General features: G+C 38.2%; 99 protein-coding genes and 3 pseudogenes (1 of these 102 running past the window's edge). 54 read left to right on the forward strand and 48 right to left on the reverse strand.

Going from position 1 to position 115,343, the window contains the following annotated elements; genetic code table 11:
* The first annotated feature begins 240 nt into the window (after nt 1-240).
* The 5 genes from HX129_RS10355 (at nt 241) to HX129_RS10375 (ending at nt 6,326) form a co-directional block, all read left to right on the forward strand.
* The gene (locus HX129_RS10355; protein ID WP_286434602.1) at nt 241-972 is read left to right on the forward strand and encodes an AAA family ATPase; all 732 of its coding nucleotides are present in this window, start codon (nt 241-243) and stop codon (nt 970-972) included.
* Between the two features lie 309 nt (nt 973-1,281).
* A complete protein-coding gene (locus HX129_RS10360; protein WP_130074409.1) occupies nt 1,282-2,631 on the forward strand; it encodes an aromatic acid/H+ symport family MFS transporter in 1,350 nt (449 codons plus the stop codon).
* Between the two features lie 128 nt (nt 2,632-2,759).
* Nucleotides 2,760-3,077: an ankyrin repeat domain-containing protein gene (locus tag HX129_RS10365; protein ID WP_174493500.1), complete on the forward strand. Its 318-nt coding sequence runs from the start codon at nt 2,760-2,762 to the stop codon at nt 3,075-3,077.
* A gap of 691 nt (nt 3,078-3,768) precedes the next feature.
* Nucleotides 3,769-5,016: an esterase-like activity of phytase family protein gene (locus HX129_RS10370; protein WP_286434607.1), complete on the forward strand. Its 1,248-nt coding sequence runs from the start codon at nt 3,769-3,771 to the stop codon at nt 5,014-5,016.
* 92 nt (nt 5,017-5,108) lie between these two features.
* Nucleotides 5,109-6,326, forward strand: a complete 1,218-nt coding sequence (locus tag HX129_RS10375) for an MFS transporter (RefSeq protein WP_174493498.1) — start codon at nt 5,109-5,111, stop codon at nt 6,324-6,326.
* On the opposite strand, the gene HX129_RS10380 is transcribed toward HX129_RS10375, so the two are convergent.
* The gene (locus HX129_RS10380; RefSeq protein WP_286434610.1) at nt 6,323-7,342 is read right to left on the reverse strand and encodes an alpha/beta hydrolase; all 1,020 of its coding nucleotides are present in this window, start codon (nt 7,340-7,342) and stop codon (nt 6,323-6,325) included. The two genes, HX129_RS10375 and HX129_RS10380, sit on opposite strands and share 4 nt — an antisense overlap.
* Before the next feature lie 346 nt (nt 7,343-7,688).
* On the opposite strand from HX129_RS10380, the gene HX129_RS10385 reads away from it, so the two are divergent.
* The 3 genes from HX129_RS10385 to HX129_RS10395 all read left to right on the forward strand — a co-directional run bounded on the left by HX129_RS10385 (nt 7,689) and on the right by HX129_RS10395 (nt 12,324).
* Nucleotides 7,689-10,103 carry a YgiQ family radical SAM protein gene (locus HX129_RS10385; protein ID WP_286434612.1) on the forward strand — a complete coding sequence of 805 codons (2,415 nt, stop codon included), beginning with the start codon at nt 7,689-7,691 and terminating at the stop codon, nt 10,101-10,103.
* A gap of 125 nt (nt 10,104-10,228) precedes the next feature.
* Nucleotides 10,229-11,449 (forward strand): hypothetical protein, encoded by a 1,221-nt coding sequence (locus tag HX129_RS10390; RefSeq protein WP_286436175.1) that lies wholly within the window; start codon nt 10,229-10,231, stop codon nt 11,447-11,449.
* A 341-nt stretch (nt 11,450-11,790) separates the two neighbouring features.
* Nucleotides 11,791-12,324, forward strand: a complete 534-nt coding sequence (locus HX129_RS10395; protein WP_174493496.1) for a DUF2726 domain-containing protein — start codon at nt 11,791-11,793, stop codon at nt 12,322-12,324.
* A gap of 58 nt (nt 12,325-12,382) precedes the next feature.
* On the opposite strand, the gene HX129_RS10400 is transcribed toward HX129_RS10395, so the two are convergent.
* From HX129_RS10400 to mdtD, 8 genes are all read right to left on the reverse strand, one after another.
* Nucleotides 12,383-12,736, reverse strand: a complete 354-nt coding sequence (locus tag HX129_RS10400) for a RidA family protein (protein WP_286434616.1) — start codon at nt 12,734-12,736, stop codon at nt 12,383-12,385.
* A gap of 65 nt (nt 12,737-12,801) precedes the next feature.
* Nucleotides 12,802-13,017: a hypothetical protein gene (locus HX129_RS10405; RefSeq protein WP_286434617.1), complete on the reverse strand. Its 216-nt coding sequence runs from the start codon at nt 13,015-13,017 to the stop codon at nt 12,802-12,804.
* A gap of 59 nt (nt 13,018-13,076) precedes the next feature.
* Nucleotides 13,077-14,504 carry a cell envelope integrity protein CreD gene (gene creD, locus HX129_RS10410; protein WP_286434618.1) on the reverse strand — a complete coding sequence of 476 codons (1,428 nt, stop codon included), beginning with the start codon at nt 14,502-14,504 and terminating at the stop codon, nt 13,077-13,079.
* A gap of 115 nt (nt 14,505-14,619) precedes the next feature.
* Nucleotides 14,620-16,101 (reverse strand): two-component system sensor histidine kinase CreC, encoded by a 1,482-nt coding sequence (gene creC / locus HX129_RS10415; protein ID WP_286434619.1) that lies wholly within the window; start codon nt 16,099-16,101, stop codon nt 14,620-14,622.
* 1 nt (nt 16,102) lies between these two features.
* Nucleotides 16,103-16,843 carry a two-component system response regulator CreB gene (gene creB, locus HX129_RS10420; protein ID WP_286434620.1) on the reverse strand — a complete coding sequence of 247 codons (741 nt, stop codon included), beginning with the start codon at nt 16,841-16,843 and terminating at the stop codon, nt 16,103-16,105.
* A 363-nt stretch (nt 16,844-17,206) separates the two neighbouring features.
* On the reverse strand, nt 17,207-18,262 hold the full coding sequence (gene dinB / locus HX129_RS10425) for a DNA polymerase IV (protein WP_130074418.1): 1,056 nt from the start codon (nt 18,260-18,262) through the stop codon (nt 17,207-17,209).
* 95 nt (nt 18,263-18,357) lie between these two features.
* A complete protein-coding gene (locus HX129_RS10430; RefSeq protein ID WP_130074419.1) occupies nt 18,358-19,110 on the reverse strand; it encodes a glycoside hydrolase family 25 protein in 753 nt (250 codons plus the stop codon).
* Nucleotides 19,111-19,186: 76 nt separating this feature from the next.
* A complete protein-coding gene (gene mdtD, locus HX129_RS10435) occupies nt 19,187-20,578 on the reverse strand; it encodes a multidrug transporter subunit MdtD (RefSeq protein ID WP_286434621.1) in 1,392 nt (463 codons plus the stop codon).
* 388 nt (nt 20,579-20,966) lie between these two features.
* Between mdtD and HX129_RS10440 the strand changes: the two genes are divergently transcribed.
* A complete protein-coding gene (locus tag HX129_RS10440; RefSeq protein ID WP_130074421.1) occupies nt 20,967-21,932 on the forward strand; it encodes a hypothetical protein in 966 nt (321 codons plus the stop codon).
* Nucleotides 21,933-21,995: 63 nt separating this feature from the next.
* Here the strand turns inward: HX129_RS10440 and HX129_RS10445 are convergent, their stop codons facing one another.
* Nucleotides 21,996-22,619 carry an LOG family protein gene (locus HX129_RS10445; protein WP_174493488.1) on the reverse strand — a complete coding sequence of 208 codons (624 nt, stop codon included), beginning with the start codon at nt 22,617-22,619 and terminating at the stop codon, nt 21,996-21,998.
* 355 nt (nt 22,620-22,974) lie between these two features.
* Between HX129_RS10445 and HX129_RS10450 the strand changes: the two genes are divergently transcribed.
* On the forward strand, nt 22,975-24,564 hold the full coding sequence (locus HX129_RS10450) for a TerC family protein (protein ID WP_174493487.1): 1,590 nt from the start codon (nt 22,975-22,977) through the stop codon (nt 24,562-24,564).
* 443 nt (nt 24,565-25,007) lie between these two features.
* Here the strand turns inward: HX129_RS10450 and ponA are convergent, their stop codons facing one another.
* Nucleotides 25,008-27,581: a penicillin-binding protein PBP1a gene (gene ponA, locus HX129_RS10455; protein WP_174493486.1), complete on the reverse strand. Its 2,574-nt coding sequence runs from the start codon at nt 27,579-27,581 to the stop codon at nt 25,008-25,010.
* Between the two features lie 161 nt (nt 27,582-27,742).
* Between ponA and HX129_RS10460 the strand changes: the two genes are divergently transcribed.
* The 11 genes and pseudogenes from HX129_RS10460 to HX129_RS10510 all read left to right on the forward strand — a co-directional run bounded on the left by HX129_RS10460 (nt 27,743) and on the right by HX129_RS10510 (nt 43,094).
* Entirely contained in the window at nt 27,743-28,801 is a 1,059-nt protein-coding gene (locus HX129_RS10460; protein WP_130074425.1) for a pilus assembly protein PilM, read from the forward strand.
* Nucleotides 28,801-29,433 carry a PilN domain-containing protein gene (locus HX129_RS10465; RefSeq protein ID WP_130074426.1) on the forward strand — a complete coding sequence of 211 codons (633 nt, stop codon included), beginning with the start codon at nt 28,801-28,803 and terminating at the stop codon, nt 29,431-29,433. The genes HX129_RS10460 and HX129_RS10465 overlap by 1 nt, the downstream gene beginning before the upstream one ends.
* Nucleotides 29,430-30,093: pseudogene (locus HX129_RS10470) on the forward strand (type IV pilus inner membrane component PilO); the annotation flags it as partial. The gene HX129_RS10465 and the pseudogene HX129_RS10470, both read left to right, overlap by 4 nt.
* A 148-nt stretch (nt 30,094-30,241) precedes the next feature.
* On the forward strand, nt 30,242-30,769 hold the full coding sequence (locus HX129_RS10475) for a pilus assembly protein PilP (protein WP_130074428.1): 528 nt from the start codon (nt 30,242-30,244) through the stop codon (nt 30,767-30,769).
* Nucleotides 30,770-30,785: 16 nt separating this feature from the next.
* Nucleotides 30,786-32,951, forward strand: coding sequence for a type IV pilus secretin PilQ (locus tag HX129_RS10480; RefSeq protein ID WP_130074429.1), 2,166 nt, complete (start codon nt 30,786-30,788; stop codon nt 32,949-32,951).
* A 36-nt stretch (nt 32,952-32,987) separates the two neighbouring features.
* Entirely contained in the window at nt 32,988-33,530 is a 543-nt protein-coding gene (aroK, locus tag HX129_RS10485; protein ID WP_130074430.1) for a shikimate kinase AroK, read from the forward strand.
* Between the two features lie 25 nt (nt 33,531-33,555).
* On the forward strand, nt 33,556-34,635 hold the full coding sequence (gene aroB / locus HX129_RS10490) for a 3-dehydroquinate synthase (protein ID WP_286434622.1): 1,080 nt from the start codon (nt 33,556-33,558) through the stop codon (nt 34,633-34,635).
* A 13-nt stretch (nt 34,636-34,648) separates the two neighbouring features.
* Nucleotides 34,649-35,518 carry a hypothetical protein gene (locus tag HX129_RS10495; RefSeq protein WP_174493483.1) on the forward strand — a complete coding sequence of 290 codons (870 nt, stop codon included), beginning with the start codon at nt 34,649-34,651 and terminating at the stop codon, nt 35,516-35,518.
* Nucleotides 35,519-35,939: 421 nt separating this feature from the next.
* On the forward strand, nt 35,940-40,415 hold the full coding sequence (gltB, locus tag HX129_RS10500; protein WP_286434624.1) for a glutamate synthase large subunit: 4,476 nt from the start codon (nt 35,940-35,942) through the stop codon (nt 40,413-40,415).
* 72 nt (nt 40,416-40,487) lie between these two features.
* A complete protein-coding gene (locus HX129_RS10505; RefSeq protein WP_130074434.1) occupies nt 40,488-41,909 on the forward strand; it encodes a glutamate synthase small subunit GltD family protein in 1,422 nt (473 codons plus the stop codon).
* Nucleotides 41,910-42,203: 294 nt separating this feature from the next.
* Nucleotides 42,204-43,094 (forward strand): metal-dependent hydrolase, encoded by an 891-nt coding sequence (locus HX129_RS10510; protein ID WP_130074435.1) that lies wholly within the window; start codon nt 42,204-42,206, stop codon nt 43,092-43,094.
* A gap of 43 nt (nt 43,095-43,137) precedes the next feature.
* Here HX129_RS10510 and HX129_RS10515 read toward each other — a convergent pair whose 3' ends face one another.
* The 9 genes from HX129_RS10515 to HX129_RS10555 all read right to left on the reverse strand — a co-directional run bounded on the left by HX129_RS10515 (nt 43,138) and on the right by HX129_RS10555 (nt 53,319).
* Nucleotides 43,138-43,518 carry a Na+/H+ antiporter subunit G gene (locus HX129_RS10515; protein ID WP_130074527.1) on the reverse strand — a complete coding sequence of 127 codons (381 nt, stop codon included), beginning with the start codon at nt 43,516-43,518 and terminating at the stop codon, nt 43,138-43,140.
* Nucleotides 43,519-43,539: 21 nt separating this feature from the next.
* On the reverse strand, nt 43,540-43,815 hold the full coding sequence (locus HX129_RS10520) for a monovalent cation/H+ antiporter subunit F (RefSeq protein ID WP_286434625.1): 276 nt from the start codon (nt 43,813-43,815) through the stop codon (nt 43,540-43,542).
* Entirely contained in the window at nt 43,812-44,336 is a 525-nt protein-coding gene (locus HX129_RS10525) for a Na+/H+ antiporter subunit E (protein ID WP_130074437.1), read from the reverse strand. The genes HX129_RS10520 and HX129_RS10525 overlap by 4 nt, the downstream gene beginning before the upstream one ends.
* Nucleotides 44,337-46,145: a monovalent cation/H+ antiporter subunit D gene (locus HX129_RS10530; protein ID WP_286434655.1), complete on the reverse strand. Its 1,809-nt coding sequence runs from the start codon at nt 46,143-46,145 to the stop codon at nt 44,337-44,339.
* Complete coding sequence (locus HX129_RS10535) at nt 46,142-46,507, reverse strand: Na+/H+ antiporter subunit C (protein WP_130074439.1); 366 nt, start codon at nt 46,505-46,507, stop codon at nt 46,142-46,144. Before HX129_RS10535 ends, HX129_RS10530 begins: the two co-directional genes overlap by 4 nt.
* A gap of 3 nt (nt 46,508-46,510) precedes the next feature.
* Entirely contained in the window at nt 46,511-49,348 is a 2,838-nt protein-coding gene (locus HX129_RS10540) for a monovalent cation/H+ antiporter subunit A (RefSeq protein WP_286434626.1), read from the reverse strand.
* Between the two features lie 428 nt (nt 49,349-49,776).
* On the reverse strand, nt 49,777-51,156 hold the full coding sequence (locus HX129_RS10545) for an AAA family ATPase (RefSeq protein ID WP_286436176.1): 1,380 nt from the start codon (nt 51,154-51,156) through the stop codon (nt 49,777-49,779).
* Nucleotides 51,157-51,191: 35 nt separating this feature from the next.
* Complete coding sequence (locus HX129_RS10550) at nt 51,192-52,685, reverse strand: UvrD-helicase domain-containing protein (RefSeq protein ID WP_174493479.1); 1,494 nt, start codon at nt 52,683-52,685, stop codon at nt 51,192-51,194.
* A gap of 145 nt (nt 52,686-52,830) precedes the next feature.
* A complete protein-coding gene (locus HX129_RS10555; RefSeq protein ID WP_171457488.1) occupies nt 52,831-53,319 on the reverse strand; it encodes a PaaI family thioesterase in 489 nt (162 codons plus the stop codon).
* A gap of 118 nt (nt 53,320-53,437) precedes the next feature.
* Between HX129_RS10555 and HX129_RS10560 the strand changes: the two genes are divergently transcribed.
* The 5 genes from HX129_RS10560 to htpG all read left to right on the forward strand — a co-directional run bounded on the left by HX129_RS10560 (nt 53,438) and on the right by htpG (nt 59,415).
* Nucleotides 53,438-54,307: an alpha/beta fold hydrolase gene (locus tag HX129_RS10560; protein ID WP_286434628.1), complete on the forward strand. Its 870-nt coding sequence runs from the start codon at nt 53,438-53,440 to the stop codon at nt 54,305-54,307.
* Nucleotides 54,308-54,503: 196 nt separating this feature from the next.
* Complete coding sequence (locus tag HX129_RS10565) at nt 54,504-55,919, forward strand: Na+/H+ antiporter family protein (protein WP_286434629.1); 1,416 nt, start codon at nt 54,504-54,506, stop codon at nt 55,917-55,919.
* Nucleotides 55,920-56,247: 328 nt separating this feature from the next.
* Nucleotides 56,248-56,853: an OmpW/AlkL family protein gene (locus tag HX129_RS10570; protein WP_286434630.1), complete on the forward strand. Its 606-nt coding sequence runs from the start codon at nt 56,248-56,250 to the stop codon at nt 56,851-56,853.
* Between the two features lie 177 nt (nt 56,854-57,030).
* On the forward strand, nt 57,031-57,378 hold the full coding sequence (locus tag HX129_RS10575; RefSeq protein ID WP_130074529.1) for a lysozyme inhibitor LprI family protein: 348 nt from the start codon (nt 57,031-57,033) through the stop codon (nt 57,376-57,378).
* A gap of 105 nt (nt 57,379-57,483) precedes the next feature.
* Complete coding sequence (gene htpG, locus HX129_RS10580) at nt 57,484-59,415, forward strand: molecular chaperone HtpG (RefSeq protein ID WP_130074446.1); 1,932 nt, start codon at nt 57,484-57,486, stop codon at nt 59,413-59,415.
* Between the two features lie 116 nt (nt 59,416-59,531).
* On the opposite strand, the gene HX129_RS10585 is transcribed toward htpG, so the two are convergent.
* Together HX129_RS10585 and HX129_RS10590 are read right to left on the reverse strand one after the other, a co-directional pair.
* Nucleotides 59,532-60,668: a hypothetical protein gene (locus HX129_RS10585; protein ID WP_174493475.1), complete on the reverse strand. Its 1,137-nt coding sequence runs from the start codon at nt 60,666-60,668 to the stop codon at nt 59,532-59,534.
* Between the two features lie 228 nt (nt 60,669-60,896).
* Nucleotides 60,897-61,127: a hypothetical protein gene (locus HX129_RS10590; RefSeq protein ID WP_180044966.1), complete on the reverse strand. Its 231-nt coding sequence runs from the start codon at nt 61,125-61,127 to the stop codon at nt 60,897-60,899.
* 736 nt (nt 61,128-61,863) lie between these two features.
* Between HX129_RS10590 and HX129_RS10595 the strand changes: the two genes are divergently transcribed.
* Nucleotides 61,864-62,064, forward strand: coding sequence for a dodecin family protein (locus HX129_RS10595; RefSeq protein WP_130074449.1), 201 nt, complete (start codon nt 61,864-61,866; stop codon nt 62,062-62,064).
* An 87-nt stretch (nt 62,065-62,151) separates the two neighbouring features.
* On the opposite strand, the gene HX129_RS10600 is transcribed toward HX129_RS10595, so the two are convergent.
* Nucleotides 62,152-62,853 (reverse strand): DsbA family oxidoreductase, encoded by a 702-nt coding sequence (locus HX129_RS10600; RefSeq protein WP_286434631.1) that lies wholly within the window; start codon nt 62,851-62,853, stop codon nt 62,152-62,154.
* A gap of 187 nt (nt 62,854-63,040) precedes the next feature.
* Here HX129_RS10600 and HX129_RS10605 point away from each other — a divergent pair, with 187 nt between their 5' ends.
* Together HX129_RS10605 and HX129_RS10610 are read left to right on the forward strand one after the other, a co-directional pair.
* On the forward strand, nt 63,041-63,793 hold the full coding sequence (locus HX129_RS10605) for a hypothetical protein (protein WP_180044964.1): 753 nt from the start codon (nt 63,041-63,043) through the stop codon (nt 63,791-63,793).
* A gap of 142 nt (nt 63,794-63,935) precedes the next feature.
* Nucleotides 63,936-65,288 (forward strand): hypothetical protein, encoded by a 1,353-nt coding sequence (locus HX129_RS10610; RefSeq protein ID WP_180044963.1) that lies wholly within the window; start codon nt 63,936-63,938, stop codon nt 65,286-65,288.
* Between the two features lie 45 nt (nt 65,289-65,333).
* On the opposite strand, the gene fadA is transcribed toward HX129_RS10610, so the two are convergent.
* Both fadA and fadB read right to left on the reverse strand, forming a co-directional pair.
* The gene (fadA, locus tag HX129_RS10615) at nt 65,334-66,506 is read right to left on the reverse strand and encodes an acetyl-CoA C-acyltransferase FadA (RefSeq protein ID WP_180044962.1); all 1,173 of its coding nucleotides are present in this window, start codon (nt 66,504-66,506) and stop codon (nt 65,334-65,336) included.
* A 12-nt stretch (nt 66,507-66,518) separates the two neighbouring features.
* Entirely contained in the window at nt 66,519-68,672 is a 2,154-nt protein-coding gene (gene fadB / locus HX129_RS10620; protein WP_130074456.1) for a fatty acid oxidation complex subunit alpha FadB, read from the reverse strand.
* A gap of 644 nt (nt 68,673-69,316) precedes the next feature.
* Here fadB and lpxO point away from each other — a divergent pair.
* The 3 genes from lpxO (at nt 69,317) to HX129_RS10635 (ending at nt 71,695) form a co-directional block, all read left to right on the forward strand.
* On the forward strand, nt 69,317-70,234 hold the full coding sequence (gene lpxO, locus HX129_RS10625; RefSeq protein WP_130074457.1) for a lipid A hydroxylase LpxO: 918 nt from the start codon (nt 69,317-69,319) through the stop codon (nt 70,232-70,234).
* 147 nt (nt 70,235-70,381) lie between these two features.
* The gene (locus HX129_RS10630; protein ID WP_130074458.1) at nt 70,382-71,005 is read left to right on the forward strand and encodes a PH domain-containing protein; all 624 of its coding nucleotides are present in this window, start codon (nt 70,382-70,384) and stop codon (nt 71,003-71,005) included.
* Between the two features lie 279 nt (nt 71,006-71,284).
* Nucleotides 71,285-71,695 carry a hypothetical protein gene (locus tag HX129_RS10635; RefSeq protein ID WP_286434632.1) on the forward strand — a complete coding sequence of 137 codons (411 nt, stop codon included), beginning with the start codon at nt 71,285-71,287 and terminating at the stop codon, nt 71,693-71,695.
* Between the two features lie 19 nt (nt 71,696-71,714).
* On the opposite strand, the gene HX129_RS10640 is transcribed toward HX129_RS10635, so the two are convergent.
* On the reverse strand, nt 71,715-72,776 hold the full coding sequence (locus HX129_RS10640; RefSeq protein ID WP_180044960.1) for an AAA family ATPase: 1,062 nt from the start codon (nt 72,774-72,776) through the stop codon (nt 71,715-71,717).
* Between the two features lie 195 nt (nt 72,777-72,971).
* On the opposite strand from HX129_RS10640, the gene uvrC reads away from it, so the two are divergent.
* From uvrC to pgsA, 4 genes are all read left to right on the forward strand, one after another.
* Nucleotides 72,972-74,771 (forward strand): excinuclease ABC subunit UvrC, encoded by a 1,800-nt coding sequence (uvrC, locus tag HX129_RS10645; RefSeq protein WP_180044959.1) that lies wholly within the window; start codon nt 72,972-72,974, stop codon nt 74,769-74,771.
* 60 nt (nt 74,772-74,831) lie between these two features.
* Nucleotides 74,832-75,158, forward strand: coding sequence for a DOPA 4,5-dioxygenase family protein (locus HX129_RS10650; RefSeq protein ID WP_180044958.1), 327 nt, complete (start codon nt 74,832-74,834; stop codon nt 75,156-75,158).
* Between the two features lie 94 nt (nt 75,159-75,252).
* Entirely contained in the window at nt 75,253-76,047 is a 795-nt protein-coding gene (locus HX129_RS10655; RefSeq protein ID WP_180044957.1) for a thioesterase family protein, read from the forward strand.
* A gap of 105 nt (nt 76,048-76,152) precedes the next feature.
* Complete coding sequence (gene pgsA, locus HX129_RS10660; protein ID WP_130074464.1) at nt 76,153-76,740, forward strand: CDP-diacylglycerol--glycerol-3-phosphate 3-phosphatidyltransferase; 588 nt, start codon at nt 76,153-76,155, stop codon at nt 76,738-76,740.
* Between the two features lie 53 nt (nt 76,741-76,793).
* On the opposite strand, the gene HX129_RS10665 is transcribed toward pgsA, so the two are convergent.
* The 3 genes from HX129_RS10665 to HX129_RS10675 all read right to left on the reverse strand — a co-directional run bounded on the left by HX129_RS10665 (nt 76,794) and on the right by HX129_RS10675 (nt 79,496).
* Nucleotides 76,794-77,201: a hypothetical protein gene (locus tag HX129_RS10665; protein ID WP_130074465.1), complete on the reverse strand. Its 408-nt coding sequence runs from the start codon at nt 77,199-77,201 to the stop codon at nt 76,794-76,796.
* Between the two features lie 66 nt (nt 77,202-77,267).
* Complete coding sequence (locus HX129_RS10670) at nt 77,268-79,070, reverse strand: ABC transporter ATP-binding protein (protein WP_286434633.1); 1,803 nt, start codon at nt 79,068-79,070, stop codon at nt 77,268-77,270.
* Nucleotides 79,071-79,136: 66 nt separating this feature from the next.
* The gene (locus tag HX129_RS10675; RefSeq protein WP_286434634.1) at nt 79,137-79,496 is read right to left on the reverse strand and encodes a hypothetical protein; all 360 of its coding nucleotides are present in this window, start codon (nt 79,494-79,496) and stop codon (nt 79,137-79,139) included.
* 196 nt (nt 79,497-79,692) lie between these two features.
* Here HX129_RS10675 and HX129_RS10680 point away from each other — a divergent pair, with 196 nt between their 5' ends.
* Entirely contained in the window at nt 79,693-80,328 is a 636-nt protein-coding gene (locus tag HX129_RS10680) for an alpha-ketoglutarate-dependent dioxygenase AlkB family protein (RefSeq protein ID WP_174493462.1), read from the forward strand.
* 50 nt (nt 80,329-80,378) lie between these two features.
* Here HX129_RS10680 and HX129_RS10685 read toward each other — a convergent pair whose 3' ends face one another.
* Together HX129_RS10685 and HX129_RS10690 are read right to left on the reverse strand one after the other, a co-directional pair.
* Nucleotides 80,379-81,086, reverse strand: a complete 708-nt coding sequence (locus HX129_RS10685; protein WP_180044953.1) for an NAD(P)H-dependent oxidoreductase — start codon at nt 81,084-81,086, stop codon at nt 80,379-80,381.
* 330 nt (nt 81,087-81,416) lie between these two features.
* Nucleotides 81,417-82,232 carry an IclR family transcriptional regulator gene (locus HX129_RS10690; protein WP_180044952.1) on the reverse strand — a complete coding sequence of 272 codons (816 nt, stop codon included), beginning with the start codon at nt 82,230-82,232 and terminating at the stop codon, nt 81,417-81,419.
* Between the two features lie 548 nt (nt 82,233-82,780).
* On the opposite strand from HX129_RS10690, the gene HX129_RS10695 reads away from it, so the two are divergent.
* The 3 genes from HX129_RS10695 to HX129_RS10705 are packed head-to-tail and all read left to right on the forward strand — an operon-like array spanning nt 82,781 to nt 86,123.
* Nucleotides 82,781-84,883: an FUSC family protein gene (locus tag HX129_RS10695; RefSeq protein WP_286434635.1), complete on the forward strand. Its 2,103-nt coding sequence runs from the start codon at nt 82,781-82,783 to the stop codon at nt 84,881-84,883.
* Entirely contained in the window at nt 84,880-85,086 is a 207-nt protein-coding gene (locus HX129_RS10700) for a DUF1656 domain-containing protein (protein WP_174493459.1), read from the forward strand. The genes HX129_RS10695 and HX129_RS10700 overlap by 4 nt, the downstream gene beginning before the upstream one ends.
* A 29-nt stretch (nt 85,087-85,115) precedes the next feature.
* The gene (locus tag HX129_RS10705) at nt 85,116-86,123 is read left to right on the forward strand and encodes an HlyD family secretion protein (protein WP_286434636.1); all 1,008 of its coding nucleotides are present in this window, start codon (nt 85,116-85,118) and stop codon (nt 86,121-86,123) included.
* 146 nt (nt 86,124-86,269) lie between these two features.
* Here HX129_RS10705 and HX129_RS10710 read toward each other — a convergent pair whose 3' ends face one another.
* Nucleotides 86,270-87,562, reverse strand: a complete 1,293-nt coding sequence (locus tag HX129_RS10710; protein WP_174493457.1) for an OprD family outer membrane porin — start codon at nt 87,560-87,562, stop codon at nt 86,270-86,272.
* 253 nt (nt 87,563-87,815) lie between these two features.
* Here HX129_RS10710 and HX129_RS10715 point away from each other — a divergent pair, with 253 nt between their 5' ends.
* Entirely contained in the window at nt 87,816-88,586 is a 771-nt protein-coding gene (locus tag HX129_RS10715; RefSeq protein ID WP_286434637.1) for a TorF family putative porin, read from the forward strand.
* Between the two features lie 458 nt (nt 88,587-89,044).
* Nucleotides 89,045-89,815 carry a TorF family putative porin gene (locus HX129_RS10720; RefSeq protein ID WP_130074476.1) on the forward strand — a complete coding sequence of 257 codons (771 nt, stop codon included), beginning with the start codon at nt 89,045-89,047 and terminating at the stop codon, nt 89,813-89,815.
* A gap of 112 nt (nt 89,816-89,927) precedes the next feature.
* Here HX129_RS10720 and HX129_RS10725 read toward each other — a convergent pair.
* A pseudogene (locus HX129_RS10725) lies at nt 89,928-90,599 on the reverse strand (ATP-binding protein); the annotation flags it as partial.
* A gap of 136 nt (nt 90,600-90,735) precedes the next feature.
* On the opposite strand from HX129_RS10725, the gene HX129_RS10730 reads away from it, so the two are divergent.
* From HX129_RS10730 to HX129_RS10750, 5 genes are read left to right on the forward strand one after another with little or no spacing between them, the layout of a single operon-like run.
* The gene (locus HX129_RS10730) at nt 90,736-91,446 is read left to right on the forward strand and encodes a TnsA endonuclease N-terminal domain-containing protein (protein ID WP_286436177.1); all 711 of its coding nucleotides are present in this window, start codon (nt 90,736-90,738) and stop codon (nt 91,444-91,446) included.
* Entirely contained in the window at nt 91,447-93,357 is a 1,911-nt protein-coding gene (locus HX129_RS10735; RefSeq protein ID WP_286436178.1) for a TnsB C-terminal domain-containing protein, read from the forward strand.
* Nucleotides 93,358-93,361: 4 nt separating this feature from the next.
* Nucleotides 93,362-94,282 carry a TniB family NTP-binding protein gene (locus HX129_RS10740; protein WP_000417085.1) on the forward strand — a complete coding sequence of 307 codons (921 nt, stop codon included), beginning with the start codon at nt 93,362-93,364 and terminating at the stop codon, nt 94,280-94,282.
* A 29-nt stretch (nt 94,283-94,311) separates the two neighbouring features.
* Nucleotides 94,312-95,427: a TniQ family protein gene (locus HX129_RS10745; RefSeq protein WP_286436180.1), complete on the forward strand. Its 1,116-nt coding sequence runs from the start codon at nt 94,312-94,314 to the stop codon at nt 95,425-95,427.
* Nucleotides 95,420-96,868, forward strand: a complete 1,449-nt coding sequence (locus HX129_RS10750; RefSeq protein WP_286436181.1) for a transposase — start codon at nt 95,420-95,422, stop codon at nt 96,866-96,868. Before HX129_RS10745 ends, HX129_RS10750 begins: the two co-directional genes overlap by 8 nt.
* Nucleotides 96,869-97,008: 140 nt before the next feature.
* Here HX129_RS10750 and HX129_RS10755 read toward each other — a convergent pair whose 3' ends face one another.
* The 11 genes and pseudogenes from HX129_RS10755 to HX129_RS10805 all read right to left on the reverse strand — a co-directional run bounded on the left by HX129_RS10755 (nt 97,009) and on the right by HX129_RS10805 (nt 107,148).
* Nucleotides 97,009-98,076, reverse strand: a complete 1,068-nt coding sequence (locus HX129_RS10755) for an ArsO family NAD(P)H-dependent flavin-containing monooxygenase (protein ID WP_286436182.1) — start codon at nt 98,074-98,076, stop codon at nt 97,009-97,011.
* 101 nt (nt 98,077-98,177) lie between these two features.
* On the reverse strand, nt 98,178-99,131 hold the full coding sequence (gene trxB / locus HX129_RS10760; RefSeq protein WP_110975201.1) for a thioredoxin-disulfide reductase: 954 nt from the start codon (nt 99,129-99,131) through the stop codon (nt 98,178-98,180).
* Nucleotides 99,132-99,148: 17 nt separating this feature from the next.
* Nucleotides 99,149-99,853: an arsenical resistance protein ArsH gene (gene arsH, locus HX129_RS10765; protein WP_120402998.1), complete on the reverse strand. Its 705-nt coding sequence runs from the start codon at nt 99,851-99,853 to the stop codon at nt 99,149-99,151.
* 5 nt (nt 99,854-99,858) lie between these two features.
* Nucleotides 99,859-100,902 (reverse strand): ACR3 family arsenite efflux transporter, encoded by a 1,044-nt coding sequence (gene arsB, locus HX129_RS10770; protein ID WP_286436185.1) that lies wholly within the window; start codon nt 100,900-100,902, stop codon nt 99,859-99,861.
* A 7-nt stretch (nt 100,903-100,909) separates the two neighbouring features.
* Complete coding sequence (locus HX129_RS10775) at nt 100,910-101,383, reverse strand: arsenate reductase ArsC (RefSeq protein ID WP_286436186.1); 474 nt, start codon at nt 101,381-101,383, stop codon at nt 100,910-100,912.
* A 6-nt stretch (nt 101,384-101,389) separates the two neighbouring features.
* Nucleotides 101,390-101,710, reverse strand: a complete 321-nt coding sequence (locus HX129_RS10780; RefSeq protein ID WP_286436187.1) for a metalloregulator ArsR/SmtB family transcription factor — start codon at nt 101,708-101,710, stop codon at nt 101,390-101,392.
* Nucleotides 101,711-101,767: 57 nt separating this feature from the next.
* Nucleotides 101,768-102,202, reverse strand: coding sequence for an arsenate reductase (glutaredoxin) (gene arsC, locus HX129_RS10785; protein WP_286436188.1), 435 nt, complete (start codon nt 102,200-102,202; stop codon nt 101,768-101,770).
* Between the two features lie 159 nt (nt 102,203-102,361).
* Nucleotides 102,362-103,816, reverse strand: coding sequence for a SulP family inorganic anion transporter (locus HX129_RS10790; RefSeq protein WP_286436189.1), 1,455 nt, complete (start codon nt 103,814-103,816; stop codon nt 102,362-102,364).
* Nucleotides 103,817-104,121: 305 nt separating this feature from the next.
* Nucleotides 104,122-105,909, reverse strand: coding sequence for a hypothetical protein (locus tag HX129_RS10795; RefSeq protein WP_286436190.1), 1,788 nt, complete (start codon nt 105,907-105,909; stop codon nt 104,122-104,124).
* 100 nt (nt 105,910-106,009) lie between these two features.
* Nucleotides 106,010-106,849 (reverse strand): annotated as a pseudogene (locus HX129_RS10800) (YifB family Mg chelatase-like AAA ATPase); the annotation flags it as partial.
* Between the two features lie 77 nt (nt 106,850-106,926).
* A complete protein-coding gene (locus HX129_RS10805) occupies nt 106,927-107,148 on the reverse strand; it encodes an accessory factor UbiK family protein (RefSeq protein ID WP_130074478.1) in 222 nt (73 codons plus the stop codon).
* A gap of 275 nt (nt 107,149-107,423) precedes the next feature.
* Between HX129_RS10805 and glnK the strand changes: the two genes are divergently transcribed.
* From glnK to HX129_RS10840, 7 genes are all read left to right on the forward strand, one after another.
* Nucleotides 107,424-107,762 carry a P-II family nitrogen regulator gene (glnK, locus tag HX129_RS10810; RefSeq protein ID WP_004650081.1) on the forward strand — a complete coding sequence of 113 codons (339 nt, stop codon included), beginning with the start codon at nt 107,424-107,426 and terminating at the stop codon, nt 107,760-107,762.
* 59 nt (nt 107,763-107,821) lie between these two features.
* Nucleotides 107,822-109,207, forward strand: coding sequence for an ammonium transporter (locus tag HX129_RS10815; protein WP_180044945.1), 1,386 nt, complete (start codon nt 107,822-107,824; stop codon nt 109,205-109,207).
* A gap of 155 nt (nt 109,208-109,362) precedes the next feature.
* Nucleotides 109,363-109,833 carry a transcriptional regulator NrdR gene (gene nrdR, locus HX129_RS10820; protein ID WP_065995122.1) on the forward strand — a complete coding sequence of 157 codons (471 nt, stop codon included), beginning with the start codon at nt 109,363-109,365 and terminating at the stop codon, nt 109,831-109,833.
* Nucleotides 109,834-109,854: 21 nt separating this feature from the next.
* Nucleotides 109,855-110,952, forward strand: a complete 1,098-nt coding sequence (gene ribD / locus HX129_RS10825; protein ID WP_180044944.1) for a bifunctional diaminohydroxyphosphoribosylaminopyrimidine deaminase/5-amino-6-(5-phosphoribosylamino)uracil reductase RibD — start codon at nt 109,855-109,857, stop codon at nt 110,950-110,952.
* Nucleotides 110,949-112,253 (forward strand): DNA adenine methylase, encoded by a 1,305-nt coding sequence (locus HX129_RS10830; protein ID WP_130074481.1) that lies wholly within the window; start codon nt 110,949-110,951, stop codon nt 112,251-112,253. The genes ribD and HX129_RS10830 overlap by 4 nt, the downstream gene beginning before the upstream one ends.
* A 213-nt stretch (nt 112,254-112,466) precedes the next feature.
* The gene (locus tag HX129_RS10835) at nt 112,467-113,126 is read left to right on the forward strand and encodes a riboflavin synthase (protein WP_130074482.1); all 660 of its coding nucleotides are present in this window, start codon (nt 112,467-112,469) and stop codon (nt 113,124-113,126) included.
* Between the two features lie 112 nt (nt 113,127-113,238).
* The gene (locus HX129_RS10840; protein ID WP_180044942.1) at nt 113,239-113,784 is read left to right on the forward strand and encodes a VTT domain-containing protein; all 546 of its coding nucleotides are present in this window, start codon (nt 113,239-113,241) and stop codon (nt 113,782-113,784) included.
* 84 nt (nt 113,785-113,868) lie between these two features.
* Here the strand turns inward: HX129_RS10840 and HX129_RS10845 are convergent, their stop codons facing one another.
* The 4 genes from HX129_RS10845 to HX129_RS10860 all read right to left on the reverse strand — a co-directional run.
* Nucleotides 113,869-114,087, reverse strand: coding sequence for a hypothetical protein (locus HX129_RS10845; RefSeq protein WP_130074484.1), 219 nt, complete (start codon nt 114,085-114,087; stop codon nt 113,869-113,871).
* 137 nt (nt 114,088-114,224) lie between these two features.
* Nucleotides 114,225-114,851 (reverse strand): cell division protein BlhA, encoded by a 627-nt coding sequence (gene blhA / locus HX129_RS10850; RefSeq protein WP_218946242.1) that lies wholly within the window; start codon nt 114,849-114,851, stop codon nt 114,225-114,227.
* Between the two features lie 29 nt (nt 114,852-114,880).
* Nucleotides 114,881-115,288 (reverse strand): DNA polymerase III subunit chi, encoded by a 408-nt coding sequence (locus HX129_RS10855; RefSeq protein WP_130074485.1) that lies wholly within the window; start codon nt 115,286-115,288, stop codon nt 114,881-114,883.
* A protein-coding gene (locus tag HX129_RS10860; RefSeq protein ID WP_180044941.1) for a leucyl aminopeptidase crosses the window boundary here: on the reverse strand, nt 115,281-115,343 show its end. 1,392 nt of this gene lie beyond the right edge of the window; 63 of the gene's 1,455 nt are visible here — the last part of the coding sequence; the start codon falls outside the window, past its right edge; it ends in the stop codon at nt 115,281-115,283. Before HX129_RS10860 ends, HX129_RS10855 begins: the two co-directional genes overlap by 8 nt.

The raw sequence follows: 115,343 nt of genomic DNA on the forward strand, positions 1-115,343 counted from the left end.
CAGAAGTGAAACCTCTTAGCGCTGATGGTAGTGTGGGATTACCCATGTGAGAGTAAGTCATCGCCAGCTTTTAAATTCAAAACACCCTCAACCTTACGGTTGGGGGTGTTTTTTTATGCTTGTCTAAAGTAAAAAGAAAAATGTACGACTTGATGAGTCGTTTGGTTGAATTTAAATATTTTATCCTAAAGTTTTTTCGGTTAATTTATGATTTAAATGCTAATCAGATCATCAATTCCTATGCAAGCTAAGCCTTATTTACGTTATGTAGAAATAAAAGAACCAAATCAACATGATTGGTCACTTTATCCATTTAATATTCCTGCTGTTAATGATATGGAAAATATTGATTTTCATGCTGATGTAACATTTTTTGTAGGGGATAATGGTTCTGGTAAGTCTACAGTATTAGAGTCGATTGCATTAGCACTTGGATTTTCAGAAGAGGGAGGGACTTTAAATGTGCAATTAAATTCTGCAAGTAGTAGTTCCAACTTGTATGAAGCTCTAAAACTGATTAAAAGCTATAAAAAGCCGAAAGATTACTATTTTCTACGTGCTGAAAGCTTTTATAACGTTGGCACGTATATGAATGAATTAGGTTATATTGACGGGTATGGTGGAAATATTCATGAACGGTCGCATGGGGAGGCTTTTTTTAAAGTATTGAGCCATAAATTAACAGGGAATGGCTTATATTTGCTTGATGAACCAGAAGCAGCTTTATCTCCTTATATGCAAATGACAGCATTGGCAGTTATAGATCAATTATGTAAAGATCAATCACAGCTTATCATTGCTACACATTCACCAATTTTACTTGCTTATCCCAATGCAACAATTTATCAATTTTCTGATACTGGAATTAAAAAAGTAAAGTATGAGGAAACAGATCATTTTAGAATTACACGTGATTTTTTAAATAATTATGAGAAAAGAGTTGAACAGTTATTAAAGGAAAATGATTCATAAAATTTTTCAACTCTTCAATGATAATTTCTTATTTTATTCAAATAGGATTGCAAATCTATTTAGAAAAATTAAAGATAATCAGTGTGTAAAATAAATATAAATCAATAAAAATTAAGCATTAAAAATCATATTTTGATAAATTTTATATTATTTAAAATCATATATTTATTAGATTTATATGACTATAAATCTTTATTATCCCTTTGTCTAATTGTCCCTAAAACTTGCTCTGATTATATTTCGAAACCTTGAATTTTACTTAAAAATTCATCTGAAATATTGGACAAGTACTCATGGGAGATGAGAACGATGACGACGGAAAATTTAGATATTAACTCGATAGTCGATAAAGCAAAATTTACCCCGTTCCACTTCAATGTAGTGGCTTGGTGTTTATTGATTATTTTGTTTGATGGCTATGATTTAGCGATTAATGGTGTGGTATTGCCACTCTTAATGCAAGATTGGGGGCTATCTGCGATGCAAGCAGGAATGCTTGCCAGCACTGCATTAGCAGGTATGATGTTTGGTGCAATGTTCTTTGGCTCTTTAGCCGATAAGATTGGTCGTAAAAAAGTCATTATGATCTGCATTGTACTTTTTAGTGGATTAACTTTCGCAGGTGGTTTTGCTTCAAATCCAACTGAATTTGCAATTTTGCGCTTTTTAGCAGGTCTAGGAATTGGCGGTGTCATGCCAAATTTGGTTGCATTAACTTCTGAATATGCACCCATTAAAATGCGCAGTACATTGGTTACAACCATGTTTAGTGGTTATGCCGTTGGTGGTGTCATGGCTGCTTTATTAGGTTCATGGTTTACCCCAAGTTTTGGTTGGCAAATCATGTTCTTTATTGCAGGGATTCCATTATTTTTATTGCCTGTAATTTGGAAGTTTCTACCAGAGTCTTTGGCATTTATTGTAAAAGAAAATAAGCAAGAAAAAGCCAGAAGTATTGTGCGTCGTTTAGCGCCGAATGTGACGGTGACAGATGGGACAAATTTTACTTTACCTAAAGTTGAAGTACCTGAAGCTGCCAACGTTGTCAGCTTATTTCGTCGTGGGCGCGCAACCAATACACTCCTATTTTGGTTAGCATTTTTTACATGTTTATTGACGATGTATGCATTGAGTAGTTGGTTACCAAAATTGATGATGGCAGCAGGTTATTCAATGGACAATAGCTTGATGTTTATGATGGTCATGAATGTCGGTGCGGTTGTTGGGATTGTAGGTGGTGGTATCCTTGCGGATCGTTTCCATTTAAAACCTGTTTTGATGGTTCTTGGCATGATGGGTGCGATTGTCATGAGCTTAATGGGCTTCCAATCAAATCAATTCTTGTTATACATTTTAGTTTTCTTAGCAGGTGCGGCCTCAATTGGTTCGCAAATGTTGTTATATAGCTATGTTGCACAATATTATCCTTTAGCGATTCGTTCAACAGGAATTGGTTGGTCTTCGGCAATTGGTCGTATGGGTGCAATTGTTGGACCCATTTTAATTGGTGGCTTGTTAGGGATGAATTTGCCTGCACATTTTAATTTTATTGCAGTGGGTTTACCTGTATTAATTACTGCAATTGCAGTTGCTTTAATTATGCATGATGATGAATCTGAAAAAGTAGCTGCAAGCTCAGGCGTTGCTGCAAAAGCTTAATTGCACTCTATACTAAAGACCTCCATTTATTGGAGGTCTTTTTTTGAGGCCACAACAAAAGTTGCACATTGCTTTGTATGGAATGAATACATAATATAAAGATTGATCTTGAGCATCGAGTTATTCTAATGAAATTAAATTCATTCTCACCTATTCCTGAAGATGATGAAGAACTGCATCTTCCAGCATTAGTTTATTGGTCATCTTTAGGTGATCTAGAACAAGTTGAGAAGTGTCTTGCTGATGGGATTGATGTAAATACTACAGATGATGAAGGCTATAGTGCTTTGCATGCTGCTGCTGAAAATGATCATTTAGCCGTTGTAAAATTACTGATAGTACATGGCGCAGATGTGGCATATAAAGCTGAATATACTGCTTTAGAACTTGCTGAAATGGCTGACAATACGCAAATCGTCACCTACTTAAAAAATTTAAAATCATAAAAATTTCAAAACTAAAAAAGAAACCCCATCATCCTGACGGGGTTTCTTTGTATTGGTGAGTTAGATTTGACTCCTGTCGAATCTCACGTTCCTGATGCTCAGACTGATGATTATTTTATGTCTGGGAAACTTCCTGTTCCCTATGTGTCTAGAATAGATAATTTAGAATGATCTTACTAGAGGAGATTTTCTGTAATTGATGTAGGTGATTTCTTACATGGCGATGGGAATATCATGATTTGATTTTAGGTATTTTCATAATCAATATTTTGTAATTGAAAAAAAGCCCCGATGTTTGATCGGGGCTTTTCTATGATCTGTTTATTGTCGTTTCTACTTATAAATTTCTTTTTCACTTATTCGTGTATTTTTTATTATTCATCCCCAAATATCATCTATCCCTGATGAGCTTTGCCAAACTCCCTATTGGCTTTTTGTTATATGGAAACTTCCTGTTTCCTGATGTATGTAGAATATCCAAAACATAGGATGAGGAAAAGCTGTCAAAAACCTCAGTTTTTGTACGCAATGGATTACAACACAATTGATATTAAAAGAAGTGCTTTTGAACGATTTTTTATCTTAGAAAAATGAAAAGAATGACCTCAATTTGTCATCAAATTTACCTAAAACGGTCATTTCTATAGGTTTAAATGAAAGCATTTATTGATGAAAATAAGTGACCATTCACATGATGAAGAAATTATACATTGCACTGTTAACTACGGGTCTTTTCACTTTAACAGCATGTAATGACGATGATCACAACGTGATAGCTGACTCCAATATAAAAGAGCCAACGTTAGTGTCTTTTGCACAATTGGATGTTGAAACTTATGCCGCAGGCCCGAACTCAGGTTTGGCTGTGAAAGGAGGGAATGGTATTTTTCCACCCTTTAAAGGTCAGCCTGTACAAGGTTTTTCAGGTGCTTTAAAAAATACTGATGGGACGTATATGGTTATGGCAGACAATGGTTTTGGTGCACAAGACAATTCAGCCGATTTCTTATTACTTATTTATCAAATTAAACCTGATTTTAGAACAAAAACTACGGGTTCAGCTCAAGTTCAAGTGATGAGTTTTATACAGTTACGTGATCCGAATAAATTGATTCCTTTTGATATTATCAATCAAAATACCACTGAGCGTCTGTTGACAGGTGCAGATTTTGATCCTGAATCTATTCAAAGAACAGAAGATGGTAGTTACTGGATTGGGGATGAGTTTGGTCCATATTTACTGCATTTTGACAAAGACGGTGTGTTATTAGATGCGCCGATTTCATTGCCAAATCCATTACAATCAGGAACTGAATTACGTTCGCCACAAAATCAATTGAATAAAGCGAATATTGATTATGTTGCCCCATTGGTACAGCAAAGTGGTGGTTTTGAAGGCATGGCACTGTCTAAAGATGGTCAATATCTGTATCCATTATTAGAAAAGCCACTTAAAAATTCAGCAAAACGTCAGTTGATCATTTCTCAGTTTGATCTTAGGCAAAAGGCATATACAGGCAAATATTATTTGTTTGATTTACATGATAAAGCCACTGCGATTGGTGATTTCCAACTATATAGTAATGACGCTGGTATTCTAATTGAACGTGATGATTCTGAAAATAAATTAGAGGGTTATAAGAAGCTTATTCATGTGAAATTGGGTCAATCAGGGCAAACGATTCAGCGTCATGAATTGGTTGATTTGATGAAGATTCACAATCCTAATGCACTGTATGGGACGGCACGTACAGGAGATGTGGGCACAGGTGTAAATTTTGCATTTCCATTCTTTACCATAGAAGATCTGATTATTGAAAATAAAAATACACTTACAGTGTTGAATGACAATAATTTTCCGAGCTCTTCAGGACGTAATGCAAATAAAGCAGACAATAACGAGATGATTCAAATTCGATTGCCTAAAGATTTGTATTAAGTTCTATGCGTCAAGCTGAGCGCCTAAATTAGGCGCTTTGTTTTTATCTGCATGGTAAACAGGCGTATACTGTACCGACATCAGGAGTAATTATGTCTGACACAGTTGAGTCTGCGGTTTATATCGAATATGGCACACGTCCTTTTTATGCCATTTTATTGTCGCTATTCTTAGCAGGATTCGCTGTCTTTTCATCGCTGTATTGTGTACAACCGATGATGCCTTTTTTAGCCAAATTTTTTCAAATTAGCCCTACACATAGTAGTTTTCCACTGTCATTTTCGACCATTGCTTTGGCTTTAGGTTTGTTATTTGCAGGTCTTATTTCGGACAGATTTGGTCGTAAGAAGATCATGGTTATTGCTTTATTTTCCACAGCAAGTTTGTTATTGATCAGTTCATTTTTACCGTATTGGGAAATTTTTCTCATAACTCGAATGATGATTGGTTTAGCAGTCAGTGGTGTTGCCTCAGTGGCGATGACTTATATTGGTGAGGAAATTGCACAAAAAGATGTGGGTTTTGCGATGGGATTGTATATCTCAGGCACCGCTATCGGTGGCATGGGTGGGCGTTTAATTGCTGGGGTGTTATTGGACTTTATCTCATGGCAAAAGGCAACGCTGATCATTGGTTTGTTAAATTTGTTGATTGCTTTCGTTTTTTATATTGCTTTGCCAAGTTCGAAACATTTTAAAGCTTATCCGATTCAACTGAAGCGCTTTACTGAGTCTTTTCGAAAAAACTTAGCAGATCGCAAACTACGCTTATTGTTTATCGAAGGTTTTATTCTCATGGGCTGTTTTGTTACAGTTTTTAATTACATGAGTTATCACTTGTTAGAAAAACCTTTTGAGTTGTCTCAAACATGGATTGGCCTGATCTCGATTGCTTATTTATCAGGAATTTACAGTTCGCCGCGTGCTGCAAGTTGGAGCCGTAAATTTGGACGTGATAAAGTCTTGATTGCGATGTTTTGCACCATGATCTTGGGTTTGTGGATCATGTTGATTCCATCACTTTGGGTGGTTTTGCTGGGTTTGTTGATTTTTACTTTTTCATTTTTTGCCGCACATTCAACGTCAAGCAGTTGGGTATCGGTTCAGTCTCTAAAATATCGTGCAGTAGGATCATCACTGTATTTATTTTTCTACTATTTGGGTTCTAGTTTTTTAGGCAGTGCCAATGGATTGGTTTGGGAAAAATATGGATGGTTTGGATTAACCCTTACCATCACAGTGATCTTATTACTTGGCGTATGTATAGCTTACAAGTTATATCAAATGCAGAAAATTACGACAAGTGATTAATGATTTAAGTGACTTTGAATAAACTCAATACTGCTTTTTTTCAGTTGCTCCAATGCTTCCGCTTCTACAGGATAGTGCCCACCTTTGGGTAGCATCACCACTTGATGTGGAACAGACAAACGTTCAAGTACAGGTTGGCTCAGTTGTAAGGGTGTCCAATGGTCTTCCGCAGGTTGTGTTAGGAGCACAGGGCATTGGGTAAAACTGGATAAATTATATTTAGGTTTATAGTTCATATAGCTGTTTAAGAACTTGATCGACATGGCATTACCTGCCGAAGTATTGTCATTGAGCATAATTTTTAAAGCTTGTGGGTCGTTGGTAAGTGCATACATTTTAGACACTAAGGACATAGGTAAAGGAACACTGTTCACTACAGGCGTTATTGCGCCAATTTTCATGCCTGGTAAAAGTACAGGGCTTAAGTAGCTAAAACGCATCGTTCCTTTTTTTACCGCTAAACGTTGTTGGTCTAAAAAAGTCATTCCAATGATCCCTTTGACATGTTTATTTTGCATTGCGACATGCATAGTGAGCATGCCGCCTGCAGATAAGCCATACAGGAAAATTGGACGTTGATCTTTTTGTGCTTCAGCATCAATAAAATCACTGACCAATTGCACCCAATCATCATAACGAATAGCACTTTTTGATGGGTATTGTGTAAGCCCATAACCTGGTAAATCCAATGCCATTGTTTCATAGCCTGCCTGTGCTAAGGGGTGACCTAAAATCAGACTGAGCTGTCGTCCATTTGTCCCAACACCATGTAATAAGATCACTTTTGCAGATGCATTGGGTTGTGGATAGTAGTCAACATGAACATTGGTTTTTTGCCATTGCCAAAAATATTCTTGTGGCTGATTGTTTTCATCGAGTTGATAAGCTTCAGGCAAACGGGTTTGTAAATCTTTCCATGCTTGTTGATTTTTATAAAATTTTTCTTTGATTGGTGCTGACCAACCTAAGGTTTGAAAAAACATTAGAAAAGACAGCAGGATACGTTTTAAAAACATGACCTATTTCTCATTTTTATTTTGAGATAGATTAGTCTGATTCGCGCGTGAAGAAATATGCAAAAAGTATTATTTATTTGTTATAAAATGAACAAAAATGCAAGTATTGATATTTTATTTATGATTTATAAGGAAATTTTAAATTTCTTTAAATCCGTCATTTGTCGGAAAAGGTTGGAATTTTGCAACAAAGCTTAAATCTTGCTGACTTTTTCGACTTATTTGTTCTGTGTAAATTATAATCAAACATCATGAATCAAATTCATGGTAAAATGATCAGCTTTCATCTTTGATCAGATTTTATCTGATATCAGATCTTCCTTCTGCCAGCCGAGAATTGCTAGCCATGTCTACTGCTTATACCATGCAGACGGCGCCTAAGGCGTTGTTTGATTACGACAAATATTGGGCATCATGTTTTGATCCTGCACCATTTTTGCCGATGTCACGTGAGGAAATGGATTTACTCGGCTGGGACAGTTGTGACTTTATTTTAGTCTGTGGCGATGCTTATATTGATCATCCGTCTTTTGTTTCGGGCATTATTGGTCGTGTGCTTGAAGCGCAAGGTTTCCGTGTTGGTATTATTGCACAGCCCGACTGGACTTCGGCTGAAGCATTCAAAGTCTTGGGTAAGCCGAATATTGCATGGGGTGTGACCGCAGGTAATATGGATTCTATGATCAACCGTTATACGGCAGATCGTAAAATTCGTTCAGATGATGCCTATTCTCCAGATAATCAACCCAACAAACGTCCAGACCGTGCTGCAACTGTGTATTGTCAGCGTTGCCGTGAAGCCTTTCCTGATGTGCCAGTGTTGTTAGGTGGGATTGAAGCTTCTTTACGTCGTATTGCACATTATGACTACTGGTCCGACAAAGTCCGCCGTTCAGTATTGATGGATTCAAAAGCAGACTTGTTGATGTACGGTAATGGTGAGCGTTCAATCGTAGAAGTCATGCATCGCCTTGCTAAGGGGCAAAAAATCCATGAAATCACCGATGTTCGCGGTACAGCATTTATTATCAATAAAAATAATCGTGCCTCTAAAGCACAGTTTGTCGAAATTGCCTCCAATGATGTCGATGCGATTGGTCGTGTAGATCCAATCATCAATCCTTATGTGATGACGGAAGATTTGGATGGCTGTGAAATTGAAAAAGATAAGGGCAACTCTTTAACCCAGTATCAAAATTTCCAGAAAGAAATTGTGGCGAATCCAATTGTCCGAGAAGGTGACAACCTGGATGAAAATACCCAGATTGTCCAATTACAGCCCGCTTCTAAAGCCATTAAACACAAATTGCCACCCCGTGAATTGGCAGTCATTCGTTTACCTGCTTTTGAAGAGGTGGCGAATGATCCTGTTTTGTATGCACATGCCAACCGTATTTTGCATTTGGAAACCAATCCGGGGAATGCTCGTGCTCTGGTTCAGAAGCATGGTGAGCGTGATGTTTGGTTAAACGCACCGCCAATTCCATTAACCACGGAAGAAATGGATTATGTGTTTGACTTGCCATACGCACGTCTGCCACATCCTGCCTATGGTGAGGCACGTTTCCCTGCATTCGACATGATTAAATTCTCTGTAAATATCATGCGCGGCTGTTTTGGTGGTTGTACCTTCTGTTCGATTACAGAACACGAAGGGCGTATTATCCAGAACCGTTCCGAAGAATCCATTTTACGTGAAGTTGAAAAAATCCGTGATACAGCGCCGGGCTTTACGGGTATTATTTCAGACTTAGGTGGCCCAACGGCGAATATGTATCGCTTGGCGTGCAAAGATCCTGAAATTGAGAAAAACTGTCGTAAGCCTTCGTGTGTATTTCCGGGTGTGTGTCAGAACTTACATACGGATCATGCACCATTAACGCAGTTGTATCGTAAAGCACGTGCTTTACCGGGCATTAAAAAGATTTTGATTGGTTCGGGACTACGCTATGACTTAGCGGTATTGAACCCTGAATATGTCAAAGAGCTTGTACAGCATCATGTTGGTGGTTATTTAAAAATTGCGCCTGAACATACCGAAAAAGGTCCATTGTCGAAGATGATGAAACCTGGGATCGGAACGTATGACCGTTTCAAACAAATGTTTGACCGTTTCAGTAAGGAAGCAGGTAAAGAACAGTATTTGATTCCGTACTTTATTGCTGCGCATCCAGGTACGACTGATTATGACATGATGAATCTGGCGATTTGGTTGAAAAAGAACGGTTTCCGTGCCGATCAGGTACAAACCTTCTATCCATCACCGATGGCAACAGCGACCACCATGTACTACACAGGTAAAAACCCACTGGCTAAAGTGGCACGTTATACTGAAGATGTCGACATTGTGAAAGGTGAGAAACGTCGTCGTCTGCATAAAGCGTTCTTGCGTTATCATGATCCAAACAACTGGCCTTTATTGCGTGATGCACTCAAAGAAATGGGGCGTCAGGATTTGATTGGTAACTCAAAACAACATTTGATTCCGACTTATCAGCCCGCAAGTGTTGAGGGTGAGTACAAGTCTGCACGTAAGAAAAACTCAAGCGTGGCGGGCGACTCACAAAAACGCACAGGTGAACAAGGTAATCGAAGCAAAGTGGGACAAACTCAGTCACGTCCATCGAATACGAAAAAACGTCCTGAGCGTGGTCAGATTTTAACGCAACATACAGGTTTACCACCGCGTGAAACAGGTGACAGTAAAAAGCCGTTTGGTGGTAATACAAAAGGAAAATCTAAGCCAAAAAATCGAGCTTAAATTTTAGAAGCTGTGCTAGGTTGAAAGAGGATGCGTAAGCATCCTTTTTTATTGCTTTAAATTTGGACAGAGATTATATTTGAGATTCTTCTTTTAGGGCTTTATAGTCCTTAATTTATAAAAATATGAATCAAAATAACGTCGAAGAGATGCCTGTAGATGATGGAATGTCTTCATATGATGACTTTAGAAATCGTGTTCAGGAGTATTTTTCGAATAGAAAATTGACCCAAGTAGACATTGAGCTTTTAAATGCTAAGCCTTGGAAGACCATCAAAGAAAAGCAATTATGTACAGAAGAAATTTTTTATTGGCTGACAAAATCAGAAGTTTTATTTTCATATGAAATTTTAGAATTTTTTGAACAACAAAATATTCATATCGATCAACTGCCATGGACACCACCTTGTTTACGTCTAGGTGTTTCTCGTGAAGGTATTATTGAAAAAGATATTTTTGATTTACTAGTTGGTGGTAATACAGCAGCAGTAGATTGGAGGTGGTATGACCATAAAGATTACTATGAGCCTGATTTTCCAATTTATAATGATGTTACGATAAAATATTTTGATCAGAATTTGAAATTTTCGTATGAAATTTGGAATTATCCTGAAGCACAATTTCCACCTGTTTATGCACATAGTACAGTTTATAATGAAAAAACTAATGCAGTGTATATTACAGGTGGTTTAGGCACAGGTGAGCGACAATGTAAAAATATCACCGAAATTTATCAGCTTGATTTAGATACTAAAGATATTCAAAAAATTGAAGCTTTAGGCGAATCTCCACCATGCTTACATTATCATCAATCTGAAATATGTGATCATGTTTTGATAGCAATGAAAGAAGGCAATATTTTAAAAAATGGAATAGAAATTAAAAACCTATATGTTTGGTATTTTAATTTACAAACTAAAACATGGTTGGCGCAAGAATCCGAGCAATATCATCATTGGTTAATCACCCCAGTGCAAGGTTCGAGATTTTTATTTAGAGATTATCGTATTTTACTTGATTATGCTGAGGAGAGTCCTGATAAGGCTGAGGAATATTTACAGCATCTATTGAATAATAATGCGAATGTAGCTGATTATCGTGTGTATAAAAAACTCTATTATGTTACAGATGATATGGATTGCTCCAAAACTGAGGATTGGTTACACCAGATTTCCCAATGTAATGTACAAGGTCAGGTATATCATTGTCATGAAGGGCATAATCGTCTTGAAGTGGCTTTTTCAGCGTCTGCTTCAGCAGAATTTCAAAATATGATTATTAATGATTTAACCACTAAACTAAAACAAATTTCAGGTCATAATGTAATTGCTGAAAAAGTAATCTAACAATTCAAAGGATAATCAGTACCTTTTTTTAACATTACATAAATTGTCAAACAATATGACCTATCTTTTATCGGTAAAAGTTGAAATTTCTGATGATTATCGCTATAAATGAAATATGGGAATGTCATTTTTTTGTCATAAGAAAAGCGTATCTTAGCGTTGTAAAATAAAATTGTTGATCAATTGAACAAAAGTAAGACAACTATAAGCCAATAGGTGAATTTTAAAGTGAATATGAAATCTAATACTTTAGATGATACCTTTAACTTATTGATAGAAAAGTGAAATAAAAAGCGGTATAAAAACCGATAAATTATAAAAATAGATAAGGAATTTAACTCATGGATTTACTGTTACTTGTAACGCTTGCAATATTGGCTGTTGTAAGTGTTATTGCTTATAATGGATTGAAGAATAAGCAAAAAATAGATAGTCCTTTAAGACAGCGTGCTGTTTTTAATTCGCATGAATTAATGACGTATACACGTATTCAAGAAATTTTACCTTCTGCAAATATTTTGGCACATGTATCTTTTGATGCATTGTTGACCACTAAATATTTACATACACGCCGTAAATATCAAAAAATGTTTGCAGATTTCGTTGTGTTAGATCATGAATTTAAAGTCATTGCGGTCATTACATTAGATGATCCGAATGTTATGAAATGGATGAATACCGAACAAAACCAAGATACTTTACTTGAAATGGCGGGTTATCGTGTGATTCGTTATCAAGGTGTGCCAGAGTATCAACAATTACGTGAAGACTTCATGGCAGTCGGTGCACAGAGTCATGAGACTTTGACCACGCAACCAGCAGCTGGTTTAGAAGAATATGCAGAACGTTTAGCTCGTCCTCGTGTCTTTGGCTAATAAAAAGTGCATGTATACACCATGCACTTTTTTATGTCATTAAAGTGTAGTATTAAAATTAGGCTTTTACAGCAACTACTGTAAGTTCAACTAAAACCTTGGGATCATATAATTTTGCTTCTACACAGGTACGTGGCAGTGCTTCAATATCTGCAACCCATGCATCCCAAACTTCATTAAACGCAGCATAATCTTTTTCTATATCTTTTAAATAGATCGTTACGGACATGATCTGGCTTTTGTCTGTACCTGCATCTGCGAGGAAACGATCAATCATATCAAAAGTTTGTTGGGTTTGACCTTTGATGTCTAAACTCAAATCACTTGCCAATTGACCTGCTAAATGTATTAAATTTCCTGAAATTGCCACTTCTGAAAAGCGTGGAGTAATGTGTAAACGTTGTACAGTCATGCGAATACTCATCTATTTTTTATCGTTGAATTTTACGTGATGATCTTGCGTATGAATATGTGTTTTTAGGGAAATAGGTAAATTTTTTCCATATGTGATAAATATTTTTCTTTAAAAATCATCATAATTTTTTGTTCAGGACAAATGATGATATTACCTAAATTGAAAAATGCGATATGGGCTTGTCTGAGTTGATTTAAGCAAAAAGCAATAGAGCTATGTGTGGGGCACAGTTGTGGTAGCCCATGAATATTGTCAAGCGTAAACATCTGATTTTTCATATTTTCACCTATCAAGGTTGTTAAAAATGAAGGCTATACACCTCCATTTGCATACTGTTTTAGTGGTGTGCTGTTGCTGTATCGTGTTTAAGTTCTGATTTTGGTTTTGTGCTGACTTGATACCAATCGATATGTCGGGTGATAAACATAATGGCTGCAAGGACAATGAAAGAAATGACTGAGCCAATGAGGAAAGTTTTACCATTTGACTGTAATAGCAGGTAGATCACGGCATAAAGCATACTTAAAATGAGGCTAAAGACGGCAGCAGCTTTAACACCACGCATAACAAAGAACAAGTACCATGTCATGAGGCTGATACAGGCAATTGCTGCAACAAGGTAAGCCCATGTAAAAGCATAATATTCACTTATGGACAGGAGTAAAACAAAGAAAATACCTTGTGCCATTGCAACCAATGCATATTGGATCGGGTGAATACGTAGACTTTTCAGTACTTCAAAGATAAAGAAGCAACCAAAAGTAATCAGAATAATCACGATGCCGTATTTGATGGCACGATCCGTTTGCGTATAGACATTGACTGACTCTAAAAACTCAGTAGACAGCCCAATTTTTTCAACAGTGTTGGTCTCTTCATCAGGAGAATCATGATGGCTACGTGTTAAATAGGCATTGCTGAGCTGACGCATACATTCGCTATTTTCACAATTTGCGATTTTATTGAGATTTTGCTGCCCGAGAGCAATATTTTTCCATTGTGCACTGAATTGTTCAGTCTGACTCATTTTGGTATAAGGTAAACTTTGTCCATCATATTTCGTATCTGCCCAATTGCCTTTTGCATCGTAAGTGACATGTTGGCTGGTTGGAATGAGGTTAAACTGACTTAAACCCGTAAGCTTAAGCTGTAGATTAAAGTTAAATCCATTTTGAATAGCTTTGAGAATTTCAGGATATTTGTCTACCGAAATGTGCATAAAATCAAAGCCTGATTCACTATTGCCTTGATCACTGATTTGAAATGGATAGTTTTTATTGAGAATTTGTATACTGGGTTGTTGGTCTAAACCACGTGGGTCTTTGATAGGTAAAATGATCTGTGCACGTTCCCAATGATATTTTTTATGTGTGATTTCAGGTTTTGCAAAGTGACCTTTTGCTGACAAGTCTGCTTGATAACTGACAGCACGATAAATCGTTCGTTTATAGGTATCATCTGTGACTTTGAAGTTGGCTAGCCAATGGGTGTGATCTGCGCCAAAGTAGCTAAAGTGTTCTTCAGTACATGGGAAAGATTTTTTTTGTTCATCAACACAGACTTTTTCTTCACTGTAGGGAACTCGAACATAGGGCGCGATGATACTTTGAGGGCTGATTTGTGTACTTGAAATATCACGAATAAAATCTTGTTGATAGCTTTGACGTTCTGAGACCAAGTGACTGATAAATAATAGTCCTATCCAAAAAATTGCCATTAAAATCATCATCGTAATGATCTTTAATGTGAGAAAACTAGAACGCATAAGTTTTTCCTGAATCTTATAGTGTCAGGAAATAGTCTGTAAAACGCTGATGTATTTTATTTGATGTGCTGTTGAGTTTTATATGAAGTTTGGGTGAAGTTTTCGTGCAATGATTTTAAGGTAATTGAATACTCAGCATGACACCCCGTTGATGGGGTTGAATCACAGCGATTTGATTTTCCTGAATATTCTCAATGAAAATCTGCCCATGATGTTGTTCAATCACTTGTTTGACGATACTGAGCCCGATACCTGAACTCCGTTGTTGTGAAAGCGGACGAGGCAAAGAAAAATAAGTATTAAAGACTTGCGATAGGGCGTAGTCAGGAATCCATTCTCCTTCATTAAATATTTTAAATTCAATACCCTGATGGTTTTTGTTGTGATGTAGCTGAAGCAAAATTTTGGCTGAATGCGGTACGAAGTCCAAAGCATTATCCAAGACATTGGCAATGGTTTGTTGTAACCAAAAACGATCTGCTTGGATCATGCATTCATTTTCAATCTCAAGTAAACATTGAATTTTTTTATGCTGCATCTGACTGGTATATTGCTGCAAAACCTGTTGAATCAACGCGGATAAATTAAAAGTTTGGCGTTCGATTTGATGTTTAGATTTTTCTAAACGTGTCAGTAAGAGCATTCGATCAATCAAAATTTTTAGACGTTGACTTTGTTCATGGATATGAGTGGCAAATTGCTGTTGATGCTGTAAAGGCAGATCTTCTTTAAGTAATTCGGCACTTGCTTGGATGGCGGTTAATGGACTTTTTAGTTCATGCGTGAGTGTGTTGACATAGTGCTCGACATAGGCACGATCTTCAAGTTTTTCTCTCATCGTTTCAATCGCTTGTGAAACAAGATTTAACTCTTGTGCAGAACGAAAATGTGGTGCTTGATTGACAGGGGCAAGGGCTTGGGCATATTTACGCACACGGTCAATACTGTGTTTGAGCCAATAAGCGACTAAACTGGCGAGAAATAAGCTCAGCAGCGTAATCCATGCTGCTTGACGGAAAAGCTGATTTTCAGAACGTTGAATATAAGGTTGAACAGAACGATTTGGCTTACCGATACTGACCACGCCAATCAGTTGCTGCTGTTGCTTGACCTGATAATAAATCGGTGCAGCAATAAACATGGTGCTATTACTGCTGCCAAGATCATTGCCTTTCATATCATAATTGCGGGTTGAGCGTACGCCGTATTTGCCTTGTAACGTCAGATAGATATCATTCCATTGGGAATAATCTTGTCCTGTGGCGATGCCTTGAGAATCATAGATCACAATGCCTTTTGCGTCAGTGATATAAATCTGTTGGTTAATCTCTTTTTTGTTGTGCTGCCAAATGGTGGCATTGAGTTTGCGGTTCAGGGCTTGTTGGATTTTTTGATCAAATTGTGCCGTACTGACTTTATGCTCATATACATCTTCAGCGACTAACATCGCGATAATATTGGCATTTTCTGCAAGTGTATCTTCAACCACTTGGCGTACATTGGGTTTGACTTGTTGGTTAAATGTATAGGACATAAACCACAGTCCGAGCAAAATGATCAAACCAAAGAAAAACCAAATACGAATGAAAATGGACATGTTATTGCATTCTTTTTAGGCTATAACCAAAACCACGATGAGTTTGAATCGGATCGTGTGTGGCTGTAATCAGTTTGAGTTTTTGTCTTAAACTTTTGATATGTGTATCGACTGTGCGTTCCAAACTATGTTCAGGATGTTCCCAAATATGATCCATCAATTGTTGCCGACTAAACACCTGTTCAGGATGATCAATGAACAATTTCAACAAACGATATTCATAACGGGTCAGTTGCAACATTGTTCCAAAATAATAAATTTGTAGAGCTTCTTCGACACAGTGCCAAACTTTAGCAGATGCTGTGAGGGGCTCTATCGTTATTTCAGTACGGACATTTTCATTAGATGGTGTATGTTGTAATTGATGTTGAATTTCCATTCTGCGCCAAATGGCTTTGATGCGAGAGACAATTTCCCGTGAACTAAAGGGTTTTGTACAGTAATCATCTGCACCGATTTCTAAACCGACTATACGATCAATTTCATCATCGCGTGCTGTTAAAAATAACAATGGAGTATGATTAAATTGACGAATTTTTTTACAGACATCAAAGCCATTTAAGTCGGGTAAACCCACATCTAAAATAATAAAATCAAAGTTTTGTTTTTGCACATCGGCAATTGCTTGTGTGCCTGTATTTGCCCAAGTGACTTGCCAATCTTCACGTTCAAGTGCATAACGTAAAGGCATTAAAATAGCGGCATCATCTTCAACACATAAAATCTGTTTTTTATTATTCATCGGACTTAGAATTTCATTGAATCGATTTGAGTGTACTGAAAATCAATCTTTTAGGCGAATGAAATTTAGATGAAGTTTGTGTGAACTTTAGAAAAACTAAAATGCGGAATTATGCAAAGGTGGGAACAATTTACCCATATTATTCTGAGTGCCCTGTAACATTCGGATTTGATCGTCACGCCAATCACAGGACAGCAGAGTAAAAGTATTGGTGACTTCTACTGACTCAGCAGATACATGGATAATGTATTGCGCGAAATAGAGTACTCTAATTTTCAGTCAGGTGGGAGAATATTTGGTTGAAATTAATCCATTTGCTTGAAAAATAGGCAGGTGATTGCAGAGGTTCTTAGTTTTCCTAAATCACCATAGCGATAATTGTGATTCTTCTTGTTGCGCTGAGAGTTGATACAGTCCGACACCAATTAAGCGAAATTGAAAATGTTCAGGAATCTGCATTTCTGATAATAAAATTTGCACCACTTTTTGCATATCATGTTGTGAATTTAAAGCCTGTTTGAAGCTTTTACTGTGTTGTAAAACCTGAAAATTTTTAAGTTTTAATTTAACCGTCACTCCACGTGCTTGCATGTTTTTTTTATCTAAATTTCGCCATACACGCTCAATTAAATTGTCCCAATAGGGGCTACATTGTTCCAAAGTGAGATCATCATCAAAGGTGGTTTCATTGGAAATTTGTTGTCGTTGCCGTTCGGCTTGTACAGGACGCTCATCAATGCCTTGCGCATATAAAAATAATTGCTTGCCATATTTGCCAAAATGTTGAATGAGTATGTTTTCCTCGATTTTTTGTAAATCTCCGAGTGTTTCTAAGTTTAGATTTTTAAGTTTTTCTTGCGTGACCTTGCCAACACCTGGAATTTTATTGAGTGGTAGATCATGAATGAAATGTTGTACTTGGCTTGGTTTTATGATGCAAATTCCATTCGGTTTATGCCAGTCAGAGGCAATTTTCGCGAGGAATTTATTGGGCGCAACACCTGCGGACGCCGTCAGTCCTGTGATACGAAAAATATCAGCACGGATCCTTTCAGCAACTTCGGTCGCACTGGGAATATTGTGTAAATTTTCAGTCACATCTAAATAGGCTTCATCTAAAGATAAGGGTTCAATGAGAGGGGTGTAGTATTGGAAAATTTGATGAATTTGTGCTGAAACTTCTCGATATTTTTCAAAATGAGGTTCGATGACGACAACTTGAGGACACAGTTTTTTGGCTTGTGACATCGACATGGCAGAACGTAGTCCAAACTGACGAGCAGGGTAGGATGCTGCGGCAATTACCGCCCGTGGGTGATGCGAGGAAATGACAACAGGTAAGTGTCTGAGGTCTGGGCGTTCACGCAATTCTACTGAAGCGTAGAAAGCGTCCATATCAATATGAATGATTTTTCGCATACATGCTCAAGTCAAAGCGACGAGATAGATTTTATCTTAACTGAATTGGAAGGAGGACTCATCTTTAAAATCTGTGTGTGTCATATTTTATTGCATTAAGGTTTTACATGGTTGCTTTGCAGAAATTGCTGCCATTGTGTTTCATCGCCATAAAAAACGTTTAAATCTACATTTTTATTGATACCTGAAATTTTGCTTTGATTGGTCGTTTGCCAAAATGTCCAAGGTCTTTTGTCTTTTAGGTCTGGCTTATCGTGGTATTCACGAATCCAAATCGGGGTGGTTTGAAATTCACCGATTAAAATAATATTGTAAAAATTTTTAGAAGTATAAAAAATGGGTTGTTTACCATAATGCTGTTGTAAACGGTCATGCATGGTTTTGATTTGTTTGAGCAGTTGTTCTTTCGTAAACATATTGATGCAGTTACTGTCATATTCTAAATCGATGACGGGCGGTAGCGCATCAGGCTTGTTTGGCACAGTTTCAATAAAATTTTGCGCTTGAATCTCACCCTCACGGCACAGACGGAAAAAATGATAAGCACCTACTCGCATGCCACGTTCGCGTGCTTTGAGCCAATAGTTTTGGAATTGTGTATCTTTAAAATCGCCGCCTTCTGTGGCTTTGAGATAGACGAATTGATATTGTTGTGGTGAGATTTTTTGCCAATTAATTTGCCCTTGATGATGTGACACATCAAAACCTTGAATTGGATAAGGCTCAGCAGCAGCAATCTTAATCTGTAACATGATCAAAATGAAGCCGATCACACAGCACAGTATCAGCATGATCAATGCGATGCGATGACGAGTGAGCTTTGTGGTCTTGGCTGAGTTTTTGAGCATTGTCATTCTAAAAGAGGCGAGATTTATAGTTTAACGTGAACGGTTTGGCAAAACCATGACCATGATGAGCTATCTTTTAAATCGCCTGATCTTTAGGGATCTGATAGAAAATAATAGCAGTAAAAATGTTGATTAACCCTAAACAAACCAAAGTGTAATGAAAGGCTTGTGTAACCTGTGCTTCACCTAAAAAGTGCGTGAACACATTGAGTAAGGTTCCTGCTAAAGCAATTCCGATACTCATCGAGAGCATCATGATCATGGACAAAAAACTATTACCACTGCTGGCATCTTGTTGAGGTAAGTCTTTGAGGGTTAATGTATTCATGGCAACAAACTGTAAAGAATTTAGCGTGCCAAAAACAAAGAAATGTAATGCTCTTAGCCATGTTGGTGTGTCTGCTGTGGTCAGTGCAAAACTTGCAATACATGCACCGACCAAAAAAGTATTGATCAGTAAGAATTTTCGATAACCCATTTTAGAGATGATCGGGCGGATGATCGGTTTAGAAAAGAGCGAGCCCAATACGATGGGTGTCAGCATAAGGCCGGTCATCAGTGGTTCCATCTGAAAAGCCACTTGCAACATCAAAGGTAAAATAAATGGAATTGCATTGCTGCCGAAACGTGCAAAGAAATTGCCCAAAATGCCAAGGGCATAGATTTTATTCTTAAATAATTTACTGCGAAATAGTGCATTTTGATGGGTATGGGCGTGATAGGCATAGAGCATGGCGGCAATCAAACCGCTTATCAATAAAGCAAAACTGACGCTTTTTGAAACTTCACGACTTGCAATATTTTCAATACCCAATGCCATACCTACCATCGCAATGACCAATAAAATAAAGCCACTGAAGTCAAACTTTTTCACTGAAGGTTCGGTGGCATTGGGCATGGCTTTAAAAGTAACAAATATGCCTAACAGCCCAATGGGTAAATTGATCAGGAAAATCCAATGCCATGAAGCAAACTCTACCAACCAACCACCTAAAGTTGGTCCCATGAGTGGTCCCATTAAACCCGCCAAACTCATTAAACTCATCGCAGACAAAAACTGTTCACGGGGAATAATACGTAACATTGCCAAACGACCAACCGGCAGCAGCAATGCACCACCAATACCTTGTAGTACTCGAAATGCAATTAAAGTATTGAAACTACTTGAAAATGCACAACCGAGAGAGGCGAGTGTAAAAATCACAATGGCAGCAAAGAAAACATTTCTCACACCAAAACGATCAGCAAGCCAGCCACTGAGTGGAATACAGGCTGCAACGGATAGTACATAACTGATCACCACACCATGCATGCGTAATGGATCTTCCTGCAAACTTTCTGCCATAGAGGGGAGTGCAGTATTGATAATGGTGGTGTCTAAACCTTGCATGAAAAAGCCAATGGACACCAAAAAGACCAATAGATAAAACTCAGGCTGTAATTTTTGATGCGATGGCGTGGTGGTCATAGCTCTGCAAAAGTTAGATTTTTTAATATTCTAAAGTAAACGTTATATGAAAGCTGTAAAAAGCATGTTTTGTTTTGGGTGAATAAATGCTCACCATTTCATTAAGGGGGCATGATAACCACAATCCACAGATCTATTGAGCGACTGTGTATACAATAGGCCTAAAACTTGATCCCACTGGTTTTTGCATATGATGTTAACAAGGTAGTGTATTCGATCTATTATTTATCATTTTCAAATGCTTATAACTATTATTTCTGTGTTTTTCTTTTGATTTTTGCAGAATATGAGAAATTTAAATTTTGCAAATTCATAAAAGTGTCATAATCTCGCATACTTTATCAAATTGAAGAATGTCGTATATGCGTCTACATAAAGGTATGACACTGTGAGCATTGATATTTTAATGATCATTGGCTTTTGTTTAGCAGCTTATTCAATTGTGGGCAACGACGTACCACAGACTTTAGGAACATTTATTTCCTCCAATGCTCATCGTCCTTGGTGGATGTTATGGTTATATACCAGTACGATTTTAACCCTTGTACTGCTGTATGGCTGGTGGGTATCAGGTGTGGGGGATGCATCTTATGGGCGATTAGAAACGATTCCATTTCCCAAAGAGGGCATGACATGGTTGTATGTGATTCCACCTCTCATTTTGTTATTTCTTACGCGTTTTGGTATTCCTGTCAGTACTACATTTTTAGTACTCACCATTTTTTCACCAAGCAGTTTGAGTGCCATGCTGACGAAGTCGATGATGGGATATGCCGTTGCATTCGTTGCGGCTATTTTGATTTATCGTTTTGTGGTGAAAAAAGTCACGATTTATTTTAGTGAAACACGACATGAACCCACACCCAAAACGTGGATTGCCATTCAGTGGGTAGCAACAGGCTTTTTATGGAGTCAGTGGTTAATTCAAGATTTGGCAAATATCTTCGTTTATGTACCGCGTGTTGTGCCGTTGTGGTTTATGTTATTTGCGATCGTTGTATTTATTACGTTACTTGGCGTAGTGTTCTATCAGCGTGGTGGGGCAATTCAAAATATCATTGATACCAAAACTGGAGTGCAAGATGTGCGCTCTGCAACCATTATTGACTTTATGTATGCATTCATTCTTTTGATTTTTAAAGAAGTGAGCAATATTCCCATGAGTACGACATGGGTGTTTTTAGGTTTGCTGGCAGGGCGTGAGTTTGCTATGGCAATGCATTTAAACGAAGTCAATAAGTATCGGACGTCTCGTAATGTCAGTAAGGATGCAATGAAATTAATGTTTGGTTTGGCGGTCAGTATTTTATTAGCAACGGCATTGCCATGGTTATATGGTTGGATCACATCTTAAATATTGAAATTAAAAAATCGAGTCGTTGGCTCGATTTTTTGTTTGACTGCTTTGTCTAAAAGTTTAAATCACAAATTTTTTCGGTGCATGTAAATTACGAATGGCAGAGAAAATTTCATCTTCTGTTTCACAAACGATTAATTTTGCACGGTGTTGTGGCGGTAAAAAACCTTCCTGAACTGCATGATCAAGCTGTGCAATCATGTGGTTATAAAAACCATTGACGTTATATAACATCATTGGTTTTTGGTGTTGATTAAGTTGCCCCCAAGTGGCAATTTCTAAAATTTCTTCAAATGTTCCTAAACCGCCAGGTAGCGCAACAAAAGCACTCGCACGCTCTGCCATCATGGCTTTTCGAGCATGCATATTTTTAACAATATGTAATTCCGTTAGATTTTTATGCGCAACTTCATAGTCCAACATAAACTCAGGAATGACGCCAACAACTTCTCCGCCATGTTCAGTGACTGTATCTGCAACTTGTCCCATCAAGCCAATACTTGCACCACCATAGACAATACCAAAACCATGTTCAGCAATACCGGTTGCCAAATGAATGGCTTTTTCTTGATAAATCGGGTGATGACCAAAGCGTGAACCACAATAGAGCGCAATTAAAACTTGTGTTGTTTGATGTTCGGCTAATAGAGTTGGATCAAGTGGATTGCTTAATGCATTATTCATAAATTATTTTTCACCTTCATCATTAAATCTTTATTTTTCATTATGATTCTACGCCATAAATATGACAAGGTTGTATGCAGTTATGTTTTGTTTGCAATGTTTTGTAATGTATTGTGTTTGAATTTACTGTGAAAAGCCTGATTTATAGAGATTTTGAAAAAAAGGATGAATTCCTAAAGAGTCTTGATATAATTGGCATCTGTTTTACAACAAACAAATGAATCAACATGGGTAGTGGTTGTCATCGCTCCGAAAAAACATATTCTTCTTACATAACAAAAGTATTCCATCCATTGAATCTAAGCTGCAGTTTACGCAAAAGCATCGTGCTTCTCTGGTCTAGAGAGGTACAGTCATGATTTTAGAATGGATGTCCGATCCTTCCGCATGGGTGGGTTTGGCAACGCTTGTGGTCCTAGAAATCGTTCTTGGGATTGATAACCTTGTTTTTATTGCAATTCTTGCAGAAAAATTGCCCCCTGAACAACGTAATAAAGCACGTATTTTAGGGCTAATGCTCGCATTGTGTATGCGGATGGTCTTGTTAGCGTCCATTGCATGGGTAATTACGCTGACCAATCCTTTATTCTATATTTTAGAACATCCATTTTCAGGGCGAGATTTGATTCTACTGTTTGGTGGTGTGTTCCTACTGTTTAAAGGCACAATGGAACTGCGAGAACAGCTCGAAAGTCATGGTCCGATCAAAGAAGAAAATCCTGTACATGCCGCTTTTTGGATGGTAATTGTTCAGATCGTGGTATTGGATGCAGTATTTTCATTAGACAGTGTCATTACTGCCGTGGGCATGGTGAAAGAACTCTCTGTGATGATGATTGCAGTTGTAATCGCCGTGGGCATCATGCTATGGGCATCTAAGCCATTGATGGAGTTTGTGAATAAGCATCCAACCATCGTGATTTTATGTTTATGTTTCTTGATGATGATCGGCTTCTCGCTCATTGTGGAAGGATTTGGTTATCACATTCCAAAAGGCTACTTATATGCAGCGATTGGTTTCTCAGTCATGATTGAGTTCTTTAACCAAACCATGCGTAAAAACCAAGAAAAATCAGTAACGACTACAGATTTACGCTTTCGTACAGCTTCCGCAGTGATGCGTATGTTAGGTGGAAAAAGTGCGGCAAGTTCTGATATTCAAAGTCATAAGCCTGAAGATGTTCTTGCAACACAAGCTTTAGCTGATGAAATCTTTGATTCAGAAAATAGTGCTTATCATAGTGTCATGGTGCAAGGTGTTTTAGGTTTATCTGAGCGTCCTGTAAAGTCAGTGATGACACCACGTCCAGAGCTAGAGTGGTTAGATTTAGATGAAGATGAAGCCACTATTAAAGAAAATTTAATGTCGATGGCACATTCACGTTTAATCTTGGCACATGGTGAATTGGACAATATCGCAGGGATTGTACCCACCCATAAAGTACTCAACGATTATATTGAAACGGGTATTTTAGATTTCGAAAAACATCTACGAGAGCCTGTAATTGTGCATGAAAATGCACAAGTATTGATGGTGATGGAGCAATTACGTCAAGCTCCTTTACAGATGGCAATTGTACTGAATGAATATGGTTCAATCGAAGGGATTGCTACACCCATCGATGTGTTAGAAGCGATCGCAGGTGAATTCCCTGATGAAGATGAATTAGAGGCTGCAGCTGAAAGTTTAGAAGATGGTTCATTGATGCTTGAAGGGTCAACTGACATTCGTCATGTGTCTTTACTTTTAGGACGAGATCTTGTTGATGAGTCTGAACAATATTCAACACTGTCTGGCTATATTTTATTTCACTTAGGTCGTTTGCCTGAAAGTGGTGTGAAGTTTGAAGCAGATGGCTATATGTTTGAAGTGGTCACAATGGATGGACATAAGATTGATAAAGTTCATATTGTGCCCTTGGAAAAACCACAAGATGATGATTGATCGTTTTAAATCATCTTCTCTGCAATAAGCTGCCGTGTGCAGCTTATTTTTTTGTTTGAAAAATAGCTTGTATTGGACTTTTATCATCATCTTTGCAATTGATCTGCATTTTGAAAGTGATTTTTTATAAGCGCCATTTTCTGGTTGGTGATGCGATTGTATGAAGCGATATGAGCTATGTCGTTTACTTGTTCTTGCATTCACGCTAAGGTCATTGTTTGAAATTAGAAAAGAATATAGCGAACGTAAACGAAGGGTTTTGATTTTAAAATTATAAAAAATATATGTTTAGCAATTTTTTGCAATAAGCGAAAGGCTGATAACTATACTGATTTTATGTGTATTCATTAATGCTCTTTTTAATTTTTTATTTGATATTTACATAGGGTAATAAAAAAGAGCGTATATCAAATACGCTCTTTTTATGCATGCCTTATAGCAGTTTATTGCACTTCATTGATCAATTTTTCTAAAGAATCATGTGATTCTTGATGATTAGAGGATTGAGAGTGCGAATTATTCATCGCAGGTGGTGCTTGACGTGTAGGTGTTAATACGCGCTCTACATCATTACTTTGGCCTGGTAAATCATCAAAGTCATTGGATGGATTACGAACAGGTGCCACAGGTGCAGGACGATAAATAGGTCGTGCTAATGGTGGTGAGGTGCGATACTGTTCTTTCTTCGCTTGCGTATTTTCTCCATTTTCAGATAGACCACGTTGTTCTCTTGAAACTGGGTCTTTAGCATTTTTATCGAAATGTACCCATGCTGATGGTGTCCCTTCGAGAGCTTTACCCATGAAGTTGGTCCAAATTGGAAGTGCAGCAATACCACCGTATTCACGGCGACCAAGGGTTGATGGTTTATCAAAACCCACCCAAGCAATCGTCACTAACTTACCATTAAACCCAGCAAACCAAGCATCTTTTGCATCATTGGTTGTACCTGTTTTCCCGCCAATATCACTACGACCAATTTTCAATGCAGCACGACCTGTACCATGCACAATAACATCACGCAAAATATTGGCCATATCATAAGCAGATTGTGATTTTAAAATACGTTGTGCTTGACGATATTGGCTTTGCTCTTCTTTACTGAGCGCTTTAGGCGCAGGTGTTTCTTCTACAGTTTGATTGGTCATTTCAATGACTTCATCATCAGGGGTTGTTGCTTCTGCATCAACATCTGTATCTTTTTCATTAATACATGAGATACATGCATATTCAGGTTTGGCTTCATAGATGGTTTTGCCATATGCATCTTCAATACGGCTGATGAAATGCGGTTGTACACGATACCCACCATTGGCAATTGCAGCATAACCTGTTGCCATTTGCACAGGCAAAACTTGCGGTGTACCTAAAGCAATGGTGAAGTTACGTGGAATTTGATCCTCTTGTAAACCAAAGTCCATTAATAATTGACGTGCACGCTCTACACCAACACTTTGCAATAAACGTACTGATACCGTATTTCGTGATAAATACAACGCTCGGCGCAAAGGAATCATACCCAAATAACGACCATCTGAGTTTTTCGGTGTCCAACGTCCGATGGTAATAGGATTATCATTCACCATACTATAAGGTGTCATGCCGCGCTCAAGTGCCAATGCATAGATGAAAGGCTTAATTGTAGAACCAGGTTGACGCCAACCTTGTAAAGCTCGATTAAATTTAGATTGATAAAAGTTATAACCACCGACAATGGCCTCGATCGCACCATCATTCGGATTGATTGCAATCAATTGTCCCTGAACTTTAGGCACTTGAACCAATGCCCACGCAGTTTTTTCATCATTAGGACGTAAACGAATAATATCTTTGACTTTGACAATCTGTGATGCACGGCTATATCCACCACCAACGCTATTGGCATTACGATATGGACGGACCCATGACATGCCTGACCAAGGAACAGTGACTTTAGAGCCATCTTGCATTAGGGCATCAAAACTATTGGCATAGACTTTAACCACTTCAGCAGGATAGGTGTTCGCATATGGTAAAAACTCATTAAGAGGCTTATCATGTGCTTCTGGACCACGCCAACCATGACGACGGTCATAATCTTCTAAGCCTTTTTGTACAGCATCTTCAGCATATTGTTGACGTTTACTGTCAATCGTCGTATAGACTTTATAGCCAGAATCTACTGCAATTTCGCCAAATTTTTCAACCAATTCGGAACGAACCATTTCACCAACATATGGAAACTTATTGTTTATACCACGGTCAGGCATACTCAAACTGACAGGTTCTGCCACAGCTTTGTTGTATTGTGCTTGATTGATATACCCCAATTGCAACATACGTCCTAAAATCCAATTACGGCGTTCTAAAGCACGTTCAGGATTAGCAACAGGATTATATTTTGAAGGTGCTTTGGGTAATCCAGCAATCATTGCCATCTGCGCAATACTGAGTTGATCTAAGCTCTTGTCATAATAAATTTTTGCTGCTGCTGCGATCCCATAAGCATTTTTACCTAAAAAGATTTTATTGACATAAAGTGTCATAATTTCTTCTTTTGATAAATTTTGTTCAATCTTTCTTGCTAAAAAAACTTCTGTTAATTTTCGTTTTAAAGTACGTTCAGGTGATAAATAATAATTCTTAGCCACCTGCATGGTGATCGTTGAACCACCTGTTTGTGCACCACCAGTGACAGATTCACTGACAGCACGCCCTAAACCTTTAAAACTTACACCGCTATGTTCAAAAAAAGATGAATCTTCAGCAGCCAAGAACGCATGAATAAAGTTTTTTGGGATTTGATTGTATTCAACGGGTACAGAAAGTTTGCCACCATATTCCGCAATTAATTGATTATCCGCAGTATATACCTGCATAGGTTTAAGTAATGGCGCCTTTTTTAAAGAGCTCATTTCTGGTAAAGATGGTGCAATATAGAGGTACATTCCATAAAAACCCATCGGGATTGCTATTAAAATAATGATAATCAGCAAAAAAAATGGATGAACATACCCTGATCGAGATAGCTTTTTCATAACAAGTAAGTTTTAATAAGAGCTAATAGCAAACTAATTGATGGTCAGTATAGCTTTTCGTTTAGCAGATTGTTAGATGACTTATTGTATCTATAAAAAATTTAGACCAATTGCAATCAGTTTGTGACGTTTTTGGGGATAAAAATAATAGGAATTCTGTCGTGCTTAGAATAAGTCGTAAGCAAGTTAAGGGGCTTATAGGGGTAGATATCAGTTCAACCTCTGTAAAGATATTAGAACTCTCTGTTAAAAACGGTCGTTATTGGGTGGAAAGCTATGGATTAAGTCCATTGTTAGATGGAAGTGTGGTTGAGAAGAATATTCTCAACCCAGAAGCAGTTTCGGATGCTTTAGAGCGTGCGATGAATATTGCCAATCCTCAATCCACGAATGCGGCTGTAGCAGTGACTAACTCTATGGTGATTCAAAAAGTCATTGAAATGGATGCAGACATGAACGATGAAGAACGCGAAGTTCAAATTCGTATGGATGCAGAGCAATATATTCCATTCCCATTAGATGAAGTCAGTCTAGACTTTGAGGTTTTACCTGACAAGTTACCTAACCCAAATCGGGTGAATGTATTGCTTGTTGCAACACGTACTGAAAATGTCGACTCGCGCGTTGAAGTACTTGAGATTACTGGATTGACTGCAAAAGTGGTTGATACAGAGAGCTATTGCATGGAGCGTGCCTTTGAAGTATTCGCGGATACTTTACCTATTGGCGCGAATATGGTCGGGATCTTAGATATCGGGCATACCATGACTACACTGTCTGTCATGCAAAACGGTAAAATTATCTATACGCGTGAACAAGTCTTTGGGGGGAAACAGCTGACCCAAGATGTACAAGCGCGTTATGGTCTTTCTTATGAAGAAGCGGGCCGTGCCAAAAAAGATCGCTCATTGCCTGATGACTATGAAACAGAAGTGTTGATTCCATTTTTGGAAGCTGTTGTTCAACAAGCTGCACGCTCATTACAATTCTTTTTCTCATCCTCTCAATTTAATGAAATTGATCATATTTTATTGGCTGGAGGCAATGCCAATATTCCAGGACTTGCGAAATTATTACAACAAAAATTGGGTTATCGAGTCACTGTGGCAAATCCTTTCTTACAAATGGGTTTTTCACCACAAATCGATTTGAAAAAAATAGAAAATGATGCACCTTCCTTAATGGTCGCATGTGGCTTAGCAATGAGGAGTTTTGATTAATGGCAAAGATTAATTTACTCCCATGGCGTGAAGAACTAAGAGAACAACGAAAAAAGCAATTTGTTGCGATTAGTATTGGAATCGCTGTATTGGGGTTTATCATCGTATTATTGGCTTGGATGTATTTTAATCAAAGATTAGATGATCAAGAACAAGCAAATCAATTGGTTACTAGCACTAATCAGAACTTGGATACGCAATTAAAAACATTAGATGGTTTGCAAGAACAGCGTAATGCGATTATTGAACGTATGAAACTAATTCAAGGTTTACAAGGGCAGCGTCCTGTAACTGTGCGTTTAGTGGATGAGTTAGTTCGTGTTGTACCACCTGCAATGTATATCACTAAATTTAGTCGGACTGGAGATAAGTTTACCATTGAAGGTAAAGCAGAAAGTCCAAATACGGTCGCAGATTTTTTACGTGGTTTAGAAGCATCAGAATGGTATCGAAATGCCTTCATGAATTCATTCTTGGCGGCAGAAGAAAACAAAAATAAACCAGCGACTTCGGTTGTCCCGAGAGCTGAAGAATCTTATGGAAGTTTTGTTGTGAGTGTGGATATCGGGGAAATTGCACAAGCGGCGAAACCTGATGCAGAACAAGCACAAGCAGCTGGAGGTGCTAAATGAGTCGTTTAGATCTTGAAAAAGCAGATTCAGTCAAAGATACTCCGCAAAAGAAAAAAATGTCTGTAGATAAATTTTTTCAGCAATTTAATACTTTAGATATGAATAACTACGGGAGCTGGCCAATTTCGGTCAAAATTACCTGTTGGTTATTTATCCTATTTGTCGTGTGTGCAATTGGTTATTTTCTGGTGATCAAACCAAAACTTGATGCGATTGATTCAGCGCGTGCACAAGAACAAACCTTATTAAATGAATTTAAAGAAAAAGATTCAAAACTTAGAAACCTTCAACAATATCAAGCACAATTGCAGCAAATGCAAATGGACTTTACACAACAGTTGGAGCAGTTGCCGAAAGAAACTGAAATCCCAGGTTTGGTTGAAGATATTAACGTCACAGGTGTGAGTTCTGGTTTGAAATTTAAAAACATCAGACTCGAAGATGAAATTCAGCAAGAATTTTTTATTGAACAACCGATTTCAATTGAAGCAACAGGCGATTATCATTCTTTTGGTGGTTTTGTGAGTAGCATTGCTGCTTTACCGCGAATTGTGACGTTGCATGATTTTACCATTACAGCTGAAGCGCCAAAAGATGCGAAGTCTGATGTGCCTTTAGTCAATTATGTTTTAAAAGCTAAGACTTATCGTTACATCGGTACAGATATTGAAACTACACCTGCTTCTGGTCAAGTCACTTCTGATACAAGTACGACAGCAACAACGACTTCATCATCAGCAGCAACAAGTACAACTTCAAGCTCAAATAACTCTTCACAAACAACAAATAACAAGGGGAGAAGATAAGCATGAATTTATTTAAATTAATCAGTGGACTCTCTCTTGCTGTTTTATTGGTTGGATGTGATTCACGTATTGATGCAGTCAATCAACAAATGGCAGAAATTCGAAATCAGCCACCATTACCGATTGAACCTGCGCCGACTTTTGAGCCTGTACCAAGCTTTAACTATTCTGCTCAACAATTACGTAGCCCATTTCTACCGAGTTCATTGGCAAATGAATTGAAAATTATGTCAGGGAAGCGTGTTTATCCAAACTTCTCAAGACAGCCACAACCTTTAGAAAGTTATGCGCTTGAAACTTTAAGTTTTAAAGGCAGTATGAAATCAAATTCAGGGCAAATCGTGGGTCTGATTCAAACACCTGATAGAGAAGTAGAACGTGTACAAATAGGCAACTATTTGGGAATGAATCAGGGGCGAATTATTTCAATCACTCCGACACGAATTGATTTATTAGAGATTATACCTGACGGGCGTGATGGTTATATTGAACGACCACGTAGTCTAGTCTTGATCGGTCAGTTAGATTGAGCATGAAGGAATAAAAATGAAAAATAGCATTAAAAACTTTTGGGGTGGGGACGGCATATTTATGAACACTTATTTACGTCAATTTTCAATGGCGGCAGTATCGATTGCGGTGATGCAAGCAGCTGCTGCACAAGTGACAATGACCAATGTAGTACCCATGCAACTACCTGGGCAAGGTACAGAAATTCGTGTCATGTTTAATGGTTTACCACCACAACCTCAAGCATACCAATTAGAGTCACCCTCTCGCTTAGTACTTGACTTTAATGATACGAAACAAGGATTAACACAAGCAGCAATTCCTGTGTCTACTTCAGAAGCTTCGGCAGTTAATGTTGCTTCGGATGCACAGCGTTCACGTTTGACTGTTAATCTAAATAATAAAAGTACTTTCACAACACGTGTTGAAGGCAATACTTTTATTTTAAAAATTAATAGTGCCAATCAAAGCAATACGCTTGAAAATTTTGCACCAGCAACAGCAAAATCTGCACAAGGTGTATCGGATATTGGCTTCCAACGTGGTAGCAAAGGTGAAGGTCAGGTGAGTATCAATTTGGCAGGTGTGAATACTCCTGTCGATGTACAACAACAGGGCAGTAAAGTTGTTGTGCGCGTGTTAGGTAATAAAATTCCGACACACTTAATTCGCCGTTTAAATGTCAATGATTTTGCAACACCTGTAGCAACTATTGATGCACACAATGATGGTAATAATGGTGTGATTACCATTCAGTCCACTGGTAGCTATGAATATATGGCATACCAAGCTGAAGATAAACTCACAGTCAGTCTGAAACGCCCTGAAGACACACGTCCAAACAAACCGAGTTCAAGTCAAACGTATACAGGTAAGAAAATCTCTTTAGACTTCCAAGATATTGAAGTACGCCGTGTATTGCAGCTGTTGGCTGATTTTACCGGAGTAAACATGGTTGCTGCAGACTCTGTGCAAGGCAATATTACCTTACGTTTAAAAGATGTCCCTTGGGATCAGGCACTTGATATTATCCTGAAAACCAAAAACTTGGACAAACGCCGTAGTGGTGATGTAATTTGGATTGCACCTGTACCTGAGTTGATCAAGTCAGAAGAAGATGAAGCTAAAGCGATTGCACAAAGTATAAAACTTGCACCGATTCAAACTGAATACATTCAACTCAGTTATGCCAAAGTTGCCGATGTACTAAAATTATTAGAGGATTCGCGCAACGTTAAAAACGCACAGACCAATGGCACAACAAATACTGACTCATTAGCACTTGAAAGTTTACTTAGTTCACGTGGTAGTGCTGTTGCAGATACACGAACCAATACATTGATTATCAATGATACTGCACAGAATATTGATAAAGTTCGTAAAATGGTCGATTTGCTTGATGTGTCTGTAAAGCAAGTGATGATTGAAGCACGTATTGTCCGTGCATCTACGGGTTTCTCGAAAGAGATGGGCGTAAAATGGGGGATTTTATCGCAAGGTGTACCACGTAATAATGACTTGCTGGTTGGTGGGAGTGACCAATCACTTTGGGATTTAAAAACCCCTGATGATGATGGAAAAATTACCGTTACTCGTCCAGATAACCTAAACGTTGACTTAGGTGTGGCCAATGCTGCAGGTAAAATTGCATTTGGTTTGATTAGTTTGTCTGATTTTATGTTGGATTTAGAATTATCTGCTTTACAAGCAGATGGTTATGGTGAGGTAATTTCGACACCAAAAGTCATGACAGCAGATAAGCAAAAAGCGAAAGTGTCTTCAGGTCAACAAATTCCATATACCACAACAACAAATTCTGCTGCGGGTTCAACAGCAACCACTGAATTTAAAGATGCATTACTGAGTTTAGATGTGACACCAAGTATTACACCTGATGGGAAAGTTCAAATGCAATTGAACATTACCAGCGATTCACGTGGTGATACAGCACCAAATGGTGAAGTGATTTTAAATAAAAATGAAATCAATACCAATGTGCTTGTTGATAATGGTGAAACTGTCGTGCTAGGCGGTATTTTTGAACAAGAAACTCAAAATACCACAACGAAAGTTCCGTTCTTTGGTGATTTACCTTATATCGGGCGTTTATTCCGTAATGATGCTAAAGTTGAAAACAAACGAGAGTTGTTAATCTTTGTGACTCCTCGAATTATTAATGACAGTCGTAGTAGAAATCATTAATATACTTTCAATGACAGCAATTCAATAGGTGACTCCTTGCCAAGCAAAGAGTTTGAAACCCTACCAAATATTTATTTGGTAGGGCCAATGGGAGCAGGAAAAACAACTGTTGGTCGACATTTAGCAGATTTGTTAGGACGTGAATTTCTAGACAGTGATCATGAAATTGAGCGTAAAACAGGTGCAACCATTCCTTGGATTTTTGAAAAGGAAGGGGAGACGGGATTTCGTTCTCGTGAGTCAGTGGTAATTAACGAGTTAACGACCAAAAAGAATTTAGTTCTTGCTACAGGTGGTGGTGCAGTCACACAAGCGGTGAATCGAGAATATTTAAAACATCGTGGTATCGTCATTTATTTATATACGCCTGTAGAACTTCAATTACAACGAACCTACCGTGATAAAAATCGTCCTTTATTGCAAGTGGAAAATCCAGAGCAAAAATTAAGAGACCTGTTAAATGTTCGTGATCCTTTATATCGAGAGGTCGCACATTATATTATTGAGACCAATCAAGGTGCTGCGCGAGATTTAGCACAACGTATTTTACAATTGATTATTTCTAAAGATATTATTTAATCTTGGTTGTTAGGCATAGGTATTCATGCAAACTTTACATGTTGAACTTGGTGATCGTCGTTATCCAATTTTTATTGGTAGTCATTTAAACCCGCAAGAATTACTCGAACCTTATATTCAGGGGCAGCAAGTGATGATTGTGACAAATACAACTGTACAAGCTTTATATCTAGAATATTATGTTGAAGCGATTAAGAAATTAGGAAAAAAAGTTGCCACATGCGTGTTGCCTGATGGTGAGAAATATAAAAATATTGAACATTTGAATTTAATTTTTGATGCTTTATTGGAAAATGGTTTTAACCGTGATGCAACGGTATTAGCACTGGGCGGTGGTGTGATTGGAGATATGGCTGGTTTTGCTTCAGCATGTTTTCAACGAGGTGTTTATTTCATTCAGGTTCCGACAACTTTGTTGTCGCAAGTTGATTCAAGTGTGGGTGGTAAAACAGGAATTAATCATCCACTCGGCAAGAACATGATTGGTGCATTTCAGCAACCCCAGGTGGTTTTAGCCGATATGGCACAGCTGAGTACTTTGCCACCGCGTGAGTTATCAGCAGGTTTGGCTGAAGTGATCAAATATGCTTTGTTGGGCGATGCAGAATTTTTAACATGGCTTGAGCAGAATATCGAGGGTTTGCTGAAACAAGATGCTGAATTATTAGCAGAAGCAGTTTATCGTTCATGTGCGCATAAAGCACGTATTGTGGCTAATGATGAAAAAGAACAAGGTGAACGTGCATTGCTCAATTTAGGGCATACCTTTGGGCATGCAATTGAATCCTATCTTGGTTATGGTGAATGGTTGCATGGAGAAGCTGTGGCAACAGGTATGGTCATGGCGGCTGATCTATCTCAGCGGATGGGGTGGATCAGTGCTGATGATTTAGAACGTACAAAAAAAATCATACAACGTGCCAAATTACCTATAATATGTCCTAAAATTCCACTTGAGGAGTTTTTGGCATATATGTCACACGACAAAAAAGTGTTAAATGGTCAATTGCGTTTGGTGCTCATGAAGCAACTTGGGCAAGCAGTAATTACCAAAGATTTTGATGTAGAGTTGATGAAACAGGCAATTCTCGCTAACCAAGCATAATAAGGTTCAGGCAATGGCAGCAATTCGTTTAAATTGGCAGAATATTCAACACTATATTTGGTTAATAATGGGATTGCTGTGCTTTGTTGCTGCACTGATTTTTTGGGCCATGACGGATACCAAAGAGTTGGTTGAAGTCAGTAATCCAATTGAGGAAACTCAAGTTCAAATCCAACCTGAGAAAGTTGCTGCAACGACCCATCTTGGTGCATTAATGGATGAAGTCCGCCCACTTGAAATGACCACGCGAGTGGTTGCTTCAGGTAATCATGAGCCTGAGTTTCGTGGGACTAAATTTTTTGAGGAAAATAAGAAAAATTATATTATTGAATTGTTTAAATCATCGAATGAAGATGTGATTCGTGGTTTTTTATTGAAGCAAGCAGACCGTAAAAATTTGATTTATTTTCGTTTAAGTGCTGAAGATCAAGCTGAACAATATGTCATGGCATATGGTGTTTATAAAAATGATGATCAAGCCAAAGCAGCATTACAACAACTAACCACATTAAAATTACCAAATACGATTCAACCGCAAGTAGTTGGTTTGGAGCAATATGCAAGTTTGGTCAATGATTTGGGTTCAGAGGAAATGTTGGGTGGAAATAAACTTTATAATATCAACTTAAGACCTGCTGCATTACCTATTATTGATGAGTCTTTGTTGGCACAGCCTAAGCCTGTTGCGCCATCTTCTTCTAGTACAACCAAAACAGTCGCACCTACAACTTCGACACCCTCTACAGCTCCAGTAAATAAAGATCCAGCAGCTACAGAGCAAAAGCGGCCAATGACAACCACAACGCCTACAACGAATACAACAACTGCACCAACAATAGAACGAAAACCAACTACGCAGGAAATTAGTGACCCATTTAACTGAATGGTACTAAAATAGAGCGAATTTGGGGCTAAATAAAAGCATTTGCACAAGAATGGTGCAATGATGTATAAAAGAAATAAAGAATAAATATTGAAAAGAAGCTTTATTTTTATTAGATTTGCATTAAATGGTGAATAAAAATAGGTTTTGGCATATTTATTGCTTTATTGGTGCATTGATTGATGAAGTTGTCCCTATTTTGGCGCAAACTGATTAAATCAATTGATGCTTGAAACCAGTTGGATTGCTTTAAATAAGTGCAGAGTGAACAAGTAAAAACTATTTGCAATTTAATTCAAAACGAACTGGAGTAGTGAGAACCGAAAGTGTATTACTAATGATTAGTCAATACTCTCACTGGTTTTATATATTAGATTTTTGCCCTTATGGGCCTTTGTTAAAAGAAGGGTACGCTATGCACATGCCATCGCCTAATACTGTAGCTCCCGCTCAAGGTTTATACCAACCGGATGAGTTTAAAGATAACTGTGGTTTCGGTTTGATCGCCCATATGCAGGGTGATGCAAGTCATGACCTCGTCAAGACCGCAATTCATAGTTTAAGTTGTATGACGCATCGTGGTGGTATTGCTGCAGATGGTAAGACCGGTGATGGTTGTGGCTTACTCTTAGCGATGCCAAAAGCATTTTTTCGTGAAGAAGCAAAAAAAATCAGTGATATTACCCTGAGTGAAATTTTTGCGGTCGGAACCGTCTTTTTAAATTTAGATCCTGCTTTAGCAGCACATGCAAAACAAGTACTGACCAAAGAAATCGAAGAAGAAGGTTGTCGTGTGATTGGTTGGCGTGTCGTTCCAACTAATAATGATGCACTTGGTTCGATCGCAATGCAGTCTTTACCTGCATTTGAACAAATTTTTGTCAATTGCCCAATGGGTGTGACTGAAGCGGAATTTAACCGTAAGTTATTTATGGCACGTCGTCGTGCTGAACAAAAAATCACGAATGATCCATATTTTTATGTCACTACATTATGTTCTACAGTGATCAGCTATAAAGGTTTGATGATGCCTGCATATATTGCAGACTTTTATACTGACCTTGCGGATGAGCGTTTAGATTCGCATATCGTAGTGTTTCACCAACGCTTCTCTACCAATACATTGCCACGTTGGCCATTGGCACAGCCATTCCGTTATTTGGCACACAATGGTGAAATCAACACCATTACTGCAAACCGCAATTGGGCTGCAGCACGTACCCCGAAATTCGAAAATCCATTATTACCAGGCTTAACTGATTTAAATCCGATTGTAAACCGTACAGGTTCGGATTCTTCAAGTATGGATAATATGCTTGAGATCTTGGTCGGTGGTGGTATGGACTTGTTCCGTGCATTACGTATGTTAGTCCCACCAGCTTGGCAAAACGTGGAAACTCTAGATGCTGACTTACGTGCATTCTATGAGTTTAACTCTAAGCATATGGAAGCTTGGGATGGTCCTGCAGGTCTGGTTATTCAAGACGGTCGTCATGCAATTTGTATGCTTGACCGTAATGGTTTACGACCAGCACGTTGGGTGATTACTAAAAATGGCTATATCACACTTGCATCAGAAATTGGGGTTTGGGGTTATGAACCTGAAGATGTAGTGTCTAAAGGTCGTGTGGGACCAGGTCAAATTTTAGTTGTTGATACTTTTACAGGTAAAATGCTTGATACTAAAGATGTCAGCAACCACCTGAAAAAAATGCGTCCATACCGTGAATGGTTACGTGAAAATTCAGTACGTGTACAAGGTAGCCCTGAGCTTGAAGAGTATTTATGTGACCAAGGTTTGAAAGGCGATGCTTTAAAATCGGCACAAAAAATGTTTATGGTGACCTTTGAAGAACGTGATCAATTGCTTCGCCCAATCGCTGAAAGTGGTCAAGAGGCTGTTGGCTCGATGGGTGATGATACACCGATGGCTGTATTGTCACGTCAAGTTCGCCATGTGACAGATTATTTCCGTCAACAGTTTGCCCAAGTGACCAATCCACCAATTGATCCGTTACGTGAATCAATTGTCATGTCACTCGAAACTTGTTTAGGTCGTGAACAAAATGTCTTTGAACAAGGTCCTGAGCATGCAGACCGTTTGATTATTTCAAGCCCTGTATTATCTAATTCAAAAATGCACCAAATTCGTACCCTTGGTCGTAAGGGATATGAAATTGCAGACATCGATTTGAACTATGCTGAAAACGAAGGTTTGGAAGCAGCAATTACGCGTATTTGTAGCGAGGCAGCTCAGGCGATTCGTGATGGCAAAACATTATTGGTGATTTCGGACAAAAAAATCCGTGAAGGTTTCTTGCCTGCCAATGCTGCGATGGTGACAGGTGCGATTCATCATTATTTAATTGAAGTGGGTTTACGTACCGATGCCAACATTATTGTTGAAACTGCATTGGCACGTGATGCGCATCAATTTGCGGTAATCCTTGGTTTTGGTGCGACTGCGATTTATCCATACTTAGCGTATGACGTGATCAATGATTTGATCGCAAAAGGTGAGTTATTGGGCGATCCAATCCATGCACAAGCCAACTTCCGTAAAGGCATTGAAAAAGGCTTATTGAAAGTTCTTTCGAAAATGGGGATTTCGACTGTTGCCTCTTACCGTGGTGGTCAGTTGTTTGAAGCCGTTGGTTTATCTGAAGAAGTGGTTAATAAATGCTTCACAGGTGTACCAAGCCGTATTAAAGGTGCAACTTTTGTTGACCTTGAAAATGATTTGAAAAAATTGGCAGAGACAGCGTGGAAATCACGTAAACCAATCGAGCAGGGTGGTTTGTTGAAATTCGTCTTCGACAAGGAATACCATGCCTTTAATCCTGACGTAATCAATGCCTTACATAAATCAGTGCGTTCAGGCAATTATGCTGACTTTAAAGAATATGCAGAGCTTGTAAATACACGTCCAATTGCAACCATTCGTGATTTATTAAAACTCAAAACTGATAACTCCATTCCATTGGAAGCGGTTGAGTCGGTTGAAGAAATTCTGCCACGTTTTGACTCAGCAGGCATGTCATTGGGCGCATTGTCTCCTGAAGCACATGAAGCGATTGCAATTGCCATGAACACCATTGGTGGTCGTTCAAACTCAGGTGAGGGCGGTGAAGATCCTGCACGTTATGGCACGATTCGTAACTCGAAAATCAAACAAATTGCATCAGGTCGTTTTGGTGTAACGCCTGCCTATTTAACATCTGCTGAAGTTTTACAGATTAAAGTGGCGCAAGGTGCAAAACCGGGTGAGGGTGGTCAGTTGCCGGGTGGTAAAGTGAATGGCTTAATTGCACGTTTACGTTATTCTGTACCAGGTGTAACGCTTATTTCTCCACCACCACACCATGATATTTATTCAATTGAAGATTTATCACAATTGATCTTTGACTTAAAACAGGTCAATCCTCAAGCGATGGTATCGGTAAAATTGGTATCTGAGCCAGGTGTCGGTACGATTGCCGCAGGTGTTGCCAAAGCTTATGCTGATTTTATTACCATTTCAGGTTATGACGGCGGTACAGCAGCATCTCCACTTTCTTCGATTCACCATGCAGGTTCACCTTGGGAGTTAGGTCTTTCAGAAGCTCACCAAGCGCTTCGCGTGAATGATCTCCGTGGTAAAGTGCGTGTACAAACCGATGGTGGTCTAAAAACAGGGCTAGACGTGGTTAAAGCTGCCATTCTCGGTGCTGAAAGCTTTGGCTTTGGTTCTACACCAATGATTGCTTTGGGTTGTAAATATCTTCGTATTTGCCATTTAAATAACTGTGCAACAGGTGTTGCAACTCAACAAGATCATTTACGTCAGGAACACTACATTGGTGAACCGGAAATGTTGATTAACTTCTTCCACTTCATTGCCGAAGAAACACGTGAATGGTTGGCAGCACTTGGTGTTGCAAGTTTAAAAGACTTGATTGGTCGTACTGATTTACTTGAAATGTTACCAGGTGAAACTGAAAAACATGCCAACCTTGACTTAAGTGCGTTGTTAGAATCGCATCCTGCTGCCGAAGGTAAAGCGCAATATTGTCAAGTTCAAGGCAATGCACCATTTGATAAAGGTGTTCTTGCAGAGAAAATGGTGGCAGAAATGTTGCCTGCGATTGAAGCAGGTACAGGCGGTGAATATCACTTTACTGTCGGTAACTGTGATCGTTCAATCGGTGCACGTATTTCAGGTGAAATTGCGAAACGTTATGGTAACTTAAGCATGGAAAATCATCCTGTTAAAGTGAATTTGACGGGTACAGCAGGTCAGTCTTTGGGTGTGTGGAACGCGGGTGGTTTGCATATCAGCCTTGAAGGCGATGCGAATGACTATGTGGGTAAAGGCATGGCGGGTGGTCGTGTCTCAATTTTCCCACCAAAAGGCTCACCTTTCCAAACTCAAGAAACCGCGATTATTGGTAATACTTGTCTTTATGGTGCAACAGGCGGTAAGTTGTTTGCAGCAGGTACAGCAGGTGAACGTTTTGCGGTACGTAACTCTGGTGCGTTTGCAGTAATTGAAGGTGCAGGCGACCATTGTTGTGAATACATGACAGGCGGGATCGTAACAGTACTGGGCAAAGTTGGACACAACTTTGGTGCAGGGATGACAGGTGGTTTTGCTTATGTACTTGACTTAGATAATGACTTTGTTGATTACTATAACCATGAACTTATCGAATTGAACCGTATTTCTACAGAAGCGATGGAAGAACATCAAGAATTCTTACTTCGTATTTTGGATGAACATATTGCTGAAACAGGTAGTGCTTGGGCGTATAAAATTCGTAATGAGTTTGATTTTTACAGTCGTAAATTCTGGTTGGTTAAACCAAAGGCTGCAAATTTACAGACCTTATTAAAAACAACCAAAGCTGATCCACAATAATTCTACTACTGCTGATACATAGGCAGGCACAACAGATCAATCCACTGTTTGTGCCTACCCACGGAGAGAGACATGGCTGAGCGCCTAAATAATGACTTTCAATTTCTGGATGTCGCACGCCAAGACCCTGAGAAAAAAGATCTCAATGTCCGCAAAGCAGAGTTTGTGGAAATTTATAAACCTTTTACAGCCGAAGTGGCAGCAAATCAGACCCACCGTTGTTTAGGTTGTGGTAATCCATATTGCGAATGGAAATGTCCAGTACATAACTACATTCCAAACTGGTTGAAACTGATTGCAGAAGGTCGCATTTTCCAAGCGGCAGAGCTTTGCCATCAAACCAATACTTTGCCTGAAGTGTGTGGTCGTGTATGTCCACAAGACCGTTTATGCGAAGGAGCATGTACCCTAAATGACGGTTTTGGTGCAGTGACGATTGGTAATGCTGAAAAATATATTAATGATACGGCGTTTGCACTCGGCTGGCGTCCAGATATGTCATCTGTGAAATGGACCAATAAAAAAGTTGCCATCATTGGTGCAGGTCCAGCAGGCTTAGGTTGTGCAGATATTTTAGTGCGTAATGGTGTTAAGCCTGTTGTATTCGACAAGCGCCCTGAAATTGGCGGTTTGCTCACTTTTGGTATTCCTGAATTTAAAATGGAAAAAGATGTAATGAAACGTCGCCGTGAGATTTTCTCAGGTATGGGCGTTGAATTCCGTTTAAATACTGAAATTGGCACGGATGTGACCATTGATCAGTTACTTGCTGACTATGATGCAGTCTTTATGGGTATGGGAACATACACTTACATGAAAGGTGGTTTTGCAGGTGAAGATTTAGATGGTGTGGTCGATGCACTTGATTTCCTCATTGCGAATGTGAACCGCACCCAAGGTTGGGAAAAAGATCCGTCTGAATACATCAGTGTTGAAGGTAAAAAGGTGATCGTTCTTGGTGGTGGTGATACTGCGATGGACTGTAACCGTACTTCAATTCGTCAAGGTGCAACTTCTGTGACTTGTGCATATCGCCGTGACGAAGAAAACATGCCGGGTTCACGTCGTGAAGTAAAAAATGCACGTGAAGAAGGTGTGGAATTTCAATTTAACCGTCAACCGATTGAAATTGTTGGTGAAAATGGAAAAGTAACAGGTGTTAAATTTGTTACGACTCAATTGGGTCAACCGGACAGTCGTGGTCGTCGTAGCCCTGAGCCAATTCCAGGTTCTGAAGAAGTTTTACCAGCTGATTCAGTTTTATTGGCATTTGGTTTCCGTACGAGTCCAGCAGATTGGTTTGCAGATGCAAATATTAACCTTGACGGTTCTGGGCGTGTTGTTGCCGCTGAGAAACAAGAATATAAATTCCAAACATCTAATCCGAAAATTTTTGCGGGTGGCGATATGGTGCGTGGCTCTGACTTGGTAGTGACTGCTATCTGGGAAGGTCGTCAGGCAGCAGAAGGTATTTTGGATTACCTTGACGTTTGATTGGATGATACGTCTAAAATTCAAAGACCCATTTCCAAAGCCCGCAGTCATGCGGGTTTTGTTTTTATGATGAAATACAGGGTAAAATGTAAAAAAATATATGTGATTTATTTTTTATTATTCATTTTTATATTCAATGGTTTATGATTTTATTTATAACCAGTGTTCTGCGGTTAAATTGGCTGAAATGACTCAATTAACGTTTATGCCAATTGTGTGATAATTTTGGCAATATACAATTTTGAATGATCTGTCAGTATAGATTTAAATTCCAACAAATGTAGGATTATCCCGATGACAGTTGCACAAGTGGCGAAAGAAAAATCATATTTAAACCGCCCAAAAGCGATTGGGATTAAAGTACGTAAACCTAGCTTTAATCCGAAAAATATTCGCAGACATTTTTTTGCGAATTCTCCAGTGATGTCACATTTATTGACAGCATTGTCTTCAACATTTCCAATTGGTGAACAATTCTTTGTTCATAGCGTGCGGAATGTGCGTGACAAAATCACGGATGAAAAATTACAAGCACAGATTGCGGCGTTTATTGGTCAAGAGGCGATGCATTCTAAAGCCCATGCTGATTTTAATGATGCTTGGCGTCGTGATGACTATAACTTAGATAGTTTTCAAGCTTGGTTAGGTCGTCGTGATGCTTTTATTAAGAGCGTGCATCCAAAGTTACAACTTGCGGTAACGGCTGCTTTTGAACATTTTACGGCACTCTTGGGGGGGTATATTTTACGTCATCCTGAAGTGCTGCAAACCTTAGATGACGATGCAATTAAACTGTGGGTATGGCATGCAATTGAGGAAATTGAACATCGTGCAGTGGCTTTTGATGTGTATCAAGCGATTTACCATGATGATCAAGTACGTCGCCGTGTAATGCGCAATGTCACGACAGGTTTTGCAAGTTTGACGTTTTATTCTGCAACGCGTTTATTTATGCAAGATTGGAAGAAAAGCTTACCTAAAGTGCCACAAAATCTTTTTGGTGTATATATGATTTCCAAAATGTTGATTTCATTAATTCCTGAATATTTGTCATATTACAAAGCAGATTTTCATCCTGATGAAATTGATTATTCAAAAATCGTGGCGTATTGGAAAGAAAAGTTAGCAGATGATTATGGCATGGAAAGCTTCCAAGAAGATGCTCATCCAGCTCTATATAGTTAATGCTTTGATATAAAAAAGCCAATGTCGATCATTGGCTTTTGAGTTAAATTTCATCATCAAACTGTTTAAGTTTACGTTGACGCTGCCAAGGTAAAGGGCGGTCAAGCGCTTCGGGTACATCACCTGAGGTGGAGCGTAAACGTAGGTGAATCGCGGCCTGTGCAATTAAATTTGCAGATACAGGTGCTGTGATAAATGCAAATAAAGTGATGAGCAATTCTGCAAATCCAAAACGACCTTGAAAAGCTGCATAGATCATCGCAGCCAATAAAAAGCTTCCTAAACCCAAAGTACTCGATTTAGTTGGTGCATGCAGGCGCATAAATAAATCGGGCAGTTTCACCATCCCAATGCCACCGACTAGCAGGAAGAATGCACCTACAATTAGGAAGAATGAAACAATAATTTCCATGATCAGTTGCATATTGATTTCCATTTTTTGCTCCTAATCGATCACATGACCAGTGGTGAAGTAACGTGCTAATGCTGCAGTTGAAACAAAACCAAGCATTGCAACCAATAATGCCCCTTCAAATAAATTGGTGCTTGCCCAATAGATGCCAAGCAAGACCACCAGACAAGTGGCATTTAAAAATAAGGTATCAAGCGCCAATAAACGGTCAACGATCGAAGGTCCGATGATTAAACGATAGAGGCAAAATAGCATTGAGATGGTCAATGCCAATAAGCAAATTCCTAAAGCATAAGGCAAAATGATCATGCATCATCTCCTTGTGTTGCATTAAAAATGGCAATCAGAGGGGCTTCATAACGAGCTTTAATGTCTTGAATTTCCGCTTCAGGATCATCTGAACTCAACGAATGTACCAATATATCACCACGTTCTTGGTCGATCCCTGCTGTGACAGTGCCTGGAGTGGTGGTAATAATCATGGCCAGTAAGGTATTGACATGTTCATGATCAGTTTCTAAAGGCACCCGATACCATTTGGGATGTAAATTTTTTGTTGGACCAAGTACTTGTTTAGCAACACGGATATTAGAAATAATAATATCCCACAGTACGACAAAAAATAGTTTAGCTGCCAAAGTCCAGTGAATATTAGGTGTGCGTACAACAAAAGGTTGAAGCAGTTTAGGAATGATGATCCCTAAAATTAAAGCGCAAAAAATATCAAATAACTCAAAGCTATGTCCCAGCATGAGCCAACTTAAAGCCACGATTATTGAGATAAAAGGATGAGGAAAATAACGGTCAAGGAATGAAACTTTATTGTCCATTTATTGTTCCTCCATCGGTTTTAGTTTATTGTCATCAATAGGGGTTAACTCATGTCCTTGCTGTTGAATTTGGCGTTGTTTAAACTCAGAAATATGCTCGCCTTGCATGGTTTTTGGCGAAACAATATAAGGAATCAGATGAGCATTGGCATCAGGGCTTTCACCCCCATATTTCGTTTCTGGTAAGTAGTTTGGATCAAAGGGTTGTACACTAATGACATTATGGTCAGCATCTGTTTTTAAAATCATTTTTTGATACAGTTGGGTATCTTTTAACTGTTTCGATGTTAATTCTAAATAATGTACAAGCGGTTGAGCACAGACCACATACATGATCAAACCAAATAATAAAATGTAAATGGTTTTATCATTTCGTGCAGGTGATTTTTCAGGTAATTGCTGATAAGCAGCAAAGGCTTCTTCTTTGGGATTATCTTCAGGTTTTGTTGCACGCCAAAACAGTATAAAGCCAGCACGGGTAAATGCGATGATACTGAGTAAACTGACCAATAAAACAATAATAATGATCCATGATTGATATGCTGAGTCTGCAGTCGCTTGCAAAATCAAAACCTTACCTAAAAAACCACTAAATGGCGGTAAACCTGCCATCATTAAAGCAATGATAAAAAAGCTGATTGAAACGGCTTTTTCTTGCTTCATTTTAGGTGCAACTTTGAGGTGGTCTTTGAATATGCCACGTTGTGACGTGATCCAACCACAGAGTAAATAGAATGATGCCGCAATAATGGTACTGTGCACCATGTAATACAAACCTGCTGACCATGCCTGTTCATTTAATAATGCAATCGCAACCAAAATAGTCCCGACTGAAGACAAAATCATAAAGCCAACAAAACGTCTTAAACGTTCAGTACCAATCGCCGCGATTGCACCATATAAAGAGGTGACTAAACCAATAATCAACAAATAGTTGCTGAAAATTTGCTGTCCCCATGTATCCTGAAAGACTGTTCCATTGACCCTTAAAATCGAATAAATTCCGACTTTGGTCATGATGGTAAACAGTGCTGCGACAGGGGTTGCAGCAACGGCATAGGTTTTCGGTAGCCAAAAACCTACAGGTAACATTGCTGCTTTGATACCAAAGACCACAAATAGTAGTAATCCACCTGCAACAGCGAGCGTATGCTGATCATTTTCTAAGGTTGGAATAATACGTGCCACATCAGTCATATTTAGAGTGCCGACACTACCGTAGATCATGCCCAAGCCAATAAGGAACAGAGCTGAAGCTAAAAGATTAATCGTGACGTAATGAATACCGAGTTGGAAGCGTGCTTTGCCTTGTCCATGCAACAACAAGACATAAGATGCCATTAATAAAATTTCAAAAAAGACGAATAAGTTAAATAAATCGCCTGTTAAGAACGCTCCACATACCCCCATAAGAAGCAGATGTGACATGGCATGGAAATAACGTCCACGTTCATCCCATTCTTTACTGGCAAACCAAAGCAGTGGTGTAGCAAGTGCATAGGTGAGTACTAACATCAGTGCAGATAAGCGATCTAAAACCAGTACAATGCCGAAAGGTGCTGACCATTCACTGAGCTGATACACAAAAATCTGCCCAGTATTGGCTTGGTAGAGATAGTAAAGTGCTGTAACAAAACCGAGAACAGCGGAAATTAAACTAATACTCCGTCGCCACGGTTGACGCCAGTCATTTGCTAATGAACCTGAACCTGGATTACCCAGTAAAATGAGAATAAAACCTGTAAAGGCAGGAATTAAAATACTGAAAATAGGCGTGTGAGACAGCCAAAAATCAAGAAAATTCATTATGGTGCATCCTCACGAGAGTCAAAGTTGCTCGGCTCATCTTTGGAGTCCACATGATCTGTCCCTGACTCATAGCGACTGCGTAATGCCAGTTGCACAATATATGCAGTTGTGGCAAAACCAATTACAATTGCGGTTAACACTAACGCTTGTGGTAAAGGATCTGTGACTTTACTTGCATCAGTGAGTACAGCAGGTGCATTGATATTGATTCGCCCCATTGCAAATAAGAATAAATTGACTGCATAGCCGATCATGGCTAAACCCAATACCACGGGAAATGTACGTGCACGAAGCAGTAAGTAAATTCCTGTTGCCACCAATAAACCGATGGCTGAAGCGAGTAAAAATTCTAGACTGATCATGAGTTACTCCTTAGGTACAGGGCCAGACAGACTCGAATGTCGAGAGTCGCCCAGCACTGAAATGAGCAACATTGTTGCGCCAACCACACAGATATATACGCCTAAGTCAAATGCCGCTGCGGATGCGAGATGGAATTTTCCAAAAATACTGGTTTCCACATAGATATGCGCACTGGTCAGGAACGGACGTCCCCAGAACCATGCTGCGAGACCTGTTAAACCTGCGATAGTTAAACCCGCACCAATCCAAATTTCATACAAACGACCTGATTTTGCACGTAAGAGTTGTTCAGCTTTGTCTTGACCTAAACCGATGTATTGAATGACCAATGCCATAGAGGTAATTAAGCCAGCAATAAATCCACCCCCTGGTAAATTGTGTCCACGTAGAAAAATATATAGGCTGACCACCAATGCCAATGGCAGTACCCATGATGCCGTCATACGAAACATCAAGGGTGAAGGATTGAAACGGAAGGTTAGACCTTGCGTCATCGTTGTACCATGCGCACGCATACCATCCATCAGACAAAGTGCACCGATGGCTGCAATACCAAGCACGGTAATTTCACCAAAGGTATCGAAGCCACGGAAGTCGACCAAGATCACATTCACGATATTTGAGCCACCGCCTAAAGGAATAGATTGCTGTGCAAAGAACCAAGAAATCGAATTATGATCACGGGTCAGAATTAACCAAGCAATCCAGCCGATACCAAAACCACCACCAATCGCCAAAATGGCATCGCGCCAACGACGAGTACGACTTGATTCATACGGGGTGAGTTGTGGCAATAACGATAAACTCATCAGCAGCAATACTGTAGTCACGACATCAACCGTGATTTGCGTTAGTGCTAAATCGGGTGCAGACATGGTAACAAAAACCATCGTCACGACTAAGCCAACAGCACCACTGATCAAAACGGCTTTGATACGCTCATGGTGAAACCATAGCATCATCCAACAACCAGAGAACAGGATCAGCCATAAAACGATGGCAATAAATGGAGCATGCGTGAGTTCACGTGTGCCTGTACTCAGCCCTTGGTTAAGCATTGGTGTGGCAACCAAAACAAGACTAAATGCCACAATCCAAAATAAATACGTTTGCAACGAACCTGTTTCAGTGGAGCGTTTCAGTTTTTGTGCAAAACGTAATAAATATTTAAGGAAATTTTCAAAGATTAAATAACCTTGTAAGGGGCCAAGCTTGGGATCTAGGTCAATGTCACGGATACGGCTGCCTTTTGCCAAAGTAAAATAGAAGATTACACCACCGACTAAGGCAATGGCACTCATGAGTAAAGGCAAATTAAAACCATGCCAAATCGCTAAATGCACCCCTGTAAAATCGGCTAATTGTGTACTCGAACGTGTACCCGCATTGACAATATTTTCAACCAAGAGCGCTGGCAATACGCCCACTGCAATACATAAAATAGCTAACAGAATGGCGGGTAGACGCATGCCAATTGGGGGTTCATGTGCATCTTTATTGGGAACATCTTTGCCCAAACCACCATCGAAAAATACGCCGTGTACCAAACGCGTAGAATATGCCACAGCAAACAAGCCTGCTAATGTTGCGACAATTGCTGCAAAAACAACGTATGTTCCTGACAAGTTTGCCAATAGTTCAGTAAAGAACATTTCTTTAGACAAGAAACCATTGGTCAATGGAACACCTGCCATTGAAGCAGCAGTGATCATGGTTAAGGTCCCTGTGAAGGGCAAGAGTTGCCATAAACCACTGAGTTTTCTTAAATCTCGTGTACCAGACTCATGATCAATAATACCTGCAATCATGAACAATGCTGCTTTAAAGGTTGCATGATTAATGATATGAAAAATAGCAGCAGCCACGGCAAGCGGAGAACCGATTCCCAATAAACATACGATCAAGCCGAGATGACTGATGGTGGAATATGCCAATAAGCCTTTTAAATCTTCTTTGAAAATGGCAAAAAATGCAGCCATGCAGAGCGTAAATAGACCAATCGTGGTCACAATATTATGAAATAAAGCTGAACCCACAAAAATCGGTAATAGACGTGCTAATAGGAAAATCCCTGCTTTAACCATCGTTGCCGAATGCAGATAAGCAGAGACAGGCGTTGGTGCTGCCATTGCATTAGGCAACCAAAAATGGAACGGGAATTGCGCACTTTTGGTAAAAGCACCCAATAAAATCAGGAATAAAATGGGTACAAACAGATGACTATTTTGAATGGTATCTGTCATCGTTAAAATTTGGTCAATTTGATAGGTTTGGGTGACTTGCCCTAGTAACACAAACCCACCTAACATAGCTAGACCACCCATGCCTGTAATGGTCAAGGCCATACGTGAGCCACGTTGTGCTGCCTCATAATTACTCCAGTAACCGACCAATAAAAATGAGGAGATACTGGTTAGCTCCCAAAATATCAAGAGAATAATGAGATTATTGGAGAGAGAAATGCCCAACATTGCTGCCATAAACAGCATGAGTAAAAAATACAGTTTACTGAGAGAGTTTTTAGCACTGAGATAGAAATAGGCATAAATATAAATCAGTGTACCGATGCCTGTAATCAGCAGGGCGAAAATCAAACCGAGCGCATCGAGGCGAAAACTTAAATCAATTCCAACTTGTGGCAACCATGGCCAACTTTGAGAAATTACAGCCCCTTGAAAGACTTGCTTTGCTTGAGTCAGTAACAAGATGAAACTAGTTGAACTGACTCCAATTGCCCCTAAAGCTGTAGCCTCACGTGAGACATTTTTCAGCCATGAGACAAGGGTGGTGCCGAGTATTAACGGTAGCAATATGATAATCGGTAGCACACGTATATCCATTGTCGTGAATAGGTCATGGAACCTATCGTGAATTTTATCTTTCAAGGATTTGAGGAAAGCAAAGAACCATCCAATGACTTAAATCTTGAAAGCCGAAATATTGTAAAAAAACAAAAAAATAAGCTATGTTGCACAACTTGATAAAACGATTGAAAAATCAATATGAATTGAAAAATTTAATTCATATTGATTTTTTATCTTATTACATGGCTAGTTCAACATCAATTTATTTTGTCAGTTTTTGCACAAAGAGTAATGATTATACGTCTTATACGACATTTATTTTGTATGAAAAACACCCAGTAAGGTTGAGGTAGAAAGAGCGACGCAAAGTACCTCGATTTTTCTAAGCAGTATATCGTTTATAGCATATTCACGATTTGAGAAATCAACCTCTTTTTTGATATTTAGAGTATAAACGCGCTTTATTACAGTACGGGCTTGAGCGAGGTGTGATCATCATCAATATGTAATAATTCACGTAATTGTTGCTGTTCTTGTGCCGACATTTTTTGAAATTGTGCAAACAATTGGTCGACTGCTGAAACGGGTTCAGACATGATCTCTGTGTTCGTGTGGTTGGGTATTTGATCCTGTAGATCTTCATAAAGCTGTGCTAAATTTGCATGGTATTCTTGGAGTTTAATTTCTTGAATTCTTTGCTGATTCAGTTGGAAAAGTTGTATATTTTCAGTAGGTTCAAAGAATTTCTCATGCAAAGTACTGGCAATAATCTGAATTTCTGGAAAAGCTTGATGTAAACGCTGCAAAATCATTTGTGCATGATCTTGGTCAAGTTCAGCATCTATATGATCAATTAATAAAATACCATCGCCTTCTAAACATGGGTATAAACTCAAAGGATTGAGCAAACATAAACGTCTTACGATATCTCCTACTAAAGCGATCCAATTTTTAATGCTGCTGGAAAGTTGTTGAAAATTTTGAGTTTGATTTTTATAAGTGACCATTAACTGTAATTTAGGCTTATATTCAATGAAAATATCACTGAGTTCAGGAATAACGGTATTCAGGCTATTTTTTAAAGCTTGTAAGCTGGGTGAGTGTAAGTGGCTGCGGGCTTGGAACAGGGCATTCTGAAAATCTGAATTTAATTGGTTATCTTGAGTTGGATTAGCCTGTGTATTTTCATTGAGAATTTTTTGAAATAATTGTGCTGATTGTGCATTTTCAATATCGCTGATTTCTCTAAACCACTCAAAAAAGCGTGTAAAAGTGGTAAAAGGAATGGGCGTTAATTCATAAGCAGCCGTGGTTTGCATCACCGCAGGATTGTTTTTGCTGAGTAAATTAATTTCATTAATAAAACGCTCAGCAGGGTAATACGCAATTAAAGGTAAACCTTGTAATGGATCTTGGTGAATGGCTTTTAAATATAAACCGACCAATTGTTCAAGTTGTTGCAATTCAGGACGACTGATGCCAACACCATTTGCATTTAAGGTTTTATAGAGCTGCCATGTGCAAATTGAAGGGTCTTGTTCTGGTGAGTTGTTGCTTTCAGGCAATATACCTAATTCAGTCGGAAATTTGATAGACACCTCAAGTTTGGACTGCAAACGATTTTGCATAATGTCTTGATCCAGCATGACCACACCTGGTGTGCGTAGATCTTTAAAACGGGCTGCAAACCAAGTTAAAGACTGATAAATATTTTTTAAAATGGCAGTTTTACCCGAGGCTTGGGCACCTAAAATCAAGGTGATGGGCTGCTGTGTAGGACGCAACTCTAATTTTAAATCTGCAAAATGATAGACGTGGCGCAGATGGATCGAGAGAAGTTTCATAATATACCTGCAAATATTTACTTGAGTTTTAAAACTTATGCAGTTGCTTGGTGTTTTAACGGATTTTTGATTTTTAACTGTTGAATGAGATCGTAAATGTGATGGATATTTAAACTGAGTTTGGCACGTGTACATGCCACGTACAGTAAACGCAGTTCTTCATCACTGATTTTATGTTCAAGTCCATTGATTTTAAATTGGTAATCATCTTCGATATGCACTCGATTCCATTCTAAACCTTTGGCTTTGTGTGCAGTCGAAATGACATAATCAGCTTGCTCTATTGGGGTAATTTTGGCAAGTGCTTTTTTGAGTGGTTCTGTACCATGATCATCGACCAATTTCACCAAGGGCTTAATATCACTACCATCATTGGTTTCGCAATATTCATGTACATCATGCCAAGAGTTAAACCACGCTAGTTCGGGAACATCGGTCACACGTTTACCTTGTTTGAGTAAACTTGCTGCATCGACAAAACGGTTTAAGCGCGCATGGTCAGCTTGTAAACTGACTTTATCGCCTTGTACTAAACCTGACAATAACAACTCCATTGCACGGGCATTGGTACGGCATAAAATCGCATCTCGCATTTTGGTATGCGGTTTATTCACTACTGAGGATCTTAGTTCTGGATTGCCCAATAAAGGAACCGTTTCATTTAAGGCACCCAATAAACTATTGGCAACCTCGGCAACCGACTCACCAAAACGAAACGAAGTGGTTAAACGGGACTCAGGTAAGGGCATTTGCTGCATGGCATTCACTGCACCACGCCATGCGTAGATTTGTTGATGGGCATCGCCCACATAAATTACTTGGGTACTGCGTTGACGTAATAAAATACCGAGCATCAGCGGATCAGCATCTTGTGCTTCGTCAAATAAAACATAATCTGCAGGGATGACTGGATCAGACAATGCCCATAATTTTAAATAAATATCATGACCAATACCCGCTTGATGATTTTGATCAATAGATTCTAACCAACGCCGTTCAACCGCAGGATAAAGGTGTTGTTGTAGGCTTTCTATATCATCAGGATGGAGCCAACTGGGTGCTTGAATATGGCGCGGCGCAGGGTACTGAGAGCTCGTAGAGCAAAAATAGCTGACGGCATTGGCAACCAAACTCGCCAAACGACTTGGCATCAACACATATTTTTCATAACGTCCGCCCATCATGCGACGCAGTGTAATTGGCATCAAACGATATTCTTTGGCAATAAAACTTGGACTAAGCCGTGGTAAACGGAGTTTATCCGTTACTCCACGTGGAACGCTGCGAAATGCCAATGAATGGAATGTACGACAGTCGACATTGCGGTGAAACTTATGTTGTGCTTCGGTGGCAATGGCTTTATTAAATGCTAAGTACATCCCACGGCGCTGTGGCATCGCATCACTGATCAGTTTTAATGTGGTGGTTTTGCCTGTACCTGCATAGGCAATGACCTTAAAGGATTGCCCTTTTTGTGCTTCAGCAATTGCAAAGCTTTGTTCTGAGGTTGGTTTAAAAATGTCAGGCACAGTATTAAAAAATCTTTAAAGAAATCGCAAAGGGGACGCTGCATCATAGCAAAAATCAACCAAGAAAGATGTTTAAATTTGATGAGCGCAAGCAATGATGCATTCGACTAAAAAGAATATTTTCTCATGCAATGAAAATTATAGATTATTGCTGAAATGCACGCGGTTTCTTTCTACGGATATAAATCGTTTTATGTACTTCAGCGATTCTTGAGCCTGATTCATCAAAAATATTCAGGACATAAGTACGATGTACAGGTGCAAAATTTTCAGCCAATGCTTTGACATGTTCAATTTCTGCAAAATCTAAACGAATATCAGCATAAACGGTACTACGACCGGGCAGTAAAAACTGAATAGTGGCAGATTTGTCCCATACAATGTATTTATCACCCAAATGATGCATTAAAATTAACATGTAAAATGGATCAATCATGGAATATAAACTGCCGCCAAAGTGTGTGCCGACAATATTCTGATTTTTATGTGTTAATGGCATTTTCACACGCACATAATAGTTTTTCAGATCTATCTTTTCGATCTCAATGCCTGCACCTTTATAAGGTGAATAATGGTTGAGAAAGAATTTAGAGATAAAAGGGATTGTCTGTAGTTTTTTGATAACATTGATCATGGTCAATTCTAGTTTGATAGTTTTAGTTCATAATAAATAATCAATGGTGATGTGACATTGATCAAAATGCGCAGTACAGTCATTGCAAAGTCAATGTAAAAACAAAAAAGGTATTCAAATGCAAGCACAAACTCATTGGATTTCAACGCAAGATCAACAAAAACTTTTTGCAAAAACATGGGGTAAGCCTGAAAAGCCTGCTTTAGTTTTGGTGCATGGTTATCCTGATAATCAAGAAGTTTGGGAGCCGATAATTGAGCAACTTATCACAGAATTTTACATTGTAACTTATGATGTGCGAGGTGCAGGGCAGTCTTCAGTTGCTAAACGTGTTCGTGATTATGCCTTACCGCGTTTGTCTTTAGATTTAGAGTGCGTTGTAAATGAACTCCTACCTAATCGTAATTTTCACTTGGCTGCACATGATTGGGGTTCAATCCAAACATGGGAGTCGGTCACTGAAGCAAAATTTAAAGATCGTATTTTGTCTTATACGACGATTTCTGGACCATGTTTAGACCATGCCGCTTTTTGGATGCGTGATCAATTTACACATCAAAAAAGTAAATTTTTTAAACAATTAATTAAGTCTTGGTACATTGTGGCATTCCAGCTTCCGATCCTTGCACCAACAGTTTGGCATTTCTTTAATCCTGAACGCTGGGGGAAAGTGTTGAGCCAGCTTGAAAAAACCAAAGATTTACCACTCAATCCAAATATTTCTAAAGATGGTGAGCATGGTATTGCATTGTATCGCGCTAACTTTGTGCCACGTTTGTTGAAACCACGTCAGCGACATGCAGTATGTCCTGTACAAGCTGTGGTGCTAAAGCGTGATCAATTTGTAAGTCCTGAACTGATCGATGAAATGCCAAAATGGGTGGCAGATTTTGAACGTGTCGACGTTGATGCCAACCATTGGGCAGTGCTGAGTCGCCCACAAGAAATTGCAGCTTATATTGCGCAATTTGCCACTAAAAATAATTAAAATTATTAAATGAAAATTATTGTTTAAAATTTTTAACATTTGAATATTTTATCATTCGCCTGAGTTGATTCTAAATAGGATCACTCAGGCTTTTTATTCTGAAACTTTTAAGTTCGGATGTAATCTGATTAAAGAATCACAGCGATTGTAATGAATCTGCTAAAATATAAACTTTCAAATTATCGTAAATTTTTCCATGAACGCTGTCGTTATCGCGATTGCCATGATGTTTATACTATCACTGGCACGAGTTTCTGTTGTTTTAACGTTGGTTATCTCAGCAATAGTTGGTGGTTTAGTTGCAGGTTTAAGTTTAAAAGATACTGTAGAAGCATTTAATGCAGGCTTAGGTGATGGTGCTGAAGTTGCATTAGCTTATGCAGTATTAGGTGCATTTGCATTGGCTTTATCAAAATCTGGCTTACCTGATTTATTGGCACATAAATTAATTGGCTTATTGGGGGGAGAAGCAACCCACAGTAAAGCGCGTAAAGTAAAATACTTATTGTTATTTATTTTATTGATTTCTGCGATTTTTTCACAGAACTTAATTCCTGTACATATTGCTTTTATCCCTGTACTTGTACCACCGCTATTAAAAGTCATGAACCATCTTAAGTTAGATCGTCGTGCTGCGGCATGTGTCTTAACTTTGGGCTTGGTTGCAACATATATCTTTTTACCTGTGGGTTTTGGTGCCATTTTCCTTGAACAAATTTTAATGGGAAATATTAACAAAATCGGTGCGGCATATAACTTGCATGTAGATCGTTGGATGATGCCAATGGGTATGGCAATTCCTGTATTAGGGATGGTCATTGGTACTTTAGTGGCAGTGTTTATTAGCTATCGTAAACCACGAGAATATGTAGACCGTCAGGTTAAAACAGTACAAAACATTGACTTAGATAAACCATTACGTGCAGTCAATGTGGATGAGTTAAAAGCGGATGCTATTGAGCTTGAAAATGAAGCCAAACAAGCACCTAAAATTGCAACAAAAACTATTTTAATGGCTTTACTTGCGATTGCTCTCACACTCGTTTCTCAACTGTATTCTGGTTCAATGATTTTGGGTGGTTTGGTTGGTTTCGCGGTACTTTCTGCATCAGGTATTTTTAAATGGCAAGATGCTGACGATGTCTTTGTACAAGGTATGCGTATGATGGCATTGGTGGGTTTTATCATGATTTCTGCTGCAGGTTTTGCATCAGTAATGACCCATACAGGTGATATCAATAGCTTAGTCAATGGTGTTGTACATATTATCGGGGATAATAAAGCACTTGCTGCTTTCTTGATGCTATTTATCGGTTTATTTGTAACCATTGGCATTGGTTCATCGTTCTCGAGTGTGCCTGTACTTGCTGTGATTTATGTTCCATTGTGTGTTCAATTTGGTTTTTCTCCATTGGCAACAGTAGCACTAATTGGTACGGCAGCTGCCCTTGGTGATGCAGGATCTCCAGCATCAGATTCAACTTTAGGACCAACAGCAGGCTTAGGTGTAGATGGTCAGCACGATCATATTTGGGATACGGTGGTTCCGACGTTTATCCACTTTAATATTCCTTTATTAATCTTTGGCTGGATCGCAGCAATGACGCTTTAAGCTTTAAATCCTTTCTTCAAGTGTGATGGCATCTTTAAACTTTTGATTTATAGAAATGAGAATTATTTGTAAAGATGTCATCATTAAATATAAATGTTAAAATAGTCAAATTTAATTATCATTATATTTAAAGCATATTTTAACTATATTTAATCTTGTTATATGAATAATATTAAAACCAAGTACTCTACTAGGAATAAAAATATAATATTTAATTTTTCAGTGACTTGAAAATAATATTACAAAATATTTTAAAATGAGACTTGCATCAAATATAATTGCTGTGTTTAATATTTAATATAATTATTTTTTTACTGGGGTTTGAAAAATGTTAAAACAAATTGCTCTTGTTTCATTAATGGGGATTTCAACTTTATCTTTTGCTGAAGCTGGTTTTCAGGTAAAAGTCGGTGGTTCTGTAATTGCACCAACACAAGATACTGCACTTGCACCTGGTGCTGTTGTAGAAGCAGATCATGAGTATGCATTTACACCATCTGTAGAATATTTTTTCAATGATAACCTTTCTGCTGAATTGTTATTGGCTACACCAATTGGTCATGATGTTTTGTTAAATGGTGAAAAAGCTGCAAAAATTAAACATTTACCACCAACAATAACTTTTAAATATAATCTTAAAAACTCAACACCTTTTACACCATACATCGGTGTAGGTGGTACTGCGTTTGTTGCATGGGATGAGTCTGGTGTAGCAAAAGATGTAAAAGAAGACTTTGGTTTTGCGGGGCAAATCGGTGTGAACTTTAAACCTGCTGATGCCAAAAACTGGGGTGTATTCTTTGATGCACGTTATGCGCAATTAAGCCCAGAAGTAACTTTAACTGATGCTGCCGCAGCTGCAACAGGTGTTAAAAAATTCGATTTAGACATCGATCCAATCGTTTATACATTAGGTTATAGCTACAAATTCTAAGCTTAGAATTAAGTTATACAATGTTAAAAACCTCAGATTCGTCTGAGGTTTTTTCATTTTGATGGTCAAAAATAAATCGATAACAATAACCAGATTGAGATAAAAGATCATATTAAAAGTGACATAATTTTTTTATGCTAGTTGAAGATGAATTGGGAAAAAGAGCACTGTAAGATGATGAAATTATTTTTATATAGCGCTGTGCTTTTTAGTGGCATAAGTTTAATGTCAAATGCCTATGCAGCAAGTTTTAAATGTGAACATGCACAAACTCAAACGGAACACGCTGTTTGTGAGCATCGGGTGTTAAATGATGCAGATGTCAAAATGGCAACCACGTATAACATTATTCGTCGTTTAGTCCCTATGGGCACACGAGGCGCAATTCAAGATCAACAAGTCAAATGGTTACAACTACGGGATCAGTGTCGAGACAATGTGACCTGCTTAACCGATGTCTATAAAATGCGTCAGCAAAAACTCGATATGTATATGGAACGTGTTTATAAACAAGGTCCATTTTAGTTATTTTTTATCAATTATTTTTTAATTTTACTATTGAAATATTCTTAAGTCACTCCATTTCTAAAGCATTCAATAAAAAAGTGTTATGAATTTAAGGAGTGATTTATGAGTGAACAGAATCCACAACAAGCAGCACAAAAACATAGCTTCCAAGCAGAAGTTGCGCAGCTTTTACATTTAGTGACCCATTCGCTGTATTCAAATCCTGAAATTTTCCTCCGTGAATTGATTTCTAATGCCTCTGATGCATGTGACAAATTACGTTTTGAAGGGATTAATCATCCTGAATATTATGAGAATGATCCTGACTTACATGTACGTGTGCGCCTAGACAAAGAAGCGAAAACGATCACTATCTCAGATAATGGTATTGGTCTGACACAACAAGAAGCGATTGATAATCTCGGTACGATTGCCAAATCTGGTACCAAAGACTTTATGTCGAAACTTTCAGGGGATCAAAAAGCGGATGCACAACTGATTGGTCAGTTCGGTGTAGGTTTCTATTCTGGTTTTATTGTTGCTGAAAAAATTACAGTTGAATCACGCCGTGCGGGTGAACCTGAAAGTAATGCTGTACGTTGGATGAGTGGCGGTACGGGTGATTTTGAAGTTGAAGTGATTAATAAGGCTTCACGCGGAACAGATATTATTTTGCATTTACGTGATGATGCTTTGGATTATCTGGAAAGTTACAAAGTTAAGCAGATTATCAATAAATACTCTGACCACATCAGTTTGCCAATCGAAATGCAAAAAGAAGTTTGGCAGGAAGAAGAGACTGCAGAAGGTGAAGAACCTAAAGGCGGTCAGTATGTCAAAACGGATGAATGGGAAGCGATTAACTCTGCAAGTGCACTTTGGACCCGTAATAAATCAGAAGTGACAGAAGAACAGTATGTTGAGTTCTATAAAAATTTAACGCATGATTATGCAGCACCATTGGCATGGGCGCATAACCGTGTTGAAGGTAGTACTGAATATACTCAATTGTTATATATTCCAAGTAAGGCACCGAGCAATATTTTTACACGTGAAGCCAAAGCAGGCATCAAACTCTATGTAAAACGTGTGTTTATCATGGATGATGCAGATAACCTGATTCCAAATTATTTGCGTTTTGTACAAGGTGTGGTCGACAGTGCAGATCTTCCATTAAACGTCAGCCGTGAGTTATTGCAAGAAAGTCGTGATGTCAAAACCATTCGTGAGGGCAATACACGTCGTATTCTTACAACTTTGGATGCTTTGGCAAAATCTGAAGATGCAGCGGATCAAGAAAAATTCAAAACGTTCTATACTGAATTTGGTTCAGTGATCAAAGAAGGTTTAGGCGAAGACATGGGCAACCGTGACCGCATTTTAAAACTACTTCGTTTTGCAACATCGACAAATGATGAAATCAACACTTCTTTAGAGGCATATAAAGCCAACATGAAAGAAGGTCAAAAAGCCATTTATTATGTTACTGCGGACAGTTTAGCAGCTGCGAAAAACTCGCCACAGCTTGAAGTGTTTAAGAAAAAAGGCATTGACGTATTGTTAATGGGTGATCGTGTAGATGAGTGGGCAATGGAGTTTGTACATGAGTTTGATGGTACACCAATGCAAAACGTCGCAAAAGGTGCGGTTGACTTAGGTGACTTACAGGACGCTGAAGAGAAGAAGGCGCTTGAGGCAGCAGCTGAACAATTTAAGCCTGTGGTTGATAAATTATCAGACTCACTCAAAGCTAAAACCAAAGAAGTTCGTGTCACAACGCGTTTGGTTGACTCTCCTGCGTGTTTGGTAACGGGTGACGGTGAACTTTCTCCGCAATTGATTCGTATGTTGAAACAAGCAGGACAAGCTGTACCTGAGTCTAAACCGATTCTCGAGATCAACCCTGAGCATCCTTTAGTGAAAAAATTAGAAGGTTCAGCGCAGTTTGATGATTTGGCGAATGTCATCTTCGATCAAGCGGTGATTGCAGAGGGTGGTTTACCTGATGATCCTGCTGAATATGTAAAGCGTATTAATAATTTATTATTGAAATAAGTCATTATATTGAAAAAAAGCCTATCGAAACGATGGGCTTTTTTATACGACTAGATTATTTAAAGTGGATAAGTGAGAAGTTATCCACAGAGAGTTAAAAATGTTATATAGACATTTTAAAAAAGTGCCTCAAGTCGTACCAATGCACTTGGATAATGGCTTTTGTCTTCACGATGATCATTAAAATAGTTTAAATCCCCCTGTACATAAAACCATTCACGCCAAAGCGGTTGACGCCAAGACACAAAAGGTCCCCAACTGTTTAAACGCAGGTCATCATTATTATAAAAACCACCCGTATATATACCGTAGTTAAAGCGATTGCCTTTAAAGAATTGATGTTGACGATAAAGTCGGTTGTCCCACGTTAAATCATCATCTTGCTCGTCTGCATAGGTCAGATTAAATTGATTAGAAAGAAAGGCTTGGTTTGGACGTGCATGAGTCAGTTCTAAATTTGTGCGTAGATAATTTTCACTATCAATACCATAGCGATAGATTTGTTCAGCATGAAAGGTAAAATCATGCTCAAGCTTCCAATCTTTTTCAGCTTTTAAACGTGCATAGACATCATCTCCAGAACGAATACCCAAATCAGCATCTACATCAAAAGGGAGCCGTTTAGACAGCTGCGACCATCGTAATGCAATTGAGCTGTTATCATCTCGAATACGTTTTCCATCTATTGATTTATCAGGATTACCATTCGGATTTTCATTGGTAATGGCAATGTTATTATTGATTTCATTGTCCAAAGCGTCATCACCAAATACTAAGCTCAAACGATTTTCTAATGCAGGTAATTTAATTTTTCCTCGAATACGTGGTTTAACATCATAACCATCATGTTCATTCCAACGATTATCTAATAAAATACGTAAGGTCGCTGAAGCGGGTTCAGCGGGATCAGTTTCACCAAACCAATGATTCATATGATTTGCAGTGCGGTCAGCCCAGTTACGAATACCTTTTTGTTTTTGATCAATCCATGTGGCATTTTCAGTGTCTTCTGTAGGGGGAACGGTGACTTCATCTGATTGAGCAGGGAGTACAGTCGGTGTCATGTCCAAGAGTTTGGGAACATATTCTAAAATATTAAAGTCACTTTCAAGCTGAGGTGACGGAATATAAATAGATGAGGTTGTTGTTTTAGCGGAATTTCCATCTTCAGCATAGCTATACATGCTAGCCAAACAGCTTAATAGCAGTATTGTGGCTTGATAACATGCAACGGGGGATGTAATTTTGTCCATAATATTCCGTCTTCGACTATTTGATTTAAAATAAATATTTATATGAACCACTCTGTTAATTTGATGGTTATGTAAAAAAGTATAGTGGATTTTTCAAGGAAATAACCGACATATAAAAAACAAGTTGCAGCTTGGTTACAAAATCAAAACATGTCGCAATTTGACATAAAAAAGCCCCTGATCGGATTTAAATAAGGGGCTTTCATTAGAACAAATTAGAATGAGATTTTAAGCTTTGTGTGAGCAGTATTTTTTCTCATATACTTTACCCGCAATACCACCAATCACTGCACCACTAAAGGTTCCAAAAATCGGAAGGATACTGCCCACAGCAGCACCAATTAATACGCCTTTAATTGTGGGTGAAAAGCGTGATTTTTTTACAGATGATTGTGGGTTCGAGGTGTCAGAGGTTAAATTACTATGATGTAAATCAGAATTTTGATGTGTATCAGTCATAATATCTCTCTTAGTAAAATTGGATAAAAAGAAAATTCATGATGAGTTTGATTCACATGAAGCCATCATTGAGCATAGGCGGGTCATTTAAGATAAGCTGTACAGAAGCTGTAATTTTCTCATTGATTTACGTTAAGTGAAGAATGTATATGTAACTTAAAGTGAATATCAGTCAGCCGAATATTCTGTACGTAAAATAGATAGTGTTATATTTTTAGCTTAGCAGAAACTACAAATCCCCCATAAAGGAGGATTTGTAGTCTTATAAAATAAGAAAATAAAAAAGAAACTTACAGCGCATGAATTCATTGAAACTAAATTCTGAGATATAGCATATATCAAGTTGACTGATATGGATAGCCTTTAAAGTGATGAACAAAATGGAATAAATGGCATGAAGTGACAATTTTTATCAAATTTTAAGTAAATATGAAAATACTTTTTTAAACCTGCATTATAAAAAGATAATTGATTTTATATAAATTTTTAACAAAATTTAGATTTGAAGTTGTTGTTATTTAACAAAGTTTTGTTAAAAAATGACATAAAATAGTCATACAATATTTATTTTAAATGGTGAATAAATATACAGATTGGGTGTATAAATTTACAAACTATATGCATATCTTGGTTTATGTGACAATAGTATATAGAAATGATGCTTATTTTTTAATCTATATCACATAATTTTAAAAATACATTATGATGAATTTTTATTTATATCATGAGTATGGATATGGCGATCGCAAAAGTTGTTGAAGTCAATTCAAGTAGTCAGAAAAGTTTTGAAGATGCGATTCATTCAGGTATCGCGAAAGTCACCGAAACCATTAAAAATGTGCAAGGTGCATGGGTCAATGAGCAAAAGGTCATTATCAAAGACAATAAAATCACGGAATATCGTGTAAATCTTAAAATTAGCTTTTTGGTCGATTAAGTGTTTAATATCAATTTCTTGACAGCCCACAATGATGTGGGCTTTTTATGCCTAAGAAAATATAAAAATAAAGCAATACACTAAAAATTATTTTGTATCAGGCATATCGCAAGATTGATCAGTGCATACGGCATCTTGTTGCGTAGTCACTTCATCTGAACAGGTTTCAACTGCTTGTTGAAGTACTTGTACAAAAACCTCACGAGGTTGTGCACCTGCAAGCGCAATGCGTTGATCAAATACAAAAAATGGCACACCTGTAACTTTAAGTTGTTCACGAGCAACTTCTTGGTCAAATTTGACAAAGTCTGCAAATTCATCTGAGTCTAATACATCATCTACTTCTACGGGGTTTAAACCAATTCGTGCTGCCACATCTTCAATGGTTTCACGCTCGCCAATGGGTAAGCCTTGCGTCATATAGCTGTAGAAAAAAGCTTCTTCTGCTTCTGAGCCTAAACCTTTACTTTGTGCAAGGTGAATAATGCGGTGCGCATTAAAGGTATTGCCTGAGTTGGCATTTTCCCAGTTAAATTGGATGCCTTCTTCGAGTGCCATCGTTGCAATATTACGTTGCATGTCTTCGACTTCAGCCAATGTACGACCATACTTTTGTGCTAGACGTTCAGAGTTAGAAATTTCTTGGCGAATTGGCGCTTCAGGATCAAGCTCAAAACTATGCCAATGTACTTCAATTTCAATACCTACCTGTTGTGCTGCTGCTTCTAAGCGTTTTTTGCCAATATAACAAAATGGACAAACCATATCTGACCAAATATCTACACGCATGGGAATTCCTTAAACTGCTCAATTGGATAAGAGGGTAGCGTTATCGTTTCAGGATTTAAAGCATTTTTTCGTGATTGATGTTTTGGCAAGTGCGTTGCATACAGATGATCTATAAGTTTGCATGAAAATTATACAGTTTATGAAATTTCGGTTAATCTAGCGATTATCCCTTGTGAAAGAGCTATTTATGCGCAGAATCATTAGCATTGTGACCCTGATCATTGTCGGTATTGTTTCATATTTTGGCTATGAGCATTACCAGTTGAAAAAGAGTGAGGCACAACGGCAAATGTTTGATGTGGTCATGACTGAAAAAATGCAGACTTTATATGAAGTTGCGCAGGATTGGTCTAAGCCTGTCACAATGGATGTACATGATGCACGTTTAAGTGGTGATTATAAGGTTTTGTCTGAGTTTGTTTTAAATTATTGGCTGCAAAATATTGAAACTCGGAATACTTATTTAAGGGATTTAGAAGCGGCAAAGTGGAATCATGTCTTAGATGTGAACCGTTTGGATATAGACCGTAAGCAGAAGTTTGTTGAAACTGAACAGATGTTACAAGCCGTGCGTAGGATCATGACTCAGTATCAGCGTCAAAATTTGGCAGATAAGCAAGATGCATTGGCAAAGGTCAAGACCTTGCACATTGATCCTGCATTGCAGCAGCCTTTGCAAGAGAAGTTAGAGAAAAATCTAAAGTTGGATCAGGAAAGTGCTTTGATTGTGTTGGAATTGCAAATTTTAGATAAGACGGAGCAGATGTTTGTATTGTTAAAAAATAATGAGTGGCATAAGGAAAATGGGCAGATCATGTTGCAAAAAGATGCGCAAGTGAAGCAGTTTAATGCGTTGTATCAGGACGTTTTAAAGTTAAATAAAGAGATTGAACAGAAGAAAAAACAGAATGCAGCAGAGATTGAAGGGGAGATCGATTAAGCTATATTAAAACGAAGCATGAAAGCAACGTGAAAATGGGTTGGGAACAACTCATTTTTCAATATAATCAGGACTTCATAAAAATTTAAAAAGTACAGTTATGTTCAAGCCTAACAAAATAATATTATTTGGTATGTTTCTGATGATGACACAATCAGTCATGGCGAAAGCCCTCGTTGTTGATCAGATGCTTGTAGATTTAGAACAAAATTGTCAAAATTATGAACAGGTGTATCAATATCAGGAATTGAAGAGTTATCAACACGAAGACTTGCAAAATGGTAATACAGTATCTTCTTATCATGCTGACTTACTAGACCCAGACATTACACCTTATTTTCCATTGAAACTCATGGATCAATGCCAAAAGACACTCATTAATAACCAACTTGAATGGGTACAGCAAGAAAAAAAGCTACTTAAAGGAGATGCGAGAGAAATCGTACGAGATTTTGAGATTTTGATCTATCGCTCACTGAAAAGTTTATATGATGAACGAGCCTATTCTAAATCTGATATTGAACAGTTAAAGGGCGCAACTCAGCAGTTGCTTAATAAATTGGATGAAAATCCTGATAGTATGGCACATGCGTATCTGCCAATTGTGCCATTAATACGTTTATTAAAATATGATTTGCATTATTCACCCGAAGCTAATCATAAAATTTTTTATATTAACCAAGAGTTTAATAAGATATTTAAAAAAATTTATAAAAATGATTCTCTACATGATGATTTGCTATTTCAACAAATATTGCCTGTTTTCATCACACAATTTGATTATTCCAATGAAGCATATCAGTTGATAAGTGCGATACAACTTAATGATGTTGAACGCATCAAAAGCAGAGTAAAATCATATAGTCAGCTTTATGACAATCAATTATTAGCAGATGAATTTCATAAAAAATATCCCCATATAGATTTTGATGAGGTCATTCGAAAAGAAGCGGTAGCTGAACGTTTGACCTATGCATTTTATAAGTTGAATGATATGGGAAATGTACAAAAATGGATTGAACAAGCAGGTTTAATTGGTACAGATGAAGTACAGTGCACAACGAAAACTTTGGTTGCAGATCCCCATTTAAATGCATTTTTGAAACAGGATCAGGCTTGGTATCAGCCTAGATTTGAGAAGCAGATGAAGGCATGCCATAAGATTGTTACTGATACAGCAATACTGTCTAAATTTGATTTTCAAAAAGTCATGGACAATTATCAACAGCATTGTGGTGCAATGTATGCTGAAAAAATTCCTTTACTACGCGTAAAAAATTCTCAATTGGTGAGTGACGATGAGTTTTATTCTATGATTACAATGATAAGTGTACATGCGGATTTATTGTCAGATCGCAGTCCTGTTAAAGAGCAGTGTATGCAAGCAATGCGCGCTAATCAGATTGAAATGTTAGAATATTATGTTGATCACTTGAAGCCTACTGCATTTAGCTATGAAGATGCACAGAATGAATTGAAAAATTTAAGAAAATAAAAAACCCCGCAATGAGCGGGGTTCTTTTTCTCACGTATTTAAATCTTAAACACGTTCGATCACAGTCGCAATACCTTGACCAAGACCGATACACATGGTCGCAAGACCGATTTGCGTATCTTGTTGCTCCATTACGTTAAGTAATGTCGTTGTGATACGCGCACCAGAACAACCCAATGGGTGACCCAATGCAATCGCACCACCGTTCAAGTTGATCTTGTCTTGTTTATCATAAATATTCAAGCCTTTCATTACTGCAAGACCTTGAGCAGCAAACGCTTCGTTTAACTCAATCGTTTGGATGTCATCCATTGTTAAACCAGCACGTTTAAGCGCTTTTTGAGTCGCAGGAACAGGACCATAACCCATGATCGCAGCATCACAACCTGCAATCGCCATAGAGCGAATTACAGCACGTGGCTTAAGACCTAAAGCTTGCGCACGTTCAGCAGACATGAGCAACATTGCAGACGCACCATCAGACAACGCAGAAGACGTTGCAGCAGTGACTGTACCACCTTTAGGATCAAATACTGGACGTAATGCTTGGAACGCTTCAAGGTTAGCATCTGGACGAATCACTTCATCAATATCGCAAAGTTGTTTAAAGCCATTCGCATCATGACCTTCAACACCAATGATTTCATTTTTGAAACGACCTTCTTGAGTTGCAGCCCAAGCACGACGGTGAGATTCAACACCAAACGCATCTTGCTCTTCACGGCTAATGCCATTCATACGACCTAACATTTCAGCCGTTAAGCCCATCATGTTAGACGCTTTTGCATAGTGCTTAGATGCTTCAGGGTTAAGGTCGATACCGTGCATCATACCCACATGCCCCATGTGCTCTACACCACCAATGATGAAAATATCACCTTGGTTGGTTGCAATTTGAGCCGCAGCAGTGTGGATCGACTGCATAGAAGAACCGCAAAGACGGTTTACAGTTTGACCACCCACAGTTTTAGGAAGATCAGCCAATAACACGATGTTACGGGCAATGTTCATGCCTTGTTCTAAAGTTTGGTTGACACAACCCCAGATGACATCTTCAACTTCGTTGACATCAAATTGGTTACGAGCAACTAAAGCACGAACGAGTTCAGCAGATAAGCTGTCAGCACGTACATTGCGGAACATACCGTTTTTGGTTTTACCCATTGCAGAACGTACGCCATCAACGATGACAACGTCACGTGGATTTAAAGTAGCCATTCACGTTGCTCCTTAACCGTAGAATTTTTTGTTGTTAGCAGCCATGTCACGCAACAATTGTGGCGCTTCATAAGCTTTTCCTAAGTGTGCATATTTGTCGCAAAGCGCAACGTATTCAGCAACACCAGTTTGATCGATATAACGTGCTGGACCGCCACGGAATGGAGGGAAACCTACACCCATAATCATCGCCATATCTGCTTCATTTGGAGTTTCAACGATCTTGTCTTCCAAGCAACGAACAGTTTCGTTACAGAAAGCAAGCATCATACGGTCAATGATTTCTTGTGCATCAAATTCACGTTTTTCACCAGTAATGACTGGAGCAATCACTTCATAAGCTGTTGGATCAACAGTTTTTGCTTTCTTGCCTTTCTTGTCGAGAACGTATTTATAGAAACCGACATCGTTCTTTTGACCTAGGCGTTTTGCTTCATACATCGCTTGGATTGAACCTTTATAATCAGGTTTCATACGGTCAGGGAAGCCTTCCGCCATCACTTCTGCACCATGAACGCCCGTGTCGATACCAACAACGTCCATCAAGTAAGCAGGACCCATAGGCCAGCCGAATTTTTCCATCACTTTATCGATTTGTTGGAAGTCAGCACCATCTTTCAGAAGAAGGTCAAACGCACCGAAGTAAGGGAACAATACACGGTTGACGAGGAAGCCTGGGCAGTCGTTGACAACAATCGGTGTTTTACCCATTTTTTGAGCTAAAACAACAGTCGTTGCAATCGCTTCTTCAGAAGTTTTTTCACCACGAATGACTTCTACAAGTGGCATCATGTGAACTGGGTTGAAGAAGTGCATACCAACAAAGTTTTCAGGACGTTTTAAAGCTTTTGCCAAACGCGTGATTGAAATTGTTGAAGTATTTGATGCAATGATCGTGTTATCACGTACTTTTGCTTCAGTATCAGCAAGTACTGCTTCTTTGATCTTTGGATTTTCAGTTACCGCTTCGATCACGATATCCACTTCTTTAAACTCGTCATAGCTTAAAGTTGGGCGGATACGTGCAAGGGTTTCACCCATTTTTGCAGGGGTTAAACGCTTACGTTCAACTTGTTTAGTCAACAAGCCATTTGCTTCTTTCATACCTAAAGCAAGTTGTGGATTACCAATATCTTTCATGATGATTGGTGTGCCTTTACTTGCCGCTTGATACGCAATACCACCACCCATGATACCAGCACCCAATACAGCTGCTTGATTCACAGGATGAGCACCTTTTTCATGTTTCTTCGATGCTTTTTTCACCACTTGATCGTTGATGAATAGACCAATCAACGCACCAGCTTGTGGCGTTACTGCAGCTTTAGCAAATGCTTCAGCTTCAATTTTTAACGCTGCATCGCGCTCTTGGCTCACACCCGCTTGAAGTGAATCAAGAAGAAGTTTTGGCGCAGGATATTGCGCAGGGTTTGCTTTCGCTAAAACAACACCTTTAGATGAGTTAAACGCCATCATTTGTTCAAGCATGTCGAGTTTAACAGGCTGTAATTTTTCTTGACGTTTTGCTTTCCAGTCTAGACGACCAGAGATTGCTTGTTTTACAAGATCAATCGCTGCTTCTTGTAACTTGTCTGCAGCAACAACCGCATCTACAGCACCATCTTTCAGTGCAGCAGCAGGCTTTTTATTTGCAGAAGTTGCGATCCATTCAACAGCATTGTCGATACCGATCACACGGCTTAAACGAACTGTACCACCGAAGCCTGGGATGATGCCCAATTTCACTTCAGGTAAGCCTACAGTTGCAGCTTCCGACATCACACGATAGTCACAAACCAAGCACATTTCGAAACCGCCGCCCAATGCAATACCATTGATCGCAGCAACTTTAGGAATTTCTAGATCTTCAAATGAATTGAAGATTTCGTGAACAGGCATCGCCCAATCCACAATCGCTTTTTCGCCTTGAGCGAAGTTTTCACCGAACTCAGTAATATCCGCACCTACGATAAAGGTAGATTTACCTGAAGTGACGATCAAACCTTTAATGTTGCTATCAGCTTTTACGGCTGCAATGGCTGCTTGAAAGTCTTCAATCGTTGCACGGTTGAATTTGTTAACCGACTCACCTTGTAAGTCAAAGCGGAATTCTGCAATTCCGTCCGAAAGCATTTGGACGGTAATGGCATTGCCAGCGTGGATCATGCCCTGATCTCCTTTTTTTGGAGGACTTCTAAGTTGATGTTTTGAAGTACGTGTGCGTTTTTCCTACACACATTTCGACTTCTCTAATCTTACGATAACTATATCGAAAAAGAACATAACAAGTTGTATCAAGCCGTGACGCAAGGGTCATGAATTTTTTTGTCTAATACGCATGAGCACATGGGGCTTTGCTTGCTTATATTCAGTCTTTTGATTGTTAATGTATTATTTTTATTATAATTTTATGAAATATGCAAAGTATTTTTATGCTATTTTAGTGTGATATATTGAACATGTTGCTGTGTATTTTTGGTCATTTCGGTCAATGACGGATACAAAAAATAATACGCTTTAGCCAAGTTCTTCAACAGCTGCGAAAGCATGAGTTGGATTAAAGTTGCTTCATTGTTGATGAAAATTAATGTCAAAAATCTAATTGAAAATGAATAATTTGAGATAAAAACCCTATGTTTTTTTGATGAAAAATAGAGAGGTTTTTGTAAAAATATTCTCTCAAGATGAGAAAATAGCCAAGATTTTATGTTTTGGATTTGCTAATATTTGTCCATCCTGTAAGTTCTAGACCTAGAACATCCATCTAGATCAGATGGAAAGCTCCTTAAAGATTTGATAAAGAGTGCTATATGATTAAATGGATCATATTGGCGATTTTTGTGATTTCAGCGCTGTATATCCAAAATCGCGGTAAAGTGCGTCATTCGTTTTATCGTCAATTTTTTGACCATTCTACGCTCCTCGCACCGATTAATTTTTTAATGTATATGTTTTCCAAAGTGCCGAATCAGCCTTATATTGAGACACAACATTTTCAAGATTTAAAAGTGCTCGATGAAAATTGGGAAATGATTCGAGATGAGGCGCAAGCGCTTTATGCACAAGGTGGGATTAAAGCATCAAGTAGCTATGATGATCTTGGTTTTAACTCGTTCTTTAAAACGGGTTGGAAGCGTTTTTATCTGAAATGGTATGACTCTGCACATCCATCGGCTGCAGATCTTTGTCCAAAAACTACAGCCTTATTAAAAACATTACCGACCATTAAAGCTGCGATGTTTACTGAGCTTGCCCCTGATAGCCGTTTAGTCCGTCACCGTGACCCTTATGCAGGTTCTTTACGTTATCATTTGGGTTTAATTACACCCAATGATGATCGTTGTTTTATTGATGTGGATGGTCAAAAGTATTCATGGCGTGATGGTGAGAGTGTCGTGTTTGATGAAACCTATATTCACTATGCTGAAAATAAAACCGATCAAAATCGCATTATTTTCTTTGCCGATGTCGAACGTCCATTAACGACAAAATGGATGGAACGTTTTAATCATTGGTTTGGTAAAAACGTCATGACAGCGGCAAGTTCACCCAATGAAGCAGGGGATCAAACAGGTGGCTTAAATAAAGTTTTTGGTTATGTTTACCAAATTCGCATTAAAGCCAAAGCACTGAAGAAAACCAATCGTAAATTGTACTATTTTTTAAAATGGTTTTTGATGTTGGGTTTGTTTTTCTTAATTTTTATTCGACCTTATGTTTTTCATTAAATCGCTCAAGTTTTAAATTTAAACGCCTTTCGGGGCGTTTTTTATTTTAAACTTGAAGATACATTAGCTTTAATAACAATTATCAACTTGTAGCAGTATGTAAAACTGCTAAATTTTTAAGACAAAGCAATAAGATGGAATCTGAAAATGTTTAAAAATTTAGCCTCAGAAATGATGGGAACAAGTGATATTGGCGTTATTATTGAACCGCATGATTTTAATAAAACGGATATAGATGATTATATTTTTCATGAAGATAACGAAAAAATATTTTTTGTGATTAAAAGCAAAACCGATGAATATTGTTTTACCAACGTCGCTTTTATGCACCTTGATGGTACCAGTGCGATGAGTAAAAAACGCATGTTATACCGCTATTTATATAAACATCATCCGATCAAAAATGTCTTGCTCGAAACTGCAGGTACAGTCGATTTAGATGCTGAAATTAAATTTCAATTGGGTGAAAAAGCTTTTTCAATTGATATTGATAAAAAGCAAATAGAAAAAATTCGTGATTTGTACAAAGCCTTATTTACCATTGGTGAAACCTGCAAAGAAATTAATCGTAAGCGCAATATCTTGCTACAAAGCAATGAAAATGTTCAGAAAATGTTTAATTTACGTGAGTTAAGTGAACAGGTGATTTTAAATTTACCTGAAATTATTAATCAAACGTCACATCAAGTTGAAGAATACGCCAACCAACGTATTAAAGAGATTGAAAATTATGATTTTTCTGAAATTTTTGAGCGTTATTTAAAAAATTAAAATCAATCGCTTTTACAATTAAATGCTCGCAAGGGCATTTTATCTAGGGGCTTAGAAAAATATAGCGTTTAAGTTTATGAATAAATAGTGATTTAAAACAAATTAACTTTCAAAAAATAATAAAAATATTGAAAATGGGCTTTTCATTGATGCTTATGCAAATCAAAAATAACGAGGTTATTGATGCTGATTATCGTAGATTAAATTTATTTTAGATGTGATTGATTATTATGCAATAATAGGGTTGTATTAGTAATAATTTATAAAATGGGGGAGTATATGAAAGGATTGATCAATTTCTTTTTGCTTTGTTTGATGAGTTCAGTTGCTTATGCTGAATCAAAAAGCTTAACGGAATTAATTACGGATAGTTTAGGTTCACAAGAAGATGAAATGGCAATATGTTATTTAGTGAAAAATGATGAGGTAATAAAAAAACAACCGTGTATTGTTGAAACTCAATATGGGAGTGGGGGGTGGAATGCAACAACTTATAATATAGGTGATGAATCTATTACAGTAGAATCATCAGCTGATGATCCACTTACATTAAATGGGCGTTTAGCAACTTTTCTTCAAAGAGATGTACGAAATTTTCAAATTTTAAATCCAAATAATTTTAATGAAAAAGCTTTAGGTTGTTATAGAGTTGAAAATAACACGATAGATTTTTGTATAAAACGACAATAATTACAAATGGATTACAGAGTCAAGTTTCCTTTGAGTCTGTAATTATAAGTTTATTTTTAGTATTAAAATCTAAATAAATATGCTTATTCGCTGGATTGTTGATAAAAAAAACCGCCAAAATAGGTTCAAGTTCTGTACGGATTTTTCGGGCTAAGTGGCGGGCACCAAAGCGAATATCATGATCTTGATAAAAATAAGCTTTGGCTGAATCTGTTAAAAACACGCTACGCTTTTGATGCGCCAAACGCTGATTAAGCTTTTCTAGTTCAATCTCAAGCAAGTGTGGCAGTGCATCTGCCCGCACCGTTTGATAATGCAAAATACGATCAATACGGTTAATAAACTCAGGATCAAATTTGCGGTACATGACTTTTTCAATAATGGTTTTGGTTGGAACTCGTTTAAGGCACACATCCTGCAATTTTTTAGGTAAGACATTGAGTTTATCTAAATACTGTTGAGCCGCTTGTGCACCAATGTTGCTGGTCATAAAAATCATACAGTTGCGAAAATCTATGGTTTTTGTGCCCGCAGTTAATGTTAGTTTTCCTGTATCTAAAATGTTCATCAAACCACGAAGTACTTCGGTTGAGGCTTTTTCTAATTCATCAAATAACACAATACCGGGGCGGGTATGTGAACCGGCTATGGCAGTTTCATCAAATAAACTATGACCTTCTTTTGAACCGACATAGCCTGGGGGAGCACCTGTAATAGCTGCTGCATAGTGTTCTTGCGCTAAGGTATTCATATCAATACGACAAAAAGCATCAGGTTGTCCGTAAATGGCTTCAGCAATTAAGCGTACGGTTTCTGTTTTTCCTACGCCTGTTGGACCAAGCATAAGTGTTACGCTAAGCGGTTTATCAGGTGCAGAAAAGTCGGCTTTGACCACATGCAACATTTTTTCTATTTCGTTTAATGCTTTTTCTTGTCCAATAATTCGACGACGTAAATGTTGCATTACGGTTTGAGGTTTAAAATGAAAACGTGGCTGACCAAAAACAGGCTTTTTTTCAGAAGAATATTGTGTATTTGTTGTTGGTTTGACAATGTGAATAGCAGCGTTTTCAATGGTCATGCAATTGCAACCTGATCGAAGAAATGACGTATTAGATGCTTTGAGCATAACAAAATTAAGTGGTGAGATTCATAGTTTTTAGCAATCAGATGATTGTTGAATCTTATGGTTTTTATTTACGTTAGCAATAAATTGCTTGAAATGAGCAAAAAAATCATCACATCATGAGACAGAATTGAAAAGAATAGGTTAACAGTGAACGAAAACGCACGAGAAAATATCGAAAAGATTTTAGCCAATATGACCACGTTGCCTGGTGTGTATCGCATGTTAGGTAAGGAGGGGGAGTTGCTCTATGTCGGCAAAGCCAAAAATCTAAAAAATCGTGTGTCGAGTTATTTTGTTAAAACCATTGAGCATCCTAAAACACAGGCTTTGGTTGCGCGTATTTATAACATTGAAACTTTGGTGGTTCGCTCCGAAACGGAAGCCTTATTGCTTGAACAAAACCTGATTAAACTCCATCGTCCGCCATATAATATTATGTTGCGTGACGATAAATCCTACGTTTATATTTTTGTGTCAGCAGATCAGCCTTATCCCCGCATTGCCGCAGGGCGGGGTAAAGGAAAACACCAAGTCGGCAAGTTTTTTGGTCCTTATCCTAGTGCGTATAATGCCAAAGATACCTTATTGGTTTTACAAAAATTATTTCATGTCCGTCAATGCGAAAATAGCTATTTTTCACAGCGTAAACGCCCGTGTTTACAGTACCAAATTAAGCGTTGTACCGCACCGTGTGTGGGCTTAATTTCACCTGAAGATTATCAGGAAGATGTGAAAAATTCGATTCGATTTTTAAATGGTGATACCAAAGAGCTGAATCAGGAATTGATTCAGAAAATGGAACAAGCCGCCGAAAAATTAGAATTTGAAAAAGCGGTGTTCTATCGGGACCGTATGGCATTGTTAAGAGATGTGCAGGCGCAACAAGCCATTTATAAAATCAAAGGTGAAGCGGATATTCTGGCAATTGCCTATCAAGCAGGGGTGACCTGTGTGCAAATCATGCATGTACGCAATGGCAAAATGTTGGGTGGAAAAAGCTATTTTCCCGATATGTTGGGCGATGATTTGGCACAAATGTTGTCTGACTTTATGGCAAATTTCTATTTCCAAGTGGCAGATGAAGTTCCGAGTGAGTTGATTGTAAATGTAGAAATTCCCGATCGAAAACAGCTTGAAGAAGCTTTGCAGCAGCAATTCGAGAAAAAAATTCAGGTTAAACATAAAGTGCGTGAAACACGTGCTGAATGGCTTGAACTGGCACAGATGAATGTTGAACATGCGATCAAAGGAAAATTGGCAAACCATTTAGAACTTAATGAACGGTTTCATCAGCTTGAACAAGTATGTGGTCGTCCGATAGATCGTATTGAATGCTTTGATATTTCTCATACCATGGGTGAGGCGACCATTGCATCTTGTGTGGTATTTGATGCAGGCGGTGCACGCAAACGGGATTATCGTCAGTTTTCTATTGAAGATATTACAGGCGGTGATGACTATGCTGCCATGCGTCAAGCACTTACACGCCGTTATAAAAAAGCCATGTTGCCTGATTTATTGTTGATTGATGGTGGAAAAGGACAATTACATATGGCAATGGAAGTCATGCAGGAGCTAGGATTAGATGCCTTTATGGTGGGGGTATCCAAAGGTGAAGGACGTAAACCAGGTTTGGAAACTTTACATTTTACCGATGGAAGCAAAATTCAGTTGCCTGAGGACAATAAAGCTTTGCATCTGATTCAGCAAGTACGTGATGAGGCACACCGTTTTGCGATTACTCGACATCGTGCTAAACGAGATAAACGTCGAGGGGGGTCGGTTTTGGAAGCAATTCCAGGCTTAGGGCCAAAACGCCGTCGTGATTTATTGACCCATTTTGGCGGGATTCAGGGGGTATTGAAAGCCTCTGAAAATGATTTGAAACTTGTGCCGGGCTTGGGCGATGTGATGGCGAGAACTATTTATAAAGTGTTACACGAATAGTCAGTCATTGATTCAAACTTTTTGGAATGTAGATTTAACTGTTTTGGATATTATAAATTGATGAAATATCATGCACATATCTATTTTGATTTGACGCAAATTGAGCTGATAGAATCGCTTTATGTGCAACTACAGCAAGAGTTTGGTGAAGCGATGAGTTACGGTCGTATCCATCAAAAATTGGTTGGGCCACATACCAAACCCATGTTTCAACTGGCATTTGATCAAGCTGTTTTGCCACAGTTGAAACATACATTGAATTGTCGTCATTTGGGGCTATCTGTGTTGATTCATCCTTTATGGGAGAATGAATATCTGGCACATACTGAAGGAGCACAGTGGTTAGGTGAAAGCCTCATGTTGAATTTAGATCGATTATTGAAATGACCTAAAAATCCATAAACTCGCTGGTCATTGATCATTCACAACATGAGCTGAAATGTGCAAGATAGCGTGATATGAAAAATCAATGAGAATGGGCATGCAACTCACGGATGTATTTAGTCAAATCGAACAACAAGAATGGGTTGAAATGCCAACAGGTTGGTTGCAAGGGCGAACCATTTTTGGTGGTTTAGTTGCAGGTATGCTGATTCATAAAGCCACTGTAACCATCAATGATCCACTGAAAAAATTACTCAGTTGCAGTATTACCTTTGTTGGACCTGTCGATCGAGCACAAGTAAAATTCACTGCAGAAATTTTACGTCAAGGGAAGTCCGTCACGACCATTGAAGTGCGACTTTGGCAAAATGATGCTGTACAAAGTATTTTAATCGCAAGTTTTGGTAGTCAACGAGAGTCAATGATTCAGGTGGATTTAGCACCACAGCCGCCAAACTTTCCTGCTCTGGATCAAATTAATATTATTCCGAAATATTTACCCTTTCCTGAATGTGTGCAAAATTTTCAACTGGCATGGACAGATGGACATTATCCAATATCAGGCAGTAAAAACCCTGATTTTGCAGGTTTATGTCGTTTTGAGCCTGACCTTCATGCACAGCGTAGTATGACCCTTGCAGATGTTCTAACCTTAATGGATGTCTGGCCACCGGGTGTATTGCCCATGTTTAAAAAGCCTGCACCTGCCAGTAGTTTAAGTTGGCATGTGACATTTATTCATCCTTTGCACCATCAATTGCATGATTGGTTTAAATATCAAGTGATCACAGATCATGCAGAACATGGTTATGTGACAGAACATGCTTATCTGTGGGACAGTGAAAATCGCTTGATTGCGATTGCAAGACAGACGGTTACTGTATTTGCCTAGTCGACAGTTTCATGTGAATCGTTTAAAGTATTCACGAAATAGAGCTTTACTCTAAATTATAGTTTGCCTTTCCAAAGGCGAATAGGGGACTTACTGGCGGTGTCTATGACTACAGGTCGTATCCTGAATATTCCAAATATCTTGACGCTAGCTCGTATTGCGTTAATTCCTGTTTTTTTAGCGATCGCTTATTGGCCTCCTGCAATTGGTGTTGGTGGACATGAAGGTGGCATGACCCGTCATTTGATTTTGACGGCTATTTTTGTGATAGCCGCAGTCACAGATTGGTTTGATGGCTACCTTGCGAGAACATTAAATCAAACTTCTGCTTTTGGGCGTTTTTTAGACCCTGTTGCAGATAAATTAATGGTTGCTGCTGCATTGATTGTTTTGGTGCAATGGAAACCAAGTATTGCGATGGCATTTGCTGCGATTGTCATTATTTCACGTGAAATTACAGTGTCTGCATTACGAGAGTGGATGGCTGAATTGGGTGCGAGAACCAATGTAGCAGTATCAACTGTAGGTAAATATAAAACAGCCTTCCAAATGATTGCGATTACTGTGTTTTTACTCAATTGGCAGCCACTTGAAATGTTGGCGTATGCTTTATTGTATACCGCAGTGATTTTAACGCTTTGGTCGATGTTTATTTACCTAAAAGCGGCTTGGCCATATTTAAAACAGCCGTAAGTTAATTTAAAAAACCTCAGTGATTACTGGGGTTTTTTATGCATAACTAAATATCAATCTCCCTCATAAATTCGACTTTTTAACTTTCCATTAGCGCCATAGTCTTGGATCGTTTGATCTAAATCCACCCACATTTGTGTTTTTGGATGCTGGTCTAAATCTGTGCCTACCCAAGTAAAAATCGCACTGAGGTGATGAATACCCGTTTGATCTTTTAAGGTGAAATCACAAGGTACTGCGAGTCCAACTCGAACTAGAACCATTTGTTCCGATTTTTCAACTTTTTTGGCTCCTGTAAGCCATTCAGGTTCACCACTAATTTTAAATGATAAAAGTTTGGTCGTTGCAGATTGTTGAGTAAACATATTTTCAAGTGCAATAATGATTTCTTGAAATGGATTTTCAGATAGCCATTCGAGCATATGCTGTGTTTGTTCTAATTTTTTAAAATCTAAATCCATATCTAAGAGTTCTCACTGCATAATATTGATCTAAGTAAATCCAAATAATATCTGTAGATGTATTTCTTAACTATGGGTTTCTTCCTCAGCATCATCCTCAAAAGTTCTCGCAATTTTTTCAATATTTAAGCTTTTTGCCATCGCATCAAAAATTTCTTTATAAACGCCATCTTGATGATACAAATCATCATGCTCGCCATGTTCTGCAATATGTCCTTCCTTCATCACATAGGTATAGTCGGCATCAATAATCTGCGACAGACTATGTGAAATGATAATCACTGTTCGTCCTTGTTTGATCTCATCTAAACTCTGCTTAATTTGTTCAGCTGCAATAGCATCTAAGCTTGCTGTTGGTTCATCAAGAAAGATAATCGGTGGATTTTTCAAAAACATACGTGCCAACGCGATACGCTGTTGTTGCCCACCAGACAGCATGAGGGCATCGCTATCATAAGCTTGTGGAAGCTTTAAAATTTGATCGTGAATTGAGGCTTTTGTTGCAGCATGCATGACATCTTCGAGCGTAGCATCAGTTTTACCATAACGGATATTGTCAAAAATAGAGCCTTGGAAAATATGATTTTTCTGTAAGACTAAACCAATATGATCACGTAAATATTGTGTATCGATCTGTTCTAGATCAATCCCATCTAAACGAATACAGCCTGATTCAGGAACATAAAATTTATCCAATAAACTGATCAAGGTTGACTTACCCGCACCTGATAAACCTACCAAAGCAGTGATTTTATTGGGTTGAATGGTCATATTAATGTCGTACAACGCTTGATGCCCATTGGGATAGCTAAAGTTGACGTTTTCTAAAGAGAAATGACCTTGAATGTGGGGTTTGAGTGAGCCACTTGATTCAATCTCGTCATCGGCTTCAAGGATTTTGAAGAAACTTTCTGAATAAATCATGGCATCATTCACTTCATCATAAATACGATGTAAGGAACGAATCGGGGCAGAAACGTTATTAAATAACAGCACATGGTACATAATCATACCGATACTCATTTGCCCATCTAAAACAAAATAAGCCGTAAGAATAATAATGAGGACAATGCCAATTTGTTCAATAAACGTTTTTAGACCATCAAACAAGAAACTGGTTTGACGGGTACGCATTTGGTTTTCAGTGAGTTCTTTTTGTAGTTTGAGTTGTTTTTCAGCTTCAATCGACTCGCGGTTAAATGATTTAATCACTGTGATTGAGTTGATAATACCTAAAATTCCCTGACTTTTCTTTTCTCGTCCATCACGTAAATTTCTACGCCATCCACCGAGTTTTTGTGCTTGTTTATAGGTTAGCCAAAAATAAATTGGCACAATAGCCGTTGCGACTAAACCGACCCAAAAGTTAGCATAGTACATCAACCCCAAAGCCACAAATGCACTGGTAAATAGCGGTAAAATATCAATAAAAAATATTTGTACCAAACGAGTCAATGAACCAATGCCTCGGTCAATACGGGTTTGTAATTTACCTGCTTGGTTATTATCATCGTTAAAAAACGCTAAGCGATAGGTGAGGAATTTCTCAATAATGCCTTGCGCTAAATCTTGAGATACTAAGATGCGCAGCTTTTCACCATAAAATTTTTGTCCAAATTGTACGATGGCATTGATAATTTCCTTACCCAATAAAATCAATGTGATGGTGATGAGAATATGCCAACCTTCAGTTAACCCTTGACCTGATTCGACCAATTTATTAATGCGATCTACGGCATATTGTAAAGTGAGTGCATTGACCTGTGCGGTGAGTGAACCAATGAGTGTCAAAATTAAGGTCGCAATCACTAACCAACGATACGGTTGGACAAAAGGACGTAATTTTTGAAATAAGTGCCAAAGGTTCATCGCATTACTCTTTTTTACTTTGGTTTTTTATGCTGGATTAAAATACTTTTTTCTATTGAGTGACGGTTAGTTCGGGCTCATACGACCCGAAACCTTAAAATCTTTTGCTTTGACCCAACCAGAGGTGTCATTGCCATTTTTATCAATATACATGACATACATCCAATCTTGATTTTCATGTTTAAAATCTTGATAAGCAATGACAGAATCGTTTGGAATAATAAAAGTATTTTTTAATTTACATTGTTCAGAGGGGGCTGAATGAAAATAGCTACGAAATCCTTTTTTACCGATCACAGTAAAGCTATATTTGGTGCCATACATCACGCCATGCTTATCAGCAATTTGTGCTAAACGATCACAAGAATGTGCAGCGTAGCTATCAATACTCAAAATACAGCAGAAAATAAAAACTAGCTTTTTCATGTGTTCAATTCCTTATCTCTGTTTTTTATAGTAGATTTTTATACAAACACAACAAGCGTATCTTGTCGAGAGAATACGAAAAGTTGAGCATATTTTGTAAGTGAACTTATATTTTATTTGTGTTTTAGAAAAAAGACTTGTTTCATTGTATCGATTCAATCATTGTAGAATAAATAATGAATAAGATAAATAAGTCATGAACTTAGAGTTATTTCAGCCTGAAGCAAATGAGAATTTACTTCCTTATGATGGTGTAGTGAAAGATTATGGTTTAATCCTCAATGATGAGCAAAGCCAAAAATATTTCAATTACTTTGCGCAGCATTTGGCATGGCAACCAGATGAAGTGTTTATTTTAGGACAGTATCATCAAACTGAGCGTAAAGTTGCATGGTATGGCGATCAACCTTATCAATATCAATATTCAGGCATGGTGAAACAAGCACAGGTATGGAATGCAGGTTTGTTTCGATTAAAGCAACACATTGCGCAGCTTGTTGGACATCCATTCAATACTTGTTTAGCCAATTTATATGATGATGGTACACAAGGCATGGGATGGCATAGTGATGATGAGCCAGCTTTTGTGGCTGAACGCGGCTTAGAAACGGTGATCGCATCTTTAAGTTTGGGTGCAACTCGAAAATTTAGTTTTAAACATAAAACCACAGCAGAAAAGATCGATTTACAATTACAGCCTGGTCAATTGATCGTGATGCGAGGACAAACGCAATGTTATTGGAAACATTGTTTAGCCAAAAGTACTAAGGTTTTGCAACCTCGCATCAATTTAACATTTCGTTATTTTTATTCAGATTTATCTAGCGCTTAAAAGCACTTTGACCAAAATAGCGTGATGTCTACTCAAGTTGCATTATACAGTTAAGCATTTTTCAAGGGATAAAGCTTGTCATCAAACTGTTCTAAAGTGGGAAATACAATTGCTGGTAAATTTTCAATATTGTGTAAATGCTGACGGTAGTCTAGCAATATTTGCTCACGCGCTTCCTGAGAAATATAAGGCACATGATAAGCAATGAATGGCGGTAAAACGTCATAACCGACATAAGCCAATGTGCCACGTTGGATGGGAATTAAAATATTGTCCATAGAACCATGAATCGCACCTTCACCGAACATATGATCACGCCCACCTAAAGTAAAACTTAACATGGCTTTTTTGCCCGTCATACCACCATGGTTATAAAAGCGTTTGCCTCCATAAAAAATGCCTGACACAAATACCCGATCAATCCAACCTTTTAATAGCGCAGGCATGGACATCCAATACATTGGAAAATTTAAAATCAGTAAGTCAGCTTTTTGCACTTTTTCCACTTCAGTTTGAATGTCATGAGCTAAAACTTTTTGCTGACAAGCATGGCGTTGCTCAAGTGCATAATTTAAATAGTCAGCATTGCCACGTTCAGCAAAGTCAGCAGCCGATGCTACAGGATTAAAATTCATCGCATACAAATCAGAGACTTCGATTTGATGCCCTTGTTTTTGTAATTCTTCAATGGCGGTATTTTTCAGTGCAGTACAAAAAGACTGTGGCTCTGGATGTGCATGGATAATCAGAATATTCATGTATGGTCGTTCCTTAAAATTGTATTCAAATTCATTGTTATTTGATAAAGGAATTATTCACGAAATAATGTAGAGCGCAATTACCGAAAAAATATTTTTATACTGAATAAGGTAAATACATCATTTTTCGCAGATGATTAACGGATTGATGAGACATAAAAAATGCCAGTCAATTGTGTATTAACTGGCATTCCTCTGAGTGAGCGTTATTTTCGTGAAAATAACGCTGCTAGAATATAAAACTGCTGGAGAACATAATCATAATATGAGAATTTTTGCAAATTTACAATCTGATAAATTGTAAAATTTATTACAATTATCAAAAATAACTTACATGTTGATTTGAAAATGCTTTAAGGTTGGGTTGAGTTCAGAAAGTTGATCATTTTCTGAAAGTGCTTGGTAACGCTTTTCAATTTGTTCAGCAGAAGCTTGTAGTGTTTCAATTAACTTTTGCAAATTTAAATATTCAAAGCGATTTTTAGATGCCAAAACAGTCAGCGCAAGCGGCGCTTCTTTGTTTGAAAATTTGATTGGAATCGATAAGCCAGATACATTTGGATCAAGTTCACCTTGTGAAAAATAGTAACCTTGCTTTTTAATTTTTTTCATTTTCTGCATGAAACTTTCTTCATTTTCCGCAAAATCAACTTCAGCCAATTGAGTTTGAAAACGTGCATAATAACTTTGTAGGTTCTGCTTAGACAAATGCGCCATGATGGCTTTCGGTGAAGAGCCCATAAAGACAGGGCGAGGGCAACCACGACCATAGGTTAAAAGCGTCTCATCTCGGTACACTTCATGATGAATATCAATACAATAATGATCATTCAGTTGGGTGAGTAGACAGCAAAGTTCCGTGCGCTCAGAAATTTCTTGCATAAAGGGTTTGCTGATTTGTACCAACGGATCTGTGGTTCTAGAGATATAGTCCATCACCGCAATTTTAGGTCCTAGTGTGTAGTCACCAGAAGTTCCGCTCAGACGTTGTAAGATATCTGCTGAAACGAGTTCTTTTAAATATCTATAACTTGTTGGTTTTGATAGATTTAGTTCAGCACAAATGACATCGACATTAATTACTGGGCGTGTCACCGAGAATAAATCGAGTACAGTGAGAATTTTACCAAAACTTGAAAGCGCCATTGATTACCTACTTAGTACCTGTATACCAAAAAAGAAAATTTACAATGTTACTTTATAACAAAAAAAACCTAAATAAAAAGTAATTTCATCATAAATTGCGGTGTTTTAAAAAAATGAGCGATAAAATTTAAATGCGCAAAAATTTAAAGTAAAAAGATTCAAATATAAGCAAAAAATTAAGGCTTATTTTCATCATATTATGGAAAATGACCATGAAAAAGAAAATTTATTTTGCTTAATCTTGTTTGTATTATCAATATAAGATATTTTTATTGACTATTTATATTTTTTTTGAAAAAATTGTTAAATTAAATATCTAATGATGAATTTTTAAACTTAGTTTTGCTAGGTTGTCATCGTGTTGATGATGAATATCCTCGTATGAAATCCCAATCACCTCTATTCTGACTGCGTTGGGGTTTTCTTATATTTTAAGATTTTGAAATCGGTACACTGTTTACATAGATAAATGGTGCACTTTTTTGGTCGTTGAAAAATGTAGAGCAGTGTTATTCATTGTATTGATTATCCTCAAATAGAGATTTTGCATGTTACTTACCAAGCAGCTGTTGGCATTTCGTCCCAATAAATTGGACTGGATCTTTTCGATCAAGACATTTATTGCGGGTATGTTGGCACTGTTTATCGCATTTGAACTGAATCTGAGTTATCCGATTTGGGCGATTGGTACAGTTTTTGTCATTGCAAATCCCTATTCGGGGATGGTGGCATCAAAAAGTTTATATCGTTTATTAGGTACTGCTTTTGGGGCAATTTTTGCTGTGGCAGTGACGCCCTATTTGATTAATACCCCTTGGTTATTTACGTTTGTATTGGCAGTTTGGGTCGGTATTTGTCTATATATTTCTTTATTAGATCGTACACCTCGTAGTTATGTGGTGATGCTAGCAGGGTATACAGCCGTCATTATTTGTTTTAACAGCATTTATTATATCGATAAGATTTCGATTTTTGATATGGCATTGGGGCGTTTCTTAGAAATCTCGATTGGGGTAATTTGCAGTGCAGTGGTGACGACAACCCTGATGCCAATGCATATTGGCCCTGTCGTGGAAAATCGTGTCAAAAAAACCATCAGTGACACCCAGTCTTTATTTGATTCAATTATATTGAGAACAGATCATCACGAGAAAAATTATACTCAATTGATGGCGCATATTACGCGTGATACTTCTGATATTCATACGATGGCAGTGCATTTAAGTTATGAGAAATCTAAACTAAAAGGCATGACCAAGCCATTACAAGAGTTATTGCATCAAGTCACCATGTTGGTGGCTAATTTAGTAGCAATGTCTGAACGGCTGAAACAGCTTGATCATATTGATATGGGGTATCGAGAAAATTTAACCGTCTTACATCGGCATGTGGATGCCTTTTTAGATGATCAGCATCCGATTTTAGAGAATGAACTCAATCATTTACCTAAGCATTTTGACGTAGAGTTTGATGTTATTTTAAAACATGCACCTGAGTCGCAGCAGGTTATGCTTGGTAGTCTAAAAATGGATATTCGCCATTTTATTCAAAATGTGCGTGCGGTACGTTTGATCTGGCAACGGATGCAACAAGGTGACACCAGTTTACCTGAACAAATTGTACCATTAACCACATCTTATCCGAGTTTACATCGTGATTATGGTGTTGCTGTACGTGGTGGTTTATCTGCCTTTTTGACCATTATGATTGCGTCAAGTATTTGGATTTTAAGCGGTTGGAAATCAGGTTTTATGATGGCGCAGATGGCTGCGATCAGTGCGTGTATTCTGACTGCATTGGATAATCCTGTGCCCGCTTTGAAAATCTTTATTCGTGCCAGTATTTATGCTGCGATCATCATATTTATCTATGCGTATGGAATTTTCCCACATGTTCACTCTTTTATAGAGTTAATGTTGGTCTTAGCTCCTTTTCTGATTTTTTGTTTGATGTTGTATTTACATCCGCCTTTGAATGGTTTGGGTTTGCCTTTAATTATGGGCAGTATCATGGGAATGAATATTCAAAATCGATATTTTATGGATCAAGTGGCTTTTTTTGACTTTTCTTTGGGTACTGTGATTGGTCCAATTATCTCGGTATATATTGTGCATATTGTGCGTGCAATGTCGCCAGAAATCACGGTACAGCGTATCTTGGCTTTACATTATCAAGCGATGCGTGAAGCCGTGCGCATGCACTATGGTGCAAATTTCCGTATTCACTTACGCGGTATGCTAGATCGGATTGGGGTCTTAAATACTAAACAGGTGCAATCAGAAAAATTGAGTTATGACGTCAATGCCGCCTTGGTTGAATCGAGCGCAGTGATTGACTTTACCCGTTTACAAGAATTGGCGGGGAAATTGTCTAATGAATCTCCTGTTGTCGCAGAGATTGCACAGTTACAAAAGTATTTGGAAAAATGGTTTAGTGAGAAAGAAAAACAGCAACCTGCAGATCTGACTTTGCATAATGTTTTACAACAATTACAGAATATTCAATATGATGCAGACAGTATAGGTGATGAAGATATTCGCCATCGTTTAAAAATTTCGGTGAATAATATTCGTAATAGTGTATGTCACCAACAAGTCAAAACGGTGGACATGCACGACTTTGCCGATACCAATTTAGGAGTATCTCAATGAGCGAGTTGAATATTTATGGGGTTTATATTCCGATTTTTTTGGTACAGGCAGTCATTGCATACTTATTACTTAAGTTGATTAATGTATGGACAGATCGATGGGCGGAGCAAGGTTGGATTGCTTTACCAAGTATTTTTAATTTATGTATATATATTGTACTGCTTTGGGGAATCCACAGTTTATATGTGGTGTATGTGAGTTAAGCGAAGTTTGATGATTTGGATGAGATAAAATGAATAACTTTGATATGCGTAAAGTAATACGCCCCCTAGGTTTACTTGTGATTGTCGTGTTGGCAATACTATGTATTGTACATTTGTGGAATTATTACAATGCTGAACCGTGGACACGTGATGGACGTGTGCGTGGTGATGTGATTCAAGTATCTTCTGATGTTTCGGGTTTGGTGACAGAAGTTTTGGTGCAAGATAACCAAAGTGTTAAAAAAGGGCAGCCTTTATTTAAAATTGATGTTGAGCGTCAAGCTTTAGATGTAGAGCAAGCCAAATCGGACATTAGTAAAGCACAATCAGGCTTAGCAGAAGCAGAAGCCACTTTGGCACAAGCAAAAGCTAATCTGATAAAATCTCAAGCCAATATTAAACTCGCAGATAAAACGGCAAATCGTTATGCTGATTTGATGGATGGTGCGATTTCTCGTCAAGAGCAAGACCAAGTTTTTGCAACACGTGATCAATCTCATGCTGAACATGAACAATTGCAAGCCGAAATTCAACAAGCTGAAGCCAATATTAAACAGCAAAAAGCATTAATTGAAGTTGCACAGAGTAATCTAAATCTCGCAAAACTTAATTTCACGCGTTCTGAAGTACGTGCGCCTGCGGATGGAACCTTATCAAACTTTGATATGCGTGCAGGCAACTATGTCAAAGTTGGACAAGCTGTCGCAGCTTTGTTAGATCGTAAACAACTTTTTGTCGTGGGTTATTTTGAAGAAACTAAACTGAATAAAATCCATGTGGGTGATCCTGCTACCGTACAGTTAATGGGTGACTCTGAAAAAATCAAAGGTCATGTACAAGGGATCGCGTCAGGGATTGAAGACCGTGAACGTACAACCTCATCAGGCTTACTTGCTAACGTTAACCCTACTTTTAGTTGGGTACGTTTGGCACAGCGTGTTCCTGTAAAAATTGTTTTGGATGAATTACCGCACAATGAATTGGCTTTTGTGGCAGGGCGCACGGCAACTGTACATATTTTAAAAGCACAACATTAAGTCCACTATATTGATTTCATCCAAACAAAAAAACCATCTGTATATAGGTGGTTTTTTTATTGCAGAGATATACTCAGATAAAACAATGTGGTGATAAAAAAAGCCTGTATCGAAATACAGGCTTAATCTTTTAGATCACTGAAAAATTAAAATAATTTAACAGGAATATCTAAGAATAGACGCCATTCATTGGTATCACCAATGTAAGCATTGGCTTGGTAAGCATCACTTGCACGGTAGTAAGAATGACGTACACGTAAACTTGCATCTTTTGCAAAACCATTTTGAACGGTATATTTAACTTGGTTAAAGAATTCGCGTTCTTGTGCATCGTCAGTTAGGCCATCAACTTTGATGTCCCAACCATAAACAAATGCTGTCGTCCAGTTCAGACCAGGAACACCATAACCACCGAAGTCTAAGTTATATTGCAATTGTGCTGATTTTTCATGGTTGCCAATAAAGTCAGACAAATATGAGTTTGGTAGATAAATACTTTGGAAGCCATCAGCATTTTGACCATAGTCATAACCTGTATTGCCTGTGTTTTGTTGGTAAGCCAACATTACGCTATGCGGTCCTTGGTTATATGTACTCGATAATGCCCAAATGTTGTTGCTACGACCATCAACATCTTTATTACCAATAGTCGATGAATAAGTTGCTGCTGCTTTATCCCATTCAGTGTGGTAACCACTAAAGTCAAAAGTTAAAGAGCTTTTGTCTGCAAGTGGAAGTTTATAGTTGGCATTTACATAATGGCGTTCTAACGCATTTTTAGAATCTAAACCATAGTAAGATGCACTCAATTGATCATCAAATTTGTATTTTGCACCCCAAATGATTGCACGATCAAGACCTTTGCCACCTGCATCAGCATCACTGTTGATTTGGTCAGACATTTGATCTTTGGTAAACTTACCTGCAGTTAATTCTAAACCTTTGATCTCACGACTTGTAACTAAGGTACCTTCGAAATACTCAGGTACCATACGACCAGTGTTACTTGCAAGTACAGGTAGGTCAAGTACTTGTGTACCATAAACAGCAGTGGTATTTGAGAAACGTGCTTTTACATTTCCACCACCACGACCCCAATGGTCATATGCAGAACCATCATTATGTAAAGGGATCATTTGGTTGCCAGCATTGTTGTTTGAACCTAGTTTGATTGAGCCATCACCCAATACACCTACGCCAAAACCAACAACACCTTGAGTGAAGCCAGAGTTTAATTCAACAATAGCAGACTGTGCATAAGAGCTAGTATCTTCTATGCCATTTTTCTTATCACGACTAATATAACCAGTACGGAATAAAACTGATCCTTCAGCATCTTCAAGAAATCCTTTTGCTTCGCTTTGCTCACTGGCATAAGCTGAAGACAGAAGAGCGGCCTGAATTAGAACTGCTAATGTAAGTTTTTGTGGGGTTAGCATTCGGCTTGCCTCTTACAATGATTGTTGATTGTTTCAAAATATTTAATTTCAGTGAATTGTATAATTAAATTACAGAAAAACTAGTATTTGTAACAATTTTATTTCCTAATCTTAGCTTTTAATCTCATATTGCTAGATTTAGTTAAATAAAATAAATCTGCAAATTAATCGCCAATCATATTGAAAAATTTACCAAAAGTTTAAAAAACACAGTAAAATTCAGCCTTTCTTTCCCCTCGATCTGTGCGAAAAAATGACTGCATCTTTCTCTAAAAAAATGATGGCTGTGCCATGTTTGTTACTTATTTCTAGTGTTGTTTATGCAGAAGATACAGCACTGACCCATTCAAATGGAGTTTTATCTGGAAGTGTGGGGACAGTGTCGAAGTATATTTATCGGGGTGGAGTAGAAAATGATGATATTGCTCTACAAGCGGGTTTGGACTATGCCCATAAAAGTGGCATCAGTGTTGGTTATTGGGGTTCAACTTTAGATTATGATGCAACAGATGAAAATCGTCATCGTGGTTTTGAACATGACGTTTACATGGCTTATGGTCATGAAATTCGCCCAGACTTAAGTTATAACGTGCAAGCTACAGCCTATGTTTATCATCATGGCGGTACGGTATATGGTGACGAACATAAACGTAAAACCACTGCTTTTGATGTACTAGGTGCATTGACTTATAAAGAAGTGACAGTTGCTGGATCTGTACTGCTTGCTGACGCTTCTTTTGGTAATGCTGGAGATGTATATCTGAGTGCAGCCTACAGTCATGCATTGCCAAAAAATTTCACACTGAATGCCTCTGTAGGTGGTTCGGCATATAACAGCAGCCGTGATGATGAAATGATTCAAACCACTCAAGATTTTGCTTTTAATGAAGCACGTATTGGTTTGAGTAATCATCTTGCAGAATCAGGTGTAGTAGCATCCGTAGACTATGTCTTAGGAGGTGAGGATCGTTTAGGGGAAGATTTTGATAATCATGTGGTTTTTGGTTTAAATTATAATTTTTAATGCAAAGCTTGAGATCAGTTTCTTTTGATAAAGTGTATTTTCTAGGGAAATGCACTTTTTTTAAGCACAAAATAAGTATGATGTTAAATTTTGCTTAAAAAAGTGACAATTTCGATTTTTATTTATATATCGCTGAGCATTTGAACCAATAACATGATTAACCAACCGTTATATAAGATGAAATGATAAATACTGAAAATAAATAAGATGTGATTGCGAGAATAATCTAACCAATGTATGGAACATATAAATATCGAATCAAAATCTGTAAATTCTTTCTATTACTGCATTATGCGATGTGAGTTTATTTTTTTAATATCATTAAAAACAATATTTTAAATATTTTCATGTTATGAATAACCATGAATTTTCTAAGTTGGCATAACAATTGCTCAATGTCATATGAGTTTTAAAAATGAAACAAAACAAATCATCAGCACGATAGGGGAGCATTTGACATGCAATTTACAACTAAACTTTTAGCATTGGGTATCTTGGCTTCAACTGCAAGTGTAAGTATGGCAGAAGACAATACATTGTCTCAATTAGGACTGACATTTTCTGGAAGTGCGGCTTTAACCAGTGATTATCGTTTTCGTGGCGTGACTCAAACGGGGAATGATCCTGCGGTACAAGCAGGTTTTACACTTGCACATTCATCAGGTTTATATGCAAGTGTTTGGGGTTCAAATGTCGACTTTGGTGGAGACAGCCCACATTTAGAATTAGATCCATCAATTGGTTATTCAACAACATTGGAAAATTTTAGTAAAAAGCCTGTGATTGATGTGGGGGTGGTGTATTACAACTATCCAAGTTATAGCGATGCAAATTGGGCGGAATTATACGGGAAAGTGACTTTGAAAGATCTCGCTGTTTCAGGCGATAGCTTACTGACCAATCTTAATTTTACTAATGATTATGCGGGAGCAGATACCAACAGTTGGAATATTAACTTTGGTTATGCATTGCCATTTGGTGAAACAGGATTTGGTGGCGTTGCAGCAGTCGGTTATACCGTAGTTGATGATGAAGAAAAATATTCATTTAATGGCGATGATAATTATATAGACTGGAAAGTTGGCGTAAATTATGGCTTTAAATCTGTACAAGGTTTGAGTGCAGAACTTGCAGCCGTGGGGACAAATATTGATACCGATGGTTGGACATCTGCTGCAGAACGTGGTGTAGAGACAGGTGCCGTATTTACTTTAACCAAAGCATTCTAAGAAACAAACATTAAAATAGACAGCATAAAAATAACTGTCAAATACAAAAAAATGCGCTCTCCCTCTTTGAAAAATAAGAGGGATTTTTTTGTCGTTGACGTCTATGTCTAGGTTAGGTCTCTTGCTTACGATAAGACAAAGCCTCACTTAAATGTGCAGTTTCAATGTCCGAACTTTGTGATAAATCAGCAATTGTTCGTGCCACACGTAAAATCCGATGATATGCCCGTGCAGATAAATTTAAACGTTGTTGTGCTATTTCTAGCATATTCTTGGAGGCTTGATTAAGTTGGGCATGGGCTTCAAGCTGTTGAGGTGACAGACTTTGATTGGTCGCGCCTTGACGTTGGATTTGAAAATCATAGGCACGTAAAACACGTTCACGCACCGTTGCTGAATTTTCGACTTCTGTATTACTTTGTAATTCTTGTGCTTTTAACGGAGGCACATCAATGTGTAAATCAATACGGTCGAGCAATGGCCCTGAAATACGATTTTGATAACGTTTAATGGCATCGCTTGAGCATTGACAACGACTGTCTTGATTAAAGGCATAACCACATGGACAGGGATTCATTGCAGCAATGAGTTGAAAATCAGCAGGAAAAGTAATCTGACGAGATGCTCTTGAAATGACAATTTCTTTTCCTTCCAAAGGTTGCCGTAAAACTTCTAAGACTTTTCTGTCAAATTCGGGTAATTCATCGAGAAACAGTACACCTAAGTGTGCCAAGGTGATTTCACCAGGTTTAGGATGCGACCCGCTGTCATTTACAGCAATAGAATAGAGTGGCATTATAGATAATCAATAGGTTGTCACTCTAATTTCACACAATTAAATTAGATTATTTACATAAATAGATAAGAGTGGCTTGCAAAATTACATTAATAGGCACGAGTGCCTGAATGGTGAATTTTTTATGAAAAAATTGAGTGACGAATACTTACCTGTTAGAAAAGCTCAAACTGTTTATGGGAGTATTTCGGGAAATTATGCCTTTAGAGGTGAGAAAACCATTTGGTTTGAATCGACCCTTGAGCGTGATTTCATACTTAAGCAAGAATTTAATAACAATGTGATTGATGTGATCAGTCAACCTGTGGTTATCCCCTACATCACTGAATTGGGTAATCAATCAACCTACACCCCTGACTTTTTAGTGCAGTTTTCAAGCTCGAATTGTGATGATTTTGAGGATTTTCCTGTACCAATGCTCATCGAAATTAAGCCTAAGAAAAAGCTTGTTGAGGACTGGGATAAGTTAAAACCAAAATTCAGAGCAGCCCATCGTTTTGCTGCTGATAAGGGATGGAAGTTCAAAATTATCAGTGAAACAAGATTATATGATCAGTATTGGGAAAATATTAATTTCTTAAAAAAATTTAGACGCTCTCATGTCGATGCCGTTGATCAACAACTATTACTCGATACCCTACAAAAATTAGGTCAATCAACAATTAATCAATTACCTGCCCATATTTTTAAAGATAAAACCAATGTTTTAAAAGGGATTCACCAAGTTTGGGCATTAGTGGCAAAGCGAATGATTGCTTGTGACTTCTATTGCCCTTTAACGGCTGAAACAGTGATATGGGTGAACCAAAATGATGCATTTGCGAGGAATATCTAAATGATTGAATCTAATGCTGTCAATATCGATCGTAGTCGTATCATTCTAAAACCCAATGTGGTTGTCGGTTATGAGGGGCAACCCTATAAAATTGTGAATGTTTTAAATGCCAATGACATTGTTATATCAAGTCTTGATTCGGTACGTAGTCTACAGGTCAATGCTAGAAGTTTGACCGTTTTTAATGGGGAAAATACGCTAACTGAGAGTTTGAATAAGGGTGATCAGGATATTAGTAATGAAGCTTGGCAGATTGCTTTACAACGTTATGAGATTATTAAGCCTTTGATTGAGTATTCAACGACTGAACTGGTCGAAAATAGGGCGAATGAATATGATGTGAATCGCTCAACATTGTGGAAATGGCTTAAAGATTATCGGGAAAATAATTCTCTAATGGCGTTGATTCCCAAAAAACGAGGTTGGACAACTGAAAAATCGAGGTTGTCACCTCAAGTGAGCAATATCATTAAACAAGCCATCAATGATGAATATTTGAATGCGAAGAAACCCAGTATTTCCAAAACGATTGAAATTGTAAAAGCAGAGTGTTCTCGGCTTCAGCTTGAAGCACCGCATGAAAACTCTATTCGTAGAAGAATCGAGGCTTTAAATGATTACCAAGTAACGAAAGCACGTCTTGGATCAAAAGCTGCAATAGATAAATTTAAGGCTGCTGCGGGTTCATTTCCAAATGCTGATTATCCTTTGGCGTATGTGCAGATTGATCATACTCCTCTAGATATTGAAATCGTGGACGATGAGTTTAGAGAAGCGATTGGAAAACCTCATTTAACCTTGGCAATCGATGTTTTCAGTCGGATGATCGTAGGGTATTACCTATCACTAGAAGCGCCAAGTACGACTTCAGTGGCGATGTGTATCGCATCTTGTATTTTGTCAAAAAAACGTAAGTTGATCGAACTAGATATTGATGCTGAATGGCAGGTCGAAGGGATCATGGACTCGGTGCATACAGATAATGGGTCTGATTTTAGAACCAATCACATCAGTAAAGCTTGTCTAAAGTATGGGATTCATTGGGAATACCGACCAATTGGTGGGGCAAGGTTTGGCGGTCACATCGAGCGTATGCTTGGTATCGTCAATCTTGAAATGCATGTCTTGGATGGTACAACTTTTTCAAATGTGCAGCAGCGTGGAACTTACGATTCCGCTAAACAAGCCTGTATGACATTAAAAGAGCTTGAATACTATATCGTTTATTGGATTACTAAGGTTTATCACCAGAAGAAACATTCCGCTTTAGGAACATCCCCAATCGTTAAATGGGAAGAAGGTGTTTGGGGGACGAAGACGACAGCAGGAACAGGTTTGAAAGAACGTGTATCAGATGAAGATACCTTGTTTATTGATTTTCTACCTGAATTTGAAGCAACAATTCAGCGTACAGGGGTGCAAAAAGATAACTTATTCTATTTTGCCGACTGTTTAAGACAATGGGTTAATTCTATTGATCCAGAAGACAATAATCGAAAGCGTAAAAGAAAATTCTTGTTTAAACGTGATCCGAGGGATATTTCACAGATTTGGTTTTATGAGCCATATTCTAATACCTATTTTAAAGTACCTACTGCAAAGCGAGAGATACCACCGATTAGCTTATTTGAATATAAGCAGGTTCAGAACTATCTCAAAAGTGAACGTCAGGATGTTCAGAATCAGGATGAGATTTACAAGGCGATTTTGCATCTACGTGATCAACTTAATCAGGCTAGAAGCTTGACTCGAAAGCAACGTCGCTCAAACCAAAGAAAAAAGGAAAATGAAAAAGCCATTACTCAGCTATCCGAACAGAATCAGTCTAAAAAGGCTGTAGTTTCTGAAAGCCTTCAGACAAGTGATGATTTGTGGAATACCCCTTTAACTGCATTTGATGATTTAAGGTGATGTGATGGAAAAATATGAACATCTTGCAGAGCATGTACTTGAAATCATGCAATTAAGCGATAGTGAACGGATTGAGACATTATTTACTGATCGATGGATTGGCTATAAGAAAGCCATTACCATCATGAATACATTGACCGATATTTTGAATCGCCCCAGAAAACTAAGACCTGAGTGCCTACTGATTGTGGGTGACTCCAATATGGGTAAAACAACTATCATTCATGAGTTTGCTAGACAGTATTATACAAAAACCGTAAGTGATGCTGACATGGATTTATTGTCCGTGACCAAGCCTGTTTTACCGATACTTGCTCCAGCAAAAGCGAATGTTAAAGAACTCTATATTAATATTTTAAATCACTTCTTTGTGCCATTTCGGGCAAGTGATCCTGAAGCCAAATTACGAAATCAAGCCGTACACTTGATGCGTAAGTATGAAACAAAAATGTTGATTATCGATGAAATTCATAATTGTCTGACAGGTTCAGCCAAATTGCTTCCCGAAGTCATGAACACACTCAAGAACCTCAGCAATGAATTGAGTCTGAATATCGTAGGTGTCGGTACTCGTGAAGCAATCACCATACTGCATACTGATCCGCAATATGCCAGTCGCTTTGATGTGGTGAATTTACCCAAATGGGAACTCAATCAAGACTTTTTAAGATTATTAGTCAGCTATGTTCGATTATTGCCATTAAAAAAACAGTCTAACCTTGCATCCAAAGAGATTGCTACGTTGATTTTTGAAGTGTCAGGTGGAAATCTGGGGGATTTAAATCGATTACTGGTGGAGTGTGCCAAAGAAGCCATTTTACAAGGTGATGAAGAAATCACCTATGACATCGTACATAAGTTTAAATGGCTTAAACCGACTGAGGGTTTAAGAAATATTAGAAATATAAATCTCAGCCTAAGTTAATTCTGCGAAATCATTATAGGGAGTTAGAGATGAGTCAACCTGAACAATGTTGGTATATCAGAACTCCCATTCAGCAAGGGGAAGTATTCTCATCGTGGTTGATACGTTCCGCCTTAGATGTAGGTTGCTCACCTATGGTTCTCATTGAGGCTTTATGGGGGAAATGGAGAGCATTAACGATTGATTTAGACAAAGGGGTAGATGCAGAAAGGTTCGATGCTCTGTTGTCTCATAGTATGGAGTCAAAACAAAATATACAGCAATCGATGTTGAGTAGCGTTGTTTCTGAGATACACACAAATTATGATCCAAAGCAAAATATCCCTTGGGTTTTATCCTTGGGCACACGAAACCGCTCAAATACATCAGGTCGGCAAGTGTGTGTTGGATGCTTGAAAAGTCGTGAAAATCCGCCTTATTTGCGTTTAATGTGGCGTATGGGGTGGCATTGTAGTTGTGTTGAGCATCAAGTAAGTTTAATTGACCATTGCCCTGAATGTGGTGTGACGATCCAACCATTTAAAGCCGATATGGAGCATGGTTGTTTAGCGATCTGTACGACATGTGGTTTTGATTTAAGGCGTTGTGAGGAAAATAAAATCATCAATTTAAATGCTTTAGACTTCCAAAATAAAGCAGAGCAAGTCTTAAAACAAAAATTTGGTTTTTATAATCAATCCCCAGTAACTTCTCAAGTATGGTTTGAAATTGCTCGTGCATGGCTTAGTGAGATCAGATTTTTGGTCAATACGCCCAATAAAAATGTGATTCAATTATTTGAAAGTTTTGACGTAAATTTACATCTTCCAAATCCAATTACTCCTTTGGCATTTGAATATCTGAATACTCAGGAACGAATAGTTTTGCTTTCAATATTGGATCAGATTATGGATATTCCATGTGATTTATTGGTACAGCGATCAAATGAATATGGAGTAAGTCGTGCAAACTTTTGGGACAAGCGCAAGAAGTTGCCTGTTCAGCTTCAACAGATGAAAGATTTAATGATTAAGCCTACAAGACGTTATCCTGTCTCTCGTGTAGCAATAACTGTTACTAAGCCAAAATCTAAAGCGACTGTACAACGTCAATGGTTAAATTTATTAAGAAGAAGCAATAATAGTGGAGCGAGGCATATTGACTGAAAATGTTATTGAACATGACTGTCATGGATGCAACCAGTCTGTTTCTTTCATAAAAAAACGATATAAAGGCAAGAAATATTGTTCGACTTGTTATGCTCGTATCTTTAAAAAACGATTATGCCCAAGTTGTGGTGAATTTGCCCGACTCCCTAGAGATGATGAACAAGCTATCTGTAATGAATGTATTAAGAAACAACCCTGTATTCGATGTAATCAGACAAATAAACCAATAGGTAAGCTGACCGAATATGGTGTGGTGTGTAATAGTTGTTCCGTGTATTTCAGACCCATTGAGCCTTGTGAACGATGTGGTACGCCATCACAAAAATTGACCCGAATTTCACGATTTAATGATGATCTACGGGTATGCCCAAAATGTGCGACACGAGATTATGAGACATGTCCATCGTGCCAGAAGCATCGTTTATTGGAGTCTGATATATCAGGACAAAGAACGTGTAAAAAATGTAGAGATAAGCCTCAGAAATCCTGTAAAGCATGTCATTGTATGATTGCAGCAGGTTGTGCTGATTTATGCGATGATTGTTATTGGCATCAAAATTTATGGAATAAATTTGATCAAAATCAGAAAGTATTTGAGTCTAGTTACTTAAAACAGCAGTATGAAAACTATACAGGCTGGTTAGAAAAGAAAGTTGGATCACATAAAGCTGCATTATATATAAATAAACATACCCATTTCTTTATGAAAACCGAAATAGATTGGAATCAATCTGTGCCTACCCCAAAGCAGTTATTAGTGAGGTTACGAAGTAGTGGGCTTAGAAAATTTGAATTGGTGATGCAATGGCTTGAAGAAGTGCATGACATTCGAATAGATATGGATAACAAAAAAAGTTGTTCAGAACGAGATCAGATGGAAAAGCTTGTGCAACGTATTTTGCAACCATCTTTTTCTTATGATGTTGTACTGGAATACAAGAATAAATTAGAAGAAAAAATCAAACGAGGTGATACCTCAATACGTTCAGCTCGGTTGGCAATAAAGCCTGCTGTGGCGTTAATGCTGTCAATTGGGGAAGAAAGTGATCAGTTACCAAATTTGGAGCATGTCAAAGCGTATTTGGCTGATTATTCGGGTCAAGCTGCTGCACTCACTGGATTCATTAACTTTTTAAATGAGAATTACGGTACTTCTATTGATTATTTAAAATTAAAAAAGTCTTCTTTTTTTAAGACTAAGCAAAAGAAAAAACTAGAAATGGAACTTGTTGCACTTACCCAAACTGATTTAAGTGACAATGAACTTATTCTAAGTTGGGTGAGAAATGGGCTTAGGTATTTTCATCAACTTCCTTACATTGATGCTCTAAAGATTAAAACAGAAATGATTACAGAAATAGAAGATGGTTATGATGTAAAATTTAATGGACATTCATATTGGTTACCAAAAACCATAGAGCATCAAAAAAATAACTAGCCATTTGTTTTATCAGTAAAATCGTTATCAAACATTTTTCTTAAACTTAGTAGGGGGAGAGTATGAATAGTACTTTAAAAAATGCTTGAGACTGTACTAAATAATTTACAGGCTCAAATACTCTAATAACCCTGTTTAACTTATAACTTAAACAAATAAGTAGCGATTTCATCTACTGTTGATCTAGCTGTTCTAGAAACCCCAATGAGAGTTGCGGATGCCATGCCTGTCCATTCTCCATAGCCAACTAACCAAAGGTTATTTACTTTTATTGAGCGTCCATCATTCACAGCAACCGTCTGATCAGGTTCCACAACATTCAGACTTCTTAAGTGATCCAGTGAGGCCTTGAATCCTGTACACCAAATCACAGCATCCACTGCTTGTCTTGTACCATCAGCCCAAACAACGGAATGCTCCTCAAATGAGGTAAAAGGCTCTCGACTATGTAGTATGCCACGTTCGCGGGCCTCTTTGACACTGTCTATCATGACAATATCACCCAGACCACCAACGGGTTGATCAATCACACGACCTTCCTGTTGGGCTTTAAAACGTTCAGTTGCCCGAAGAAATAAAACACGCCCATCAACATCATCCGATAAAAATTGAGGTGGTGTTACTGTGACCCAAGTGGTATCTGCAACTTTTGATACTTCGGCAAGAATTTGTGCCCCTGAATTACCACCACCAACCACGATCACTTTTTTATTAATAAAAGGCTCTGGATTTACATAATGGGCTGAATGCGTTTGTAATCCTTCAAATCGTTCGTGTCCTTCATAATGCGGAATATAAGGCTGACTCCATGTCCCTGTCGCACTGACCACCGCTTTAGCTCGCCAATATTGATCGCCAGCATACACATCTAAATAGCCATCTTTTTGTTCGATATGATCGACATGAACTGGTCGAATAATCGGAAATTGATAGCGTTGCTCGTATGCAGACAAGTAGTCAATCACTTCATTTCGCGTCGGGTAGGTTTGTTCAGTTGTTGGCATCATCCAACCTGACAACGAACTCCAAGTATTTGGAGAGAAAAGACGAAGAGATTCCCAAGCATGTGACCATGCACCGCCCGCCTGAGATTGGTCATCTAAAATAATAAATGGAATTTTCTTACGTTTGAGGAAATAAGCTGTGGCAAGGGCTGCCTGACCACCACCAATAATGATTACATCGACTTCAGTTTGTAATTGAGTCAAAGCTTCTCTCCTATTATTTATAGTCATAATCAAAATAACGCCCAGTCTACTCAACAGACTGGGCGTATTTTATAAAATTTTCAAGCGTTTAAATGAGCCTTTCAATTGCTCAATTGATCAAGATACTTTTCGGCATCCAAAGCTGCCATACAGCCTGAGCCTGCCGAAGTAATTGCTTGGCGATAAATGCTGTCCGCAACGTCACCCGCAGCAAATACCCCTGCCACAGAAGTTGCTGTTGCATTGCCTGAAGTACCACTTTGTACTTGAATGTAGCCATCACGTAGATTGAGTTGGCCGTCAAACATACCTGTATTCGGTTTGTGACCAATAGCAACAAATAAGCCCTGAACTTCAATATCTTGTATGCTTTCGTCCAAAGTTGACTTCAAGCGAACTGAAGTAACACCAGTATTATCACCTAAGACTTCATCAACTTGATTGTTCCAAAGAATACTAATTTTGCCTTCTTTTTCTTTGGCAAAAAGATGATCTTGTAGAATTTTCTCTGAACGTAAACTGTCTCTACGGTGAACTAAGGTGACATGTTCAGCGATATTTGAAAGATAAAGTGCTTCTTCAACTGCTGTGTTACCACCACCCACGACCATGACTTTTTGATTCTTATAAAAGAAACCATCACAAGTTGCACATGCGCTGACACCTTGACCCATGAATTTAGCTTCAGATTCAAGACCCAAGTATTGTGCTGTCGCACCTGTTGCAATAATCAGTGCATCACAAGTAAAGTCTTCCATGTCGCCTTTTAGCACAAATGGACGGACGCTTAAATCAACTTCATTGATGTGGTCATACACAATCTCTGTACCAAAGCGTTCAGCATGGGCTTGCATTCTTTCCATAAGTGCAGGACCAGTTAAACCTTCTGGGTCGCCCGGCCAGTTATCTACCTCAGTGGTCGTTGTTAATTGACCACCAAGTTGTATACCCGCTATCAATGTAGGTTTTAAGTTTGCACGTGCTGCATACACAGCAGCACTATAACCCGCAGGCCCTGAACCTAAGATCACTAATTTAGAATGTCTCTTTTGCATTTCTGATCACCTAAAGTTTATAAGCTACGTTGATTGACACGCTTAGATAATTCTTCTGCCGACTCTTTTCGCTCTGAATAACGGTCCGTGAGGTACTGACTCTGCCCACGAGTGAGCAAGGTGAACTTATATAGTTCTTCCATGACATCGACAATTCGATCATAGAAGGATGAAGGTTTCATCCTGCCATCTTCTTCAAACTCTAAAAAAGCTTTGGGAATAGACGATTGGTTTGGAATGGTGATCATCCGCATCCAACGGCCTAAAATACGCATCTGGTTTAGGCTGTTAAAGGACTGCGAACCACCACTGACCTGCATCAAAGCTAAGGTCTTACCTTGCGTTGCACGAATTGCACCGCCTGCCAATGGTATCCAGTCAATTTGCGATTTGAAAATTGAACTCATGGAGCCATGACGCTCAGGCGAGCACCACACCATTCCTTCTGCCCAAGCGAGTAAATCATGCAACTCTTTAACCTTTGGATGTTCAGTGTCCGCATCTTCAGGTAAAGGCAGCCCTTTAGGATGAAAGATTTTTACTTCGGCACCAAAGTGCTCCAAGATACGTCCTGCTTCCATTACGGCCAAACGGCTGTATGAACGCTCACGGTTAGAGCCATAGAGCAGCAAAATACGTGGTGGATGATCCAACTCTTTAGCTTGTACCTTTTCTAAAGTCGGTTGATCCAAAAGATTCATATCTACATTTGGGAGAGTCATAGAAATTACACCTCTGCTTTAAAAAACTTTTTTCTGAGCCACAAAGACACACTGACTAAAGCAATCAACACTGGTACTTCAACCAATGGGCCGATTACCGTGGTAAACGCCACAGGTGAAGCTAAACCAAAAGTTGCAATCGCTACAGCAAGTGCCAATTCAAAGTTGTTTCCAGCCGCAGTAAAAGAGATTGCTGCTGTCTTCGGATAATCATTGCCCATCCATTTGCTCATAAAGAAGCTAATAAAGAACATCAAGACAAAGTAAATTGTTAAAGGAATCGCAATTCGTAAAACATCCATTGGCAGGCTTACAACATCACCACCTTTTAGGCTAAACATAGCCAAAATCGTGAACAGCAAAGCAATCAAACTTAGAGGACTGATTTTCGGAATAAACTTGGTTTGATACCACTCCACGCCTTTTTGTTTCACCAAAATTAAGCGCGTCAAGAAACCAAATAAAAACGGAATACCGAGATAAACCAAAACAGCATGGGTAATAGTCCAGAAATCAACATTGATCACTTGTCCTGCAACACCAAAATAAGGTGGTAAGAAGGTCAAGAACAACCAAGCATAGGTACTGAAAAATAAAATCTGGAAGATACTGTTAAAAGCAACCAATGCAGCAACATATTGGTTATCTCCGCAAGCCAAACCATTCCACACCAAGACCATCGCAATACAGCGAGCTAAACCGATCAGGATTAAGCCTGTCATGTATTCAGGATAGCTATGTAGAAAAATGATGGCTAAAGCAAACATCAATACTGGTGCTATCACCCAGTTCTGTACCAAAGACAGAGTTAAGGTTTTTTTGTCTTTAAACACCTGTGGTAGCGCAGCATAGTCTACTTTTGCTAATGGTGGATACATCATCAGAATCAAACCAATCGCAATTGGAATATTGACGGAATCCACACTCATTTTATCCAATGCCACTGACGCTTGTGGAAAGAACACACCGATCGCTATTCCCAACCCCATCGCAATGAAAATCCATAGCGTGAGATTACGATCTAAAAAGGATAATCTTTGTTGAGCCATGATGTTCTCATTCAATATCTGAGATGTGATTGATTGCAGCAATCAATTCAGGACGAGACATGTGTGCTGTATCCAATGCAAATAAAGCATCTAAACGACGATTGATATGGTCTACAGTCACTTGGAATGCCTGTAATTTTTCTTCTTTAGGTAAGTCTAAGTGTGATGGATCAGCCAAACCCCAATGTGCCTTGATCGCTCCACCCAAATAAAGCGGACACGCTTCTTGCGCTGCTGAATCACAAACCGTAATCACCACATCAGGTTGATATTGTTCACAATCATCAATGGTTTTACTCCACAAACCATCTGTTGAAAGACCAAGATTTTCTAAAGTTTCTATGGTCAATGGATGTACTTGCCCTGATGGCTTACTACCTGCACTGTATGCTTTCCAACCCTCTGGGGCACGATTATTAAACAGAACTTCTGACAGGATGCTACGGCAACTATTTCCAGTACACAAAAAAAGGAATTTCATATTTTTCTACTCGCAATAACTATTGATTTGTTGAAATGATGGAGCAACTTTTGGCTGTAAATCAGCATTTTTAAGGGTGTTAAGTACGTCTACGCACCAAGTGGGTAAATTAGGATTGAGACTGTAATAGACCCATTGTCCTTGGCGTCGATCTTGTAAAAGACCAGAAGAACGCAGTAAGGCTAAATGCCGTGAAATCTTGGGTTGGCTCAACTCTAGTTTTTCAGTCAAATCACAGACACACTGCTCATTATTCCCAAGAACCAACATGATAATGTTGAATCGTGTCTCATCAGCCAAACATTTAAAGAAATTGATTTGATCCATATTTTCACTCACTCAAACATATGGATATATTAATATTCATATATATCCGTGAAGTTTTTATTTCAATCGCTGCCCATCTGCATCAATCACTTGTTCACCATCTTCTTTAGTGAAAGCACCCTTTTGTGGGAGGGGCAGAATTTCTAAAACAAGTTCTGACGGACGACTTAAACGAGTTCCTAATTCAGTTACCACGAATGGACGGTTAATCAAAATTGGATACTGAAGCATAAAGTTAAGCAATTGATCCTCAGTCCAATCCTCTTGATCAATTCCTAAATCTGTATATGGAGCAACATTTTTGCGGATAGCCTCTCTCACCGTTAAATCCGCATCCGCAATCATTTGAATCAGTTCACTTTTAGATGGAGGTGTAACTAGATACTCAATCACTTCAGGTTCAATGTTGGCATTACGAATTAAGGCCAATGTGTTGCGTGATGTTCCACATTCAGGGTTGTGATAAATCTTCACTTTTGGAGTAGCAGACATTTGCTCAAACTCAATTAAATTTACAACTATATTTATATACGAATAAGCATATATATGCAAATCCATATTTATATAGCGAATAAAATTAACTATAAAAAATGACACCGTGATTTCTCATAGTGTCATTGCTCATAAAATGAAGTTATAACTTGCTTGAAATTAACCCCTTGAATGAACTCCATATTTATCAATCATGATCGAACTGGCTTCATTTAAGCCTCGAACCGTGACATTTGTACCATTCTTTTGGAACTTGTTGACCACGGAATCAAGCATAGCCACAGACGTTACGTCCCAAATGTGAGAGTGTGTTAAATCAATAATTACATCTTTAACATCTTCTTTAAAGTCAAAACCCTGCATAAATTTTTCTGAAGAGCTAAAGAAGATCTGACCGTGTAAATCATATAAACGGGTGTCACCTTCAAATGAAGCGATGACTTGAATATCATTCTCTAACTTATTCGCTAAGAACAATGCAGATAGCAGTACACCTGTTAAAACGCCTAATGCCAAATTGTGTGTTGCTACGACAACAATAACAGTCGCAATCATCACAACATTACTACTTTTTGGATTGTCTTTTAATTGGGTTACTGAACTCCATTCAAAAGTACTGATTGAAACCATGATCATCACAGCAACCAATGCAGCCATTGGAATGACTTTGAGCCAGTCACTAATAAAGACCACTAAGATTAAGAGGAAAATACCCGCAGAAAAAGTCGATAATCGTGTTAGACCACCTGACTTCACGTTAATCATCGATTGACCGATCATGGCACAACCTGCCATACCGCCCATGAAGCCAGAAGCAATATTTGCAATACCTTGTCCTTTACATTCCTGATATTTATCACTTGGCGTATCGGTCATTTCATCGACAATAGTTGCTGTCATCATAGATTCAAGCAAACCCACGGCTGCTAGAGCAATCGCATAAGGTAAAATAATAGACAGTGTTTCGAGATTTAAAGGAATATCAGGGATTAAAAATACAGGAAGCGTATCAGGCAATGATCCCATATCACCAACAGTTCTGACATCGATACCTAAGAAAATAGCAATAAGTGTAATCACAATGATACAAACAAGTGGAGATGGAAGTAATTTTCCTATTACTGGGATTAATGGCAATAGATAAATAATTGCCAAACCTAAAGCGACTAAAATGTATACATGCCATGTCACATTAATCAGTTCTGGAAGCTGAGCCATAAAGATCAAGATGGCTAAAGCATTTACAAAGCCAATAACGACAGATTTGGATACAAATCGCATTAATTTAGCAAGCTTTAAGTAACCTGCTAAAATCTGGATCACGCCAGTTAAAATCGTCGCTGCAAGTAAATATTGTAATCCGTGCTCTTTAACGAGTGTGACCATGAGTAATGCCATAGCACCTGTTGCGGCTGAAATCATTGCTGGGCGACCACCAACAAAGGAAATCACAACAGCAATACAGAAGGATGCGTATAGACCCACTTTAGGGTCTATACCAGCAATAATTGAAAATGCAATTGCTTCTGGAATAAGTGCTAGACCGACGACAAGACCTGCGAGCACATCTCCACGGATATTCGAGAACCATTGTTCTCGTACATTGGAAAACATAAAAATAGCCTATTTATATAGTTTTAGATAAAGGCTAGTGATGTGATATATACAACACACAAGCGACTACACCACATCACTAGACAGTGATGAGTTATTTACAAAAAGATGGGTAAATAAACTAGGGTGGAGTCAAAATCATAAGTGTGTGAATACGGATGGAAATGTAAATTGGACAGCTATTATAGGTGAAGTGGACTACAAATTCACTCTTTTCTATTCCGCAAATTTATAGAAAAAATGAAATACAAAGTAATTTCATGCACATATAGTTGTATGAAAATATTCTTTAATTAGAAAATCACCTACTTCTGTAAGCTGATGAATAAGTTTTTAAAGCGATTTTTCCATTCATCTGGTGTTGCATATAAATGTTTTATTGCAATCATTTTATGAATGAAACTATCACAGTACAGTGCCCATTTTTTTATTCCCTTGGCACTTTCTAGTTCAATGCAGATTTTTTTAATTTGTGCGCTTGTTAACTTCTGCTGTGTAAAGATAAGAAAAGCACAAAATGCTTCATGATTTTTATTTTTATGTATATCGATGAGATAGGAAAAACTTTTTTGATTTTTTAAGTCTAATTTTAAGAACAATAGTTTTCGCCCTTTATCATAATCAATCCATGAAGGATGCTTGGGTTCAGGCACAAGTTTTTTGATTTGAAGCAAATTAATACTCGCTATCATTTCACCATGTTCATTAATTGCAGAAATATGTTCTAGAGGAGAGTCCATTTCTGAGGCAAGTTCTTGGAGAGATTGAATAATATATTGAATATCAAAGCGCTCATCTCTGCTAGGTGGTGTATCTGTCGTTTCAGATTTTTTGATCTTAGTATTTTGATTACCATAAGGTTCATCAGATGATGTTTCGACATCTTTTGATTTATCTGAATATGGATGATTGGCTGTGCCAACTTCAATTGGATCATTAGTTGGTTCATTAAAAGAATACTTCAAAATACCTTGTGTATTTCCAGTTTCCACATCAGAACGCTTACGATATTCACCGCTTGTTCTTGATGGTGGTTTTTGTGTATTGATATGCTCATTTTTATTTTGACTTTTTTCACGAGGACGAGGATTTTTCTCATCAGGCTTTGAAACTGTATTGGTAAGGTCTTTGTTGACATCAATCATGTGATCGTTAATAGGATCAAATTTTTTCACTCTAGTGATAAAAAAACGAGTTTTATTGTCATCCAGCCAAATTCCTTCTGTTTCAAGGGAAAGCTTGGTGGGATGTGGCGGAAACACAATGGGATACCTTGTGCCTGTACCATGCTGAAGATGATTAAACTCAGTAACTTCCATACTTCTTTGAATTTTATCAACTATCATCTGTACATAAGGATTTAAGGCGAGATTAGCAAGAAAAATAATTGCAGTCTCGCCAATATCTTCATAGGGCTTTCTGATTTGAATTTTATATTCAACATTACCGTCCACAATTTCTGTTGTATAAGATTCTAAAAAACGATTAATGATGGATTGACTCGAAGTTCCTAATAAAAGTCCCCTAATATCCTTCCGATTGACGAATAAGCTATGCAAAATATGAATTGATGATGTGATCACTTGAGTTCCATCATTGGAATGCATTAGGCAATGATTCACTTTACGATATGAATCATTGGTGTATTTGGTAAATGGATAGCCTTGAAGAACATAATCAACTTTATTTGGGAGGAAATAGTTTTTTAAAGGAATGTAGTATTCAGAAGTATTGGGGATTCTGTCAGTAAGTTTTATATTCTTAGGTTTATTATTGGTGAAGTCGAAAGAAAATCGTTTTGTAATGAGTTTTCCTGAAAATCGATAGGATTGATCGGTTAAAACATTTCCATCCCAAATACTGCCATGTTGAACAGCATCAAGATCAAGTACGGGAACAAGGAATGTTGAGCACTTATCTAAAAATAACCATTGATCACTTTTTCTAATCTCAATTAATAACACTTCAACAAAAGGATTAGTTGAGTCGTTATCTTCATTTCGAACAAGTCCACCATATCTATAAACCACTCGACTAATATTATCGTTTGGGAAGCAATCAATAGTCGTTATTTTGTCATTATTAACAGGCATATATTTTTACAAAATGAAAAATTAAAGCTAATAGATAATATAATTTTTATTCTTGCTCTAGTTTATTTGTGTAAACTCTGATTTATTTGTGGAACTGACACCCGCCACCGACTAAGGCAATAGCAGATGCCGTATGGTGCGGAGCACGATAGGGACGTTGTCCAAAGTGATGCTTTAAATTGGCAATCGAATAAATACTGGCAACTTGCAGATTTTCCTGATGATTGAGTGGCGGTAAAATACTGGGTAGCCGAGAGGCTAATAATGTTTTGCCTGTGCCGGGTGGACCTTTAAATAAAATAGAATGCCCACCAGCAGCTGCAATTTCTAAAGCTCGGCGTGGACGCATTTGTCCTTTTACATCTGCTAAATCAAACTTATAATGTTGCTGCAATGCAGTACTTACATTTTCAGTTGCAGAAATTGTTTGCGTATTGGAAAAATGCGCACAGACTTGTTTTAAGTGAGACGCAGCGAAGACTTTGATTTCAGGCAGTTGTGCTGCCTCTGTTGCATTTTCTGTGGGGAGCATTAAGCAGTGTTGTGCCTGTTGGCATGCCATAGCAATGGTCAATGTGCCTGAGCTTGGTCTAAGATGCCCATCGAGTGCTAATTCCCCAATAAATTCAAAATCATCCGTTTGACCTTCAGGAATTTGACCTGTGGCAATTAAAATCCCCATTGCAATGGGGAGGTCTAAGCGTGAGCCATCTTTGGGTAAATCGGCTGGGGCTAAATTAATGGTTAAACGTTTGGTCGGAAATTGAAAACCACTGTTAATAATGGCTGAGCGCACTCGATCTTTACTTTCTCTCACCGCAGCTTCAGGTAAACCTACAATGGTTAAAGAGGGTAAACCTGCGCTGACATGAACTTCAACTTCTATTTGTGGTGCATGTAACCCGAGTAAACCTCGTGTATAAATTTTGGCAAAAGACATGTTATTATTCCAATTTGCTTTATTTTTAATCGTTTTATTGTTTTTATGCACTTCTTTTGTGCAAAAAATATTATTTTTTATTTTTGAATCAAGGTTTCTAGGGTCTTAACTTGTGCTTGTAAGGCTGTTAAACGGGTATTGGCATTTTGTAGTGCAGTTTTTTGGCGTTCTAATTCATCTTTTGAGACCAGATCCATTTTACTGACAGTTTCATTGAGTAATGCACGTAAATTGTGCTCTAAATCTTTCTTGGGTTGATCAATTTGTTCCAAAATTGCCTGTAATAGTGTTTCAATCATTTTAATGTCCAAAAAATAGTGAGATTGGTTTAGTTTAACATTGCTTTGAAATAGACCCTAGTGTTAACTGAATAGTATCGAGTGAATTAATAATAAAATACAAAAAATCAATCGCAAATATAAAATTTTTAAAGTGAAAACTACAAGAAAATGTATAAAATAAGGTACAAGGCGATTTCTGACAAAATCACTTAACACTCCCCAACCGTTAAGTAATTTTGGCATGAAAATTGAACATAAAACCTTACTGGTGATAAAAGCCGAAGGAAAACAACATGAAACTCGTAACAGCAATTGTAAAACCATTCAAATTAGATGATGTCCGTGAAGCATTGTCAGAAATTGGCGTTCAAGGGATTACCGTCACAGAAGTGAAAGGTTTTGGTCGTCAAAAAGGTCACACTGAACTTTATCGTGGTGCTGAATATGTCGTTGATTTTTTACCAAAAGTGAAAATTGAAATTGCAATCAGTGACGAAATGGTAGATTCAGTGATCGAATCAATTACACGTGTTGCAAGCACTGGGAAAATTGGTGATGGGAAAATTTTTGTCACTAATCTAGAACAAGTCATTCGTATTCGTACAGGTGAAACTGGTGCGGATGCTGTTTAATTTGGCATGAAGTTTGCTGAGTAACAGATAACTCAGAAAAACTTGGTTGGGGGATACGAATGAAAAAAATACTACTTGCGCTCAGCCTGTCTGGCGCACTTCTTGGTGGATCAGTTGCGTGGGCTGAAGAAAGCGTAACTGAACCCACTGCTACAGCAGTCACAGCATCAAGTGCTGCTACGCCAACATCTATATCAACAACAGAAAGTACACCTGTTGCTGCTCCAGCAGTAAAAGAAGAACCAACGTTAAATACGGGTGATACGGCTTGGATTTTGGTTTCAACTGCTTTGGTTTTGCTGATGACGATTCCTGGTCTCGCATTATTCTACGGCGGTATGGTGCGTAAAAAAAATGTCCTAAGTACCATGGCACACAGCTTACTTGCTGCTGCAATTGTAAGTATTGTTTGGGTGGTCGTTGGCTATACCTTAACCTTTAGTGGTGGTAATGCCTTTATTGGTAATCTAGATAAACTCATGCTTTCAGGTATCACAACCGATGCACTCAGTGGTACGATTCCTGAAATTCTTTTTGTTATTTTTCAAATGACCTTTGCCATTATTACTGTGGCGATTATCAGCGGTTCTATCGCTGAACGTATGAAATTTAGTGCTTATATTGCATTTATTACAATTTGGGTCGTGATTGTGTATGCCCCTATTGCCCATTGGGTATGGGGTGGTGGTTGGTTAATGAATGATGGTGCACTTGATTTTGCAGGCGGTACGGTGGTGCATATCAATTCAGGTGTAGCAGGCTTAGTTACCGCATATTTATTGGGTAAACGTATTGGGCTTGGTAAAGAGTCAATGGCGCCACATAATCTAACTTTAACCGTGCTTGGTGCAAGTCTGGTTTGGGTCGGTTGGTTCGGTTTCAATGGTGGGTCTGCTTTAGGTGCAAACGGCTCAGCAGCCTATGCTTTAATGACCACACAAATTGCCGCAGCCGCAGCAGCAATTTCATGGTTATTGGTTGAGAAAGTGGTACGTGGGAAAGCATCTGTATTGGGTGCTGCATCAGGTGCAGTTGCAGGTCTAGTGGTCATCACTCCAGCGGCAGGTTTTGTCACTGTTGGTGGTGCTTTGATTATGGGCTTGATTGGTGGTGTGGTTTGTTTCTGGGGAATCTCTGGTCTTAAACGTATCCTTAAAGCAGATGACTCTTTAGATGCATTTGGTCTACATGGTGTGGGCGGTATTGTTGGTGCCATTCTAACAGCGGTATTTGCAAGTGAATTTATCATGGGTGAAAAAGCTCCAACTGACATGATGCATCAAATTTGGGTACAAGTTGAAGGTGTGCTTGCAACAATTGCATATTCTGCGGTTATGACTTTTATCATCTTGAAAGTGATTGATTTGGTGATTGGTATCCGTGTTGGTACAGATGATGAGCGTATGGGACTTGATTTAAGTCAACATGGCGAGCGTATCGAATAAGACTAATCATAGAATTACATCTAAAGCAGTACTATATATTGTGGAAAACAGCCCAATTGGGCTGTTTTTTTTCTATATATTGCGTAAAGCTCAACAACAATCCTTTTTTTTGATACACTAAAGCAAATCTTACAAATGTGTTCAATTAAATCATTATGCATTGTCCATTTTGCAACGCCGCAGATAGTAAAGTGATCGACTCACGTTTGGCAGCTGAAGGTTGCCAAATTCGTAGACGCCGTGAATGTATTAAATGTGCAGAACGATTTACCACTTTTGAAACCTATGAAGTGGTGATGCCAAGGGTAAATAAGTCTGATGGTAAAAGTGAACCTTTTGATGAGTCAAAACTACGTCGCTCACTGATGCATGCACTTCAAAAACGTCCCGTCACGCAAGAACAAATTGAAACCGTACTCAGTGATATTCAACTCAAAATTCGCCGTTTGGGTGAGCGAGATGTACGTTCACGGACAATCGGAGAAATTGTGATGCAGTCTTTGTTTGCATTAGATCATGTGGCATATGTGCGTTTTGCTTCGGTGTATCAAGATTTCCAAGACGTTGAAGCTTTTCGCCGTCAGATTGAATTGATGCAACACCGTGATCAAGAAAAGCAAGATTGATACGGAATATCTGAGAAAATTATGAGCCTTACCTCTTTTGAGCAAGATGCACAGCATCAATATTGGATGCGACAAGCCATTGCATTGGCACAACAGGGTCAATATTCCACACGTCCAAATCCGAATGTCGGTTGTGTCATTGTGAAAGATGGCAAAGTGGTTGGAACAGGTTTTCACCCCAAAGCAGGTCAACCCCATGCAGAAGTTTTTGCGTTACGTGAAGCAGGGCAATTGGCACAAGGTGCAACAGCTTATGTGACCTTAGAACCTTGTGCGCATTATGGTCGTACACCACCTTGTGCCAAAGGTTTGGTGGAGGCAGGTGTAGCGCATGTGGTGGTGGCATGTTCTGACCCGAATCCGTTGGTGTCAGGGAAGGGGGTGCAAATTCTAAAAGAGGCAGGCATTCACGTTGAAGTTGGGGTCTGTGAACCAGAAGCTGCCGTTTTAAATAAAGGCTTTTTAAAAGCGATGGCGAGTGATATGCCTTATGTGCGTTTAAAAGTCGCTTCTAGTCTAGATGGGCGTACAGCGATGGCATCAGGTGAGTCAAAATGGATTACAGGTTATGAAGCACGTCAAGATGTGCAGCATTGGCGTGCCATTTCGGGTGCTGTGATCACAGGTATTGAAACCATTTTAGCTGATGATCCACAACTTAATGTACGTCAGTTAGTGGATGTTAATCTTGATGATATCGTGCAACCACAACGGGTTGTTTTAGACCGTCAAGGGCGTTTGCCGTTGGATGCACAGATTCTCAAGCACCCTGAAACTGTCATGGTCATGGGGCCATTTCGTCAGGAGCTTGCCCAATTGGGTGTGACACAATTGGAAATTCAGTCTTTGTCAGCGTTACTCAGAACACTGAAAGATTTTCAAATTTATGATGTGATGGTTGAAGCAGGTGCAACACTTTCGACCGCTTTTTTACAAGAAAATTTAGTCGATGAAGTGATTAGCTATGTTGCACCAACATTTTTAGGTCAATCCGCACGTGCCATGTTCAATGCTAATTTTGAACAGATGTCACAACAACTTCGTTTTAAACTTGAGGATGTGATCCCATTAGGACAAGACATCCGCTTAAGATTAACTCCTTTGCAAGAGTCAGTATGAATTCAGAGACTTCTTCGGTATATCACAAACGTCGTCACGCCGCCCGTACGACAGATGAATATCTTTTCAATCAGCTTGTACCTTATTTGGGGAACAAGCGCCGATTGTTACATCTGATTTTAGAAGCATTGGAGCAGACAGGGACATTACACCATAAAGGAAAACGTGCTCCAATTTTTGCTGACTTTTTTGCAGGAAGTGGTGTGGTGTCGCGTTTAGCGCGACAAAATGGTTACCGTGTGATTGCAAATGATTGGGAACCTTATAGCCACGCCTTAAATCATGCACTTTTGGCATGTACAGATGCGCCCGCATTTAAGGAATTGGGGGGGTATCAAAAAGCGATAGATTATTTAAACCGGTTGCCCGAAGTCAAAGGTTGGGTAACCCATAATCTATGTCCACGTAATGATGAGATTTATGATCCTAGTCGTGACCGTTTATTCTTTAAACGTCGTAATGGGATGCGAATAGATGCCATTCGTCAGCAAATTGCGACATGGCAAGCGCAAGGTGCAATTGATGATGTGGAAATGAGTGCTTTGCTTGCACCTTTATTATACTCAGCAAGTTTTGTCAGTAATACCAGTGGCGTATTTAAAAGCTTTCATCATGGTTGGGGCGGGCGTACGCAGTCTGCTTTGGAACGGATTGAGTCTTTACTTTGGTTGATGCCAAGCCGTTTTTGTGACATTGGGGCAGATGCGAAACAAAGTACACCCATGGCAGAAATGTGGTGTGTCGATGCACAGCATTTAGCCAATCAAATGAGTGGCTTTGAAGTGGATGTTGCTTATCTTGACCCGCCGTATAATCAGCATGCATATAGTAGTAATTATCATGTTTTAAACTCTTTAACCTTGTGGGATCAAGTGGATATTCCAACACCTGATACCAAGGGATTTAAGAGCGGGATTGACCGAGCATGGCGTAAAGAGCGCCCAAGTCCTTATAATTCTTCTAAACATGCACAAGAAGCGTATGAAAAATTATTGTCGACGATTAATGCTCGTTATATTTTAACCAGTTATTCAACGGATGGTAATATCGAAGTTAAAGACTTGCTCGAAGCCAATTTAAAACGTGGCAAAGTGTCGCTTTTGACTCAAGATGTACCCCGTTATCGAGTGAGTAAGCAACGTCAGTCAGAGCGTGCACGTGTCTTAGAGTTTATTGTGATTACCGATACGCATGCTAAATCAGGCCCACCACTGCGCCAACTCTTAGGTCAGCTTTATCATTTCGCTGAATTGGGCGGAGTAGATACGTCAGGTGTTTGTACGCAACTGGATTTGTGGTAAGGCGAAATAAAACAGATGCTTAAAAATAGCATCTTTTTTAGTGCTGAAAATGCCATGGAATTGATGGCATCATTGAATCGCGCTCAGCTTTGTTATGATCTGTATATAACAACTTTTAAATGCGCATTGGGCAAGAAGCGTGATAAAGAAAAGATCGAATTACACGACGTTCTTGCATAGAATAGCATTGCAACCCAAAAACAAAGGTGAAATATGTTTACAGGCATTATTGAAAGTTTAGGTCAAGTAGAAAGTTTGCAAAGCGTAGGCGGTGATGTGCGTTTACGTATTCATACCGACTTAGATATGTCTGATGTACATTTAGGCGATTCAATTGCAACCAATGGAATTTGTCTCACCGTGATTGATTGGGGTGAAAATTGGTATGCGGCTGACGTTTCACGGGAAAGCTTAAACCGTTCGACTTTGGCAGATTGGAAAGTCGGGCAGGTGGTCAATGTTGAAAAAGCCATGTTGCCTACCACACGTTTTGGTGGGCATATTGTCAGTGGGCATGTGGATGTGGTCGGTGAGATTACGGTTGTTCGTTCAGATGCGCGTTCATTATATTTTGAAGTCACTGCCCCTGTTGAAATTGCGAAATATTTAGCAGAAAAAGGCTCCATTACTGTCGATGGTATTAGCTTAACGATTAATCATTTACGTGGAAATATTCTGAGTTTAAATTTGATCCCTCATACGGCAGAACGTACCAACATTGGGACATGGAAAGTCGGAACAAAAGTCAACTTAGAGGTAGATATTTTAGCACGTTATATTGAGCGTTTATTACTTGGTGATAAAGCGGCTGAAGTGAAAACTGAGTCAAAACTCAGTATGGAATTTTTAGCACAAAATGGCTTTTTAAAATAGGCGAGTGTAGCTTGAGAAATCAAAAGTCTAATTTATTTTAGGCTTTTTTTTATTTACATCATGAAACTAGACGAATATATTGCAATGACTTTATTAACAAGAGAATAGAGTATTGCTTGATTTTTTGATGCATATAGAACAATTATTGCCTGTGTTACTTGATCAATATGGTTTATGGATTTATGCCATTTTATTTCTGATTATTTTTGCAGAAACTGGCTCAGTCTTTATGTTTTTTTTGCCAGGCGATAGTTTGCTCATTGCCATTGGCGCATTGTGCTCAACGGCTGAAGCGGTGCATTTGAGCTATATGGCAATTTTGCTGATGATTGCTTCAATTTTAGGTTATATCGTGAATTACTATACAGGGCGAGCACTCGGATTTCGTTTTTTTAACAAGCATCCTAAAGTTTTCAAACCTGATTATATTGAAAAAACCAATGCTTATTTTCTAAAACATGGCGGTAAGACCATCATGATGGCACGTTTTATTCCTTTTGTGCGTTCATCTGCACCATTTGCCGCAGGTGCAGGGCATATGAAGATGAGTAATTTTATGTTTTATAATGTCTTAGGCGGGGTTTTTTGGATTGGTATTTTATTAGGAATTGGTTATGGGACAGGGAATTTGATTTCTTACACAGTTGATTTATTTTAATAAAACTGCATGCTTTTAAATGAAGATAAAAACCAAGCCTATTTGAATTGAGCTTGGTCTATGAAATAATTTTAAAAATAAAAATCAATGTTTGGTAATGGTGATTTCTGTAGGCTGGAACCATTGTTTTTTCGGGAGATCTTGTTCGATTGAAAAAAAACCTTTTTCAGATTCAAGACTTAAAAATACAGAAATTGAATGAAAGTCTGCACGACTGATCAATAAGTCCTGCGCGGAAAGCGTCCATTTTTCACCTGAATCAAGAACTGCAATTTGCTCAGAGATTTGATCTAACATATCCATTTTATGTTCCTAGTCATGCAATTTTGAAGAATTCAAAAATTGTTTTGATCATCAAAAGATTAAAACATGACTATGATGTGACACTTTCATGTCAATTTAATGACATCTTAAATCACAAAAAATACTAAGGTTATCCGTTATTCTTCTTTAGAGAATTGTGAATTTTTCAAAATGTAGGCAATTTCTTCATCTGAGGCTGCTTTAAGTTTAGCTCTAAAGTCTTGAACCGCTTTTTCAATCCAGGTTTCTGCTTCAAGCTCTAAACGTAAGCGCACACTTTCTAGTTCAGACATGATTTGATGGTCTGCAATTTTAAAATGATTATTTGCATAATCTGTCGCAGGTGTATTGGGATTTTTGGTATAGCGTTCAGTATGTTTTGAAATCTCAGAAAGAATGTCTTCACGTAAAGCAGCAAGAGAAACAGTTTGCTGTTGATATTGGCGTATTTCATCATCTAACAGTTGCTGATTATATTGCTTTTGTAGTGCTCTTTTTTCAGCTAAAGATTTTTCTAAAGCCAATTGTTTACGAACACGTGCCTCTTCGATCAGTTGAGCTTTGAGATCTGCATAAGCTTGTTCAACTTTAAGCTGTGCGACTTGCATGGCACGTTTGTCATTGTCCATCCATGCTTGGAGATTTGACTCAGGACTTAACAAATCACAAATGCGATTGAGATCATCTAGATAGGTTTGGCGTACAGCCTCAGGTGCGTCTAGCCAACGCTGTTTAAAATCTTGACCTACATTCAATGCCACCATGCATCTCCTTTTGAGATTTGAAAATACTTTTAGAGTTTAAATGTTTGAGGGGAGAAGCCTAAACGTCGGTATGTTTTGTATTTTTCACGACCGATTTGTTTAGCAGGCTCATCATTTTCAACAATTTCAATAATGTGACTAAATTGTGCAGCTTGTTCAAGTGCTTGATTGTTAAAATTAAACACAATCCATTCAGATGCATTGGGTAAATGAGCAGAAATACAGATGGGTGCTGTTTCTTGATCAATCCCATGTGCGAGGAAGCTACTTGCATCAAATTCCCATAGTAAATCATCAAGTTGCTGCTGTATTTCGAGATCAGGACAATGAATCCAAATTTTGGCATGTTGCTTTGAAATCTTGCGGCAGAGACGACAAGTGCTTTGCACTCGTCGTTCTGGGCTTTTTTCAAACAGATAAAAGCTAATTTTAGCCATGGGTTTTCGCACGATTGGCAATGAATTGCATGAGCAATGGTACAGGACGCCCTGT

The organism is Acinetobacter sp. 251-1, assembly GCF_030329305.1.
GTDB classification, from domain to species: domain Bacteria; phylum Pseudomonadota; class Gammaproteobacteria; order Pseudomonadales; family Moraxellaceae; genus Acinetobacter; species Acinetobacter piscicola_A.

What these genes read in the sequence shown, in the direction of transcription:
- HX129_RS10685 (WP_180044953.1), bottom strand. Translation starts at nt 81,086, where the DNA reads ATGAATATTCTGATTATCCATGCACATCCAGAGCCACAGTCTTTTTGT.
- HX129_RS10665 (WP_130074465.1), bottom strand. Translation starts at nt 77,201, where the DNA reads ATGGATTTAGATTTTAAAAAATTAGAACAAACACAGCATATGCTCGAA.
- HX129_RS10520 (WP_286434625.1), bottom strand. Translation starts at nt 43,815, where the DNA reads ATGATCATTTTGCCTTATGCTTTAGGAATTTGCTTATTGGCATTGACC.
- HX129_RS10740 (WP_000417085.1), top strand. Translation starts at nt 93,362, where the DNA reads ATGGAAAAATATGAACATCTTGCAGAGCATGTACTTGAAATCATGCAA.
- HX129_RS10445 (WP_174493488.1), bottom strand. Translation starts at nt 22,619, where the DNA reads ATGAATAATGCATTAAGCAATCCACTTGATCCAACTCTATTAGCCGAA.
- aroB (WP_286434622.1), top strand. Translation starts at nt 33,556, where the DNA reads ATGCAAACTTTACATGTTGAACTTGGTGATCGTCGTTATCCAATTTTT.
- HX129_RS10815 (WP_180044945.1), top strand. Translation starts at nt 107,822, where the DNA reads ATGAAAAAAATACTACTTGCGCTCAGCCTGTCTGGCGCACTTCTTGGT.
- HX129_RS10670 (WP_286434633.1), bottom strand. Translation starts at nt 79,070, where the DNA reads ATGAACCTTTGGCACTTATTTCAAAAATTACGTCCTTTTGTCCAACCG.
- HX129_RS10465 (WP_130074426.1), top strand. Translation starts at nt 28,801, where the DNA reads ATGGCAAAGATTAATTTACTCCCATGGCGTGAAGAACTAAGAGAACAA.
- HX129_RS10610 (WP_180044963.1), top strand. Translation starts at nt 63,936, where the DNA reads ATGATGACACAATCAGTCATGGCGAAAGCCCTCGTTGTTGATCAGATG.
- nrdR (WP_065995122.1), top strand. Translation starts at nt 109,363, where the DNA reads ATGCATTGTCCATTTTGCAACGCCGCAGATAGTAAAGTGATCGACTCA.
- HX129_RS10480 (WP_130074429.1), top strand. Translation starts at nt 30,786, where the DNA reads ATGAAAAATAGCATTAAAAACTTTTGGGGTGGGGACGGCATATTTATG.
- HX129_RS10650 (WP_180044958.1), top strand. Translation starts at nt 74,832, where the DNA reads ATGAAATATCATGCACATATCTATTTTGATTTGACGCAAATTGAGCTG.
- HX129_RS10710 (WP_174493457.1), bottom strand. Translation starts at nt 87,562, where the DNA reads ATGCTAACCCCACAAAAACTTACATTAGCAGTTCTAATTCAGGCCGCT.
- HX129_RS10695 (WP_286434635.1), top strand. Translation starts at nt 82,781, where the DNA reads ATGTTACTTACCAAGCAGCTGTTGGCATTTCGTCCCAATAAATTGGAC.
- HX129_RS10365 (WP_174493500.1), top strand. Translation starts at nt 2,760, where the DNA reads ATGAAATTAAATTCATTCTCACCTATTCCTGAAGATGATGAAGAACTG.
- HX129_RS10635 (WP_286434632.1), top strand. Translation starts at nt 71,285, where the DNA reads ATGAAAGGATTGATCAATTTCTTTTTGCTTTGTTTGATGAGTTCAGTT.
- HX129_RS10600 (WP_286434631.1), bottom strand. Translation starts at nt 62,853, where the DNA reads ATGCGTGTAGATATTTGGTCAGATATGGTTTGTCCATTTTGTTATATT.
- HX129_RS10525 (WP_130074437.1), bottom strand. Translation starts at nt 44,336, where the DNA reads ATGGACAATAAAGTTTCATTCCTTGACCGTTATTTTCCTCATCCTTTT.
- arsB (WP_286436185.1), bottom strand. Translation starts at nt 100,902, where the DNA reads ATGGCTCAACAAAGATTATCCTTTTTAGATCGTAATCTCACGCTATGG.
- creC (WP_286434619.1), bottom strand. Translation starts at nt 16,101, where the DNA reads ATGTCCATTTTCATTCGTATTTGGTTTTTCTTTGGTTTGATCATTTTG.
- ponA (WP_174493486.1), bottom strand. Translation starts at nt 27,581, where the DNA reads ATGAAAAAGCTATCTCGATCAGGGTATGTTCATCCATTTTTTTTGCTG.
- HX129_RS10385 (WP_286434612.1), top strand. Translation starts at nt 7,689, where the DNA reads ATGTCTACTGCTTATACCATGCAGACGGCGCCTAAGGCGTTGTTTGAT.
- lpxO (WP_130074457.1), top strand. Translation starts at nt 69,317, where the DNA reads ATGATTAAATGGATCATATTGGCGATTTTTGTGATTTCAGCGCTGTAT.
- gltB (WP_286434624.1), top strand. Translation starts at nt 35,940, where the DNA reads ATGCCATCGCCTAATACTGTAGCTCCCGCTCAAGGTTTATACCAACCG.
- HX129_RS10845 (WP_130074484.1), bottom strand. Translation starts at nt 114,087, where the DNA reads ATGGATATGTTAGATCAAATCTCTGAGCAAATTGCAGTTCTTGATTCA.
- HX129_RS10395 (WP_174493496.1), top strand. Translation starts at nt 11,791, where the DNA reads ATGGATTTACTGTTACTTGTAACGCTTGCAATATTGGCTGTTGTAAGT.
- HX129_RS10605 (WP_180044964.1), top strand. Translation starts at nt 63,041, where the DNA reads ATGCGCAGAATCATTAGCATTGTGACCCTGATCATTGTCGGTATTGTT.
- fadB (WP_130074456.1), bottom strand. Translation starts at nt 68,672, where the DNA reads ATGATCCACGCTGGCAATGCCATTACCGTCCAAATGCTTTCGGACGGA.
- HX129_RS10700 (WP_174493459.1), top strand. Translation starts at nt 84,880, where the DNA reads ATGAGCGAGTTGAATATTTATGGGGTTTATATTCCGATTTTTTTGGTA.
- glnK (WP_004650081.1), top strand. Translation starts at nt 107,424, where the DNA reads ATGAAACTCGTAACAGCAATTGTAAAACCATTCAAATTAGATGATGTC.
- HX129_RS10495 (WP_174493483.1), top strand. Translation starts at nt 34,649, where the DNA reads ATGGCAGCAATTCGTTTAAATTGGCAGAATATTCAACACTATATTTGG.
- HX129_RS10595 (WP_130074449.1), top strand. Translation starts at nt 61,864, where the DNA reads ATGGCGATCGCAAAAGTTGTTGAAGTCAATTCAAGTAGTCAGAAAAGT.
- HX129_RS10375 (WP_174493498.1), top strand. Translation starts at nt 5,109, where the DNA reads ATGTCTGACACAGTTGAGTCTGCGGTTTATATCGAATATGGCACACGT.
- HX129_RS10690 (WP_180044952.1), bottom strand. Translation starts at nt 82,232, where the DNA reads ATGGCGCTTTCAAGTTTTGGTAAAATTCTCACTGTACTCGATTTATTC.
- HX129_RS10780 (WP_286436187.1), bottom strand. Translation starts at nt 101,710, where the DNA reads ATGGATCAAATCAATTTCTTTAAATGTTTGGCTGATGAGACACGATTC.
- HX129_RS10745 (WP_286436180.1), top strand. Translation starts at nt 94,312, where the DNA reads ATGAGTCAACCTGAACAATGTTGGTATATCAGAACTCCCATTCAGCAA.
- HX129_RS10675 (WP_286434634.1), bottom strand. Translation starts at nt 79,496, where the DNA reads ATGAAAAAGCTAGTTTTTATTTTCTGCTGTATTTTGAGTATTGATAGC.
- pgsA (WP_130074464.1), top strand. Translation starts at nt 76,153, where the DNA reads ATGACTACAGGTCGTATCCTGAATATTCCAAATATCTTGACGCTAGCT.
- creB (WP_286434620.1), bottom strand. Translation starts at nt 16,843, where the DNA reads ATGAATAATAAAAAACAGATTTTATGTGTTGAAGATGATGCCGCTATT.
- HX129_RS10805 (WP_130074478.1), bottom strand. Translation starts at nt 107,148, where the DNA reads ATGATTGAAACACTATTACAGGCAATTTTGGAACAAATTGATCAACCC.
- HX129_RS10545 (WP_286436176.1), bottom strand. Translation starts at nt 51,156, where the DNA reads ATGAAACTTCTCTCGATCCATCTGCGCCACGTCTATCATTTTGCAGAT.
- HX129_RS10400 (WP_286434616.1), bottom strand. Translation starts at nt 12,736, where the DNA reads ATGACTGTACAACGTTTACACATTACTCCACGCTTTTCAGAAGTGGCA.
- HX129_RS10510 (WP_130074435.1), top strand. Translation starts at nt 42,204, where the DNA reads ATGACAGTTGCACAAGTGGCGAAAGAAAAATCATATTTAAACCGCCCA.
- HX129_RS10430 (WP_130074419.1), bottom strand. Translation starts at nt 19,110, where the DNA reads ATGCTCAAAAACTCAGCCAAGACCACAAAGCTCACTCGTCATCGCATC.
- HX129_RS10630 (WP_130074458.1), top strand. Translation starts at nt 70,382, where the DNA reads ATGTTTAAAAATTTAGCCTCAGAAATGATGGGAACAAGTGATATTGGC.
- HX129_RS10715 (WP_286434637.1), top strand. Translation starts at nt 87,816, where the DNA reads ATGACTGCATCTTTCTCTAAAAAAATGATGGCTGTGCCATGTTTGTTA.
- HX129_RS10355 (WP_286434602.1), top strand. Translation starts at nt 241, where the DNA reads ATGCAAGCTAAGCCTTATTTACGTTATGTAGAAATAAAAGAACCAAAT.
- HX129_RS10855 (WP_130074485.1), bottom strand. Translation starts at nt 115,288, where the DNA reads ATGGCTAAAATTAGCTTTTATCTGTTTGAAAAAAGCCCAGAACGACGA.
- HX129_RS10730 (WP_286436177.1), top strand. Translation starts at nt 90,736, where the DNA reads ATGAAAAAATTGAGTGACGAATACTTACCTGTTAGAAAAGCTCAAACT.
- HX129_RS10720 (WP_130074476.1), top strand. Translation starts at nt 89,045, where the DNA reads ATGCAATTTACAACTAAACTTTTAGCATTGGGTATCTTGGCTTCAACT.
- HX129_RS10560 (WP_286434628.1), top strand. Translation starts at nt 53,438, where the DNA reads ATGCAAGCACAAACTCATTGGATTTCAACGCAAGATCAACAAAAACTT.
- HX129_RS10775 (WP_286436186.1), bottom strand. Translation starts at nt 101,383, where the DNA reads ATGAAATTCCTTTTTTTGTGTACTGGAAATAGTTGCCGTAGCATCCTG.
- HX129_RS10555 (WP_171457488.1), bottom strand. Translation starts at nt 53,319, where the DNA reads ATGATCAATGTTATCAAAAAACTACAGACAATCCCTTTTATCTCTAAA.
- HX129_RS10835 (WP_130074482.1), top strand. Translation starts at nt 112,467, where the DNA reads ATGTTTACAGGCATTATTGAAAGTTTAGGTCAAGTAGAAAGTTTGCAA.
- HX129_RS10515 (WP_130074527.1), bottom strand. Translation starts at nt 43,518, where the DNA reads ATGCAACTGATCATGGAAATTATTGTTTCATTCTTCCTAATTGTAGGT.
- arsC (WP_286436188.1), bottom strand. Translation starts at nt 102,202, where the DNA reads ATGTCTGCTACTCCAAAAGTGAAGATTTATCACAACCCTGAATGTGGA.
- trxB (WP_110975201.1), bottom strand. Translation starts at nt 99,131, where the DNA reads ATGCAAAAGAGACATTCTAAATTAGTGATCTTAGGTTCAGGGCCTGCG.
- HX129_RS10735 (WP_286436178.1), top strand. Translation starts at nt 91,447, where the DNA reads ATGATTGAATCTAATGCTGTCAATATCGATCGTAGTCGTATCATTCTA.
- HX129_RS10585 (WP_174493475.1), bottom strand. Translation starts at nt 60,668, where the DNA reads ATGGACAAAATTACATCCCCCGTTGCATGTTATCAAGCCACAATACTG.
- HX129_RS10380 (WP_286434610.1), bottom strand. Translation starts at nt 7,342, where the DNA reads ATGTTTTTAAAACGTATCCTGCTGTCTTTTCTAATGTTTTTTCAAACC.
- HX129_RS10535 (WP_130074439.1), bottom strand. Translation starts at nt 46,507, where the DNA reads ATGATCAGTCTAGAATTTTTACTCGCTTCAGCCATCGGTTTATTGGTG.
- HX129_RS10390 (WP_286436175.1), top strand. Translation starts at nt 10,229, where the DNA reads ATGAATCAAAATAACGTCGAAGAGATGCCTGTAGATGATGGAATGTCT.
- blhA (WP_218946242.1), bottom strand. Translation starts at nt 114,851, where the DNA reads ATGGTGGCATTGAATGTAGGTCAAGATTTTAAACAGCGTTGGCTAGAC.
- HX129_RS10505 (WP_130074434.1), top strand. Translation starts at nt 40,488, where the DNA reads ATGGCTGAGCGCCTAAATAATGACTTTCAATTTCTGGATGTCGCACGC.
- HX129_RS10575 (WP_130074529.1), top strand. Translation starts at nt 57,031, where the DNA reads ATGAAATTATTTTTATATAGCGCTGTGCTTTTTAGTGGCATAAGTTTA.
- HX129_RS10795 (WP_286436190.1), bottom strand. Translation starts at nt 105,909, where the DNA reads ATGCCTGTTAATAATGACAAAATAACGACTATTGATTGCTTCCCAAAC.
- HX129_RS10790 (WP_286436189.1), bottom strand. Translation starts at nt 103,816, where the DNA reads ATGTTTTCCAATGTACGAGAACAATGGTTCTCGAATATCCGTGGAGAT.
- creD (WP_286434618.1), bottom strand. Translation starts at nt 14,504, where the DNA reads ATGCGTTCTAGTTTTCTCACATTAAAGATCATTACGATGATGATTTTA.
- HX129_RS10540 (WP_286434626.1), bottom strand. Translation starts at nt 49,348, where the DNA reads ATGGATATACGTGTGCTACCGATTATCATATTGCTACCGTTAATACTC.
- HX129_RS10370 (WP_286434607.1), top strand. Translation starts at nt 3,769, where the DNA reads ATGATGAAGAAATTATACATTGCACTGTTAACTACGGGTCTTTTCACT.
- arsH (WP_120402998.1), bottom strand. Translation starts at nt 99,853, where the DNA reads ATGACTCTCCCAAATGTAGATATGAATCTTTTGGATCAACCGACTTTA.
- HX129_RS10705 (WP_286434636.1), top strand. Translation starts at nt 85,116, where the DNA reads ATGAATAACTTTGATATGCGTAAAGTAATACGCCCCCTAGGTTTACTT.
- HX129_RS10450 (WP_174493487.1), top strand. Translation starts at nt 22,975, where the DNA reads ATGATTTTAGAATGGATGTCCGATCCTTCCGCATGGGTGGGTTTGGCA.
- HX129_RS10590 (WP_180044966.1), bottom strand. Translation starts at nt 61,127, where the DNA reads ATGACTGATACACATCAAAATTCTGATTTACATCATAGTAATTTAACC.
- ribD (WP_180044944.1), top strand. Translation starts at nt 109,855, where the DNA reads ATGAGCCTTACCTCTTTTGAGCAAGATGCACAGCATCAATATTGGATG.
- HX129_RS10360 (WP_130074409.1), top strand. Translation starts at nt 1,282, where the DNA reads ATGACGACGGAAAATTTAGATATTAACTCGATAGTCGATAAAGCAAAA.
- HX129_RS10680 (WP_174493462.1), top strand. Translation starts at nt 79,693, where the DNA reads ATGAACTTAGAGTTATTTCAGCCTGAAGCAAATGAGAATTTACTTCCT.
- fadA (WP_180044962.1), bottom strand. Translation starts at nt 66,506, where the DNA reads ATGGCTACTTTAAATCCACGTGACGTTGTCATCGTTGATGGCGTACGT.
- HX129_RS10655 (WP_180044957.1), top strand. Translation starts at nt 75,253, where the DNA reads ATGCAACTCACGGATGTATTTAGTCAAATCGAACAACAAGAATGGGTT.
- HX129_RS10640 (WP_180044960.1), bottom strand. Translation starts at nt 72,776, where the DNA reads ATGACCATTGAAAACGCTGCTATTCACATTGTCAAACCAACAACAAAT.
- HX129_RS10565 (WP_286434629.1), top strand. Translation starts at nt 54,504, where the DNA reads ATGAACGCTGTCGTTATCGCGATTGCCATGATGTTTATACTATCACTG.
- dinB (WP_130074418.1), bottom strand. Translation starts at nt 18,262, where the DNA reads ATGCGAAAAATCATTCATATTGATATGGACGCTTTCTACGCTTCAGTA.
- mdtD (WP_286434621.1), bottom strand. Translation starts at nt 20,578, where the DNA reads ATGACCACCACGCCATCGCATCAAAAATTACAGCCTGAGTTTTATCTA.
- HX129_RS10475 (WP_130074428.1), top strand. Translation starts at nt 30,242, where the DNA reads ATGAATTTATTTAAATTAATCAGTGGACTCTCTCTTGCTGTTTTATTG.
- HX129_RS10830 (WP_130074481.1), top strand. Translation starts at nt 110,949, where the DNA reads ATGAATTCAGAGACTTCTTCGGTATATCACAAACGTCGTCACGCCGCC.
- HX129_RS10405 (WP_286434617.1), bottom strand. Translation starts at nt 13,017, where the DNA reads ATGAAAAATCAGATGTTTACGCTTGACAATATTCATGGGCTACCACAA.
- HX129_RS10570 (WP_286434630.1), top strand. Translation starts at nt 56,248, where the DNA reads ATGTTAAAACAAATTGCTCTTGTTTCATTAATGGGGATTTCAACTTTA.
- htpG (WP_130074446.1), top strand. Translation starts at nt 57,484, where the DNA reads ATGAGTGAACAGAATCCACAACAAGCAGCACAAAAACATAGCTTCCAA.